The organism is Microbacterium trichothecenolyticum (assembly GCF_030818955.1).
Taxonomy (GTDB): domain Bacteria; phylum Actinomycetota; class Actinomycetes; order Actinomycetales; family Microbacteriaceae; genus Microbacterium; species Microbacterium trichothecenolyticum_B.
The window spans coordinates 2,851,706-2,967,048 of the sequence record NZ_JAUTBF010000001.1; the positions used below are offsets into that span (position 1 = coordinate 2,851,706).

105 protein-coding genes and 3 pseudogenes (2 of these 108 running past the window's edge) are annotated in these 115,343 nt (G+C 70.6%); 64 read left to right on the plus strand and 44 right to left on the minus strand.

Translation table 11 applies throughout. The features are described 5' to 3' along the window. Positions 1-133: pseudogene (locus QE412_RS13510) on the plus strand (heat shock protein transcriptional repressor HspR) (it extends 345 nt beyond the left edge of the window). A 162-nt stretch (positions 134-295) separates the two neighbouring features. Here QE412_RS13510 and QE412_RS13515 read toward each other — a convergent pair. The 7 genes from QE412_RS13515 to QE412_RS13545 all read right to left on the minus strand — a co-directional run bounded on the left by QE412_RS13515 (position 296) and on the right by QE412_RS13545 (position 8,426). Continuing rightward, positions 296-1,477: a Gfo/Idh/MocA family protein gene (locus QE412_RS13515; protein WP_307484703.1), complete on the minus strand. Its 1,182-nt coding sequence runs from the start codon at positions 1,475-1,477 to the stop codon at positions 296-298. After that, positions 1,474-3,405, minus strand: coding sequence for a glycoside hydrolase family 127 protein (locus tag QE412_RS13520; RefSeq protein ID WP_307484707.1), 1,932 nt, complete (start codon positions 3,403-3,405; stop codon positions 1,474-1,476). The genes QE412_RS13515 and QE412_RS13520 overlap by 4 nt, the downstream gene beginning before the upstream one ends. Continuing rightward, a complete protein-coding gene (locus QE412_RS13525) occupies positions 3,402-4,508 on the minus strand; it encodes a Gfo/Idh/MocA family protein (protein WP_307484711.1) in 1,107 nt (368 codons plus the stop codon). The genes QE412_RS13520 and QE412_RS13525 overlap by 4 nt, the downstream gene beginning before the upstream one ends. Then, on the minus strand, positions 4,505-5,302 hold the full coding sequence (locus tag QE412_RS13530) for a ThuA domain-containing protein (protein ID WP_307484714.1): 798 nt from the start codon (positions 5,300-5,302) through the stop codon (positions 4,505-4,507). Before QE412_RS13530 ends, QE412_RS13525 begins: the two co-directional genes overlap by 4 nt. A 55-nt stretch (positions 5,303-5,357) precedes the next feature. Next, complete coding sequence (locus QE412_RS13535; RefSeq protein ID WP_307484717.1) at positions 5,358-6,206, minus strand: carbohydrate ABC transporter permease; 849 nt, start codon at positions 6,204-6,206, stop codon at positions 5,358-5,360. Then, entirely contained in the window at positions 6,203-7,135 is a 933-nt protein-coding gene (locus tag QE412_RS13540; RefSeq protein WP_307484720.1) for a carbohydrate ABC transporter permease, read from the minus strand. Before QE412_RS13540 ends, QE412_RS13535 begins: the two co-directional genes overlap by 4 nt. 61 nt (positions 7,136-7,196) lie before the next feature. Then, positions 7,197-8,426 (minus strand): sugar ABC transporter substrate-binding protein, encoded by a 1,230-nt coding sequence (locus QE412_RS13545; RefSeq protein WP_307484723.1) that lies wholly within the window; start codon positions 8,424-8,426, stop codon positions 7,197-7,199. A 206-nt stretch (positions 8,427-8,632) separates the two neighbouring features. Between QE412_RS13545 and QE412_RS13550 the strand changes: the two genes are divergently transcribed. Further along, entirely contained in the window at positions 8,633-9,688 is a 1,056-nt protein-coding gene (locus tag QE412_RS13550; protein WP_307484726.1) for a LacI family DNA-binding transcriptional regulator, read from the plus strand. A gap of 1 nt (position 9,689) precedes the next feature. Here QE412_RS13550 and QE412_RS13555 read toward each other — a convergent pair whose 3' ends face one another. Both QE412_RS13555 and QE412_RS13560 read right to left on the minus strand, forming a co-directional pair. Beyond that, on the minus strand, positions 9,690-10,283 hold the full coding sequence (locus QE412_RS13555) for a hypothetical protein (RefSeq protein ID WP_307484729.1): 594 nt from the start codon (positions 10,281-10,283) through the stop codon (positions 9,690-9,692). A 32-nt stretch (positions 10,284-10,315) separates the two neighbouring features. Further along, positions 10,316-10,729, minus strand: a complete 414-nt coding sequence (locus QE412_RS13560; RefSeq protein ID WP_307487209.1) for a HutD family protein — start codon at positions 10,727-10,729, stop codon at positions 10,316-10,318. A gap of 200 nt (positions 10,730-10,929) precedes the next feature. Between QE412_RS13560 and QE412_RS13565 the strand changes: the two genes are divergently transcribed. From QE412_RS13565 to QE412_RS13645, 17 genes are all read left to right on the plus strand, one after another. Next, the gene (locus QE412_RS13565) at positions 10,930-11,604 is read left to right on the plus strand and encodes an IclR family transcriptional regulator (RefSeq protein ID WP_307484731.1); all 675 of its coding nucleotides are present in this window, start codon (positions 10,930-10,932) and stop codon (positions 11,602-11,604) included. After that, positions 11,601-12,698: an ABC transporter ATP-binding protein gene (locus QE412_RS13570; RefSeq protein WP_307484734.1), complete on the plus strand. Its 1,098-nt coding sequence runs from the start codon at positions 11,601-11,603 to the stop codon at positions 12,696-12,698. The genes QE412_RS13565 and QE412_RS13570 overlap by 4 nt, the downstream gene beginning before the upstream one ends. After that, on the plus strand, positions 12,695-13,345 hold the full coding sequence (locus QE412_RS13575) for an ABC transporter permease (protein ID WP_307484736.1): 651 nt from the start codon (positions 12,695-12,697) through the stop codon (positions 13,343-13,345). The genes QE412_RS13570 and QE412_RS13575 overlap by 4 nt, the downstream gene beginning before the upstream one ends. Further along, positions 13,342-14,058, plus strand: coding sequence for an ABC transporter permease (locus QE412_RS13580; protein ID WP_307484741.1), 717 nt, complete (start codon positions 13,342-13,344; stop codon positions 14,056-14,058). The genes QE412_RS13575 and QE412_RS13580 overlap by 4 nt, the downstream gene beginning before the upstream one ends. Positions 14,059-14,138: 80 nt before the next feature. Continuing rightward, positions 14,139-15,053 carry an ABC transporter substrate-binding protein gene (locus QE412_RS13585; RefSeq protein WP_307484743.1) on the plus strand — a complete coding sequence of 305 codons (915 nt, stop codon included), beginning with the start codon at positions 14,139-14,141 and terminating at the stop codon, positions 15,051-15,053. 34 nt (positions 15,054-15,087) lie between these two features. Next, positions 15,088-16,758 (plus strand): urocanate hydratase, encoded by a 1,671-nt coding sequence (gene hutU, locus QE412_RS13590; protein WP_307484746.1) that lies wholly within the window; start codon positions 15,088-15,090, stop codon positions 16,756-16,758. A gap of 1 nt (position 16,759) precedes the next feature. Beyond that, a complete protein-coding gene (locus QE412_RS13595; protein WP_307484748.1) occupies positions 16,760-17,905 on the plus strand; it encodes an HAL/PAL/TAL family ammonia-lyase in 1,146 nt (381 codons plus the stop codon). After that, on the plus strand, positions 17,809-18,306 hold the full coding sequence (locus QE412_RS13600; protein WP_307484751.1) for an aromatic amino acid lyase: 498 nt from the start codon (positions 17,809-17,811) through the stop codon (positions 18,304-18,306). Before QE412_RS13595 ends, QE412_RS13600 begins: the two co-directional genes overlap by 97 nt. After that, positions 18,296-19,516, plus strand: coding sequence for a CaiB/BaiF CoA transferase family protein (locus tag QE412_RS13605; protein WP_307484754.1), 1,221 nt, complete (start codon positions 18,296-18,298; stop codon positions 19,514-19,516). The genes QE412_RS13600 and QE412_RS13605 overlap by 11 nt, the downstream gene beginning before the upstream one ends. Beyond that, positions 19,513-21,168: an enoyl-CoA hydratase-related protein gene (locus QE412_RS13610; RefSeq protein ID WP_307484757.1), complete on the plus strand. Its 1,656-nt coding sequence runs from the start codon at positions 19,513-19,515 to the stop codon at positions 21,166-21,168. The genes QE412_RS13605 and QE412_RS13610 overlap by 4 nt, the downstream gene beginning before the upstream one ends. A 1-nt stretch (position 21,169) precedes the next feature. Then, positions 21,170-22,372: an allantoate amidohydrolase gene (locus QE412_RS13615; RefSeq protein WP_307484759.1), complete on the plus strand. Its 1,203-nt coding sequence runs from the start codon at positions 21,170-21,172 to the stop codon at positions 22,370-22,372. Further along, positions 22,369-23,685 (plus strand): formimidoylglutamate deiminase, encoded by a 1,317-nt coding sequence (locus QE412_RS13620; protein ID WP_307484762.1) that lies wholly within the window; start codon positions 22,369-22,371, stop codon positions 23,683-23,685. The genes QE412_RS13615 and QE412_RS13620 overlap by 4 nt, the downstream gene beginning before the upstream one ends. Positions 23,686-23,717: 32 nt before the next feature. Beyond that, positions 23,718-24,842 carry an imidazolonepropionase gene (gene hutI, locus QE412_RS13625; protein ID WP_307487212.1) on the plus strand — a complete coding sequence of 375 codons (1,125 nt, stop codon included), beginning with the start codon at positions 23,718-23,720 and terminating at the stop codon, positions 24,840-24,842. Between the two features lie 128 nt (positions 24,843-24,970). Next, the gene (locus QE412_RS13630; RefSeq protein ID WP_307484765.1) at positions 24,971-26,698 is read left to right on the plus strand and encodes an ABC transporter ATP-binding protein; all 1,728 of its coding nucleotides are present in this window, start codon (positions 24,971-24,973) and stop codon (positions 26,696-26,698) included. Continuing rightward, positions 26,695-28,881 carry an ABC transporter ATP-binding protein gene (locus QE412_RS13635; protein ID WP_307484768.1) on the plus strand — a complete coding sequence of 729 codons (2,187 nt, stop codon included), beginning with the start codon at positions 26,695-26,697 and terminating at the stop codon, positions 28,879-28,881. Before QE412_RS13630 ends, QE412_RS13635 begins: the two co-directional genes overlap by 4 nt. 253 nt (positions 28,882-29,134) lie before the next feature. Beyond that, positions 29,135-30,403 (plus strand): glycosyltransferase, encoded by a 1,269-nt coding sequence (locus QE412_RS13640; protein WP_373426551.1) that lies wholly within the window; start codon positions 29,135-29,137, stop codon positions 30,401-30,403. Positions 30,404-30,407: 4 nt separating this feature from the next. Further along, positions 30,408-31,613, plus strand: coding sequence for a glycosyltransferase (locus QE412_RS13645; RefSeq protein ID WP_307484771.1), 1,206 nt, complete (start codon positions 30,408-30,410; stop codon positions 31,611-31,613). Positions 31,614-31,635: 22 nt separating this feature from the next. On the opposite strand, the gene QE412_RS13650 is transcribed toward QE412_RS13645, so the two are convergent. Next, positions 31,636-31,893: a hypothetical protein gene (locus QE412_RS13650; RefSeq protein ID WP_307484773.1), complete on the minus strand. Its 258-nt coding sequence runs from the start codon at positions 31,891-31,893 to the stop codon at positions 31,636-31,638. Between the two features lie 86 nt (positions 31,894-31,979). Between QE412_RS13650 and QE412_RS13655 the strand changes: the two genes are divergently transcribed. After that, positions 31,980-32,987, plus strand: coding sequence for a GlxA family transcriptional regulator (locus QE412_RS13655; protein WP_307484777.1), 1,008 nt, complete (start codon positions 31,980-31,982; stop codon positions 32,985-32,987). A gap of 252 nt (positions 32,988-33,239) precedes the next feature. Next, the gene (locus tag QE412_RS13660; RefSeq protein ID WP_307484781.1) at positions 33,240-35,435 is read left to right on the plus strand and encodes an ATP-dependent Clp protease ATP-binding subunit; all 2,196 of its coding nucleotides are present in this window, start codon (positions 33,240-33,242) and stop codon (positions 35,433-35,435) included. A gap of 645 nt (positions 35,436-36,080) precedes the next feature. On the opposite strand, the gene QE412_RS13665 is transcribed toward QE412_RS13660, so the two are convergent. Next, positions 36,081-36,665 (minus strand): nitroreductase family protein, encoded by a 585-nt coding sequence (locus QE412_RS13665; RefSeq protein WP_307484783.1) that lies wholly within the window; start codon positions 36,663-36,665, stop codon positions 36,081-36,083. Between the two features lie 192 nt (positions 36,666-36,857). Beyond that, a complete protein-coding gene (locus QE412_RS13670) occupies positions 36,858-38,219 on the minus strand; it encodes a glucose-6-phosphate dehydrogenase (RefSeq protein WP_307487218.1) in 1,362 nt (453 codons plus the stop codon). Positions 38,220-38,332: 113 nt separating this feature from the next. Here QE412_RS13670 and QE412_RS13675 point away from each other — a divergent pair, with 113 nt between their 5' ends. Further along, complete coding sequence (locus tag QE412_RS13675; protein ID WP_307484785.1) at positions 38,333-40,120, plus strand: glycoside hydrolase family 15 protein; 1,788 nt, start codon at positions 38,333-38,335, stop codon at positions 40,118-40,120. 66 nt (positions 40,121-40,186) lie between these two features. Here QE412_RS13675 and QE412_RS13680 read toward each other — a convergent pair whose 3' ends face one another. The 4 genes from QE412_RS13680 to QE412_RS13695 form a co-directional block, all read right to left on the minus strand. Continuing rightward, positions 40,187-41,320 (minus strand): ABC transporter permease, encoded by a 1,134-nt coding sequence (locus QE412_RS13680; protein WP_307484787.1) that lies wholly within the window; start codon positions 41,318-41,320, stop codon positions 40,187-40,189. Further along, positions 41,317-42,201: an ABC transporter ATP-binding protein gene (locus tag QE412_RS13685; protein WP_307484790.1), complete on the minus strand. Its 885-nt coding sequence runs from the start codon at positions 42,199-42,201 to the stop codon at positions 41,317-41,319. Before QE412_RS13685 ends, QE412_RS13680 begins: the two co-directional genes overlap by 4 nt. Positions 42,202-42,525: 324 nt before the next feature. Next, positions 42,526-43,191, minus strand: a complete 666-nt coding sequence (locus QE412_RS13690; protein WP_307484792.1) for a response regulator — start codon at positions 43,189-43,191, stop codon at positions 42,526-42,528. Then, positions 43,184-44,446: a sensor histidine kinase gene (locus QE412_RS13695; protein ID WP_307484795.1), complete on the minus strand. Its 1,263-nt coding sequence runs from the start codon at positions 44,444-44,446 to the stop codon at positions 43,184-43,186. The genes QE412_RS13690 and QE412_RS13695 overlap by 8 nt, the downstream gene beginning before the upstream one ends. 144 nt (positions 44,447-44,590) lie before the next feature. Here QE412_RS13695 and QE412_RS13700 point away from each other — a divergent pair, with 144 nt between their 5' ends. Then, entirely contained in the window at positions 44,591-45,163 is a 573-nt protein-coding gene (locus tag QE412_RS13700; RefSeq protein WP_307484799.1) for an NADPH-dependent FMN reductase, read from the plus strand. Positions 45,164-45,378: 215 nt separating this feature from the next. On the opposite strand, the gene QE412_RS13705 is transcribed toward QE412_RS13700, so the two are convergent. Beyond that, positions 45,379-46,224, minus strand: a complete 846-nt coding sequence (locus QE412_RS13705) for an exodeoxyribonuclease III (protein ID WP_307484802.1) — start codon at positions 46,222-46,224, stop codon at positions 45,379-45,381. Positions 46,225-46,279: 55 nt separating this feature from the next. Then, on the minus strand, positions 46,280-46,870 hold the full coding sequence (locus tag QE412_RS13710) for a TetR-like C-terminal domain-containing protein (RefSeq protein WP_307484810.1): 591 nt from the start codon (positions 46,868-46,870) through the stop codon (positions 46,280-46,282). Between the two features lie 80 nt (positions 46,871-46,950). Here QE412_RS13710 and QE412_RS13715 point away from each other — a divergent pair, with 80 nt between their 5' ends. Both QE412_RS13715 and QE412_RS13720 read left to right on the plus strand, forming a co-directional pair. Then, positions 46,951-47,853, plus strand: a complete 903-nt coding sequence (locus tag QE412_RS13715; protein WP_307484819.1) for an AvrD family protein — start codon at positions 46,951-46,953, stop codon at positions 47,851-47,853. Beyond that, the gene (locus QE412_RS13720) at positions 47,850-48,422 is read left to right on the plus strand and encodes a hypothetical protein (RefSeq protein WP_307484823.1); all 573 of its coding nucleotides are present in this window, start codon (positions 47,850-47,852) and stop codon (positions 48,420-48,422) included. Before QE412_RS13715 ends, QE412_RS13720 begins: the two co-directional genes overlap by 4 nt. Positions 48,423-48,443: 21 nt before the next feature. Here the strand turns inward: QE412_RS13720 and QE412_RS13725 are convergent, their stop codons facing one another. The 3 genes from QE412_RS13725 to QE412_RS13735 form a co-directional block, all read right to left on the minus strand. Further along, the gene (locus tag QE412_RS13725) at positions 48,444-49,136 is read right to left on the minus strand and encodes an ABC transporter ATP-binding protein (protein ID WP_307484836.1); all 693 of its coding nucleotides are present in this window, start codon (positions 49,134-49,136) and stop codon (positions 48,444-48,446) included. Positions 49,137-49,148: 12 nt separating this feature from the next. Beyond that, positions 49,149-51,164 (minus strand): hypothetical protein, encoded by a 2,016-nt coding sequence (locus QE412_RS13730; RefSeq protein ID WP_307484839.1) that lies wholly within the window; start codon positions 51,162-51,164, stop codon positions 49,149-49,151. A gap of 299 nt (positions 51,165-51,463) precedes the next feature. Further along, entirely contained in the window at positions 51,464-51,757 is a 294-nt protein-coding gene (locus QE412_RS13735; protein WP_307484845.1) for a hypothetical protein, read from the minus strand. Between the two features lie 218 nt (positions 51,758-51,975). Between QE412_RS13735 and pyrE the strand changes: the two genes are divergently transcribed. Then, positions 51,976-52,554, plus strand: a complete 579-nt coding sequence (gene pyrE, locus QE412_RS13740) for an orotate phosphoribosyltransferase (RefSeq protein WP_307484858.1) — start codon at positions 51,976-51,978, stop codon at positions 52,552-52,554. A 32-nt stretch (positions 52,555-52,586) separates the two neighbouring features. Here pyrE and QE412_RS13745 read toward each other — a convergent pair whose 3' ends face one another. From QE412_RS13745 to QE412_RS13755, 3 genes are all read right to left on the minus strand, one after another. Continuing rightward, positions 52,587-52,736 carry a hypothetical protein gene (locus QE412_RS13745; protein WP_307484861.1) on the minus strand — a complete coding sequence of 50 codons (150 nt, stop codon included), beginning with the start codon at positions 52,734-52,736 and terminating at the stop codon, positions 52,587-52,589. Positions 52,737-52,751: 15 nt separating this feature from the next. Next, positions 52,752-53,582, minus strand: coding sequence for an HAD-IIA family hydrolase (locus QE412_RS13750; protein ID WP_307484864.1), 831 nt, complete (start codon positions 53,580-53,582; stop codon positions 52,752-52,754). A 107-nt stretch (positions 53,583-53,689) separates the two neighbouring features. Next, positions 53,690-53,860: a CsbD family protein gene (locus QE412_RS13755; protein WP_055832729.1), complete on the minus strand. Its 171-nt coding sequence runs from the start codon at positions 53,858-53,860 to the stop codon at positions 53,690-53,692. 192 nt (positions 53,861-54,052) lie between these two features. Here QE412_RS13755 and QE412_RS13760 point away from each other — a divergent pair, with 192 nt between their 5' ends. After that, the gene (locus QE412_RS13760) at positions 54,053-55,000 is read left to right on the plus strand and encodes an SDR family NAD(P)-dependent oxidoreductase (protein WP_307484872.1); all 948 of its coding nucleotides are present in this window, start codon (positions 54,053-54,055) and stop codon (positions 54,998-55,000) included. Positions 55,001-55,042: 42 nt separating this feature from the next. Then, positions 55,043-57,484 (plus strand): HAD-IC family P-type ATPase, encoded by a 2,442-nt coding sequence (locus tag QE412_RS13765; RefSeq protein WP_307484879.1) that lies wholly within the window; start codon positions 55,043-55,045, stop codon positions 57,482-57,484. A gap of 218 nt (positions 57,485-57,702) precedes the next feature. Here the strand turns inward: QE412_RS13765 and QE412_RS13770 are convergent, their stop codons facing one another. From QE412_RS13770 to QE412_RS13780, 3 genes are all read right to left on the minus strand, one after another. Further along, the gene (locus QE412_RS13770) at positions 57,703-58,137 is read right to left on the minus strand and encodes a hypothetical protein (RefSeq protein ID WP_307484882.1); all 435 of its coding nucleotides are present in this window, start codon (positions 58,135-58,137) and stop codon (positions 57,703-57,705) included. Between the two features lie 374 nt (positions 58,138-58,511). Beyond that, positions 58,512-59,147: a metal-dependent transcriptional regulator gene (locus QE412_RS13775; RefSeq protein ID WP_307484884.1), complete on the minus strand. Its 636-nt coding sequence runs from the start codon at positions 59,145-59,147 to the stop codon at positions 58,512-58,514. Between the two features lie 10 nt (positions 59,148-59,157). After that, on the minus strand, positions 59,158-60,435 hold the full coding sequence (locus tag QE412_RS13780; protein ID WP_307484889.1) for an Nramp family divalent metal transporter: 1,278 nt from the start codon (positions 60,433-60,435) through the stop codon (positions 59,158-59,160). Between the two features lie 135 nt (positions 60,436-60,570). Between QE412_RS13780 and QE412_RS13785 the strand changes: the two are divergent. Together QE412_RS13785 and QE412_RS13790 are read left to right on the plus strand one after the other, a co-directional pair. Then, a pseudogene (locus tag QE412_RS13785) lies at positions 60,571-61,234 on the plus strand (TrmH family RNA methyltransferase). Between the two features lie 205 nt (positions 61,235-61,439). Beyond that, a complete protein-coding gene (locus QE412_RS13790) occupies positions 61,440-62,684 on the plus strand; it encodes an acyl-CoA dehydrogenase family protein (RefSeq protein WP_307484894.1) in 1,245 nt (414 codons plus the stop codon). A 49-nt stretch (positions 62,685-62,733) separates the two neighbouring features. Here the strand turns inward: QE412_RS13790 and QE412_RS13795 are convergent, their stop codons facing one another. Then, the gene (locus QE412_RS13795) at positions 62,734-64,062 is read right to left on the minus strand and encodes an MATE family efflux transporter (RefSeq protein ID WP_307484898.1); all 1,329 of its coding nucleotides are present in this window, start codon (positions 64,060-64,062) and stop codon (positions 62,734-62,736) included. 91 nt (positions 64,063-64,153) lie between these two features. Between QE412_RS13795 and QE412_RS13800 the strand changes: the two genes are divergently transcribed. Both QE412_RS13800 and QE412_RS13805 read left to right on the plus strand, forming a co-directional pair. Beyond that, positions 64,154-66,133: a M13 family metallopeptidase gene (locus QE412_RS13800; protein WP_307484902.1), complete on the plus strand. Its 1,980-nt coding sequence runs from the start codon at positions 64,154-64,156 to the stop codon at positions 66,131-66,133. A 48-nt stretch (positions 66,134-66,181) separates the two neighbouring features. Further along, positions 66,182-67,144 (plus strand): serine hydrolase, encoded by a 963-nt coding sequence (locus QE412_RS13805; RefSeq protein WP_373426575.1) that lies wholly within the window; start codon positions 66,182-66,184, stop codon positions 67,142-67,144. 60 nt (positions 67,145-67,204) lie between these two features. Here the strand turns inward: QE412_RS13805 and QE412_RS13810 are convergent, their stop codons facing one another. The 3 genes from QE412_RS13810 to QE412_RS13820 form a co-directional block, all read right to left on the minus strand. Beyond that, the gene (locus QE412_RS13810; RefSeq protein WP_307484908.1) at positions 67,205-67,879 is read right to left on the minus strand and encodes a hypothetical protein; all 675 of its coding nucleotides are present in this window, start codon (positions 67,877-67,879) and stop codon (positions 67,205-67,207) included. 62 nt (positions 67,880-67,941) lie between these two features. Continuing rightward, positions 67,942-68,823, minus strand: coding sequence for a formyltetrahydrofolate deformylase (gene purU, locus QE412_RS13815; protein WP_307484911.1), 882 nt, complete (start codon positions 68,821-68,823; stop codon positions 67,942-67,944). 183 nt (positions 68,824-69,006) lie between these two features. Next, positions 69,007-70,059, minus strand: a complete 1,053-nt coding sequence (locus tag QE412_RS13820; protein ID WP_307484914.1) for a zinc-binding alcohol dehydrogenase family protein — start codon at positions 70,057-70,059, stop codon at positions 69,007-69,009. Positions 70,060-70,140: 81 nt separating this feature from the next. On the opposite strand from QE412_RS13820, the gene QE412_RS13825 reads away from it, so the two are divergent. Both QE412_RS13825 and QE412_RS13830 read left to right on the plus strand, forming a co-directional pair. After that, complete coding sequence (locus tag QE412_RS13825) at positions 70,141-70,716, plus strand: TetR family transcriptional regulator (protein WP_307484918.1); 576 nt, start codon at positions 70,141-70,143, stop codon at positions 70,714-70,716. 157 nt (positions 70,717-70,873) lie between these two features. Continuing rightward, the gene (locus QE412_RS13830; protein ID WP_307484923.1) at positions 70,874-72,211 is read left to right on the plus strand and encodes an MFS transporter; all 1,338 of its coding nucleotides are present in this window, start codon (positions 70,874-70,876) and stop codon (positions 72,209-72,211) included. Here the strand turns inward: QE412_RS13830 and QE412_RS13835 are convergent. Further along, positions 72,200-72,976 carry a GntR family transcriptional regulator gene (locus tag QE412_RS13835; RefSeq protein ID WP_307484927.1) on the minus strand — a complete coding sequence of 259 codons (777 nt, stop codon included), beginning with the start codon at positions 72,974-72,976 and terminating at the stop codon, positions 72,200-72,202. The genes QE412_RS13830 and QE412_RS13835 overlap by 12 nt on opposite strands. 83 nt (positions 72,977-73,059) lie before the next feature. Between QE412_RS13835 and QE412_RS13840 the strand changes: the two genes are divergently transcribed. From QE412_RS13840 to QE412_RS13860, 5 genes are all read left to right on the plus strand, one after another. Beyond that, on the plus strand, positions 73,060-74,019 hold the full coding sequence (locus tag QE412_RS13840; protein ID WP_307484930.1) for an ABC transporter substrate-binding protein: 960 nt from the start codon (positions 73,060-73,062) through the stop codon (positions 74,017-74,019). A 64-nt stretch (positions 74,020-74,083) separates the two neighbouring features. Further along, positions 74,084-75,052 (plus strand): FecCD family ABC transporter permease, encoded by a 969-nt coding sequence (locus QE412_RS13845; RefSeq protein WP_307484932.1) that lies wholly within the window; start codon positions 74,084-74,086, stop codon positions 75,050-75,052. Then, positions 75,049-76,107 carry a FecCD family ABC transporter permease gene (locus tag QE412_RS13850; RefSeq protein ID WP_307484935.1) on the plus strand — a complete coding sequence of 353 codons (1,059 nt, stop codon included), beginning with the start codon at positions 75,049-75,051 and terminating at the stop codon, positions 76,105-76,107. The genes QE412_RS13845 and QE412_RS13850 overlap by 4 nt, the downstream gene beginning before the upstream one ends. Next, a complete protein-coding gene (locus QE412_RS13855; protein ID WP_307484939.1) occupies positions 76,104-76,886 on the plus strand; it encodes an ABC transporter ATP-binding protein in 783 nt (260 codons plus the stop codon). The genes QE412_RS13850 and QE412_RS13855 overlap by 4 nt, the downstream gene beginning before the upstream one ends. A 121-nt stretch (positions 76,887-77,007) precedes the next feature. Beyond that, on the plus strand, positions 77,008-77,694 hold the full coding sequence (locus tag QE412_RS13860) for a GNAT family N-acetyltransferase (protein ID WP_307484942.1): 687 nt from the start codon (positions 77,008-77,010) through the stop codon (positions 77,692-77,694). 7 nt (positions 77,695-77,701) lie between these two features. Here QE412_RS13860 and QE412_RS13865 read toward each other — a convergent pair whose 3' ends face one another. Both QE412_RS13865 and QE412_RS13870 read right to left on the minus strand, forming a co-directional pair. Further along, on the minus strand, positions 77,702-77,911 hold the full coding sequence (locus tag QE412_RS13865; RefSeq protein WP_307484946.1) for a multidrug transporter: 210 nt from the start codon (positions 77,909-77,911) through the stop codon (positions 77,702-77,704). Between the two features lie 5 nt (positions 77,912-77,916). Then, complete coding sequence (locus QE412_RS13870) at positions 77,917-78,729, minus strand: SDR family oxidoreductase (RefSeq protein ID WP_307484949.1); 813 nt, start codon at positions 78,727-78,729, stop codon at positions 77,917-77,919. A gap of 295 nt (positions 78,730-79,024) precedes the next feature. On the opposite strand from QE412_RS13870, the gene menC reads away from it, so the two are divergent. Further along, positions 79,025-80,158 (plus strand): o-succinylbenzoate synthase, encoded by a 1,134-nt coding sequence (menC, locus tag QE412_RS13875; RefSeq protein ID WP_307484953.1) that lies wholly within the window; start codon positions 79,025-79,027, stop codon positions 80,156-80,158. 76 nt (positions 80,159-80,234) lie between these two features. Then, on the plus strand, positions 80,235-81,620 hold the full coding sequence (locus QE412_RS13880; protein ID WP_307484957.1) for a glycine--tRNA ligase: 1,386 nt from the start codon (positions 80,235-80,237) through the stop codon (positions 81,618-81,620). Between the two features lie 53 nt (positions 81,621-81,673). Here the strand turns inward: QE412_RS13880 and QE412_RS13885 are convergent, their stop codons facing one another. Further along, positions 81,674-82,846 (minus strand): Fic family protein, encoded by a 1,173-nt coding sequence (locus tag QE412_RS13885; protein WP_307484960.1) that lies wholly within the window; start codon positions 82,844-82,846, stop codon positions 81,674-81,676. Positions 82,847-83,073: 227 nt separating this feature from the next. On the opposite strand from QE412_RS13885, the gene QE412_RS13890 reads away from it, so the two are divergent. Then, positions 83,074-84,084 carry an ATP-binding cassette domain-containing protein gene (locus QE412_RS13890; RefSeq protein ID WP_307484964.1) on the plus strand — a complete coding sequence of 337 codons (1,011 nt, stop codon included), beginning with the start codon at positions 83,074-83,076 and terminating at the stop codon, positions 84,082-84,084. Beyond that, a complete protein-coding gene (locus tag QE412_RS13895; RefSeq protein WP_307484967.1) occupies positions 84,081-84,884 on the plus strand; it encodes an ABC transporter permease in 804 nt (267 codons plus the stop codon). The genes QE412_RS13890 and QE412_RS13895 overlap by 4 nt, the downstream gene beginning before the upstream one ends. Positions 84,885-84,941: 57 nt before the next feature. Here the strand turns inward: QE412_RS13895 and QE412_RS13900 are convergent, their stop codons facing one another. After that, positions 84,942-88,769, minus strand: a complete 3,828-nt coding sequence (locus QE412_RS13900; protein ID WP_307484971.1) for an nSTAND1 domain-containing NTPase — start codon at positions 88,767-88,769, stop codon at positions 84,942-84,944. A gap of 281 nt (positions 88,770-89,050) precedes the next feature. Here QE412_RS13900 and QE412_RS13905 point away from each other — a divergent pair, with 281 nt between their 5' ends. From QE412_RS13905 to QE412_RS13920, 4 genes are all read left to right on the plus strand, one after another. After that, positions 89,051-89,467 carry a hypothetical protein gene (locus tag QE412_RS13905; protein ID WP_307484974.1) on the plus strand — a complete coding sequence of 139 codons (417 nt, stop codon included), beginning with the start codon at positions 89,051-89,053 and terminating at the stop codon, positions 89,465-89,467. Then, complete coding sequence (locus QE412_RS13910) at positions 89,467-89,709, plus strand: hypothetical protein (protein WP_307484978.1); 243 nt, start codon at positions 89,467-89,469, stop codon at positions 89,707-89,709. The genes QE412_RS13905 and QE412_RS13910 overlap by 1 nt, the downstream gene beginning before the upstream one ends. A 194-nt stretch (positions 89,710-89,903) precedes the next feature. Beyond that, entirely contained in the window at positions 89,904-90,746 is an 843-nt protein-coding gene (locus QE412_RS13915) for a hypothetical protein (protein ID WP_307484981.1), read from the plus strand. Between the two features lie 392 nt (positions 90,747-91,138). After that, positions 91,139-92,230 (plus strand): hypothetical protein, encoded by a 1,092-nt coding sequence (locus QE412_RS13920; RefSeq protein WP_307484984.1) that lies wholly within the window; start codon positions 91,139-91,141, stop codon positions 92,228-92,230. 29 nt (positions 92,231-92,259) lie between these two features. Here the strand turns inward: QE412_RS13920 and QE412_RS13925 are convergent, their stop codons facing one another. Next, on the minus strand, positions 92,260-95,097 hold the full coding sequence (locus QE412_RS13925; protein ID WP_307484986.1) for an ATP-binding protein: 2,838 nt from the start codon (positions 95,095-95,097) through the stop codon (positions 92,260-92,262). A gap of 170 nt (positions 95,098-95,267) precedes the next feature. Between QE412_RS13925 and QE412_RS13930 the strand changes: the two genes are divergently transcribed. Beyond that, positions 95,268-95,621: a hypothetical protein gene (locus QE412_RS13930; protein ID WP_307484988.1), complete on the plus strand. Its 354-nt coding sequence runs from the start codon at positions 95,268-95,270 to the stop codon at positions 95,619-95,621. Positions 95,622-95,823: 202 nt separating this feature from the next. Further along, positions 95,824-96,045, plus strand: coding sequence for an amidohydrolase family protein (locus QE412_RS13935; protein ID WP_307484990.1), 222 nt, complete (start codon positions 95,824-95,826; stop codon positions 96,043-96,045). Positions 96,046-96,058: 13 nt separating this feature from the next. On the opposite strand, the gene QE412_RS13940 is transcribed toward QE412_RS13935, so the two are convergent. The 4 genes and pseudogenes from QE412_RS13940 to QE412_RS13955 all read right to left on the minus strand — a co-directional run. Further along, positions 96,059-96,631 (minus strand): HhH-GPD-type base excision DNA repair protein, encoded by a 573-nt coding sequence (locus tag QE412_RS13940; protein ID WP_307484993.1) that lies wholly within the window; start codon positions 96,629-96,631, stop codon positions 96,059-96,061. A gap of 63 nt (positions 96,632-96,694) precedes the next feature. Then, positions 96,695-96,976, minus strand: coding sequence for a hypothetical protein (locus QE412_RS13945; protein WP_307487293.1), 282 nt, complete (start codon positions 96,974-96,976; stop codon positions 96,695-96,697). A 236-nt stretch (positions 96,977-97,212) separates the two neighbouring features. Next, positions 97,213-97,722: a hypothetical protein gene (locus QE412_RS13950; RefSeq protein WP_307484995.1), complete on the minus strand. Its 510-nt coding sequence runs from the start codon at positions 97,720-97,722 to the stop codon at positions 97,213-97,215. A gap of 91 nt (positions 97,723-97,813) precedes the next feature. After that, positions 97,814-98,557: pseudogene (locus QE412_RS13955) on the minus strand (glutamyl-tRNA reductase); the annotation flags it as partial. A 93-nt stretch (positions 98,558-98,650) separates the two neighbouring features. Between QE412_RS13955 and hemE the strand changes: the two are divergent. The 7 genes from hemE to QE412_RS13990 all read left to right on the plus strand — a co-directional run bounded on the left by hemE (position 98,651) and on the right by QE412_RS13990 (position 105,899). Beyond that, positions 98,651-99,751, plus strand: coding sequence for a uroporphyrinogen decarboxylase (gene hemE / locus QE412_RS13960; protein ID WP_307487221.1), 1,101 nt, complete (start codon positions 98,651-98,653; stop codon positions 99,749-99,751). Beyond that, positions 99,744-101,261, plus strand: coding sequence for a protoporphyrinogen oxidase (gene hemG / locus QE412_RS13965; protein WP_307484997.1), 1,518 nt, complete (start codon positions 99,744-99,746; stop codon positions 101,259-101,261). The genes hemE and hemG overlap by 8 nt, the downstream gene beginning before the upstream one ends. 82 nt (positions 101,262-101,343) lie before the next feature. After that, positions 101,344-102,339 (plus strand): ABC transporter ATP-binding protein, encoded by a 996-nt coding sequence (locus QE412_RS13970; protein ID WP_307485000.1) that lies wholly within the window; start codon positions 101,344-101,346, stop codon positions 102,337-102,339. Beyond that, positions 102,336-103,184, plus strand: a complete 849-nt coding sequence (locus QE412_RS13975; protein ID WP_307485003.1) for an ABC transporter permease — start codon at positions 102,336-102,338, stop codon at positions 103,182-103,184. The genes QE412_RS13970 and QE412_RS13975 overlap by 4 nt, the downstream gene beginning before the upstream one ends. Before the next feature lie 174 nt (positions 103,185-103,358). Continuing rightward, positions 103,359-103,874, plus strand: a complete 516-nt coding sequence (locus tag QE412_RS13980) for a hypothetical protein (protein ID WP_307485006.1) — start codon at positions 103,359-103,361, stop codon at positions 103,872-103,874. 261 nt (positions 103,875-104,135) lie between these two features. Beyond that, a complete protein-coding gene (locus tag QE412_RS13985; RefSeq protein ID WP_307485009.1) occupies positions 104,136-105,284 on the plus strand; it encodes a sensor histidine kinase in 1,149 nt (382 codons plus the stop codon). Then, the gene (locus QE412_RS13990; protein ID WP_307485011.1) at positions 105,285-105,899 is read left to right on the plus strand and encodes a response regulator transcription factor; all 615 of its coding nucleotides are present in this window, start codon (positions 105,285-105,287) and stop codon (positions 105,897-105,899) included. It abuts the gene before it with no gap. Between the two features lie 60 nt (positions 105,900-105,959). Here QE412_RS13990 and QE412_RS13995 read toward each other — a convergent pair whose 3' ends face one another. After that, complete coding sequence (locus QE412_RS13995; protein WP_307485016.1) at positions 105,960-106,631, minus strand: SagB family peptide dehydrogenase; 672 nt, start codon at positions 106,629-106,631, stop codon at positions 105,960-105,962. A 2-nt stretch (positions 106,632-106,633) separates the two neighbouring features. Beyond that, entirely contained in the window at positions 106,634-108,655 is a 2,022-nt protein-coding gene (locus QE412_RS14000; protein WP_307485019.1) for a class III lanthionine synthetase LanKC N-terminal domain-containing protein, read from the minus strand. 149 nt (positions 108,656-108,804) lie between these two features. On the opposite strand from QE412_RS14000, the gene QE412_RS14005 reads away from it, so the two are divergent. From QE412_RS14005 to QE412_RS14015, 3 genes are read left to right on the plus strand one after another with little or no spacing between them, the layout of a single operon-like run. After that, on the plus strand, positions 108,805-109,206 hold the full coding sequence (locus QE412_RS14005) for a hypothetical protein (protein WP_307485022.1): 402 nt from the start codon (positions 108,805-108,807) through the stop codon (positions 109,204-109,206). A gap of 3 nt (positions 109,207-109,209) precedes the next feature. Further along, complete coding sequence (locus QE412_RS14010) at positions 109,210-109,620, plus strand: phage holin family protein (protein ID WP_307485027.1); 411 nt, start codon at positions 109,210-109,212, stop codon at positions 109,618-109,620. Further along, the gene (locus QE412_RS14015; protein WP_307485028.1) at positions 109,610-109,888 is read left to right on the plus strand and encodes a hypothetical protein; all 279 of its coding nucleotides are present in this window, start codon (positions 109,610-109,612) and stop codon (positions 109,886-109,888) included. Before QE412_RS14010 ends, QE412_RS14015 begins: the two co-directional genes overlap by 11 nt. A 253-nt stretch (positions 109,889-110,141) precedes the next feature. Here QE412_RS14015 and QE412_RS14020 read toward each other — a convergent pair whose 3' ends face one another. Next, the gene (locus tag QE412_RS14020) at positions 110,142-110,930 is read right to left on the minus strand and encodes a bestrophin-like domain (protein ID WP_307485030.1); all 789 of its coding nucleotides are present in this window, start codon (positions 110,928-110,930) and stop codon (positions 110,142-110,144) included. A gap of 164 nt (positions 110,931-111,094) precedes the next feature. Here QE412_RS14020 and hemQ point away from each other — a divergent pair, with 164 nt between their 5' ends. The 5 genes from hemQ to hemL all read left to right on the plus strand — a co-directional run. Further along, positions 111,095-111,766 (plus strand): hydrogen peroxide-dependent heme synthase, encoded by a 672-nt coding sequence (gene hemQ, locus QE412_RS14025; protein WP_307485032.1) that lies wholly within the window; start codon positions 111,095-111,097, stop codon positions 111,764-111,766. Beyond that, a complete protein-coding gene (gene hemC / locus QE412_RS14030; RefSeq protein ID WP_307485034.1) occupies positions 111,763-112,761 on the plus strand; it encodes a hydroxymethylbilane synthase in 999 nt (332 codons plus the stop codon). The genes hemQ and hemC overlap by 4 nt, the downstream gene beginning before the upstream one ends. Next, on the plus strand, positions 112,758-113,573 hold the full coding sequence (locus QE412_RS14035) for a uroporphyrinogen-III synthase (protein WP_307485037.1): 816 nt from the start codon (positions 112,758-112,760) through the stop codon (positions 113,571-113,573). The genes hemC and QE412_RS14035 overlap by 4 nt, the downstream gene beginning before the upstream one ends. Further along, positions 113,570-114,553, plus strand: a complete 984-nt coding sequence (gene hemB / locus QE412_RS14040) for a porphobilinogen synthase (RefSeq protein ID WP_307485039.1) — start codon at positions 113,570-113,572, stop codon at positions 114,551-114,553. Before QE412_RS14035 ends, hemB begins: the two co-directional genes overlap by 4 nt. A 207-nt stretch (positions 114,554-114,760) precedes the next feature. Continuing rightward, positions 114,761-115,343 carry the beginning of a glutamate-1-semialdehyde 2,1-aminomutase gene (hemL, locus tag QE412_RS14045; protein ID WP_307485042.1) on the plus strand. Its footprint extends 758 nt past the window's final position, so 583 of the gene's 1,341 nt are visible here — the first part of the coding sequence; its start codon is at positions 114,761-114,763; its stop codon lies beyond the right edge, outside the window.

Below are 115,343 nucleotides of genomic sequence, written 5' to 3' on the forward strand. Positions count from 1 at the left end.
TCAGTCGCGCCCGGGAGCGCGCGTGTTCGCGGCCGGGGCGACGGGTTCGGTGGTGACGCTCCGCCACGGCGCGCGCGTGCGCCGCGCCACCGACATCGTGCTGTGGCGTCCGCGCGACGTGCACGGCGACTGACGTCCGGCTCTCGCCCGGCATCTGCGCCGCGCGACGAGAACAGGCCGCGCGACGAGAACAGGCCGACTCTGCTCGAATCGGCCTGTTCTGCGCACACAGCCTGTTCTCGTGACGCGGCGAGCCGCGCGAGGCGACGGCTCAGGCGCATCGCGAAGCGCCGGCTCAGGCTCCCGCGACGTCGACCCATCGCGACTCCGCCGCCGCGCTGACCTCGACCGCGTCGAGCACCCGTTGCACGGAGAGCCCTTCGGCGAACGACGGCGACGGGTCGCGCTCTTCGGCGATGTCGGAGACGAGGTCGACGATCTGATGCGTGAAGGCGTGCTCGTAGCCGAGACCGTGACCGGTGGGCCACCAGGCACCGGCGTACGGGTGCTCGGGTTCCGTCGTGAGGATGCGGCGGAAACCCTGCCGATCGGCGGCCTGGGTGGCGTCGTAGACCTCGAGTTCGTTCTGCCGTTCGAAGTCGAATGCCAGGGCTCCCCGATCGCCCGAGATCTCCAGGCGCAGCGCGTTCTTGCGTCCGGTGGCGAAGCGGCTGGCTTCGAAAGCCCCGATCGCGCCGCTGTCGTAGCGGGTTGTGAACCAGGCGGCGTCGTCGACCGTCACCCGGCCCGTACCGCCTTCGTCGGCGCCGGCCGACGCCCCGAGTCCGCGGCCGCCGGCGAGAGGTCGCTCGCTGACGAACGTCTCAACGGTGCCCGACACCCGCCGCACCGACAGACCGGTGACGTACGAGGCGAGGTCGATCACGTGCGCGCCGATGTCGCCGAGTGCTCCCGATCCCGCCGACGCGCGGTCCAGCCGCCAGGTCATGGGGCTTCCCGGGTCGCTCAGCCAGTCCTGCAGGTACTGCCCGCGCACCTCGCGGATCTGCCCGAGAGCCCCCTGGGCGACCAGTCGACGCGCGAAGGCGATCGCGGGAACACGGCGGTAGGTGAACCCCACCATCGACCGGATGCCACGGGCACGGGCCCGTTCGGCCGCCACGGCCATCGCCTCGGCCTCGGCCAGGGTGTTGGCGAGGGGCTTCTCGCACAGCACGTGTTTGCCGGCCTCGAGGGCGGCGATCGCGATCTCGGCGTGCGAGTCGCCCGGGGTGCCGATGTCGATCAGGTCGATGTCGTCGCGTTCGATGGCCGCGCGCCATTCGTTTCCCGACTCGTCCCACCCCCAGCGCTCGGCCGCGGCGGCGGCCGCATCTGCGCGGCGGCCCACGAGCAGCGCCATACGCGGAGTGACGGGCAGGTCGAAGAACCTCGGGGCGACCCGGTAGGCCTGGGAATGCGCGGCGCCCATGAAGCCGTGGCCGATCATGGCGATGTTCAGGGTGGGGGAGGTCATCGTCGGTCTCCTTCGTCGAGGGGTGCGGCACGGTCGTCCGCGGCCGTGAGAGGAATCCACACCCGCATCGCGCCCGGGGCGGCATTGCCCCACGACGCGTACGGGCGCAGGATCAGTTCTTCGGCTTCGAGAGGGCGCGCGGATCGGGGCCAGGTCGCGTAGAGCGGCTCTGCCGCATCCCGATCCCGTGAGGCCCCGTTCGCGTGCAACAAGGGACCGAGCGCGGTTCCGTCGGCGGCGCCAGGGCGGATGACGACGGCGGGATCGATCAGGCAGCTTTCGATATCGGCGGTGTTGTCACGCTGTTCGAGGCAGTACACGACCGGTCCGCGCCGCACGGCCACGGTGCCCCGCATGGCGTCGGCCCGCGGATGCGCGGCGACGACGTCGACGGGCATCTCGAGCGAGAGCTCGATCACGGTTCCGGATGCCACGTCTCCCGCGATCCGCACCCATCCGTCGCGGGCGTCGAAGGCGCGAACGACGCCGTCGACGCGCAGGTCGGCGCGGCGGCACCACTGCGGCATCCGCAGCAGCAGGGCGACGCCGCTCGGCATCTCGTGCACGACGATGCGCACTCGGGAGTCCCGCGGGTAGGCGGTGTCGATGTCGAGCACGACACGGGCCTCGGGGGCGTCGGTGTCGATGTGCGCGCGGGTGTAGTTCGCGATGCGCAGTTCGCCCGGGGCGGCCACGGCGACGAGCGCCTCGATCGAGGCGAAGGTGCGCATGAGGTTCGGTGGGCAGCACGCGCACGCGTACCACGGCAGGCGTCGTGCGGTGGCTTCTTCCTGGCCGGCGACGTGATCGCCGCGCAGCTGCAGGGGGTTGCTGTAGAAGAAGCTCGCGCCGTCGTCGCCGATCCCGGCGGCGACGACGTTGTACAGCGCCGTCTCGACCGGTTCGAGGTAGCGCGAGTCGCCGGTGGCGAGCAGCATCCGCCATCCCCAATGCATCAGCGCGATCCCCGCGCAGGTCTCGGAGTACGAACGGTCGGGCGGCAGCTCGTACGCATCGCCGAACGCCTCGTCGCGGTGGCGCGAGCCGGTGCCGCCGGTCAGGTACATCCGGCGCGCGACGAGGTCGTCCCACTGCGCGCGCATGACCGCGAGCAGCTCGTCGTCGCCGGTCTCGATCGCGACGTCGGTCGCCCCGGCGTTCAGGTACAGCGCGCGCACCGCGTGCCCGCGCAGTGTCGTCGTCTCACGCACGGGCGCGTCGTCTTGCAGGTAGGCGGCGCCGAACATTCCCGGACCGAGCCATCCGGCCCCGCGGCGGTCGATGAACGCGCGCGCGGTGTCGAGGTGACGTCGATCGCCGGTGAGGCGGTACAACTCGACGAGGGCGTACTCGATCTCAGGATGCCCGGGGTACGCGGACGAGTCCGCGCCGCCGAAGCGCTCAGCGATGTGGTCGGCCAGACGCACCGCCACGGCGAGGAGTCGGTCGTCGCCCATCGCGCGCCGGGCGGCGACGCCGGCCTGGATCAGATGGCCCGCGCAGTACAGCTCGTGGCCGTGGGCGAAGTCGGTCCACGTCGGTGCCGGGGCGTCGTCGCGCTGGAACGCCGAGTTCAGGTACCCGTCGTCGCGCTGCACGCCTTCCAGCAGCGAGACGGTCTCGTCGAAGAAGGCGCGCAGCACCGGGTCGTCGACCCGGCCCAGCTCCCACGCGACCGCTTCGAGCATCTTGTGCACGTCGCTGTCTTGGAAGACCATCCCCCGAAATGGCGCCGCGGAGCGACCCACGAGGCGACGGAGGTTGTCGAGCGCCCCCTCGCGCTCGAGCATCCGGATGCCGTGCCTCAGCGTCACCGCTCCCGTTCGGCGCTGCCATGCTCCCCATGTGCCATCGCCCAGGCGCACCTCGTCGGGACCGAGCGGGCGCAGGCGCGTGCGCCGGGGTGCGACGGGGCCGGGATTCGTCATGCGCGGCCCCCGAGGGCGGCGGCGGATCCCCAGGACTGCAGGCGTGCCCGCACGTCCTCGCGCGTCTCGTCGGCGAGAGCGCGCGCGTAGGCATCGTCGAGCACGCGGTCGAGTCCGACCTCCACGCGTTCCTCGGCGGAACGCACGGCGGCTTCGACCATCGCCAGGCTCCGCACGTTCGCGTGCACCTCGCCCGAGGGTACGCGTCCGGTGCGCAGCACCTCGAGGAACTCCGCCAGCGCTCCGCGGATCTCGCGGGGACCGTCGGCGTCGAGGGCCACGGCCTCGCCGTCTGCGGTGGTCGGCGCGTTGTCGCCGTCCCACAGGGCGGTCCCGCCGGGGCCGCTGGCCCGCCAGCTGCCGTTCCATGACGTCTCGAGCCCGGGGCTGCACCAACTGCCGGTGTAGACGAATCGCTCGCCGCCGGCGAACTCGAACGTCGCGCTGGCCGCCGCGTCTCCCGCATACCAGCTCCACGCGGGGTTCCAGCTGCGGCAGTCCACGCGCACCGGCTCGGAGTCGATGAGGTAGCGCGCCACGTCGAAGGCGTGGATGGCCATGTCGATCAGAAGCGGGTGGGCCATGGCATCCCGGAATCCGCCGAAACGCGGCGCTTTGAAGAACTCCACGCTCAGCAGCCCGGCGCCTCCGATGCCGTCGATCGCCGTGCGGAAGGCCGCGAGCTCGGGATAGTACCGCCGCGACTGGCTCGTCATCAGCAACTCGCCCGAGAGCTCCGCCGCCGCCACGAGCGAGAGGGTCTCGGCCACGCTGGGGGCGATGGGCTTCTCGCAGAGCACCGGGAAGCCCGCGAGCAGTGCCGCGGTGTTCACGGCGTGATGCGCTTGCGGAACCGTGACGTCGATCACCGCGTCGGCGCCCGCGCGGGTCGCGACCTCGACGACATCTGTGCCGACCACGACGTCGCCGCCGACGTCGGCAGCCACGCGTTCGGCGTGGGCCAGATCGATGTCGACGAGCCCCACCAGTTCGGCACCCGCGTGCTCGGCGATGGCCTCGAGCCAGGCCCGCCCCATCGCTCCCGCCCCCACCTGCACGAGGCGCACCGTGCGATCGGTCGTCAGGGTGCGGAACCCGCTCATTCCTCGTCGTCCTTGTTGTGCATGGCGCCCTGGTAACCATGACCGGTGAAGAAGTCGCCGGTGTCGTAACGCAGCAGCACCGGGGTCTCGCGCGAGGGACGGACGGATGCCGCCCACTCGACGCCGTTGGCGATGACGCGCCGCACGTCGCGGTGGTGATAGACGGGGTAGTCCTGGTCGCCGGGGCTGAAGTAGAAGATCTTGCCGTTGCCGCGACGGTAGGTGATGCCGCTGCGGAACACCTCGCCGCCGCTGAAGGTGCTGAGGAAGATGATCTCGTCGGGAGCGGGGACGTCGAAGCGCTCGCCGTACATCTCTTGCTCGGGGATCTCGATCGGGTGCGGCACACCCTGGGCGATGGGGTGGGTGGGGTCGACGGTCCACACGAGCTCGCGATCGTGCTCGCTGCGCCAGCGCAGGGTGCACGAGGTGCCCATGAGCTTGACGAAGATCTTCGACCAATGCCCCGAGTGCAGCACCACCAGGCCCATCCCGTCGAGGACGTGTCGGTGCACGCGCTCGACGATCTCGTCGGACACCTCGGCGTGCGCGGCGTGGCCCCACCACGTCAGCACGTCGGTCTGCGCCAGCAGCTCTTCGCTCAGCCCGTGCTCGGGATCGTCGAGCAGAGCGGTGGTCACCTCCACGCGCTCGCCGAGGTTGTCTTCGATGCCGGAGCGGATGGCGCCGTGCAGGCCGTCGGGGTAGATCTCGGCGACGCGGGCGTCGACCTGCTCGTGGCGGTTCTCGCTCCAGACGACGACGCGGAGGGGACGGTCGGGGGTGGGGGACATGCGGGTCTCCTTTCGTGGGGTGGGTCCGACGGCCGCAGCGATGCGACCGCGGGGATTACTTGATCGCGCCGCCGAGGGCGCCCGCCGCGATGTAGCGCTGGGCGAGGATGAGCAGCACGGCGGCCGGGAGCGAGGCCAGCACGGCCGTGGCCATGACGGGCCCCCACTGCTGCACGTTCGCGCTGAGGTAGTTGTAGATGCCGAGCGTGATGGGGCGCACGGTCGGCGTGCTGGTGAGCGTGAGGGCGAAGAGGAAGTCGCCCCACGCGCCGAGGAAGGTGAAGAGCCCCGCCGTGACGAGGGCGTTGCGACTGATCGGCACCACGATCGACACGAACGCGCGCAGGTGGGTGGCACCGTCGACATAGGCGGCCTCGACCAGGCTGTGGGGGATCGAGGTCATGAACGCCCGGATGAGCAGCACCGCGAACGGGACCTGCGCCGCGCTGTCGGCCAGGATCAGGCCCAGGTGGCTGTTGAGCAGACCGATGTCGTTGAACAGCGTGTAGAGCGCATTGGCGATGACGATCGTCGGGATCATCTGCGTGATCAACAGCACGAAGATGAACGGGGTCATGCCGGGGAGCGTGAAGCGGGCCAGACCGTAGGCCGCGGGGGTGGCGATCACGAGCGTGAGTACGACGGTTCCCAGGGCCACGATCAGGCTCGTGACGAAGTTGGGAGCCTGATCGGCCCACGCGGTCTCGTATCCCGCGAACGAGATGTCGATGGGGAGCCAGGTCGTGGACGCCGCCCCCGAGGTGGCTTGCAGGCTGCTGTTGACCATCCAGTAGACCGGGAAGATCATCACGGCGAGGAACAGCACGCCCAGCGCCGTCAACGGCCAGCTGCGGCGGGGGGACCGGGCGGGCCGGTCGGCGAGGAGGATGGTGCGCGTGGTCATTCGTCCACCGGCTTCCGGTTGAGGGAGAGGTAGACCACAGCGAAGACGAGCGAGACGGCGATGAGGATGTTGCTCACCGCGGCGCCGCCGCCGAACGAGAACTGCACGAAGGACTTCTCGTACGCCCAGGTCGCCAGGGTCTGTGTCGAGTTGGCGGGCCCGCCGCCGGTGAGGCCGAGGATGATGTCGACCACTTTCAGCGTGTAGACAACGCCCAGCACGATCACGACGCTCACGACGGAGCGGATGCTGGGCCAGGTGATGTACCAGAACGCTCGCCACCCGGTGGCGCCGTCGAGCGAGGCCGCCTCGTACAGTTCGTCGGGCACGGCCTGCAGGCCGCTGTAGAGGATCGTGGTGTTGAACGGGATGCCGAGCCAGATGTTCACGCCGATGACCGCGACCAGAGCCAGGCTCGGGCTGACCAGCCACGGCACCGGGGCGATGCCGAAGAGACCGAGGAATTGGTTCAGCGCCCCGCTGTCCTGGTCGAGGATCCACTTCCACACGGCGCTCGAAGCGATGAGCGGCAGCAGCCACGGCAGCAGCAGAAGCGAGCGGAGGAAGCCCGAGAGCGGGAAGTTCCGTTTGAAGAAAAGGGCGAGGGCCAGACCGATGACGAACTGCACCGAGATCGAGCCGACGGTGAACAGGGCCGTGTTCAGCAGTGTCGTGCCGAATAGCGAGCTGCTGAAGACTTCGATGTAGTTGGTCAGGCCCGTCCAGGGGGCCTCCCCGGTGAAGAAGGTCGCGGTCGTGTAGTCCTGGAACGACATCACGATGTTCTTCACGATCGGGTAGCCGAAGAACACGCCGACGAACACGACGGCCGGAAGGACGAACAGCCAGGCCGACAGCGAGGTCGCCAGGCGGCGGTTGCGGCGCAGCGACGGGATCGGGCCGGCGGGAAGCCGGGCGGGAACGGTCATCGGTGACCTCCTTTCGTGGGGCGGTGGTCGACGCGGCGCGGGGCCGCGCCGACCACGGCTCCTACTTGTTCTCGGCCTGCGCCTGCGACAGGGCGTCGGCGGGCGAGGCCTTGCCGGTGAGGGCGTTCTGAACGGCGGTGTAGATGGCCGTCGCCGCCTTCGGCCAGGCGTCGCCCAGCTCGCCGGTGCGAGCGCGGGCGGTCTGCACGGTCGTCACGAACGATGCGACCTGCGGGTTCGCGGCGGCCCACTCGGCGCCGGCCTTCTTGTCGGTGGGGACGTTTCCGGTGACCTTGGCGATCGTCTTCTGCATGTCGGGCTCGCCCAGGCACTTCACGAACGCACCGGAGAGCGCCATCTTGTCTTTGTCGCCGGTGTTCGGCACGGTGAATGCTTCGCCGCCCAGCGGGGCGATGGTGGTCTGCGACGACGTGCGCGTGGGGATGGGAACGCTGTCGAAGTGCAGTCCGCTCTTCTCGGTGGCCTCGTTCAGCGCCGGCAGCTGCCACGGCCCGTTGACCATCATCGCTGCCTTGCCCGCCACGAACTGGTCCTTCACATCGGCTTGCGCCCACGACACCGAGCTCTGCGACATCGATCCGTCGTTCTGCAGGTCGACGATGAACTGCAGGGCCTGCGCCGCCTCGGGGGTCGCGATGTCCTTCTCGTCGCCCCCGTTCGACCAGAAGAAGGGCAGGAACTGCCAGGTGCCCTCGTAGGTGTTGATGTTGCTCATGGCGAACCCGTAACGACCGGATGCCGAGTCGGTGAGCGTCTTCGCGGCGGCGCGCAGTTCGTCCCAGGTCTTCGGGGGCTCGATGCCCGCGGCGGTGAGCATGTCGGTGTTGTAGTAGAGCGCGATGGAATTCGTGACGGGCACCAGGCCATACAGTTCGCCGTCGTAGGTGCCCGCGTCGATGACGCCCTGCACCGCGTCGCCGCCGTCGATGCCGTAGTTCTTCAGCGGCGAGATGGCGCCCGACTTCGCGATCTGCTGGACATCGGGGTTGTCGAGCATCAGCACGTCGGGAAGCGTCTTCGAGGAGGCCTGCTGCAGAACCTTGGCGATGAGGCCGGCGCCGGCGACGTGGTTGATGGTGACGGTGGCGCCCACCTTCTCGGCGCACTCCTGGTAGATCGGGTCGTAGTTGTCCTGGTAGTAGTCCTCGATCGTGAGGTTCTTCGCGTCAGCGCCGCCGGCGGCGGATCCGCTTCCGCCGGAGCATCCCGCAAGGGTTGCGGCGAGTGCGCCGGCGCCGACGAGGGCGACGGCGAGAGGGGTCTTCTTCACGAGTGAGCTCCTTTGCTACGGGTGGGTCGGCGGGTGCCGGTCAAGCGCTTGACCTCTCCCGCGAAGAGAGGCCCGGGCGAGACCGAGGCGGCCGCGTCCACCGAGCGCTGGCAGACAGTCTGCTGCGCGTCATGGGCGTAGTCAAGCGCTTGACCAAAAGTTGCCGAGGGCTAGTGTGGGGTTCACGCATTCGAGAGGACACCGGCATGGTCACCATGCAGCAGGTCGCTGACCGCGCGGGCGTGTCGATCTCGACGGTGTCCTTCGTCGTCAACGACACGAAACCCGTCACGGCCGAGACGCGCGAGCGCATCCAACGCGCCATCGATGAACTCGGTTATCGGCGCAACGCGCTGGCCCGCGCGCTGGCCTCGCGTCGTTCGCACGTGATCGCGATGATCCACCCGATCATCGACCGCAACCACTACGGTTTCGTCGAAGCGGCCGCGGGGGCGGCGGCCGCCGCCGGCTACAACCTCGTGCTGTGGCCCGTGCACTCCGACGATGAGGCGCGCGAGATCACCTCCCTCACCACGACGGGGGCGGCCGGAGGAGTCCTGCTGCTCGAGGTGCGATACGACGACGCCCGTGTGCGCGCCTTGCAAGAGGCGAACTCGCCGTTCGTCCTGATCGGGCGCACGGGAGAGCTCGAGGGGATGGATTTCGTCGACATCGACTTCGAGAGCACCGTCGCCCACGCCATCGATCTGCTCGCGGGCGAGGGGCATCGGTGCATCGGCCTGGTCGTCGAGGACTTCTCGGCCACCGCCCTGGCCTCCTATGCGCCGCCGTTGCGCGTCGCCGACATCTTCCGAGCAGAGATGTCGCGCCGCGACCTCCATGGCGAGGTGTTCACCGTGCCCCGGGTCCTCGATCCCGATGCGCCGTCCGGGACGCCCGGCGCGGGTATCGTCGCTCAGCTCGCGGCCACGGCGCCCGAGACCACCGCACTCGTCGTCATGCACGCCACCGCATCATTCGCCATCGTGCACGAGCTTCGTGCCCGCGGATTGGTCATCCCCCGCGATATGTCGGTGGTGGGCATCGCGGTCGAGTCGGCAGTCACCTCGCTCGTAGATCCCCCGGTCACGACGTTCGAGACGCCATCGCGAGAGATGGGGCGCTTGGCCACCGAGGTGTTGATCGCCCGTATGGCGGGAGCCGAGCCCGGACGCGTGCACCGGCTGATCGACTGCGAGGTGCGTCCGGGCGCGTCGGTGGCGCCGGCGCCGCATGGCCGACGGCGCCTCGACGCAGGCTGACTCAGGCCGGATCGAGCCGGAGCACGCTCGGCGACTCGCCGAGCTTCAGGTCGTCGACGATGCGGATCGTGCGCGCGACGTCGTCGACGGCGCCGATGATCGTGCCGAAGCGCTCGCGGTCGGAGCAGACCGCCGTGACCGTCACGAAGTGCGTGCCCGTGTCCCACGTGTAGGTCGCGAACGGCGGCGTCTGGGGACTGGTCGGCAGCGGCATCGCGAGCTTCTCGCCCATCCCGAGGTAGGGGCTGCGGAACGACTCGGTGTCGTCGTACTCCATCGGCATCATCGCCCGGGCCGTCCGCAGTTGCGGGGTCGCCTCCTGCAGCTGCGCCATGACGACGAGCAGCTCGGGGTCGCTCTTCCATACCCAGACGAGCACGCGGCCCGCCGCGCGGCGCATGAGCAAGGGCGCCGCCTGGCTCAGGATCCAGGCGAAGGCGCCGCCGCCCGGCCGCGGTGTCGAACCCGCCGCGGAGTTCGCCTGATTCAGCAGCATGCCGATGGCCGCTTTGCGGTGGCGGCGGCCACGGAATCCGAGGGAGCCCGTGACGGCTACCCAGCGGTCGGCGGGAGCGTCGGCCTGCAGTCGGGACATGAGTCCAGCCTAGAAGGATCGACGCGAACGGGTCAGTCCCCGTCGAAGCGCACGACCACGCCGATCGAGGGCAGCGGTTCTCGCGGGTCGAGCCGGATCACGTCGAAGCGCGCGGCGACGTCGCTCGCCTCGGTGACGAGCGCGATCGCGGCGTCGTCGAACCGGGCGCCGGCGGCGACCGTGACGAGGGTCGGCTCGCTCCCGGATGCCAGGAGGTTCACGGCGTGGCAGGGGCGGTCGAGCGCGACGAGGTGCGTCTGCGCTTGCCCGGAGAAGCGCACGGCGTCGCCGTGTCGTACGTCGTGCGTGCGCCCGTCGATCTCGAGCCGGATGTCACCGCCCCAGGGCACGAGCGTGCGGTGCACGCCCGGGAAGAGCGAGAACGGAGCGGGCGCTGTCAGCCGCGCGACGCTCAGTTTCCAGGCGTCGGGTTCGTCGCCGGTCAGCGCCCACGTCTGCCCGAGCCCCGTTGCGCCACGGCGTTGCGGTCGTGTCGGCGAAACGGCGGATCACGGTGGCCATACCGGCACCGTACCCCTTCAAGTGTTGCCATTCTGTGGCAATCACGTTTTACTCACTGGAAACATGGCTCGCCGGGCCGCGTAACAGCGGCCGCATAACGTCACTCGCAACGAAGGGAGGACGCATGGCCGAAACACCCACCCGCACCGTGGACCGGGCGCTGTCACTGCTGGGCGCCGTCTGCGATTCCGGACCGATCACCCTGGCCGACGCGGCCCGCGCGGCCGACCTGTCGGCGAGCACGGCGCTGCGCCTGCTGCGCACACTCGAGGCGCAGGAGTTCGTCCGCCGTGTGGCCGACGGTCGCTACGCCGCCGGCGCCCGCATCGTGCAGCTCGGCGCCCTCGCCCTGTCGAACGACTCCCTCGTCTCCCTCGCCGAGCCGGCGCTCGCCCGCGTCGTCGCCGAGACGGGCGAATCCTGCTACCTCGCGGTGCGCGGCGCCGGGGCCACCGCGCTGTACATCGCGATCGTCGAGGGCACCCACTCGATCCGCCACGCGAGCTGGGTCGGACGCAGCATCCCCCTGCACGGATCGGCGGCCGGTGCAGTCCTCGAGGGTGGCACCGGCGAGGCCGGTTACGTCGTCGTCATGCAGGGCGTCGAAGACGACGTCACCGCCATCGCCGCCCCGATCGTCGTGGGCGGGCGGGTCGTGGCATCCCTCTCGGTCGTCGTGCCGAGCTACCGCACGACCGACGTGAAGAACGCGTCGATCGGGCGCCTGCTCGTCGCCGAGAGCCGCTCGATCCTGGCGCACCCCGAACTGCCCGCCGCCACCGAGGAGCGCTCGCGATGATCACCTTCCAGAACGTCACCAAGCGCTACGGCGACGCCGTCGCGGTCGACGACCTGAACCTGGTCGCCCCCACCGGCAAGCTCACGATCCTCGTGGGTCCCTCGGGATGCGGCAAGACCACGTCGTTGCGCATGGTCAACCGCCTCATCCGGCCGACCTCGGGCGACATCCTGCTCGACGGCGAGTCGACGGCGCGCATGGACGTCGCCGCCGTCCGTCGACGCATCGGCTACGTCATCCAGCACGCGGGTCTGTTCCCGCATCGCACGATCGTCGACAACGTCGCGAGCACCGCTCGCCTGGCGGGTGTCTCGGCCAAGGTCGCCCGCAGCCGGGCGCTCGAGCTGATGGAGCGGGTCGGGCTACCGACCTCGTTCGCCTCTCGGTATCCCTGGCAGCTGTCGGGCGGCCAGCAGCAGCGCGTGGGGGTCGCCCGGGCGCTTGCCGCCGATCCGGCGTTCATGCTCATGGACGAGCCCTTCAGCGCCGTCGACCCCGTCGTGCGCGCGCAGCTGCAGGAGGAGTTCCTGCGTATCCAGCGCGAAGAGGGCAAGACCATCGTCATGGTCACCCACGACATCGACGAGGCGCTGAAACTCGGCGACTACGTCGCGGTCATGCGTACGGGCGGTCGTCTCGCCCAGCTCGCCACGCCCGAGGAACTGCTGACGAGCCCCGCCGATGCCTTCGTCGCCGACTTCGTCGGTCGCGACCGCGGCTACCGCTCGCTCGGCTTCCGCTCGGTCTCCGACCTCCCGCTCACCGCTGAGCCCGTCGTCACCCTCGGTGCGTCGGCGGCGGAGGCTCGTGCCGTCACCGACGATGACTGGCTTCTCGTCGTGGATGCCGAGCGCCGCCCGCTCGGATGGGTCGAGACCCGGCATGTCGGCGCGGCTGTCGTGGCATCCGATCTCAACCTCGCCGGAACCGTCGCCCCCCGCGGCGGCACCCTGCGGCAGGTGCTCGATGCGGCGCTGAGCGCCCCGAGTCGTCGCGGCGTGATCGTCGACGACGACGGCGCGGTGGCGGGGTCCGTCACGGCCGCAGCCGTCGTCGCCGCGATCCCCGAGCTCGACGCGGGAGCGGCGGCATGAACCTCGAGTGGGTGCTGCGCGAGAGCGACACGATCCTCGGCCTGCTCGGCTCGCACATCGCGCTGTCGGTCATCCCTGTCGTGGTGGGACTGCTCCTCGCCCTGCCGCTCGGCTGGGCCGCGCAGCGCAGCGGCGTGTTCAAGACCGGCCTGCTGAGCATCACCGGGCTGCTGTACACGGTGCCCTCGCTCGCGCTGTTCGTGCTGCTGCCCTCGGTGCTGGGAACCCGCATCCTCGACCCCCTGAACGTCATCGTCGCCCTGACCGTCTACACCCTGGCCCTGCTCGTGCGCACGGTCTCGGACGGCCTCGACTCCGTCGCCCCCGAGACCCTGCAGGCGGCGGATGCCATGGGCTACCGGCCGCTGCACCGCCTGCTGTCCGTCGAGCTGCCGGTGGCCGTCCCCGTCATCGCCGCGGGGCTGCGCGTCGCGGTGGTCTCCAACGTCAGCGTCGTCTCGATCGCCGCCCTCATCGGCACCCCGCAACTGGGGCTGCTGTTCACCCAGGGGGCGCAGCTGCGCTTCCTGACCCCGATCATCGTCGGCATCGTCCTGTGCCTCGTGCTCGCCCTCGTGCTCGACGCCCTCGTGCTGCTGCTGGCGCGTCTCATGACCCCGTGGACCCCGAGAGGAGCGCACGCGTGATCGCCTACCTGCTCGACCCGAACAACTGGGCCGGCTCCGGCGGCATCCCGGTCCTCGTCGGTCAGCACCTCGTCTACACCGCCGTCGCCCTGCTCATCGCGGGGGTGATCGGGGTTCCGGCCGGCCTGTACGTCGGTCACACCGGTCGTGGCGTCGTCGTGATCGCGGGATTCGCGAACGCCCTGCGCGCGTTGCCGACCCTCGGACTGATCGTGCTGCTCGTCATGATCGTGGCACCGCTCATCGCCTCCGACCTGGCCTTCGTGATCCCGAGCATCATCGTGCTCGTGCTGCTGGCGATCCCGCCCATCATGACGAACACGTACGCCGGGATCCGTGCGGTGGATGCCGCCGCCGTCGACGCCGCGGTCGGCATGGGCTACCGGCCGCTGAAGGTGCTGTTCTCGGTGCAGGTACCGTGCGCGCTGCCGCTGATCATCTCGGGCTTCCGCGGCGCGACCCTGCAGGTCATCTCGACGGCGACGATCGCCGCGTACGTCTCGCTCGGGGGTCTCGGGCGCCTCATCATCGACGGCCGCGCGCAGAACGACTACGACAAGATGCTCGTCGGCGCGCTGCTCGTGGCCATCCTCGCGCTCGTCGTCGACCTGCTCCTCGCGCTCGCCTCCCGCGTCTTCGTCTCTCCCGGCCTCGACCGCCGTACCTCGCGCATCCCGTTGCGGGTCCGCCGCGCGGCCGTGCCGGCCTCCTGATCTCGTTCCCGTCCGACAGCACCACCCGACCCGCACCACCTCTGCCCCACTTCGTGCTCTGCATGCCGAAAGGACCCCTCATGATCCGCACCCGCCTCGCCGCGGCGGCCGCCCTCGCGACCGTCGCCGCCCTCACCCTCTCCGCCTGCTCCTCGGGCGGTGACCCGCTCGCAGCCGGCGGTGGCGAATCCGCCCCCGCCGACAGCATCGTCATCGGCTCGGCCGACTTCCCCGAGAGCCAGCTGCTCGCCACCATCTACGCGCAGGCGCTCACCGCCGCCGGCGTCGAGGCGACCACGCGCCTGAACATCGGCAGCCGCGAGGTGTACATGCCCGCGCTGCTCGACGGCTCGATCAACATGCTCCCCGAGTACACGGGTGCGACCCTGAGCTACCTCACGAAGGGCGACGCGGGCGTCTCGAGCTCGACCGATGTCGCCGCGGCGCTCGAGAAGGCGCTGCCCGAGGGCATCACCATGCTGACGCCGTCGGAGGCACAGGACTCCGACGTGCTCGCGGTCAGCAAGGACACTGCCGCGAAGTACAACCTGAAGACGATCGAAGACCTCAAGCCCTACGCGGCCGAGATGGTCCTCGGCGGCCCGCCGGAGTGGCCGACCCGTCACGAGGGCGTCCAGGGTCTGCAGGAGGTCTACGGCCTGACGTTCAAGGAGTTCAAGGCGCTCGACGTGGGCGGCCCGCTCACCATCGCGGCCCTGGCGAACGGCCAGATCCAGGCCGCCGACATGTACTCCACGTCGCCCGCGATGAAGGACTTCGTCGCGCTCGAAGACAACCTCAACCTCTTCCCGGCGCAGAACATCGTGCCGATCCTGGCCGCCGACAAGAAGACCGAGAAGGTCGCCGAGGTGCTCGACAAGGTCTCGGCCGCGCTCACGACGGCCGACCTGATCGAGATGAACGCGAAGCTCGACGACCAGCAGAGCCTCGACGACGTCGCGGCCGCGTGGATCTCGGCCCACGACCTCGGCTGAGCCCCCTTCGTTCCACACAGAAAGAGACACCGAAATGACCGGAAGCCGCGCGGTGCGCGCGCCGCGAGGGACGACGCTGACAGCCAAGAGCTGGCAGACCGAGGCCCCGCTGCGGATGCTCATGAACAACCTCGACCCCGAGGTCGCGGAACGGCCCGAAGACCTCATCGTCTACGGCGGCACGGGAAAGGCCGCCCGCAACTGGGCGAGTTACGACGCGATCGTCGCGACCCTCGCCGACCTCGACGACGATGAGACGCTGCTGGTGCAGTCGGGCAAGCCCGTGGGGGTGTTCCGCACGAACGTGTGGGCACCGCGCGTGCTTCTGGCCAACTCCAACCTCGTCGGCGACTGGGCCACGTGGCCCGAGTTCCGCCGCCTCGAGGCCGAGGGGCTCATGATGTACGGCCAGATGACGGCCGGATCGTGGATCTACATCGGCACGCAGGGCATCCTGCAGGGCACCTATGAGACGTTCGCGGCTGTCGCCCGCAAGCGCTTCGGCGGCACCCTCGCCGGAACCCTCACCGTCACCGGCGGCTGCGGCGGTATGGGCGGAGCCCAGCCGCTGTCGGTCACCCTGAACGGCGGCGTCGTACTCATCGTCGACGTCGATGAGACGCGCCTGCGCCGCCGCCAGGGCAAGCGTTACCTCGACGAGGTCACCACCGACCTCGACGACGCCCTCGAGCGCGTGCTCGCAGCTAAGGCCGAGGGGCGCGCCCTGTCGGTCGGTCTCGTCGGCAACAGCGCCGAGGTGCTGCCCGAACTGCTGCGCCGCGAGGTGCCCGTCGACATCGTCACCGACCAGACCTCGGCGCACGACCCGCTCGCGTACCTGCCCGCGGGCATCGCGTTCGAGGACTGGCGCACCGAGTCGGCCCGCGACCCCGAGGGCTTCACCGTGCGCTCGCGCGAGTCGATGGCCCGCCACGTCGAGGCGATGGTGGAGTTCCAGAAGCGAGGTGCCGAGGTCTTCGACTACGGCAACTCGATCCGCGACGAGGCACGCCAGGGCGGCTACGCCGACGCGTTCGCCTTCCCCGGCTTCGTGCCGGCCTACATCCGGCCGCTCTTCTGCGAGGGCCTCGGCCCGTTCCGCTGGGTCGCGCTGTCGGGCGACCCGGCCGACATCGCCGTGACCGACCAGGCGATCCTCGAGCTCTTCCCCGAGAACGAGGGTCTCAAGCGCTGGATCACCGCCGCGCAAGAGCACGTCGAGTTCGAGGGCCTGCCCGCCCGCATCTGCTGGCTCGGCTACGGCGATCGGGCCAAGGCCGCGGTCCGTTTCAACGAGCTCGTCGCCGAGGGCAAGATCTCCGCTCCCATCGTGATCGGCCGCGATCACCTCGACTCGGGCTCCGTGGCCTCGCCGTACCGCGAGACCGAGGCCATGGCGGACGGATCGGATGCCATCGCCGACTGGCCCATCCTCAATGCACTGATCAACACCGCCTCGGGTGCGACCTGGGTCTCGCTGCACCACGGCGGCGGCGTCGGCATCGGTCGCTCCATCCACGCCGGGCAGGTCTCGGTCGCCGACGGTACGCCGCTCGCCGCCGAGAAGCTCCAGCGCCTGCTCACGAACGACCCCGGCATGGGCGTCATCCGTCACGTGGATGCCGGATACGACCGCGCCGTCGAGGTCGCCCGCGAGCGCGGTGTGCGCGTGCCGATGCTGGACGCCGAGAAGGTCGAGGCCTGAGATGAGCCAGGAGGAGGTGGTCTTCGGCCTCGGGTCGACCCGCATCGACGAACTCGTCGCCGTCGCCCACGGCGCACCCCTGCGAGTCGCACCCGAAGCGCTCGCCGCGGTGGAGCGGACGAACCTCCTCCTGGCCGGTCTCGCCGCCTCGGGGCAGCAGATCTACGGCCTCACCACGGGCGTCGGCGACCTGTACAAGGTCGCGGGCGTCCAGCCCGACGTCGCGGAGGTGCAGCTCGGGATGCTGCGCAGCCACGCGAGCGGTGTCGGCACCCCGCACGACGAGCCGGCGACGCGCGCCATCGTCGCGGCCATCGTGCGGGCGCTCTCGCGCGGGCACAGCGGCATCCGTCCCGTGCTCGTGACGACCCTCGTCGAGATGCTGAATCGCGGGGTGACGCCCGTGGCGCCCTCGCAGGGGTCGGTCGGCTATCTCACGGCCACCGCACACATCGGACTCGTCGCCTTCGGCGAGGGCGAGGCGTGGTTCGCGGGGGAGCGGCTGCCCGCCGCCGCGGCCCTCGAGCGCGCCGGCATCGCACCGCTCGTCCCAGCGTCCCGCGAGGGGCACGCGATGATCAGTGGCACGTACGAGATCACCGGCATCGGCGCCCTCGCCGTGGCCGGTGCCCGCGCCTTGGTCGACGTGGCCGACCTCGCGGGTGCCATGTCGCTCGAGGCCCTGCGCGGCAACACTCGCGGCTACGACCCGCGCCTGCAGGCCCTGCGCCCGCACCCCGGGCAGATCGAGACCGCGCGGCGCCTGAACGCCCTGCTCGAGCACAGCGAGATCCTCGCCGCGCACCGCGACCACCGTCTTCAGGACGCGCTGAGCCTGCGCTGCATCCCGCAGGTGCACGGCTCGGTGCGCGACGCGCTCGCCTACGTCGAGTCGGTGGTGCAGACCGAGATCGACGCCGTCACCGACAACCCGGTGTTCATCGTCGAGGACGACGAGCTCATCGCCCTTCCCGGCGGCAACGGCCACGGCGCGCCCCGGTCGCGCTGGCGCTGGACACCCTCGCGATCGCCGTCGCCGAGGTCAGCACGATGTCGCAGGCCCGCGCCGACCGCCTCACGCACGCCGCCCTCAGCGGACTGCCCGCGTTCCTGGCATCCGGTGCCCCCGGCATGTCGGGCTTCATGATCCCGCCGTACGTCTCGGCCGCGCTCGCCGGCGAGAATCGCGCGCTCGCCGCCCCGGCGTCGGTGCACACCGTGCCGACGTGCGCCGGGCAGGAGGACCACGTCAGCATGGGCACGACCGCGGCGATCCAGGCGCGACAGGCCGTCGTGAATGCCGAACGCATCGTCGCGATCGAGCTGCTGTGCGCTGCCGAAGCGCTGGAGTTCCACGCGCCGCTCGCGGCGGGCGCGGGAACCGGTCGCGCCCACGCCGCGATCCGCGAACGCGTCGCTCCGCGCGACACCGATCGGATCATGGCCCCCGACATCGATGCGGTGACGACCCTCGTCGCCGACGGCACGTTGAGCCGGGTCGTCGCTGACGTCACCACCGCCCACGAAGGAGCCCCCCGTGTCGACTGACACCCCGCCCCCGACAGGCGCCCCCCGCCCGCTCGACGGCGTCCGCGTTCTCGACCTCTCCCGCGTCCTCGCGGGTCCCCTCTGCGCGTCGATGCTCGCCGACCTCGGCGCGACCGTCACGAAGATCGAGGTGCCCGGCCGCGGCGATGACTCCCGCCACTTCACCCCGCACATCGGCGGCGAGAGCAGCTACTTCATGCTGGTGAACCGCGGCAAGCGCTCGATGGCCCTCGACCTGAAGTCCGACGAGGGGCGTGCGCTGCTGCACCGCCTGATCGCCGACGCCGATGTGCTGGTCGAGAACTTCCGCCCCGGCGTCACCGCCCGTCTCGGCATCGACTGGCAGAGCGTCCGCGAGATCAATCCGCGGCTGGTCTACGTCAGCATCTCGGGCTTCGGGCAGACGGGCCCGCTGTCGCACCGCCCCGCCTACGACCACGTCGTGCAGGCGATGGGCGGCATCATGTCGGCCACCGGGTGGGCCGACGGCCCGCCGACGCGTGTCGGCGACGCCGTGGGCGACGTGGTCGCCGGGATGTACGGCGCGTTCGGCGCGCTCGCCGCCCTGCTGCAGCGCGCGCAGACCGGCGTCGGCCAGCACGTCGACGTGGCGATGCTCGACGCGATGTTCTCGCTGCAGATGGTGGCGCTGTCGCAGGTGCTCGCGGGGGCCCCGGCTCCCACGCGTCTCGGAAACGCCCACCCGATCAGCGCCCCGATGGACGCCTACGCCTGCGGCGACGGGCACCTCGTCATCGCCGTCGCGAACGATGCGCTCTTCGTGCGCCTGGCCACCGCCCTCGGTCGCGCCGACCTGCTCGACGACCCGCGCTTCGCGACCGACCCCGCTCGCTTGGCTCACCAGGATGACCTGCGCGCCCAGATCGAGGCGTGGACCACGACCCGCACGGTGGAGCAGGCGGTCGCCGACCTCGAGACGGCGGGCGTTCCCGCGGCCCCCATCTGGGACGTCGCCCAGCTCGCCGACAGCGGTCACGCCCGCGCCCGCGGCCTCGTGCGCACCGTCGAGCACCCCGTCGCCGGTTCGGTGCCGCTCGTGCCGCAGCCGGTGCGCTTCAGCGGGACGGATGCCGCCGCCCAGGCGCCCGCGCCGACCCTCGGCCAGCACACCGACGACGTCCTCACCGACGACCTCGGACTCGACGACGACGAGATCGCGCGTCTGCGCGCGGCGGGGGTGGTCGCGTGAGCCGCGGTCCGGTCGCCGTCCTCGGCGCCGGCACGATGGGCGCCGGAATCGCCGCCGTGCTCGCCGCGCACGGTCACGACGTGCGGCTGTACTCGCGCACGGCCTCGACCCTCGAAGCGGCGCGTGAGCTGGTCGTGGCGCACGACGCCGACGCGGGCGAGCGCCTCACGACCACCACCGACCTCGATGAGGCGGCGCGCGGCGCGGCGCTCGTCATCGAGAGCGTGGCCGAAGACCTCGCCCTCAAGCGCGAGATCTTCGCGCGGATCGAGCCGCTCGTGGCGGACGACGCGGTGCTGACCACCAACACCTCCAGCGTGCGCATCACCGAGATCGCCGAGGCGCTCGCCGACCCGACGCGGCTCATCGGTCTGCACTGGTTCAACCCGCCCACGGTCATGCCGCTCATCGAGATCGTGCGGGGCGAGCGCACCTCCGACGCCGCGGTCGCGACCGCGCAGCGGCTCTGCGCCGAGATCGGCCGCGAGAGCATCGTCGTCGACCGCGACGTGCCGGGCTTCGTCGTCAACCGCCTGCAGTACGCGCTCCTGCGCGAGGCCATCGCGCTCGTCGAGGGCGGGATCGCCACCGTCGCCGACGTCGACCGCGCCGTGTCCACGACCCTGGCCCCGCGCTGGTCGTCGCTGGGTCCGCTCGGCCTGATGGACCTCGCCGGCCTCGACGTGGTCAAGAAGGTCTCCGCCATCGTGATGTCCGACCTGGATGCCGCGGGGCGGGGTGCCCCGCACCGTCGCCGATCTCGTGGCCGGGGGCCATCTCGGCGCGAAGAGCGGTCGGGGCTTTTACCCCTGGTCGCCGGCCGACGCCGACCGGGCCCGCGCCGACCGCGACGATCTCGTGCGCCTCGTCACGGAGCAGAAGCGATGAGCGGCGTGCGCGAGCGCATCGACGGCACCGTCGCGACGCTCACGATCGACCGCGCTCACAAGCGCAACGCGCTCGATGCCGAGACACTCGGTGCCCTGGTCGCCGCCCTCCGCCGCCTCGACGACGACGCCTCCGTGCGCGCGATCGTGATCGCGGGCGACGAGCGCGCCTTCGCCGCCGGAGCCGACCTCGGCGACCTCGGCTCGGCCGGGGCCGTGGAGCTGTACCGCAGCGGGTTCAGCGAGCACTGGGACGCCGTCGCCGCGATCCGCACGCCCCTCGTCGCCGCCGTGCGCGGGTACGCCCTCGGCGGCGGGCTCGAGCTCGCCCTCGCGTGCGACGTCGTCGTGATCGCTGACGACGCGGTGCTGGGCTTTCCCGAGGTGCGCCTCGGCATCCTTCCCGGCGCGGGCGGCACGCAGCGGCTGCTGCGCGCGGTCGGCAAGGCGGTCGCCCTCGACCTGCTGCTCACCGCCCGCCGTATCGACGGCGCCGAAGCCGCCCGGCTCGGCATCGCGAGCCGGGTCGTCGCCTCGGCCGAGGTCGAGGAGACCGCGCACGCCGCCGCCGCCGAGATCGCCCAGGGCGCTCCCGTGGCCGCCGCGATGATCAAGAGCGCGGTGCTCGCCGGTTTCGAGATGCCGCTCGGCGCGGCCGTCGCGCACGAGCGCGCCCTCTCGGCGCTGATCGCCGCGAGCCACGATCGCGCCGAGGGCATGCGCGCCTTCCGCGCCCGCGAGACCCCCACCTTCGAAGGACGCTGACATGACCGCCGTCACCTCCCTGCTCGGCGCGATCTCCGGCATCGGTCGAGAGCCCCGCAGCGGCGGCTACGCCCGCCCGGTCTTCTCGACCGCCGAGCGCGACCTGCGCGCGTGGTTCGTCGGCGAGGCCGAGGCGCGCGGACTCGACGTCGAGATCGACCCCAACGGCATCCTGTGGGCCTGGTGGGGAACGCCCGGACCGGATGCCGTGGTCACCGGCAGCCACCTCGACTCGGTGCCCGGCGGCGGAGCGTTCGACGGGCCGCTCGGCGTTGCGGCCGCGCTCGCCGCGGTCGACGTGTTGCGCGAGCGCGGGTTCGCACCCGCGAAGCCTCTCGCGATCGCGGTGTTCCCCGAGGAGGAGGGCTCGCGCTTCGGCGTCGCGTGCCTCGGTTCGCGCCTGCTCACGGGCGCGCTCTCGCCCGACGCCGCGCGTCGGCTCACCGACCGCGAGGGCGACACGCTCGCCGACGTCTTCGCCGCGGGCGGGATCGACCCGGCCGGCATCGGCCCCGACCCCGAGACGCTCGCGCGCATCGGCGTCTTCGTGGAGCTGCACGTCGAGCAGGGGCGCGGCCTCATCGATCTCGACCGCCCGTTCGCCGTCGCGGAGTCGATCCTCGGCCACGGCCGCTTCAAGGTGACGGTGCGCGGCGAGGGCAACCACGCCGGCACGACGCTCATGGCCGACCGCCGCGACCCCCTGGTCGCCGCCGCCGCCATGGTGGGCCGCATCGCCGAGCTGGCCGGCGCCGTCGACGACGCCCGCGCCACCGTCGGACGCTTCGAGCCGGTGCCCGGCGGCACCAACGTCATCGCGTCGTCGGTGGACTTCTGGATCGACGCGCGTCATCCCGACGACGACGTCACCCGGCGCCTGATCGCCGACATCGACCGCATGTGCGGCGGCATCGCCGCAGCGCAGGGCTGCGAGGCCGTGCTCGTCGAGGAGTCGTGGAGCCCGACCGTCGGCTTCGACCCCGCCCTCGCGCGGCGCATCGGCTCCGCCCTCGCCGACGCCCCGTACCTGCGCACCGGCGCCGGCCACGACGCGGGCATCCTCGCGAGCGTCGTCCCGACCGGCATGCTGTTCGTCCGCAACCCCTCGGGCATCTCGCACTCGCCGGAGGAGCACGTCGTCGACGCCGATGCGGACGCCTCGGCCGCCGCCCTCGCCGACGTCCTGCAGGACCTGCTGTCGTGACGCGCTTCTGGGCGCCGCGGGCGTGGATCGGCGACGCCGTGGCGAACGGCGTGCGGGTCACGGCATCCGGGGGTCTCATCGCCTCGGTCGAGACGGAAACGATCCCGGATGCCACCGACCACCGCCTCGACGGTCTCGTGCTGCCGGGCGCGGTCAACGCCCACTCGCACGCTTTCCACCGGCTGCTGCGCGGCCGCACCCACGGCGACGGCGGCAGCTTCTGGACCTGGCGCGAGCTGATGTACCGCGAGGCCGGTCGCCTCGACCCCGCGTCGTACGAACGCGTCGCCACGGCGGTGTACGCCGAGATGGTCGCCGCCGGGTGGACCGCGGTCGCGGAGTTCCACTACGTCCACCACGCGCCCGACGCCCAGTCCTACGACCCGCCGCACGCGATGGAGCGCGCGCTCGCGCGCGCGGCGCGGGCCGCCGGCATCCGGCTCACCCTGCTCGACACCTGCTACCTCTCCAGCGGTTTCGGGCAGCCCCTCGAACCCGCGCAGCGGCGCTTCGGCGACGCGGATGCCGGAGCTTGGCTCGCTCGCCTCTCGGCGCTGCGCGAGGTCTTCGCCGACGAGCACCCCGAGGTCGTGGTCGGCGGGGCCGTGCACTCGGTGCGCGCGGTGCCCGTGGACGCCCTCGAACGCATCGGCGCCGAGCTGGATCCGGCGATCCCGCTGCACGTGCATCTGTCGGAGCAGCCCGCCGAGAACGCCGCGTGCCTCGAGGCAACGGGGCTGACGCCCACCGCGCTCCTCGCGCGCAGTGGGCTCGTCTCGGAGCGGCTCTCGGCCGTCCACGCCACCCACCTCACCGACGACGACATCGCGGCACTCGGGGCCGCGGCAGCGACGATCGTGATGTGTCCCACCACCGAGGCCGACCTCGGCGACGGCGTCGGCCCCGCCCGCCGCCTGGCCGACGCGGGAGCCCGGATCGCGCTCGGCACCGATCAGCACGCCGTGGTCGACCCGCTGCTCGAGGCCCGCGCGCTTGAGCACGGGGAGCGCCTGGCGTCCGGGCGTCGCGGGCGGTTCTCGCCCGCCGAGCTCGTCGCCGCGCTCACCCGGGGCGGCGCGTCGGCCGTGGGGCGTGCGGTCGGGCGGATCGCGGTGGGGGAGCCCTGCGACTTCCTCGTCGTCGACGAGAACAGCGCCCGCACCGCGGGCAGCGACCCGGGCCAGCTCGTGCTCACCGCCACCGCGCATGACGTCGCGCGTGTGATCATCGGGGGGCGCGAGCGCGCGACCGGCGGCGCGCACACCGATCTCGGACCCGTCGGCGATCTGCTCGGAAAGGCGGTGCTCGCGTGAGCACGACCCTCATCACCCGTATCGGCGAGCTGATGACCGTCGACGACGAACAGCGCGTGCTGCGCGACGCGGCCGTCGTGATCGACGGCGACCGCATCGCCTGGATCGGCGCGGCATCCGACGCTCCCGCCGCTGACGAGCGGGTGGATGCCGCCGGCCGGGCGCTGCTGCCCGGCTGGGTCGACTCGCACACCCACCTCGTCTTCGACGGCGACCGCACGGCCGAGTTCGAGGCGCGCATGGCGGGGCAGAGCTACGCCGCGGGCGGGATCGCGGTGACGCGGGATGCCACCCGTGCGGCCTCCGACGAGCGTCTCGCCGCGCTCGTCGCCGCCCGCGTGCGCGAGGCCCGCGCGCAGGGCACGACCTGGATCGAGACGAAGACCGGTTACGGCCTCGACACCCCGAGCGAGCAGCGCGGCGCCCGGATCGCCGCCGACGGCGCCGATGACGCGACCTTCCTCGGTGCCCACCTCGTGCCGGCCGGCGTCGACCCCGACGACTACGTGCGCGAGGTGTGCGGGCCCATGCTCGACGCCGTGCGCCCGTTCGTGTCGTGGGCCGACGTGTTCTGCGAGCGCGGGGCGTTCACCCCCGAGCAGTCGCGCGAGGTGCTGCTCGCCTCCCGCGCGGCCGGGCTCGGGCTGCGCGTGCACGGCAACCAGCTCGGCCACGGCGAGGGCATCCGCCTCGCCGTCGAGGTGGGCGCGGCGAGCGTCGACCACTGCAACTTCGTCTCGGATGCCGATCTCGACGCGCTCGCGGGCGGCTCCACCGTCGCGACGGTTCTTCCCGCGTGCGACCTGTCCACTCGGGCGCCGCTCGCGCCCGCTCGGCGCCTGCTCGACGCGGGTGTCGAGGTCGCGATCGCCTCGAACTGCAACCCCGGCACCTCGTACACGAGCTCGATGCCGTTCTGCGTCGCCACCGCCGTGCTGCAGATGGGGCTGAGCGTGGCCGAGGCGGTGCGCGCGGCCACCCGCGGCGGGGCGATCGCGCTCGGGCGCGCGACGGGCGAGGGGGCGATCGGCTCGATCGCCGTCGGTCACCGCGCCGACCTGCACCTGCTCGACGCCCCCTCGGCGACGCACGTGGCGTACCGTCCCGGGATGCCGCTGACGGCGGGCGTGTGGAAGGGCGGGCGCCGCGTGGTCTGACATCCCGCGCTGCGGTGACGGCGGTCCGGTCACCGCGATTGCGCGGGACGGCTCGCCGGTGTCGGAGCTTGGTGTCAGGCTGTACTGCGCGGTCACGGAGACCGCGACCGACACCCCCGGAGGTCCCCGTGCTGGCGAAGCTCCTCATCAGATATCTGTCGCGGTATCGCTGGCTCCTCGTGGCGCTGCTGATATTCCAGTTCGCCGCGGCGATGGCATCCCTTTACCTGCCACGCCTCAACGCCGACATCATCGACCAGGGCGTCGCGCGCGGAGACACCGGGTACATCTGGTCGCAGGGCTCGCTCATGCTGGTGATCTCGCTCGGGCAGATCATCGCGTCGGTGATCGCGACATACTTCGCCGCCCGGGCAGCCATGGCGGCAGGCCGCGACATCCGCCGCGACGTCTTCGAGAAGGTCAGCGGCTTCTCCGAGCGTGAGCTGTCGCAGTTCGGTGCCGGCTCGCTCATCACCCGCAACACCAACGACGTGCAGCAGGTGCAGATGCTGGCCATGATGGGCGCCACCATGCTCGTGAGCGCGCCGCTTCTGGCGATCGGCGGCATCGTCATGGCGCTGCAGCAAGACGTCGGGCTGAGCTGGCTGCTCGGTGTCGCCGTTCCCGCGCTGTTGGTCGTCGTGGCCCTCGTCATCGCCCGCATGGTGCCGCTGTTCCGCAGCTACCAGTCCAAGCTCGACGGCGTGAACCGCGTGATGCGCGAGCAGCTCACGGGGGTGCGCGTCGTGCGCGCTTTCGTGCGCGAGCGCATCGAAGAAGAGCGCTTCCGCGATGCCAACACCGACATCATGGTCGTGGGGCGCAAGGTCGGCTCCCTCTTCGTGCTCTTGTTCCCCCTGGCCATGCTCGTGCTGAACGTCACCGTGGTCGGGGTGATCTGGTTCGGCGGTATCCAGGTCGACTCCGGCGACGTGCAGATCGGCACGCTCTTCGCGTTCATGCAGTACGTCGCCCAGATCCTCATGGGCGTGCTCATGGCCAGCTTCATGACCGTGATGATCCCGCGCGCAGCCGTCTCGGCCGAACGCATCGGCGAAGTGCTCGACAGTCACTCGGCTCTCGCGCGCCCGGCGCACCCCGTCAGCACGTTCCCCACTCCCGGCGCTGTCGAGTTCGACGATGTCGCGTTCGCGTACCCCGGCGCCGAAGCACCCGTGGTCTCGGGGATCAGCTTCGCCGCCCGGCCCGGCGAGACCGTCGCCATTGTCGGATCGACCGGCGCCGGCAAGACCACGCTCGTCTCGCTCATCCCCCGGCTGTTCGACGCCACCGGCGGCGCGGTGCGCATCGGCGGCGTCGACGTACGCGAGGCCGATCTCGATGTGCTGTGGACGAGCATCGGACTCGTCCCGCAACGCCCCTTCCTCTTCAGCGGCACCGTGGCTTCCAACCTGCGTTTCGGACGCGAAGACGCCACCGACGACGAACTCTGGCGTGCGCTCGAGATCGCACAGGGCCGTGACTTCGTCGAAGAGATGGAGGGCGGTCTGGGCGCGCGCATCGCGCAAGGCGGCACGAACGTCTCGGGCGGGCAGCGCCAGCGCCTGGCGATCGCCCGCGCCATCGTGCACCGGCCGGCGGTGCTGGTGTTCGACGACTCGTTCTCGGCGCTCGACCTCACCACCGACGCCCGCCTTCGTCAGGCGTTGTGGCGCGAGCTGCCCCACGTGACCAAGATCGTCGTCGCGCAACGGGTGTCCACCATCACCGACGCCGACCGCATCGTGGTGCTCGAAGACGGACGCATGGCCGGTCTCGGCACCCACGACGAACTGCTCGAGACCAGCGACACCTACCGCGAGATCGTCGCCTCGCAGCTCGGGGTGCAGGCATGAGCACCCCCGATGCCCTCACCGAAGAAGAGCGCGCCGAGCTCGAACTCGCCGAGCAGGCGCGGCTGAACTCGGGGGACTGGGACAGTGTGGCGCCCGGCAAGGCCGCCGCTTTCGGTCCGAGTTTTCGCCGGCTGATCGGCCTGCTGCGACCGCACACGGCGGCGTTCGCTTTCGTCTCCGTCCTCGGCGCCCTCGGCGTGGTCCTGACCGTTCTCGCCCCGCGCGTGCTCGGCGATGCGACGAACATCGTGTTCGAGGGGCTGGTCTCACGCGGACTCGCCGCCCAGTTCCCCGCCGGCACCTCTCAGGCCGAGGTGGTCCAGGCGCTGCGCGCGGGCGGGCAGGGCGACATGGCCAACGTCGTCGCGGCGATGAACGGCTTCCAGGTGGGCGCGGGCGTCGACTTCGACGCCCTCCGCGTGATCATCGTGACCGTGCTGGCGATCTACGTCGGATCGTCGCTGCTGTCATGGATCCAGGGCTACGTCATCAACGTGATCATGGTGCGCACAATGTGGCGTCTGCGCGAAGACGTCGAGGCGAAGATCAACCGCCTGCCGCTGTCGTACTTCGACAAGGTGCAGCGCGGCGAGCTCATCTCACGCGTCACCAACGACATCGACAACATCACGCAGACCATGCAGCAGTCGCTCTCGAGCGCGCTGACCTCGGTGCTCACGGTCGTGGGCGTGCTCATCATGATGTTCACCATCTCGTGGCAGCTGGCGTTGGTCGCGCTCGTGTCGATCCCGCTCATGGCGGTGATCTTCGGGGTCATCGGGCCCCAGTCGCAGAGGGCGTTCGGCGAGCAGTGGAAGAAGGTCGGGCGTCTCAACGCGCGTGTCGAGGAGTCGTTCTCGGGCCACGCGCTGGTCAAGGTCTACGGCCGCGAGAAAGACGCCCGCGAGCAGTTCGAGGTCGAGAACGAAGAACTCTTCCAGGCGAGCTTCCGGGCCCAGTTCCTCTCGGGCATGATCATGCCCGGCATGATGTTCATCGGGAACCTCACCTACGTCGGTATCGCGGTGCTGGGCGGTCTCATGGTCGCGGGCGGGCACCTCCGCCTGGGCGACGTGCAAGCCTTCATCCAGTACGCGCAACAGTTCACGCAGCCCCTGTCACAGCTGGGCGGCATGGCCGCTGTCGTGCAGTCGGGCACCGCCTCGGCCGAGCGCGTGTTCGCGCTGCTCGACGCCGATGAGCAGGAGCCCGACGCCCCCGACGCCCCGCTCCCCGCCGACGGTCGCGGCGTCATCGAGTTCGAGCATGTGCGCTTCTCGTACACGCCCGAGCACCCGCTCATCCGCGGCCTGTCATTCCGCGTCGAGCCGGGGCAGACGGTCGCGATCGTCGGCCCGACGGGAGCGGGCAAGACCACGCTGGTCAACCTCATCATGCGGTTCTACGAACCCGACGGCGGCCGCATCCTGCTCGATGGGCAGAACATCGCCGACATGCGTCGTGACGATGTGCGCTCGCGTACCGGCATGGTGCTGCAAGACCCGTGGTTGTTCGCCGGCACGATCCGCGACAACATCCGCTACGGGCGCGAGAGTGCCACCGACGACGAGATCGTCGAGGCCGCCGTGGCCACCCGCGTCGACCAGTTCGTGCATTCGTTGCCCGAGGGCTACGAGACGGTGCTCGACGAAGACGCCGCGAACGTCTCAGCCGGCGAGAAGCAGCTCATCACGATCGCGCGGGCATTCGTCGCCCGCCCGTCGGTGCTCATCCTCGACGAGGCCACGTCGTCGGTCGACACCCGCACCGAGCTGTTGCTGCAGCAGGCGATGGCGGCGCTGCGCGAAGGACGCACGTCGTTCGTGATCGCCCACCGCCTGTCCACGATTCGCGACGCCGATCTGATCCTCGTCATGGAACACGGCGACATCGTCGAGCAGGGCACGCACGACGAGTTGATCGCCGCCGAGGGTGCGTACCACCGCCTCTATCGTTCGCAGTTCGAACAGGCCGCCGCCGACCTCGACGACGCCGGCGTCGACGCCGCCTCGACCGGCGGGCCGACGACCCAGCGGCCGGCGCCCGCCGTCGACGACGCCGTGGTGGTCACGGCTCTGGCTGCCGCGGCACCCGAGGTGACGGCGCCGGCCGGCGTCGACGGCCCGCCCCACCCCGCCCACGGGGCACCCTCACCCGACCCCCGGCCCGGCGAGCAGCGCTGACACCGCGCGGCAGGCGAGGCGACCCGGCGGCAGGGCGCGGAGGCCGCACGGCCCGCCGACCGCATGGCCCACCGGCCGCATGGCCCACCGGCCGCATGGCCCACCGGCCGCACGGCCCGCCGGCCGCATGACCCGGCGGTGCGGCGGCGCACGGGCAGGGCTCCCGGGGCGAAAAACGCCCCTCCGGTACAGTGGTCGGGCGCATGCACCTTCCGTGCGACCCGATCCGCCGCATAGATAGGCCTCACCACCCGTGACCACTTCTGCGACGCCCGCCGACCATCCCACGCCCGCCGACTCGTCCGACGCGGATGCCGTCCCCGAGCCGGTTCCCGGAGCCGACGTCCCGCCCGACCGTCCGCTGACCATCCTCATCGGCGCCGACACCTTCGCCCCGCACGTGAACGGCGCAGCCCGTTTCGCGGAGCGGCTCGCGGCCGGACTCGTCGCTCGCGGTCACGACGTGCACGTCTCCGCGCCCAGCGCCGGCCGCGGCAACGCCGGCACCGGAACCGAGGTCATCGAGGGGGAGCCGATGACGATGCATCGCCTCCCCGCCTACCGTTTCCTTCCCCACGACTGGCTCACCTTCGTCCTGCCGTGGAGGTCGAAGCACTACGCCCGCCGCGTGCTCGACGACGTCAAGCCCGACGTGGTGCACATCCAGTCCCACATCGTCATCGGCCGCGGTCTCGCACGCGAGGCGCGCAAGCGCGGCATCCCGGTCGTGGCCACCAATCACGTGATGGCCGAGAACATCCTCGACTTCACCACGTTGCCCGACGCCCTCGACCGCGTCTTGGTCAAGCTCGCCTGGGCCGACGCCGCGCGCACCTTCGCGATGACGCGCGCCGTCACCACCCCCACGCGAAGGGCAGCCGACTTCCTCGAGTCGACGATCGACATCAGCGGCGTCATCCCCATCTCCTGCGGGATCGACCGGTCGAACTACTCGCCCGATCTCACGCCGCGCGACGCCAACCGCCTGCTCTTCGTCGGGCGTCTGACGACCGAGAAGCACATCGACGTGGTGCTCGCCGCCCTCGCCAAGCTCGACCCGGCGCTCGAGGTCAGCTTCGACATCGTCGGCGGTGGCGACCAGCGCGCGAAGCTCGAGGCGCTGGCGCAGCAGCTCGGTGTCGCGGAGCGCGTCACGTTCCACGGCCACGCGTCCGAGGACGACCTGCGCGCGCTGTACTCCCGCGCGAGCGTGTTCGTGATCGCCTCGATCGCCGAGTTGCAGTCGATCGCCACGATGGAGGCCATGGCATCCGGTCTGCCCATCGTCGCCGCCAACGCCGTCGCCCTCCCGCACCTCGTGCACGACGGAGAGAACGGTTACCTCTTCACCCCCGGTGACGCCGACGAGGCCGCGGCGCGCCTGACCGACGTGCTCACCGCGTCCGCCGACGAGCGGCTCCGCATGCAGCAGGCGTCGCTCGACGCCGTGGCCGTGCACGACATCACCCGCACGCTCGACACGTTCGAGGCTCTGTACCGCGGTCGCCCCCTCCCGGAGTAACCGCGTGCACGTCGCGATGTTCGCCGACCAGCACCTCGAGTCACTGGGTGGGGCGCAGGTGTCGATGCGGCTGCAGAAGCGCTTCCTCGAGCGAGCGGGCCACATCGTCACGGTCGTGGCGCCCCGCATGCACCGCCCCGCGCCCGACGACACGGCGTACCTCGACTTGCCGTCGATCGCGATCACGCCCGATCGCGAGTATGCGCTCACCTGGCCGGGCGCCCGCACCGACCGGTTTCTCGATGCCGAGATGGGAGCGCGCCTGCCCGTCGACGTCGTGCACGTACAGGCCGATTTCTGGGGCGCGTTCATCGGACACCGCTATGCCGTGCGTCACGGCCTGCCCGTGGTGCACACGATGCACAACCGCGTCGACGTCGGCATCGAAGCGACGGCGCCGTTTCCCGGTCTCGTCCTGCGGGTGCTGAACGCCTGGGCGCGGCGGACGCTGCCCCGGGAGGCGGCCAGGCAGCAGTGCTCCGCGTCGAGCGGCGACGGCTGGGCCTACCTCCGCCGCCTCGCCGCGCTGTCGCGCGCCGTCACCGCCCCCTCCGGCCACTTCGCTCGCCGACTCGAGCGGCATGGTGTCGCCGACGCCGTCGACGTGATCTGGAACGGCATCGACGACGACGTGCTCGACGCCGCGCTCGCCGCGGGGCCTGCGGTGCGTCGGCCGGGCCGTCCGCGGTTCGTCTGGCTCGGGCGCATGAGCCCCGAGAAGCGGCTGCTGCCGTTCCTGGAGGCCGTCGCGGACGCGGGCATCGACGCCGAGATCGAGATCATCGGCGGCGGCGGTCAGCTGCGCGAGGCGCGGAGGCTGATCGAGCGCCGCGCGCCCGCGGCATCCGTCGTCTTCTCCGGTCGGTTGCCGTACGCCGAGACCCTGCGGCGCATCGCCGACGCCGACGCCGTTGTCCAGACCTCGATCGGGTTCGAGACCCAAGGGATGACGGTCTTCGAGGCTGCGTCCCTGGGTACTCCCGCGGTGGTCAGCGATCCCGACATCGCCGCCGAGCTGGGTGCGGGCACGTGGGTGGTCGAAGATGCCACGGTCGCCGCCCTCGCCGCAGCGCTGCGCCGCGCGGCCACCGATATCGCCAGCGGCTCGCCGGTCGTACCCGACCCCACCGTCGCGGAGCGCTTCCGCCAGTCGTCGCGGACGGCCGCGATGGTCGCGGTGTACCAGCGGGCGGTCACGGCGGGGCGCTGAGGCGTCGGGCCCGGCGATCCGGTCAGTCCGCCGCGATGATCCGCAGCGGGGCGGTGACCGGTGCTGCGGCGGGAGCTGCGGTGTGCAGGGTCGGCCGTGCCGCTTCGAGGGCGGGTGCCGCGCCGGGCGCCGCTCTGTGCGACCGGCTGGGACGGTCGGCCGCGGATGCGACCCGCGAGGGATCGGTGGGGATGCTGCCGTAGCCGTCGGTGCGCACGAGCCACACGGTGGCGACGATTCCCGCGAGCGAGAGGATGCCGAGAGCGATGAGATATGCCATGGCAGATACGCTACGAGTAGAGGAAAAGTGTCACGAGTGGCATGATGGTCGGTAATCGTCAGATTTCTGCCACACCGGAGGTTCGCATGCGCTCGGTCGCCGTTGTCATCCAGCCCGGGTTCGCGCCCTTCGAGTTCGGTCTCGCGTGCGAGGCGTTCGGCCTCGATCGCAGCGACGACGGCATCCCCAATTTCGACTTCCGCATCGTGTCGCCCGACCCCGGGGTCGTGCCGTCGAACATCGGGTTCTCGGTCAATGTCGAGCTCGGTCTCGACGCCGCCGAAGACGTCGACATCCTCATCCTCGCTCCCGTGCCGCGGACGACGTGGGATGCCATCGACCCCCGCGTGATCGACACGGTGCGTGCCGCCCACGTCCGCGGTGCGTGGTTGCTGAGCGTGTGCAGTGGAGCGTTCGTCATCGCGGCGGCGGGGGTTCTCGACGGCAAGCGTGCGACCACGCACTGGCGCTACGCCGACACCATGAGCCGCATGTATCCGCGCATCGATGTCGATCCCGATGTGCTGTACGTGCAGTCCGACAACATCATCACGAGCGCCGGCACGGCCGCGGGGCTCGACGCGTCGCTGCACCTGCTGCGCCAAGAGCTCGGCTCCGAGCTGACCAACCGCATCGCTCGGCGCATGGTCGTCTCCCCGCAGCGCGACGGGGGGCAGGCGCAGTTCATCGCCTCGCCTCTCCCGATCGACTCCTCGCTGTCGCTCGCCCCGGTGACGGAGTGGATGCTGCAGAACCTGGATGCCGAGCTCTCGGTCGAACGCCTCGCCGCACGCGCCCACATGTCACCGCGCACCTTCGCCCGACGCTTCAAGGCCGACCTGGGTGCGACGCCCGCGGCCTGGCTCGCGCGCCAGCGCCTGCTGCACGCCCAGCGCCTGCTGGAGGAGACCGACCTGGGTCTCGACCGCATCGCGTCGGAGTGCGGCTTCGGATCGGCGGCGGTCCTGCGCCAGAACTTCGCCCGCACGATGGGGCTGACCCCGACCGCGTACCGCGCCCGGTTCTCGTGCGCGGGTTCGAGCGAATCGGCACCGCTCGCCCTGCCGCTCGCGTCCGAACCGGTTCCCGCCTGAGCGTCACCGTCCCGCCTACCCGGCGCCGCATACGGGCCGCGGCGCCGACATCGCACGTGCGTGTCGGGGTAGCGCGTTGTCTCCGCGCAGAGGGTGCCATGTCATGGGGTGCGTGTGATGTGGGCGGTGGGACCGTCTGCCGGGGCATCGCCGAACGGTGCGCTTCCCCATTGCCGCGGTGGAGCCCGCCTGCTAAACTTGAGTCAACGCCGCTCAAGTTTTGAAGCGGCGAGCAGACTTCCAGGAGACACCATGAACGCCACGCAACAGCCGGGACAGGAGGACGCGCGGAGCGCCCTCGAGCAGTTCGGCATCAACCTCACCGACCGGGCCCGCCAGGGCAAGCTCGACCCCGTGATCGGGCGCGACGGCGAGATCCGCCGCGTCAGCCAGGTGCTCACCCGGCGCACCAAGAACAACCCCGTGCTCATCGGCGAGCCCGGCGTCGGTAAGACCGCCGTCGTCGAGGGCCTCGCCCAGCGCATCGTCGCGGGCGACGTCGCCGAGAGCCTCAAGAACAAAGAACTCGTGTCGCTCGACATCTCGGCGCTGGTCGCCGGGGCCATGTATCGCGGACAGTTCGAGGAGCGCCTCAAGAGCGTCCTCAAAGAGATCACCGAGTCCGACGGGCGCATCATCACGTTCATCGACGAGCTGCACGTGCTCATGGGCGCGGGCGGCGGCGAGGGCTCGGTCGCGGCCTCCAACATGCTCAAGCCCATGCTCGCCCGCGGCGAGTTGCGTCTGATCGGCGCGACCACACTGGACGAGTACCGCGAGTTCATCGAGAAGGATGCCGCTCTCGAGCGCCGCTTCCAGCAGGTCTACGTCGGAGAGCCCACGGTCGAGGACACCGTGGCGATCCTGCGCGGCCTGAAGGAGCGGTACGAGGCGCACCACAAGGTCGCCATCGCCGACGCGGCGCTGGTGGCTGCGGCATCCCTGTCGAACCGGTACATCCCGTCGCGCCAGCTGCCCGACAAGGCCATCGACCTGATCGACGAGGCCGCGTCGCGCCTGCGCATGGAGATCGACTCCGCCCCGCTCGAGATCGACGAGCTGCGGCGGCACGTCGACCGACTCAAGCTCGAAGAGCTCGCGCTGAAGAAGGAGAAGGACGCCGCGTCCAAGGAGCGGCTCGCGACCCTGCGCGAGACGCTCGCCGCCGAACAGGCCAAGCTCGACGAGCTGCAGGCCCGGTGGGAGCAGGAGCGCGCGTCGCTCAACCGCGTCGGCGAGCTCAAGACCCGGTTGGATGCCGCTCGCGTCGACGCCGAACGCGCGCAGCGCGAGGGCAACCTCGAGCGCGCCTCGCGTCTGCTCTACGCCGAGATCCCGGCCCTCGAGCGCGAGCTGATGGTCGCCGAGCGCGAGGAGCCCGCGGGTGATCGCATGGTGAACGACCAGGTGACCGACGAGGACATCGCCGCGGTGATCGCCGCGTGGACCGGCATCCCGGTGGGGCGCCTGCTGCAGGGCGAGACCGAGAAGCTGCTGCACCTCGAACGCGAGCTCGGCAAGCGCCTGATCGGACAGAAAGATGCCGTGAAGGCGGTGTCGGATGCCGTCCGCCGCTCGCGCGCGGGCATCAGCGACCCGCACCGCCCGGTCGGTTCGTTCCTCTTCCTCGGTCCGACCGGCGTGGGTAAGACGGAGCTGGCGAAGTCGCTCGCGGACTTCCTCTTCGACGACGAGCACGCCATGGTGCGCATCGACATGTCGGAGTACGGCGAGAAGCACTCCGTCTCGCGCCTGGTCGGTGCCCCTCCGGGGTACGTCGGGTACGAGGCGGGCGGCCAGCTCACCGAGGCCGTGCGCCGGCGCCCCTACAGCGTCGTCCTGCTCGACGAGGTCGAGAAGGCGCACCCCGAGGTGTTCGACGTGCTGCTGCAGGTCATGGACGACGGTCGCCTGACCGACGGCCAGGGCCGGACGGTCGACTTCACCAACGTCATCCTGATCCTGACGTCCAACCTCGGCTCGCCGATCCTCATCGATCCCACCCTGTCGATGGATGCCAAGCGCGAGCAGGTGCAGGCGCTCGTGCGGCAGGCCTTCAAGCCCGAGTTCGTGAACCGTCTCGACGACATCGTGATCTTCCAGGCCCTCAGCCAGGACGACCTCGCCCAGATCGTCGAGCTCGCTGTCGACGCTCTGCACAAGCGGCTCCGCGAGCGCCGGCTGACCCTCGCGGTCACCCCCGACGCCCGCTCGTGGCTCGCCGAGCGCGGCTACGACCCGGTGTACGGCGCCCGGCCGCTGCGTCGCCTGATCCAGTCCGAGATCCAGGACCGTCTCGCGATGGCGATCCTCGCCGGAACGGTGCGCGACGGTGACGTCGTGCGGGTCGACGTGGCGAGCGACGGCGACTCGCTCATGCTCGTGAGCACGGGACCGGCCGCTGAGGAGTCCGACGACGATGTGATCGAGGCCGAGATCGTCGAGTAAGCGGAACCAGAAGGGGGGATGCCACGCGGTGCGCGCGGCATCCCCCCTTTCGTGTGTGTGGCGGGAGGGCGGTGGGCCGGGGCGGTGGGCCGGGGCGGCCGTCGCGCATAAACGCCGTTCACGCGCATAAACGCGGTGTCCTCGCGTTTATGCGCGCGGATCGTGTTTATGTGGCGGCTTGGCGGTGCGGAGCCCGGCGGCCCGGCCGCGCTGCGGTTGCCCCGCGGTTCGGTGGGCCCCGGGTTCGGTGGGCCCCGGGTCCGGTGGGCCCCGGGTCCGGTGGCGCCACCGGATCCGGCGGCCCCGCCCCTCGGTGGCCCCGCGCTGCGGTGGCGCCCGGGTCCGGTGGTCCGGCGGTCCCGCAATGCCGCGGCACGCGGGCCGGTGTCGCCCGCCGGCGGCCCGCTGTGACGCATAAACGCTGTTCACACGCATAAACGCGGTGTCCTCGCGTTTATGCGCGCCGATCGCGTTTATGCGTCACGGCGGCGACGCGGCGAAGCCGCAACGCGGCAACGCGGCGTCACGGCGGCGGCAGCGCCGCAACGCGGCAACGCGGCAACGCGGCAGCGCAGCGGCGACAACGCAGCGCCGCGGCCTGCGCGTGTTGGCATCCAGACGGCGTCTCTCGGGGGATGCCGCGGCTTACTCGTCGACGAGCAGCGACTCCGCGACCGTGCGGCGCTCGCGCGGCGCGAGCTCGCGCTGACGCAGGCCCTCTTCGGCGGCCTCGACGTCGCCGAGCGTGCCGACGGCGATGACCGTCACGGGCACGAAGCGGGGCTCGATGTCGAAGGCGGCGCGCAGGTCGTCGGCGACGAAGCCGCCCATCTGGTGCGTCGCGAGTCCGCCGGCGTGCGCCTGCACGGTGAAGTGCGCGGCGGCCTGGCCGGTGTCGTACAGCGCCCAGGTGCGGGCCTCGCCGTCTTCGGTCTCGCTCTCGGCGAGCACGACGACCAGCGCACCGGCGTTCGGAGCCCAGGCCTGGTTGAAGCCCATGAGCGACGAGACGACGCGGTCGAACGTCTCGGTACCGCGGCGGGCGACGATGAATCGCCACGGCTGGTAGTTCATGCCCGAGGGTGCCCAGCGGGCTGCCTCGAGGGCCGAGCGCAGGGCCGCTTCGTCGATGGGGGTCTCGGGGTCGAAGACGCGGGTGCTCCAGCGCTCGGCGAGCACGTCGAGGATGGGCGCGTCGGTGCGTGCGGTGCGGTCGATAACGACAGACATGGGTACTCCTGAGAACGGGGACTGATTCGGGACGCCGTTGACCCGAACCAGTGAACGCCACGGCTGCGCCGTCTGTTCCCGTGTGACAGAGGATTTCCTTCGCCGAGCGTCGCCCGCGCAGCGCCCGGGGCGCGTGACACCCGCACGCACGCCACGAGATTCAGGATGCCGAGCCCGCGGTGCCGCGCGAGCTCACACGTTCCAGGACGCCGGTCCCGTGCTGCCGGCGGGGTACTCGTCGAGCGGCACCTTGTTCTGGCGCCACGCGTCGATCACCGGCTGCACGATCCGCCAGCACTGCTCCGCCGCGTCGCCGCGGACGGCCAGCATCGCGTCACCGTCGAGGATGCCCGACAGTACTTCGCCGTAGGCCTTCAGAGCGCCCGCGCCCAGGTCGGCCGCCAGCGTCACCCGCTCGAGCTCGAGGGGATCGTCGGCGCCGTTGACGTTGAGCTCGAGGCTCATCGTGTCGGGGCCGAGCGAGAAGACGAGCTTGGACGGGTCGCTCTCGCCCACGAAGCCGCCGGGCAGGTGTCGCACGGGCTTGAAGGTGACCGTGACGGCCGGGTCTCCGGCATCCAGAGCCTTGCCGGAGCGCAGGGTGATGGGAACGCCCTGCCAGCGTGCGGTGCGCACCTCCACCGTCATCTCGGCGAGCGTCTCGGTGTCGCGCGAGGGGTCGACGCCGGGCTCGTCGACGTACGACACGAAGTGGCGCTCGCCGACGTCGCCGGCGGTGTAGCGGGCGCGACGGGAGTTGTTCACCGGGTCGTCGTCGAGCACGTGGGTGGCGCGCAGCACGGCCGAGGTGGCGTCGCGCAGGTCGAGCTGATCGAGGCTGGACGGCGGCTCCATCGTGACGAACGCCATCACCTGCAACAGGTGGCTCTGGATCATGTCGACCAGGGCGCCGGCGGTGTCGTAGTACCCCGCGCGGCCCTCCAGGCCCAGCTTCTCGGGGAAGTCCACGGTGATGGTGGCGATGTCGTCGGCCGACCACACGCTCTCGATGAGGCGGTTGGCGAAGCGCACGCCGAGCAGGTTCAGCACGGTGGAGCGGCCGAGGAAGTGGTCGATACGGAAGACCTGCTCCTCGGGGACGAGGGTGGCCAGCTGCTGGTTGAGTTTGTGCGCGCTGGCCTCGTCGGTGCCGAAGGGCTTCTCGAGCGCGAGGATGGTGCCGGCGGGGATCTTCACGTCGGAGAGGGCGACGCAGGCCTTCTCGGTGACCGCCGGGGGAACGGCGAAGTACAGCGCGGGGCGTCCCTCGGCATCGTCGAGGAGTGTTTGCAGATCGGCTGCCTTGGTGATGTCGGCCTGGGAGTAGGTCGTCGCCGAGACCGCGTCGAAGGCGGACTCGGCATCCATCGACTGGAACGCCGTGTGCACGACCTCGCGCCAGTGCTCGTCCGTCCAGTCCTCCATGCCCGCGCCGTGCAGGCGGATCGACCGCCGCGGCTCGCGCGCCAGCAACTGGCCGAGGGCCGGGAGGAGCAGTCGAGAGGTGAGGTCGCCCGAGGCGCCCAGGATGATCAGGGTCGTGTCCGCCGCCATGCCGCTCAGCGTAGCGACACCCACCGACCTCGCCGCACCCTTGCGGATGACGAAGGGATGCCCCATAGCGAGTGCATAGGCGCGACGTCGGCCTTTGCTGCCACAATCCCAGGGTGACGACTCCGATCGAGGACTACGCGGTCCTCAGCAACTGCCGCTCTGCTGCCCTCGTCTCTTCCGCGGGGAGCATCGACTGGCTGTGCCTGCCGCGCTACGACAGCGGCTCGATGTTCGGCGCGCTGCTCGGCGACGAGTCGCACGGCGCATGGTCGCTGCGCCCGGCCGATTCCGCCGCCCGGGCGACCCGCCGGTACGACGGCGACACGTTCGTGCTCGTCACCCGCTGGGAGACGAGCACCGGCGTCGCCGACGTCTACGACGCCATGCCGATCGACGAGGGCGTCGAAGCCGTCGTCCGCCGCGTCGTCGGGGTGTCCGGAGAGGTCGACTTCGTCAGCGAGGTGCGCCTGCGCTTCGATTACGCGCGCGCGGTGCCGTGGGTGCAGCAGATCGGATATGGCGGGGAGCACGCGATCCTCGCGGTCGCCGGTCCCGACGCGGTCGTGCTGCGGGGACCGCGGCTCATCGCCGTCGACACCGCTCACCGTGCGATCTGGACGACGTCCGCCGGCCACGGCGTCGACTCCGTGCTGTCGTGGGGTCCGTCGTGGCAGGACCCGCCCGCCGCGTTCGACGTCGAGGCCGCGCTCGAGCGCGCGCGCGAGTGGTGGGCGGCCTGGGCCGATCGCGTCCAGTCCGCGGGTACGCACGCGGCGCTCGTGACGCGCTCGCTCATGGTGCTGCGCGCGCTCACGCACGCCGAGACGGGCGGCATCGTCGCGGCGGCGACGACGTCGCTCCCCGAGGCGTTCGGCGGCTCGCGCAACTGGGACTACCGCTACGTCTGGCTGCGCGACGCCGCCCTCACCCTCAGCGCCTACATCGACCACGGGTACCTGGATGCCGCGCAGCACTGGCGCACCTGGCTGCTGCGGGCGATCGCCGGCGACCCGGCCGACGTGCAGATCATGTACGGCATCGCCGGCGAGCGCGACCTGCCCGAGCGCGAGATCGCGAGCCTGCCCGGGTACGGCGGAGCCGCTCCCGTGCGCATCGGCAACGGTGCGGTCGACCAGTACCAGGCCGACGTGATCGGCGAGGTGATGGTGGCGCTCGAGGCCGCCCGCACCGCCGGAGTGAAAGAGACGACCTTCTCGTGGTCCCTGCAGCGCGCGCTGCTGAACCAACTGGCGAGCGAGGTCGACAAGCCCGACCTCGGCATCTGGGAGATGCGCGGAGAGCCGCATTTCTTCACCCACTCGCGCGCGATGGTGTGGGCGGCGTTCGATCGTGGCATCCGGGCGGTCGAGGAGGGCGGGCACGACGGCGAGGTCGACACGTGGCGTGCCCTGCGCGACAAGGTGCGCGCCGACATCGACGCGCACGGCGTGCACGAGGGCGGGTGGTTCACGCAGCACTTCGACACCGACGAGGTCGACGCGTCGCTGCTCGTGCTGCCCCAGGTGGGCTTCTGCGCCTACGACGACCCCCGCATGCTCGCCACGGTCGCGCGCATGGAGCAGACGCTCATGCCCGACGGGTGGCTGCTGCGCTACCGCACGACCGGCGTCGACGGCCTCAGTGGCGACGAGCATCCCTTCCTCGCGTGCTCGTTCTGGCTCGTCGGGCAGTATGCCCACTCCGGCCGACGCGACGAGGCGGTCGCGCTCATGCACCGTCTCACCGCGGTCGCCAACGACCTCGGCCTGCTGTCGGAGGAGTACGACCCCACGACGAAGCGGCAGGCGGGCAATACGCCGCAGGCGCTGTCGCACCTCGCCCTCGTGGGCGCGGCCGACGCGCTCGATGCCACCGCCGCGCAAGACACCGGTCGACCGTGACGGTGAGAGGGGGATGGACGCCGAAGCCCTGGCATCCATCCCCCGACACGACCGGGCACGAACCGGTCAGCCTTTCAGCGCTTCCGCGAGTTTGACGCGGGCGCCCATCCGCAGCAGCGAGTTGCGGTAGATGCGCGAGCCGACGCCGATGGCGGCGACGCAGGAGGCGATGAGAATCAGCAGCGACAGCACCGGCTCCCACCACTGCGCGTCGCCGAGGTACATGCGCAGCGGCATCCCGACCGGCGCCGAGAACGGCACGTACGACATCACGGTCAGCACCACGGGGTTGTCGTTGAAGAAGATCACGAGGAAGTACGGCGCCATGATCAGCATCGTGATGGGGGTGGTCGTCGCCCCGATGTCCTCCTGACGCGACACCATCGCGGCCGCCGCGGCGAACAGCGATGCCAGCAGCACGAAACCGAAGAGGAAGAAGATGGCGAACCAGGCGATGGGAGCCCCGAGCGCATCGAGCACCCCGGCCTGATCCGTCACCGCCAATCCGATCACCGCGACAGCGGCGAGCAGCACGATCTGCGCCATCGCGAGCACCGTGTTGCCGAGCACCTTGCCCGCCAGGAGAGTTCGCACGGGGATCGCTGAGATCAGGATCTCGACCACGCGCGTCTGCTTCTCCTCCACCACGCTCTGCGCGATCGTCCCGCCGAAGGTGGATGCGGCGATGAGGAAGACCACGCCGAATCCGAGCGCGATGAAGTAGCGCAGGGCGTCGGCCGCTCCCGCGCCCGGATCGAGCATCTGCACGGGGGGTGTCTCACTCAGCATCTGCAGCAACGTCGAGGGCACGCTGTCCTTCACCACGACGGTGTAGTCGAACGCGGCATCCGACGATCCGGAGACCAGGGCGGCATCCACCGCGTCGTCGTCGACGAGAGCCTGCGCGGCCTGGTCGGAGTCGGCGACCGTCACCTCGACCCCCTCGAGCCCCGACACCGCGCTCTCGGTCTGAGAGGTGACGGCGACCGGGATGCTGCTTCCCCGGGAATCGTTCGCGGCGAACCCGCCCCACAACACCGACGCGAGTGCGGCCACGATGAGGATCGCGGTGGAGATCACGAAGGCCTTGCTGCGCAGCTTCGAGCCGATCTCGCGCTCTGCTACGAGCCAGATGCTCTGCAGATCGCTGGGCGAGCGGCGGGCGCCGCCTCGCGCGGGAGACGGGGAGAAGGTGCTCATCGGATGACCTCCTTGAAGATGTCGGCGAGGGATGGCCGCTGGGGCGCGAAGCTGGCGACGTCGCCTCGGGCGACCGCCGTGCGCAGCACGCGCTGGGCGACCCTGTCGTCGGCCGCGTCGAAGAGGGCGTAGCCGCCGTCGAAGTCGAGCACGGTCACATCGGGTTCGTCGCGCACCCATCCGGCGTCGCCGCTCGAGACGAGCTCGTAGCGGTGCGTCGCGTGCTGAGCGCGCAGTTCTTCACGGCTCCCGGCCGCTCGGATGGTGCCGCCGGCGATGATCACCAGGTCGTCGCACAGGCGCTCGACGACATCGAGCTGGTGCGACGAGAAGAGCACCGCGGCACCGGTCGCCGCCTTCTCCTGCAGCACGCCCGCGACCACGTCGACCGCGAGCGGGTCCAGCCCTGAGAACGGCTCGTCGAGGATCAGCACGTCGGGATCGTGCACCAGCGCCGCGGCGATCTGCGCGCGCTGCTGGTTGCCGAGCGAGAGCGTCTCGACGAGGTCGCCGAGGCGCTCGCCGAGGCCGAGCCGCTCGAGCAGTGCTGTCGCCTTCTCAGTAGCCTCGGCCTTGCCGAAGCCGTGGAGTCGCGCGAGGTAGGCGATGTGCTCGGCGACCTTCATCTTCGGGTACAGCCCGCGCTCTTCGGGCATGTAGCCGAAGCGGCGCCGGTCCTGCGTCGTGAGGGGGACGCCGTCGATGGCGACCGTGCCGGCGTCGCGGCCGAGCACCCCCAGCGCGATGCGCATGGTCGTGGTCTTGCCGGCGCCGTTGCCGCCGACGAAGCCCGTCAGCCGCCCGGGGGCGACCGTGAAGCTCACGTCGTCGAGCACGCGGCGCCCGCCGTACTTCTTGGTGATGCCGGTCAACTCGAGCACGGTGCACCCCTTCCTGTCGATGTCTCCCACGCTAGGGATCGGGCCGTGGGCGCACCTCCGCCCCCGGGAGGGTCGTCGCCTCCGCTGTGCGGGGGAGTCGGTGCGCACAGCTCCGGCAGATCGGGGCGTCTGCCCGTGCCGGCCGGGCCGGGGCTGCGACCTGCCGGAGCTGTGCGCGCCGGCGAGGCGAGAACGCACCGACCCGCACCGTCGGCTCCCGCAGGGCAGCGGAGCGGTCGCCGCGGCCCGCAGGACTCCTGCGCTCCTCTCCCAGACGGGTCAGAGGGCGCCCGGCCGGGCCCGTTCCACAGGAGACGTGGGTTGTCAGGCCAGCCCGTGCCGGTGCGCGAGCACGACGGCCTGCACACGGTCGCGCGCGCCGAGCTTCTGCAGCACGTTCGACACGTGCGTCTTGACCGTCGCCTCGCCGATGAACAGCCGCGCGGCGATCTCGGCGTTGCTCAGAGCCTCCGCGACCAGCGTGAGCACCTCCGACTCGCGTTCGGTGAGCGGCTCGACCAGCGCGAGCGGCGGGGGGACGGATGCCGCGGGCTCGGGCGTCCCGGTCGCGAAGCGCTCGATGACTCGGCGGGTGACCTCGGGGGCGAGCAGCGCATCGCCGCCGCCCACGATCCGCACGGCGGAGACGAGCTCTTCCGGGCCGGCGTTCTTCAGCAGGAAACCGCTCGCTCCCGCGGCGAGGGCGGCGAAGAGGTAGTCGTCGCGGTCGAAGGTGGTGACGATCAGGACCGCCGCATCAGAGGCGGGGTCGGCGGTCAGCCGCCGCGTCGCCTCGAGGCCGTCCATGTCGGGCATCTGCACGTCCATGCAGATCACGTCGGGGCGCAGGGCGCTCGCCGCGGCCAGCGCCTCCACACCCGATGACGCTTCGCCGACGACCGTGATGTCGTCCTCGAGCGAGAGGATCGTGCGGAAGCCGGCACGCATCATGGCGTGGTCGTCGACGAGGAGCACGCGCAGCTCAGACACGCGCGACCTCCTCGGTGGCGACGGGGACGCGTACGCGCACGAGCCAGCCCCCGCGCGAGCGCGGGCCGATCTCGATCGTGCCGCCGGACACGGCCGCGCGCTCCCGCATCCCCAGCTGTCCGAGTCCGGCCGTCGTCGAGCCCGCGCGGCCGGTGTTCGCGACCTCGAGTTCGATGGCATCCCGATCGAAACGAACGCGCACGTCGGCCGTGGCGTCGGGTCCGGCGTGCCGGCGCGCGTTCGTCAGCGCCTCCTGGGCGATGCGGTACAGGTTGACCTGCACGAGGGGCGGGGGATCGTGCGCGGGCGCGCCGATCACGGCGAAGGTCGTGGGGAGCCCCGCAGCGGATGCCTCGTCGGCGAGGGCGGCGATCGTGGTGAGACCGTGCGTGGTCGGGCCGGTGTCGCTGCCCGCCGCTTCGCTTCCCGGCGTGCGCAGCGTCTCGAGCAGGTGCCGCAGCTCCTTCAGGGACGTGCGGGCCGAGGCCTCGACGCCGGCCAGCACCTCGCGCGACTTCTCGGGGTCGCGTGCGAGCAGGGAGCGTGCGACGCCCGCCTGCACTCCCATGAGTGAGACGTGATGGGCCACGACGTCGTGCAGTTCGCGGGCGATGCGGACACGATCGAGGGCGACCGCCTGGGCGGCGGTGATCTCGCGTTCAGCCTCGAGCTCGGCCGTGCGCTCCTCGAGGGCGGCGCGCTGGCGCATCTGCTGGAACGAGCGATTGCCGAAGTAGTAGGCACCGCCGAAGAACAGCGCATTCACGCCGATCATCAACAGCTGGGAGGCGACGAAGGGCGAGAACGCCCCGGTCCGCGAGAACGCGCCCTCGACGTTCGGGTCGATGGGCTGCGTGGCCTCCTGGAACATCACGACGAACAGCCACGCGAACATCCCCACGATGATCGCGACGCGCACGATGGTCGCGCGCCGACGGTTCGTCTCCCACGCCCCGACCGTGTACAGCGCGATGAACATCGCGATGTTGCCCGCGTAGATCTCAGGGATGCGCACCGTCACGGCGACGAAGTACGCGAACGACACGATGACGGCGGTGATCGAGGGCCACCGGCGGCGGAACGCGATCGGCACGGCGAGGACGATGACGTACCCCACCGCGAGGGCGAGGGAGGCCTGCTCGTCGCCGTACAGGCCCGCGACCGACGACAGCACCGCGCTCAGCAGGCCGCCCAGCAGCAGAACCGCCGCGAGCACGATATCGTCGCGCTGTTGCGCGCGGGTGAGTCGTGGCATCCCCCCACGCTACGACCGTGCCGGCCCGCATGCATCCCCCGCGGGAGGGAGTCAACCGCCCCCGGGGAATACCCCCGCGTGGACGATGCTTGCACGTGAATGAACTGGGCGCGCAGCGCCCCCGTCATCCCAGAGAGGACCACCGTGACCGACTACACGATCGGCTACATCGTCGGCAGCATCTCCAGCACCTCGATCAACCGCCGTCTGGCGAAGGCGCTCGAGAAGGTCGCGCCCGAGGGCGTGACCCTCAAGGAGATCCCGATCAAGGACCTTCCCTTCTACTCGCCCGATTACGACGGGAACTTCCCGGAGGTCGCCACCGACTTCAAGAAGGCGATCGAGGATGCCGACGGCGTCTTCATCGTGACCCCCGAGTACAGCCGCTCGATCCCCGGCGTCCTCAAGAACGCACTCGACTGGTCGGCGCGCCCCTACGGCGAGGCGTCGTTCAACGACAAGCCCACCGCCGTCATCGGCACCTCGCAGGGCGGCATCGCCACCGCCGCCGGTCAGCAGCACCTGCGCGCGGTCCTTCTGCACTACAACGCCCTCGTCCTCGGTCAGCCCGAGGGCTACATCCAGTCGACCCCCGGCCTGTTCGAAGAGGACGGCACCGTGACCGACGAGGGCACCGCCGCGTTCCTCCGCTCGATCATCGAGGCGCTCGTGACGCTCATCCAGCGCACCGCGCCCGCCGAGGTCCCCGCGGTCTGACGCTCCCGCACGGCGGGGTCGGGGTGCGCTCCGTCCCCGCTACACGGTGCGATGAGAACAGGGGATGCCACGCACACAGGGCGGTTCTGAGCTTTCGGAGCCTGGTGTGATGGCATCCCCTGTTCTGGTGAACGGGCTCGGGCAGCGCGGGGGATTCGCCAGCCGACGCCGCCCGTCGGCGGATCACCGGGCCCCGGATGCCACCCGCCCGGCGCTCAGCCGAAGATCATCGGGAGGTCGTCGTCGTCATCCGCGCCCGACAGGTCGAGGTCGGCGACGACGGGGACGTGGTCGCTGGGGATCTCGCCCTTGCGCTCGTTCCGGTGGATCTCGGCGCCCTGAACGGCGTCGGCGAAAGCTCGCGAACCCAGGATGAAGTCGATGCGCAGACCCTCGTTGCGGGGGAAGCGCAGCTGCTTGTAATCCCAGTAGGTGTAGCCCGTCGGAATGAGGGGACGCACGACGTCGGTGAGACCGGCCGCCTCGAACGCGGCGAATGCGGCTCGTTCGGGCGGTGAGACGTGAGTGGTCGCCCCCTCGACGACGGTGGGGTCGCCGTTGTCGTCGTCGGTGGGGGCGATGTTGAAGTCGCCCGTCAGTGCCAGGGGCAGGTCGGGATCCTTCGCCAGGGTGTCGGCCGTGTAGTGCCGCAGCTTCTCGAGCCAGTCGAGCTTGTAGGCGTAGTGCGGGTCGTCGAGCCCGCGACCGTTCGGCACGTAGAGGCTCCACACGCGCACGCCGTCGACGGTCGCGCCGATGGCGCGAGCCTCTTGCGGCAGGTCGGGACCCTCTTTGCCCTTCTCGAAGCCGGGCATGCCGGGGAAGCCGATCTCGACGTCTTCGAGGGGCTCACGGCTGGCGATCGCGACGCCGTTCCACTGGTTCAGCCCGTGCGCGACGACGTGGTACCCCGCCTCCTCGAAGGCGGCGTAAGGGAACTGCTCGGTCTTGCATTTGATCTCCTGCATCGCCAGGACGTCGATGTGCTCACGCACACAGAACTCGACGGTGCGGGTCACGCGAGCACGGATGGAGTTGACGTTCCAGGTGGCCAGACGCATGGCATCCAGCCTACTTTCGCGCGCCGACATCACCGTGCGCGGGCGGGTGAGGCACTCAGGGACGGGAGGTCAGTGCGTCGAAAGCGGCGTGGGCCGTGTGGAGGGCGAACGCCTCATCCAGCGCCCCGGTCCCCGGCAGCAGCGCGCGTGCCAGGATCGGCCCCACGAGGAGGTCGGCGATCAGATCGAGATCCCAGTCGGTGCGGATCGGCTCACCACGCTCCCGGGCGGCGGTGATGACGATGTTGAGGTTTTGACGACGCCGGATGACGAAGGACTCCCCCCACAACTCGCGGATGGTCTCGTCGGTGCGGATGGACTCGAGGAGTCCGGGCAGGTTCTTGCGGAACAAATCGGATGCGAGCATCTGCACCTCGTTGCGCTGGAGCGCTTCGAGATCGTCGAGGAGCGATCCGGTCGTCGGAGGGTCGCCCATGCCGAACTTCGACGCGATGACGTCGAAGGCGAGATGCGCCACGTTGGGATAGCGGCGGTAGAACGTCGGTCTCGTGGACCCGATCGCACGGACCAGCCCATCGACGCTCAGTTGGGCGTAGCCGGACGTGACCATGATCCTCTCGGCCTCGGTGAGAAGAGCCCGCTGGATCTCAGGGTCGAAGGGTCTGCCGATGCGTCGCTCGCTCATGCTGTGATTCTTTCAGCCAGGGGCTGCGGCGCCGTCCGTCGGTATGGTCTTCCCGCTTGAGATACAGCATACTCCGTAATGTGATAGCTCCCTCGTGGCCAGACGTTCATCCCGTCCCGCTGACCGCAGGCGGCTTCGAGGACTTTCTGGGGCCGGCGGAGCACCGCTACTTCGGTCACGGGTATCGACGAACACGTTATGACGTGTCATCCACGGGCGCCGGCGGTGACGTCTCCGCGCGGGTCGAGCCCCATCCGGAGGCGAGCGGAGGGGGTCCGGTGCCGCATCTCACCTCGATCGACGCGATGGTCCTGCCCCTCCTGCTCGTCGACCGCGCACGCGAGAGGGGGGCCGCGCCCGAGACGCTTCAGAGCGTGACCATCGCCGCGGGTTCCGCGCCGTGGCTCGAACTGGATCACGTGCCGGTGAGCGTGCACGCGACGCCGGACGGATCGGGACGCGTCATCCGCGCGCGGACGGGATCGTTCCGCACGCAGTTGCGTCTCACACCGACGGTAGCGCGCGTCGTCGATGACGACACGCCGACGGTCTACGGCAGCGCGTACCGGGACATCGAGGTGCACACGCGGTTGACGAGTGTGACATCGGATGCCGTTCTCGGCACGCATGCACCGGACTTCGGGCGTGCGTCGATGCGGGCGTCGGGCATCGACGGCGCCCTGTGGCCGGGGCTCACCGCGATCACCTACGTCGCGATCATGGGGCAGTTGACCCAGGTGGCGCTGCGTGCCGCGACCGGCCGCGGTCGTCGCGAGACGGGAAATCTCTGGATGCGACGAATGTCGATCGACCTGTCGCAGCGGAGGCGACCGAGTACCGATGTCGTCACCACCGACACGCGCGTGACAGATCGTCGCGTCGCGCTCCGGCACGACCCCTCGCTGCAGACGGTCGAGGTGCGATCGACCTCGTCCGAGGGCGTCGTCGCTCTTGCCTCCCTCGCGTACCGGGAGGCCTCATGATCACCCCTGCACAGATGTCGGCGGTGGTGCAGTACTTCCTGGCGCCAGACCTCGGCGATCTCTCCCCTCGGGGACTGGAGGCGATCCTCGGGCGCCCGGTCTCGTCTTCCGAGATGCGCGCGCTCGTCACCCACATCCTCGACGCGGAGAGTGCGAGCATGCGCGGCGTCAAAGACCGTATCGACGGTGAATCGGCTGATCCTCTCGCCCGGGTGGTGGGGGCGTTCCGCGCGGTCGGCGAGAATCTGGCGACCGACCCGACCGTTCGCGCCGGCGTCGTGATCGCCGGTCGATGGGCGAAAGCACTTCCGGAGAGGCGGATCGACCCGTTCCGCACCTGGGAGGGGTTCATCGGTGGCGCTCTGCACGAGGCTCAGCAGCGCGGACTCCTGCGTCGGGACCTCGACGTCGCCGACATGACGTGGGTGGTCGTGGCTGCGGGGCTCGGAGCGAAGGACCTGATCGCGTTCCGGGATGCCTGGACCGACGCCGCGCAGATCCTCGAGCGCACCGTCACGCAGGCGCTGCTGCCGATGCGAGCGGCGTCGGTCGACGAACGCGGGGGGTGAGGCGCGAACCCGCGGACGTGTTCAGCGTCGCACCCCCATGGCATGATCGCTCACGGCTGCCCGGGGCGCGCTGTCGAGCGCGAGGATCCGGTCGCATCGTTCGGCCACGCGGTGGTCGTGCGTGACGACGATGAGCGTCTTGCCGAAATCCCTCTGCAGCTGCAGCATCTCGGTCACGGCTGTCTCGGCCAAGGCGTCGTCGAGGGCGCCGGTGGGCTCGTCGGCCAGCACCAGCTCCCCGGGCTTGAGAAAGCACCGCACCAGCGCGACGCGCTGACGCTCGCCGCCCGACAGCGTCGCCACCTTGTCGTGGGCGACGTGTGCGAGCCCGAGCCGCCGAAGGAGGTTCATCGCCCGCTCTGTTTTCGCGCGCCGGCTGAGCCGCACGCTGTGCAATCCCAGCAGGACGTTCTCCAGAGCGGTCGCCGAGCTGATCAGCGCGAAAGACTGGAAGAGGTAGTTGATGTGGTCGCGGCGCATCAGGGTCGCGGCGCGGCTGTTGATCCGCGCGAGCGGCGCGCCGCGGAAGCGCACTTCGCCGCCGGTCTGCCGGTCGAGAAGGCCGATGATGTTCAGCAGCGTGGATTTGCCTGTGCCCGAGCGCCCCACAATGGCGAGGGACTCGCCCTCGTGGACCCGCAGGTCGACGGCATCCAGAACGACACGTGACCCGTACTGCTTGGTGAGTCCCGAGATTTCGAGGAGAGCGTTCATGGTGGTCCGTTTCTATTCGGTGAGAACGCTGCTCAGACGCAAGCGCGCGTACGCCCGAGCGAGCACGAAGAAGAGCATGAGCTGGGCGGCGAAGATGAGCACGTTGCCGAGGATCGCGGTCGTCGACGACGACACCACGGCGGCGGCGATCGCGACGGCCCCGACGATACCGACGAGCGCGAAAGCGGTCATGAAGATCCGCAGTGGGCGGTACCCCAGCATCGACTTGACGGCGACGGCTTCGCGATGAGTCGTCGCATACAGCTTCGTGAGCGCGGCGAGCATGAGCAGACTGAACACCCCGAGCAGGAGGATGACCGCGCCGAAGAGCTGCAGGACGGACTGTATCGACTTCGTCAGTCCGGCGACGAACTCGCTGACGGGAAGGAACGTCACGTCGTTGTCGGCGAGATGGAACGTCGCGAAGAACGACGGCGTCGCGTAGCGTGCGGCGGCATCGGGACTCAGCTTGACGTAGCTGTTCTGCAGCCCGACGGCTGCCAGACTCTCGCTCTCGAAGGGGACCATGTTCTCGGGTGTGGTCACGAGGATGGCGGCCTCGACGATGCCGTCACGCCCCTCGGGCTCGGTGCTCCAGGAGAACAGGGGCGTGCCCGGCGCGTAGTCTTCGAAACCCACCGCGCGGGCGTCGAAGTACTCGGTCCGGATCGCCGGCTCGTACGAGATCTCGCTCTTCTGCGTCAGCCAGCCCTGCATAGCGGTGCGGGTGGCGTCGTCCCAGGTGTCGGGAAGCAGGAACACCCGCTCCCCGGCCTCGGCGCGCGCCACGACGTCGTCGCTCAGCGGGAAGCCTTCTGCTGTCAGGGCGGAAGGTGAGGCGGCGACGTACCAGAAGGGCTGATGCGGAACGGAGGAGAAGACCCCCGACCAGCCGTCCAGCACGCTCTGATCGAAGTACTGGGTGTTGATGAGTTGCACGCCCGACTCGCCGGCGATGGCGCGGTACCAGTCGTAGAAGTCCTGCTGGTACTCGCTCGACTGGCCGGTGAAGCTCGCCTGATCCTCGCCGGCGGCCGTTCGATACAGAATTCGCTCCTCACCCACCGCCGACCAGGACTGGCTGACATCTGCCAACGTGCCGGCCTCCTTCAGGGGCCCGTCGAGATAGACCAGTGTCGCGGTGAGAGCCCCGATCGCCAGGATGTAGAAGCCCGCGAGCGCGCTGACGAGCACGCGCTTCGAGAAACGACCGAGGATCGCGTCGACCGGTTTGACCGAGATCAGAAGGAACGCGCCGACGGCGACACAGCCGAGGCAGGGGAGCGCCCCGACTGCCGCGGCACCCGCCGCGGCGCCCAGAAGTGTCGGGGTGGGGGCGTAACCGGGTGCCATGAGGAGCACGAGACCCACGGAGAGCGCCCCCGTCGCAAGGGCCGCGATGATCACCGACCGGTACTGCGCGAAGGCTACGTCCCACCGGGATCGTCCGAGCAACAGATGCACACCGAGCACCCGGAAGGCGCGGACCGCCTCGAAGACGAGGAGCAGCAGCAGCAGCACCGTCGCCGCCGCGAGCACACCAAGGAGCAGCCCGGCGATCAAGCCGCTGTCGCTGGATTGCCCGCGCAGCGGTGCGAGCAGACGTTCCGCGGAGACGCCTGTGCGCGACTCGAGCGTCGTGGCGAGCTCGCCCACCTGCTCTGCGTCGGCGCCGGCGATGCGGTAGGTCCCGTTGATCGTCTTGGACGTCTCGACGAGGTGGGTCAGCTGGACCATGCTCACTCGCGGCGCGAATCGGAGGGATGGCACGTCGGCGATGACGTCGGCGCTGTTGGCATCCAAGCCGATGGATGCCGCGGGCTGGGCCGCGAGCAGATCGGTGATCTGCGCGTGTGAGATCAGTGTGGTGCCCAGAAATGTCAGATCGAGCGTCGGCGCCGCGGGGGACGTGCTCAGAACCCCGATGCGCATGCCGGTGATGGTGCCGTCCGGCCCGGAGAGCTGGTCGTCCACGCGGACGACGGCGCTGGCCGTGCTGCGGCTGAAGTCTCCGAGTATCGTCAGCACATCGTCGGCGCGATCCTCGGAGACATCGAAGAGGGACAGCCTCGTCGAACCCCCCGGGTAGCCGTCCGCTACCTGCTCGCGCAGGGGCGCTGCCCTGGTTCACGACGAAGAGAACGCTCGTGAGTACGCCGATGACGATAACGATCGCCAGGCTCATCACGCGCGTCCAGGCAACTTTGCGCACCGCTGACAACCTTTCCTCTGGTGGCCCGACGCGTGCGGGCACTGCGAGGGGAACGTCCCTGTAGAGGCTCGCCTTCCGGCGTGCATCCCACAGGGACGTTCCCCCGCCTCGTGTATCAGCCGCGTGCGTTCCAGTAGGCGGTCGCCGTACCGGTGCCCACGAACTGCTCGGCGCGCGCCGTCACACCCGGGTTCTTCCAGCCGGAGAACGTGGTGTTCGCCGTCGCGCTGTGCTCGTACACTCCGGACTGCACCTCGGAGAAGCTCGTCACTCCCCAGATGCGTCCGTGGTCCCAGCTGAGCGCGGAGCCCTTGTAGTAGACCGTCTGTGCCTGCGCCACGCCCGCCCCCGCGGTCAGCAGTGCCGCCGACAGAAGTGCGACCGACACGACCTTCTTCATCGCTTTCATTCATGCCCCCTTGTTCGTGATGTGGAGATGGTGTCGCCGATGGCGGCACCGAGAATCCGCGCGGAGAGGAGCGCTTCTCGTTTCTCTCGCCCCGGTTGGGACGGTCCGCGACGGGATTCGCCTGAACCCAACACATTCATTACACGAGGGTGTCTAATTTATCTGACTGCGTCGCCGACGATCCCGTCCGTCGGGATCGTCCCCATAGAATCGACGCCGTGACCACCGCCTCCACGCCCGAGCTCGAAGCCGACCGCCAGGCCCTCATCCGCCTCATCAACGACGAGGCGGTGTTTCACGGTGATTTCACCCTCTCGAGCGGCAAGAAGGCGACGTACTACGTCGACATGCGCAAGCTCACCCTCGACCACCGCGCGGCCCCCGCTATCGGTCGCTTGGTTCTCGACCTCATCAAAGACCTCGATGGCGTCGTGGCCGTCGGCGGCCTGACGCTCGGTGCCGACCCCATCGCGAACGCCGTCATGCACGAGTCGGTGCACGCAGGTCGTCCGCTCGACGCCTTCGTCGTGCGTAAGGAGCCCAAGGACCACGGCCGGGGTCGCCAGATCGAGGGCGCCGATGTGAAGGGCAAGCGCGTCGTGGTCGTCGAAGACACCTCGACCACCGGCCACTCGGCGCTGAAGGCCGTCGAAGCCCTGCGCCGTGAAGGCGCCGAGGTCGTCGCGGTCGCCGTGATCGTCGACCGCAAGACGGGTGCGCAGGCCGCGATCGAGGCCGAAGGGCTGCAGTGGCTCGGCTCGATCGACCTCGACGATCTGGGACTCGCGCCGCAGTAGGCGCATCGGGAGCGACGAGACCCGCCACTGTCTCAGGGCGCGTCGGGCCCGTCGCCTGGCCCATCGAACGGATCGTGGCGACCGCCGCCCCGACGGGAGCGACGCCACTGCACGAGGAAGGCTATGAGCGAGCCCGCCGTGATGAACAGCGCGGTGAGGAGCCAGAGCGTGCGGTCGTCCATGCTGATCGCCGTCGGTCAGAGACCGGCGACGAGCCCTTCTTCACCGTCGGCCAGGTCGGTTTCGACCGGCTCGTCGCGCACCAGCTCGGCGACCGAGTCGAGGATCTCGTCGGGGCGGAACGGATAGCGCTCGATCTCGCGCTGATCGCTGATGCCCGTCATCACCAGCACCGTGTGCAGGCCCGCCTCGATGCCGGCGACGATGTCGGTGTCCATGCGGTCGCCGATCATCCCGGTGTTCTCGCTGTGCGCACCGATGCGGTTCAGGGCCGAGCGGAACATCATGGGGTTCGGCTTGCCGACGATGTACGGCTCCTTGCCGGTCGCCTTCGTGATGAGTGCGGCGATAGCGCCCGTCGCCGGCAGCACTCCCTCGGTCGAGGGGCCCGTGGCATCCGGGTTCGTCGCGATGAAGCGTGCGCCCCCGCGGATGAAACGGATGGCCTTGGTGATCGCTTCGAAGGAGTAATTGCGCGTCTCGCCGACCACGACGTAGTCGGGAGCCGTCTCGGTCATGATGAAACCGGCCTCGTGCAGAGCGGTGGTCAGGCCCGCCTCACCGATCACGAAGGCGCTGCCGCCGGGCATCTGCGATCTCAGGAAGTCGGCCGTCGCCAGCGCGGAGGTCCAGATGGACTCCTCGGGCACGATCAGCCCGGACGCCTTGAGCCGGGCGCTGAGGTCGCGAGGAGTGAAGATCGAGTTGTTCGTGAGGACGAGGAACGGCGTTCCCTCGGACCGCCACTGCGCGAGCAGCTCGGAGGCGCCCGCGATGGGGGTGTTCTCATGGACGAGGACGCCGTCCATGTCGGTCAGCCAGCACTCGATGTCGCCTCGGGTCCGCATGCCGCCAGCCTAGCCCCGGCCTCCGACATCGGCGGGGGTACGCGCACCGAGAGCGAGCGCGGGCGGGCCCGACCCGAGGTCGATGCCCGCCCGTCCGCCGGCACGGCTTACTTGAACGTGTCCTTGACGTTCTCGCCGGCCTTCTTCGCGTCGGCCTTCACCTGGTCGGCCTTGCCCTCGGCGGCGAGCTTGTCGTTGTCGGTCGCGTTTCCGATGGCTTCCTTGGCCTTGCCCACGATGTCCTGAGCGGCGTTCTTGATCTTGTCGTCGAGACCCATGATCTGACTCCTTGCGTGTCGTGTCGGCGTCGGCGGCGGGTGTTCGTCGCGACGGAGCGCGTGCGCTCGGGGATGAGACGTCGCGAGCGGCTCATTCGTCACGCGCGCGTCGCGAAAAGTTTTCCCGGTGACGATATGCCGCGTACGGAATGCACCCGTGACGGCGGGTCGCGATCTGGTTAGGGTCGAGGGGTGGCACGCACCGAGTGGGACCCCGAGAACCTCCCCGACCTGACCGGGCGTTCCTATCTGGTCACCGGAGCCACCCGGGGCCTCGGATTCTTCGCCTGCGCTCAGCTCGCCGGTGCCGGGGCGCACGTCGTGCTCACCGGGCGCAATCCGAACGCCCTGGCGACAGCCAAGGCGGCGGTCAAGCGTGCGAATCCGGATGCCGCGATCGAGACGCTCCTGCTCGACACCAGCAACATGGGCTCGGTGCGCGCGGCAGCGGCCACGGCACGAGCGCGCGGGCGGCTCGACGGCCTGCTGCTCAACGCCGGCGTGGTGCACCCGCCCAAGACGCGCGAGAGCGCAGGCGGGCACGAGCTCGTCTTCGCGACCAACGTGCTGGGGCATTTCGCTTTGGCGGGCGAGCTGCTGAAGCCGCTGGCGTCGGCGCGGGGCCGCATGGTGTGGGTGGGCAGCATGTCGACCTCGATCTGGCGGCATGTGCCGACCGACCCGGAACTGACGGAGGGGTACACGCCCTGGCGCGCGTACGTGCAGTCGAAGGCCGCGACGACCGCCCTGGCGCTCGAGGCCGATCGGCGTCTGCGCGCGCACGACGTGCCCGTCGAGAGCCTCGTCGCCCATCCCGGCTACTCCACGAGCGGCCGCACTCGCGGCATCCGGGGCGTGAACGAGCCCACGCGACTGGAGCGGTTCGTCGACAACCTGCAGGCGCCGATCACCCAGTCCAAGGAGCAGGGTGCCTGGGCTCTGGTGCGGGCGCTGGTCGATCCCCACGCCGAAGGCGGCGACATGTACGGCCCGGCCCTGGTCGCGCGCGGTGCCCCTCGCCGGGCGACCCCGGCCCGGCGCACGCGCAGTAGCGATCTCGGCGGCGAGCTCTGGCGTGCCTGCGAGACGGCGACGCACGTGCGCTGGCCGTTCGATCGGGCGCGACGCGCGGCATCCTGACCCGCGTGGAGCGATGTCGGCGCCGGGCCCTACAGTGATCGCATGGACCAGGCGATCGCCGACAGCATCGAGTTCGACGACGCCCGCGGCTTGAGCCCCGCAGATGTTGCTGAGCGGGTGCGCGCGGGACAGACCAACGCCTTCACCGCCGACAGCAGCCGCAGCGCCGGCAACATCGTGCGGGCCAACGTCCTCACGCTGTTCAACGGCATCGTCGGCGGGTGCTTCCTCGTACTGCTGCTGCTCGGCCGGTGGCAAGACGCCCTGTTCGGGGTCGCCGCGCTGTCGAACGCCGTGATCGGCTGTGTGCAGGAGTTCCGTGCGAAGGCCGCGCTCGATCGCCTCGCCCTGCTGAACGCCCCCCGTGCGCGCGTCCGGCGCGACGGGACCGACGTCGAGCTCGCGCCGTCCGACGTCGTTCGCGACGACCTGCTCGTGCTGCGCGCGGGCGACCAGGTGCCCGCCGACGCCATCATGGTCGCCTCGGCGGCGCTGCAGATCGACGAGTCGATGCTGACGGGCGAGTCGGATGCCGTCGACAAGCGGCCCGGAGACGAGGCACTGTCGGGTTCCATCGTCGTGGCGGGCGAGGGCACCGCGCGCGTGGTGCGCGTGGGCGCCGAGTCGTACGCCAACAAGTTCGCATCGGAGGCGAAGCGCTTCCAGCTCGTCTCGAGCGAGTTGCGCACCTCGATCGACCGTGTTCTGCGCTGGGTGGGTTGGGGCGTCGGGCCCATCGGCCTGCTGGTGCTGAACGCCCAGATGATGGTCGCCGGCGGATGGGTGCAGGCCTGGCAACAGGGCACGTGGTCGCAGGCCGTGGTGAACACGATCGCCGCGCTCACCGCGATGATTCCCCTGGGGCTGGTCCTCATGACCTCGATCGCGTTCGCCGTGGGCGCTGCACGGCTGGCCGGGCAGAAGGTGCTCGTCAACGAACTCCCCGCGGTCGAGGGCCTCGCCCGCGTCGACGTCATCTGCCTCGACAAGACCGGCACGCTCACCGCGGGAGAGATCCGCTTCGACGACGCTCTGCCCCTCGACGAGCGCGCCGGGTGGCGGCAGGCGCTGGCCTGGTACGGTGCGGCCCCCGATGCCAACGCGACGGCGCAGTGCCTCCGCGAGCCGTTCCCCGCCGAGACGCCGCTCACCGCCGCGCGCCGCATCCCCTTCTCGTCGGCGCGCAAGTGGAGCGCGGTGTCGTTCGACGCCGACACCACCGCGCGGGGCACCTGGGTGCTGGGTGCGCCCGAGATGGTCTTCGGCGACGTCGCCGGTGACGCCACGACCGAACTGGGGGCGGCGGTGACCCGGCTGGCATCCTCGGGCCGTCGCACCCTCGTGCTCGCACACACCGCCGAGCCGCTCGACGACGACGACGTCGATGCCGAACGCTTCTCGGGCGCGCCGGTGGCCGTGGCGGTCCTCACCTTCGCCGAGGCCGTGCGCCCCGACGCCGCCGGTGCACTGTCGTACTTCCGTGAGCAGGGCGTGCAGGTGCGGGTCATCTCGGGCGACAACCCCCGCACCGTCGCCGCCATCGCCCGCGAGGTGGGCCTCGAGGTCGACGACGGGTACGACGCCCGCCGGCTTCCCGACGACGACGGTGAGCTCGGTCTGATCCTCGAACAGAACACCGTCTTCGGGCGCGTCACGCCCGATCAGAAGAAACGCATCGTCACGTCGCTGCAAGCGCGCGGTCACGTCGTGGCGATGACGGGCGACGGTGTGAACGACGCTCTCGCCATCAAGACGGCCGACATCGGCATCGCGATGAACTCCGGCGCGGCGGCGACCAAGGCCGTCGCGCGCCTCGTGCTGCTCGACGGTCGCTTCTCGCACCTGCCGTCGGTGGTGGCCGAGGGCCGGCAGGTCATCGCGAACATCGAACGCGTGTCGATGCTGTTCCTCACCAAGACCGTCTACGCCACGGGCCTGGCGGTCCTGTTCGGGGCGCTGGTCATGGAGTTCCCGTTCCTGCCGCGGCAACTGTCGATCACCGACGGCCTGACCATCGGCATCCCGGCGTTCTTCCTCGCCCTGCTGCCGAACACCCAGCGCTACGTCCCCGGCTTCTTGAAGCGTTCGCTGAGCTTCGCCATTCCCGCGGGGATCGTGATCGCCGTCTCGCTCACCGTTTACACCCGCCTCGCCATGGACCTGGGGCTCGCCGTCGAGCAGTTGCGCACGGGGGCGACGATCATCCTGGCCATCGTCGCGATCTGGGTGCTGACGGTGCTGTCCCGCCCCGTCACCCGCGTGAAGGTGCTCGTCATCGGAGCCATGTTCATCGCCCTCACCGCCATCTTCACGGTGCCGCCGCTGGGGGAGTTCTTCCAGCTGCGCGACCCGGGCGAAGACGGGGCCGTGCTGATCACCATGATCGTCGTGGTGGCCATCGCCGCGATCGAGGCGGTGCGATTCGCCCACCGCCGTTTCGTGCGGCGTCTGCTCGCGCGCGAGTACGGGCCGCGACATGCCTGACGACATCGCGCTGCGCGGGTTGACCGCGCCCGCCTGACGCTCGGTGCTCGCCGATGGGCGCGGACCGGCGTCAGGCGGGCGGCTGCGAGCGGGCGGCCCTGCGCGGTCGGTCCTGCGTGGTCGGTCGTGAGTGGATGACTCCGGGCGGATGGTTCAGCGCGACCGGTCCCGGGCGGGCGGTCCGGTCGGTCGTCCGCAAGCGGTCGACCCGATGCGGGTCAGACCGTCGGGACGGTGGACGCCGTCTCGACGGCGGCGGTTCGGCGAAAGTAACGTCGCGCGCGTCGGGGTACCCACAGCGCGGCGATGACCGCGAGCGCGGCGACCAGGGCGACGGTGAGCACGGGGTCGAGTTCCGTCAGTGCCATGGCCGCTGCCTGCAGCGCGACCAGAACCGCCAGGTACGCCGTGAGCAGGTTGCGGGCGAGACGGCTGCCGCGCGCGAGCGCCGAGCCGCCGGCGACCGTGAGCAAGCCGAGCAGGATCGTCGCAGCCCCGACGAGAGAGACCGGCAACACCAGATCCGGAGTCACCTCGTAGCGCGAGAGCAGGACGATGATGCCGAAAGCGGTGTTCAGGAGTCCTCCGACATACACCAGCACGATCGCGACGGTGACCGCGACGGGGCGGCGCCGTTCGGCAGGAGTGGTCATGAGCCCTCACGTTCGACGGACCGGCCGGATGCCGGTGTGGGTCAGCGTAGCGGTCGCGCGCCGCTCGCGCCGCGGCCTCGAGGTCACGGCATCCGCCCCGGGGAGGGTGCGGATACCGTGTCTGTTCCGGCGGGGGCTCCCTGCATCCGTCTCGCGGAGTTCTCGGGCGACACGCCGCCGCCGGGCGGTCGCCCACCGGCGTGTCGTCACGAACTCCGCACGACGGTCCACCGACCCACGTCGGTGGTCGGCGCCCCGGCCGGAATCACGACCCCGACCCACGGCCCGCACCCGTGGCCCGAACCCACGACCCCGACCCACGCCAGCCCCCGGCCACACCCGCCCTCCGAACAGCTACGCCGAAGGGCCCGCCGTCAGCGCGTCAGCCAGACCGACGCGCCGGCGCCCGCCGGGAGCGACATCTCGACGCCGTCCGCGCGGACGACCTCGTCCGAGACGACCTCGAGCTCGTGCCCCACGTCGATTCCCCGCTCCACCAGCGCCCGCAGCAGCTCGGGGTCGCGATCGCTCACGCGCAGCACGCGCCCCGCGTGGCCGGTCGGCGCCTGGGCGAGCAGCACGAAGGGTTCGCGGTGCACCGCGCCCGTGGCATCCGGGATCGCATCGCCGTGGGGGTCGAAGCGCGGGTGACCGAGCCGGTCGTCGATGCCCTCGAGCAGGCGGTCGCTGAGGGCGTGCTCGAGCAGCTCGGCCTCGTCGTGCACCTCGTCCCACGCGTAGCCGAACTCGCGCACGAGCCACGTCTCGACGAGTCGGTGGCGGCGGATCACCGCGGCGGCGCGGCGGCGTCCGGCGTCGGTGAGCGACACGGGCCCGTAGGGGCGGTGGGTGACGAGGTCCTGTGCGGCGAGCTTCTTGACCATCTCGGTCACGCTCGACGGGGCGAGTCCCAGGACGGCGGCCAGCTGCGATGGCGTGATCGCCGAGTCCTGCCACTCGGTGTGGTGGTAGATCGCCTTGAGATAGTCGTCGGACACGGGCGATTCCACGGGGGCCAGCTTATCCGCCGGTGAAGACCAGCCACAGGAGCACCGCGTTCAGTGTGATGAGGAACACGGATGCCGCGATCCCGGCGACGCTCGTGAGGCGACGGTTGCGGTGGGCGCCGAGCAGATCGCGGTTCGCCGTGAGCGCGATCAGCGGGACGAGGGCGAACGGGATGCCGAACGACAGCACGACCTGGCTCAGCACGAGCGCGAGCGTGGGATCGATGCCGACGGCCAGGATCGCCAGAGCGGGGAGCAGCGTCACGAGCCGGCGGGCCAGCAGGGGAACGCGCACGTGCAGCAGACCGTGCATGATCTCGGCCCCGGCGTACGCGCCGACCGAGGTGGAGGCCAGGCCGCTCGCGAGCAGGCCGACGGCGAAGAGCGTCGCCACGAGGGGCCCGAGACCGTTGCGCAGTGCCGCGTAGGCACCCTCGAGGCTGTCGGTGCCGTCGACGCCCGCGAGGTTCGCCGCGGCCAGCAGCAGGATCGCGAGGTTGACCGTACCGGCGACGGCGAGAGCGATCGTGACGTCCCAGCGGGTCGCGCGCAGCAGGCGGGGCGTCGAGATGCCGCGTGCCTCCTCGAGACCCGCGGCCGTGGCCGGGGTACCGGGGGCGAAGCGGTCGCGGGTCAGCGCCGAATGCGCGTAGATCGCGTGGGGCATGATCGTGGCGCCGAGGATGGATGCCGCCAGCAGCACCGAATTCGTCCCCTCGAATCGCGGCACGAGTCCCGCGACCACGCTGCCGGCCGCGGGTGGCGCGAAGAAGAGCCCGAAGGTGAAGCCCACCGCGATGATCACCAGCAGGCCGATCAGCACGGTCTCGAACGCGCGTGCACCGCGGCGGGACTGCACCACGAGCAGCAGCATCGACACGACACCGGTGATCGCGCCGCCCCAGACCAGTGGCACCCCGAAGAGCAGGTTCAACGCGACGGCGCCGCCGATGACCTCGGCGATATCGGTGGCCATCGCCACGAGCTCGGCCTGTAGCCAGTACGCGCGGCGCGCCCACGGTCGGCCGATACGGCGACCGAGCACTTGCGGGAGGCTCTCACCGGTGACGATGCCCAGCTTGGCCGAGAGGTACTGGATCAGCCATGCCATCACGTTGCCCAGCACCACGACCCACACCAGCAGGTAGCCGAAGCTCGCGCCGGCCGTCATGTTGCTGGCGACGTTGCCCGGGTCGAGGTAGGCGACGCCGGCGACCATCGCGGGGCCGAGGAGCCAGAGCCCGCGCCCCGGCGCGTGACGGCGGTCCACGGCATCGAGATTTTTCGGCATGCCGAAACACTAGCGATATTTCGGCTCACCGAAAAGTGGTTGCGTCGCTCGCAGAGCCTCCCTCCACCCGACGCAACGGTGGTTGGGAGAACGGCCGCGCGGTGACGGTAGCCGGGTCGCAGGTAGCCTGGGGCGGTGACGGATGCCGATGGCCCTACGCCCGCGCAACGGGTCCCGGCGGATGCTCCCCCCGCGCAAGAGCCCCCGACCCACGGCGTCGGTCCGTGGCAGGGCGAGTGGCCCACCGACCCCCGCTACGACCCCGAGCTGCTCGCGAACGGCGACACCCGCAACGTCGTCGATCCCTACCGGGTACTGGACGATGGAGGCCATCGTCGCCGATCTCGACACGCGGCGGCATCCCTTCCACGTCGCCATCGAGAACTGGCAGCACGACCTCAACATCGGCTCGATCGTGCGCAGTGCCAACGCCTTCCTCGCCGCCGAGGTGCACATCGTCGGAAAGCGCCGCTGGAATCGCCGCGGCGCCATGGTGACCGACCGGTATCAGCATGTCCGGCACCACGACGACGTCGCGGCCTTCGTCTCGTGGGCGCAGGCCGAGGGACTTCCCGTGATCGCGATCGACAACGTGAACGGGTCTGTTCCCGTCGATCGCGCCGCTCTGCCCGAGGCGTGCGTTCTGCTTTTCGGGCAGGAAGGGCCAGGACTGTCTCCCGAGGCGCTCGCCGCGGCATCCGGCGTGGTCGAGATCACCCAGTACGGATCGACACGGTCGATCAATGCCGCTTCGGCGGCCGCGGTGATCATGTACGAGTGGTGCCGCCGCTGGGCGTGAGCCCCGATGTGACATCGCGGGCCGACACAGAAGGTCTTCCTCGGTAACACGCCCCCGTTTGCCGGGGAACGGATGTTTACTGTCGCCACGCGCTCACGGAACGCGGGACGAGGATGCGCCCCGCCGCAGCGAGCGACCTGTCTCTCCCCGGTGGCAGCCGGGAAAAGACGCGACACCGAATCACACACCTGGGAAGGGAACGATCATGACGATCACGGATTCAGCGACGACGGGCCTGGCCGACCGCTGGCGGGACGCAGCCACCCCACACACTAGCGCCGGATGGATCGAGCGCGCCGGCGAGGTCGCCGATATCCTCGCCGTCGACGCGGTCGAGCGCGATCGGGCGAATCAGGCCCCGTTCGCCGAAGTCGAACTGCTCAAGGCGTCGGGTCTGGTCACCCTGCTCGGCCCGCGCGAGCATGGCGGCGCCGGCGAGACCTGGGACACCGCGTACAAGGTCATCCGCGCGGTCGCCCGCGGCGACGGCTCGATCGGTCAGCTGCTCGGCTACCACTACCTGTGGGCGTGGGCGGCGCGTCTGGTCGCCACCGATGCGCAGATCGCCGCGGTCGAAGAGCTGTACACCCGCAACGTGTTCCTGTTCGGCGGGGCGGTCAACCCCCGCGACTCCGACCTCGTGATCCGCGAAGACGGCGACGACCTGATCTTCTCGGGGCGCAAATCGTTCTCGACCGGCGGGCGCGTCTCCGACCTGACGGTGCTCGAAGGCGTGCTCGAGGGCACCGACACGCACATCTTCGCCATCGTCCCTACCGCGCAGGAGGGCATCGTCTTCGCCGGCGACTGGGACAACCTCGGCCAGCGCCTCACCGAGTCGGGCTCGGTCGAGATCCGCGACGTGCGGGTGCCCTGGACGGATGCCGCGGGCTTCGTCGACAAGCAGTTCCAGCCTCTGGTGTACAACACCCTCAATGTGCCGACGATCCAGCTCGTCTTCGCCAACTTCTACCTCGGCATCGCGCAGGGCGCCCTCGAGACCGCGTCGGCATACACGCGTGAGCGCACGCGCCCGTGGCCGTACGGTGGCGACGACAAGCAGCGCGCGAGCGACGAGTGGTACTTGCTGGAGGGCTACGGGACGCTGCAGTCGAAACTCTGGGCCGACGAGGCGCTGCTCGATGCGGTGGGTGCCGAGATCAGCGCCGTGCTGCACGCGCCGCGCGAGGAGCTGACCGAGCGTCGACGCGGCGAGATCGCTGTGCGCATCGCGGCCGGCAAGCTCCGCATCGTCGACGACGGCCTCGAGGTCGCGTCGAAGATCTACGAGCTCACGGGCGCCCGGGCCACCTCGAACAGCGTGGGCCTCGACATCTTCTGGCGGAACCTCCGCACCCACAGCCTGCACGACCCCATCGCGTACAAGAAGCGCGAGGTCGGCGAGTATGTGCTGCTGGGTCAGGTTCCGGTTCCCACCTGGTACACGTGAGAGCCGCGGGGTGGGCGTCCGGATCGGATGCCCACCCCGCGTCGCGTGGTCAGCCGCCGGCCGTCATCCACGCGCGCCCCCGCACCCGCAGTCCGAGCGTCGCCAGGCGCGCCAGCATGTACACGCCGAAGAACGCCCCCGCCAGCCAGGTCAGTCCCGTCGCGCCTCCGCCGGCGAGCACCGCGACGAGGACGAGTGCCGGCGCGTACGGCACGAGGTTCAGCAGGCCCGCGATCGCCAGATAACGCACATCGCCCGCGCCGATGAGCACGCCGTCGAGCACGAACACGATGGCCGCGACGGGCTGGGCGACCGCGAGCACGAGCAGCGCCGGTTGAATGAGCGCGGCGAGCCCGGCATCGCCCGTGAAAACGAGTCCGATCACGCCCGATGCCGCGGCGACGACGGCGCCCACCGCGACGCCGAACCACACACCCCATGCCGCCGTGCGCTGCAGGACGCGGCCGACGGTCGCGGTGTCGCCCGCACCGAGCGCGCTGCCGATCAGCGCCTGCGCGGCGATGGCCAGAGCGTCGAGGACGAACGCCGCCGTCGAGAAGATGGTGAAGGCGATCTGCCAGCCCGCGAGCTCGGCGGAGCCGAGGCCCGTCGCCACGGCGACCGTGCCGAGAAACGCCACGCGCATGCTCGCCGTTCTCAGAAACAGCCAGCCCCCCGACCGGGCAGTACCGCCGAGCCCCGCGCGTTCGGGACGGAGGGATGCGGCGTGCTGCCGCGCGAGGCGCCGCACCACCAGCACGTACGCGCCGACCATGCCCCACTGCGCCACGACCGTGCCGATCGCGGAGCCGGCGATGCCCCAGTCGAAGCCGTAGATGAACACCGCGTTCAGCAGGGCATTGGCGCCGAAGCCGAGGCCGGCGATCCACAGCGGGGTCACCGTGTTCTGCATGCCCCGCAGCAGGCCCGTCGCCGCGAACACCACCAGCATGGCCGGCAGACCCCACATCGAGATCGACAGGTAGACACGCGCGTTCTCGGCGACGTCGGGCGCAGCGCCGAACGCGTCGACGACCGCCGGCGTCGCGAGCACCCCCGCTGCGGCCAGCGCCGCGCCGAGACCCACCGCGAGCCACATGCCGTCGACACCGACCGACACCGCTCGACCGTGCTCTCTCGCGCCGAAGTGGCGAGCGACGGCCGGGGTCGTGGAGTAGGCGAGGAAGACCATGAGCCCCACGACGGTCTGCAGCACGGCACCGGCGACGCCGAGGCCCGCCAGCGGCGCGACGCCCAGGTGGCCGACCATCGCCGCATCGACGATGAGAAACAGGGGCTCGGCGACGAGGGCGCCCAGCGCCGGAACCGCGAGCCGCAGGATGGAGCGGTTCAACGTCTCGGGCGGGCGGGTCGTCACGCTCCGAGCCTAGGGCGGGCCTCCGACATCGCGTCCACATCCGGTGCCGGGTTCGGAGCCCGCACAGATCGAGGGCACCTATTCTGTGTGCATGACCGACATCCCCCGCTCCGGTCTCGCGCTCGACGAGCTCAGCGACGAGATCCGCCCGCAGGACGACCTGTTCCGTCACGTGAACGGCCGCTGGCTGGAGCGCACCGAGATCCCCGACGACAAGGCCCGCTGGGGCTCGTTCCACCTCATCGCCGAGCAGGCCGAGGCGAACGTGCGCACCATCGTCCAGGAGTCGCAGGAGGCCGAGCCGGGCACCGAGGCCCGCAAGATCGGCGACCTGTTCGCGAGCTTCATGGACACCGACCGCATCGAGAGGCTCGGCCGGGAACCCCTCGAGGACCAGCTCGAGCGGGTCGACGGCGTCGCCGACATCCCGTCGCTGCTGCAGCTGATCGGCGAGCTGGAGCGCGACGGCATCAGCGGTCTGATCGCCCTCTTCGTCGAGCCCGACCCGGGCGACCCGACCCGCTACGTCCCCGTCGTGTACCAGGGCGGCATCTCGATGCCCGACGAGAGCTACTACCGCCTCGACAACTTCGACGAGACGCGCGCGGCGTACCGGCGGCACATCGCGGGCATCCTCGAGCTGGCCGGTGTCGCCGAGGTCGCGGCATCCGCGGATCGCGTCTTCGCCCTCGAGACCGACCTCGCCGCCCACCACTGGTCGCGCGAAGACAGCCGCGACGCGGTGAAGACGTACAACCTCAAGACGTGGGACGACACCCTCGCCCTGGCCGGCGTCGACCTCGAGCCGTGGCGTCGGGGCGTGGCACCGGGTCACGAGGGCGCGCTGGGCGAGGTCATCGTGTACCAGCCGAGCTTCGTGGAGGCTCTCGGCACGCTGCTCGTCGAAGAGCGTCTCGACGATTGGAAGGCCTGGCTGCGCTTCAAGATCGTGCACTCCGCGGCCGCGTTCCTCTCCGACGACTTCGTGGCCGAGAACTTCGCGTTCTACGGCACGCAGCTCACCGGCGTGCCCGTCAACCGCGAGCGCTGGAAGCGCGGCGTGAGCCTCGTCGAGGCGGCATTGGGCGAAGCAGTGGGCAAGGTCTACGTCGAGCGGCACTTCCCGCCGGCGGCGAAGCACGCCATGGACGGCCTCGTCGCGAACATCATCGAGGCGTATCGCCGGTCGATCCGCGGTCTGGACTGGATGACCGACGAGACGCGCGAGCGGGCGCTCGCCAAGCTCGACGCGTTCACCCCGAAGATCGGGTACCCCGTGCGGTGGAAGGACTATACCGACCTCGACGTCGTCGCCGACGATCTGGTCGGCAACGTCCGTCGCGCGCACGTGTGGGAGCACGACCGCCAGCTCGCGAAGATCGGTCAGCCGATCGACCGCGACGAATGGTACATGACGCCGCAGACGGTCAACGCGTACTACAACCCGCTCATGAACGAGATCGTGTTCCCGGCGGCGATCCTGCAGTACCCGTTCTTCGACGCCGATCGCGACGCCGCGGCGAACTACGGCGGCATCGGCGCCGTGATCGGTCACGAGATCGGCCACGGGTTCGACGACCAGGGCAGCCGCTTCGACGGCGACGGGTCGCTGCGCGACTGGTGGACGGATGCCGACCGCGCGGCGTTCGAGGAGCGCACCAAGGCTCTCATCGCGCAGTACGAGGCCCTCGTGCCGCAAGGCCTGAGCGAGGAGCACCACGTCAACGGCGCTCTGACGATCGGCGAGAACATCGGCGATCTCGGCGGCCTGGGCATCGCGATCGCGGCTTACCGGCTATTCCTCGAGGGCGCGGGCGAGAGCGCGGGTGAGGGGCCCGTCGTCGACGGGTACACCGGCATCCAGCGTCTGCTGCTCAGCTGGGCGCAGATCTGGCAGCAGAAGGGCCGTGACGCCGAGACCATACGCCTGCTCACCATCGATCCGCACTCGCCGAACGAGTTTCGCTGCAACCAGATCGTGCGTAACATCGACGCGTTCTACGAGGCGTTCGGAGTGACCGAGGGCGACGCCCTCTGGCTCGACGCCGACCAGCGCGTCACCATCTGGTGAGATTGCGTTTGTTGCCCCGCTGACCCGGAAGGAGCCACTCTCGTGGGCATGCCCCCGGTTCCCGAGCCCGCCGTGCCCGAACCCGTCGGCGGGTCGGTCGAGTCGTCTCGTCGCGACGCGCCGGCCCTGCGCGGTGCCGGAAGGAAGGGGCCCAAGAGGCTTCCGCGTCGCGCGGCGGCCGGGCGACGCTCGTTCACGGCGACACTCCGCTCGCTCGACGAGCTGGCCGCGTCGGGGGCCAAGGTGTCGGTGCGCATCGACGATCTCGACGGCGGCTCGGAAGTGTTCTCGGGCGATGACTTCGTCACGTTGCCGGTGGGCGGGCTGGGGGTGGTGCCGCTTCTGATCGAGGTGGCGGCGGCCATCGAGGCGGGGCGCATCGATCCGCTCGAGATCATCGACCGCGCTGCGGTGCACGGTGCCGCCCACGGCGGCGTCTGGCAGCACCTCAAGGCTCCGGCGCTGCCTCTTGTCGACCTCGCGACGCTGGCCGCGTCGTCGGGCGATCCCTTGGCTGTCAACGCGCTCGTGCACCGCGTGGGATTGCAATCCGTGCGGGCCCGCGTCGAGGCGTTGGGCCTGCGGCGCACGGCCCTGCTCGATCGTTTCCGCGACGATCGTGGCCCCGACGATGCGCCGCACCTCGCGCTGTCGAACGCGCGCGAGATGGCCCACGTGTTCGCGGGTCTGGTCAACTCCACCATCGTCTCGCCCGGGGTCAGTGCGCAGGTCGCCGAGTGGCTGAGTCTGAACCACGACCTCTCGCTCGTGGCATCCGCCACCGGCCTCGATCCCTTCGCCCACGAGAACGACCAGCACGGCCTGCTGTTCGTCAACAAGACCGGGCGGGCATCGGGCGTGCGAGCCGAGGCCGGTGTGCTGGGCGGACCGCGTGCGGGCGTGGCCTACGCGCTCATCGTGAACTTCGACGACCTCTCGATCGCGCACCGCCTCCGCGCGCACGACGCCTTCCGCGTGCTGGGCGTCGAGCTGATGGAGTACGTGTACTGAGGCCTCAGGCGGCCCGGATCCGCCACACGCTGCGGGAGCACGACGCTGCCGCGGTGGCGATCACGACCACGGCGGCGCACCCCAGGAGCACGGGCGTGGTGCCCGCTGCGTGGGCGAGGGGCCCCACGAGCACTTCGCCGAGGGGGCGGCGATGAACGAGCCGGCCATGTCGTTCGAGTAGACGCGCGACAGCGCGGCGCGGGGAACGTGCGTCTGCAGCGACTGGTCCCACGCGATGGCGAACAGCTCGATCGCGAACCCGCCGAGGGCGAAGGCCGCGATCAGGGTGGGAAGAGCGGGGGTGAGGGCGAGAGAGGCCAGGGGGACCGCGGCGGATGCCATGGCGGCGACGCCGATGCCGAGCGCTCGTCGCGGGCGCCATCGCAGGGCCAGGAGCGCGCCCGCGGCGAAGCCCGCGGTGTGCGCGGCGACCACGAGGCCCCATCCTCCTCGTCCGAACGTCTCGTCGGCGACAAGGGGCCCGAGCACGGTGGTCGCGCCCGTGAAGGCGGCGTTGAGCACCCCGAACTGCAGCACGACGATCCAGACCCAGCGGCGGCGGGAGAACTCGCGCGGGCCCTCGCGCAGATCCGTGAGAATCGACGACCGCTCGCCGGGTGCGGCAGCGGCCGGGGCGGTGGGCAGCCGCAGACGCGAGAACAGAATCGCGGCGACGGCGATCCGATGACCGTCAAATGTGTCTTTGAGGGTGAGTCGGCGCGTCGGAGCGGACATCTCCCCGCGGGGCGTTCGCTCGCCTGAGCGACCCGGATCGACCTCCGCCGCGGCGGCGGAGGTCAGAAGACGATCGTGTGGTTTCCGTCGCGCAGCACGCGGTCTTCGGCGTGCCAGAGCACGGCGCGCGAGAGCACCTGTCGCTCGACGTCGGCGCCCCGGCGGGCGAGCTCCGCGGCCGAGTCGGCGTGGGTCACGCGCACGGTGTCCTGCTCGATGATCGGGCCCTCGTCGAGGTCGCTGGTGACGTAGTGCGAGGTGGCGCCGATGAGCTTGACCCCGCGCTCCTTGGCCTTCTTGTACGGCTCGGCGCCGATGAAGGCCGGCAGGAACGAGTGGTGGATGTTGATCACCGGCACGCCGATCTTCTCGAGGAAGTCGGGCGACAGGATCTGCATGTAGCGCGCCAGCACGACGAAGTCGACGTTGCCGACGAGCAGCTCGAGGATGCGCGCCTCGGATGCCGACTTGTCGGGGCCCGGCGTCGACGGCACGTGGAAGAAGGGAACGCCGAAAGAGCGCACGTCGTCGGCCGAGGTGGTGTGGTTCGACACCACCATCGGGATGCTGACGGGCAGATCGCCGCGACGGTGGCGCCACAGCAGGTCGAGCAGGCAGTGGTCCTGCTTCGACGACAGGATCGCCATGCGCTTCGGCGTCGAGAGGTCGGTGAGGGTCCACTCCAGTTCGAAGCCCTCGCCGAGGGTCTTCGCGAGGTCGGCTTCGATCGCGGGGAGAGCTGCGGGCAGGTCGGAACGGTGGAAGACCACGCGCTGGAAGTACGCGCCGTCGCGCAGCTGGTCGGAGTACTGGTCGAAGGTGACGATGTTGCCGCCTTGACGGGCGATGAGCGCGGAGACCGCGGCGACGATACCGGGGGTGTCCTTGCCGTGCACGATGAGGCAGGCGTGATCGGGCTGCAGGTGGGGGCTCGCGGAGACCATCGGACCATTCTGCCGTGCGTACGCGGCCTCGCCGACCACGGATGCGGGCCGGCGGCGCGCCATGGCTCGAGGCCCCGGGCGGAACCGTCGGTGCGGGGAGGGGCCGATGCCGCCGCCGGGCTCCGCGGTGCGGATGCCCCCGCCGGGCCCAGGCGCCGGCCGGGCGCACGCCGCCGCCCGCGATCAGAGGCGCACGACGAGTTTCTGCGCGGAGACGCCCGCGCGCTGCCGGTCGAGTGCGCCCTGGATCGCGCCGAGGCCCTCGCCGACGACGACGGGCGCGGGTGCCGCGCGAAGCGCCCCCTCGGCGAGGGCGCGGGGCACGACCTCGCCCCAGAGACGGGCACCCATGTCGTCGTCGCGCAGGCTGCTGCCCCACACGAAGGCGGCACGGATGCCACGCCGTCGAGCCCGCAGAGTCGAACGGAGCGTGCCGAGACCGATGCGGGTGAATACCGGGATCATGGCGGGGAACAGGCGTCGTCGCCCTGCGAGGGTGTCGAGCGAGACCGGCGTGCTCGCCATGGCGAGGCGCGTTCCGCCCGTCCGCGACAGCACGTCGATGCTCGCGTCGGTGGAGCCGGCGCCCAGGGCCACGGCGCCCACCACGGGGCGTCCCGCGATGGCGGCGACGAGCTCGTCGACCGCCGAGGGGGAGCGGTGGTCGACCACGGCGCTCGCCCCCAGGCCCAGGACGGTGTGCGCATTCTTCGCGGATGCCGTGGTCACGACGTCGTATCCGGCGGCGCACGCGAGCTGGACGGCGTTCATCCCCACGCTCGTGGACCCTCCCCAGACCACCACGACACCGGCCGGTCCCGGAGGGGCCGGGTCACCCGGCATCCGGAGTCCGAGCTGCCCGGGCTGGAACAGTGCGCAGGCCGCCGTGGAGAGGGCGAGGGGGAAGACCGCCGCCTCCTCGTCGGCGAGGGTGTCGGGTGTGGGGGCCGCGAGGCGTTCCAGCAGGGTCGTGTACTGCTGGAAGGCGCCCTCACGAAGGGCATCGCGCCCGCGGTCGGTGCCCGTCGCCAGCCCGAACACGTGTTGCCCTACCCGGAGACGTTTCACGGCGGCGCCGACGGCGACGACCTCGCCGGCGACGTCGGAACCGAGCACCGCGGGGGTGCGCAGCCACCGGTAGGTGATGCGGCTCGTGCCCTGGATGACCCAGTCGACGGGGTTCACCGCCACGGCGCGAACGCGCACGAGCACCTCGTCGGTGGCGTGAGTGGGCATGAGGAGCCTTTCGCGTGATGACACGGGGTGCCCTCATCGTAGAGCGTGATGACACCAAGTGTCATCGCGTAGGATCGCGACATGGCCAGATGGGCACCGGACACGCGCGAGCGCCTGCGTGCCGCCGCGCTGGCCCTGTTCGTCGAGCGCGGCTTCGAGGCGACCACGGTGCCGGACATCGTCGAGCGAGCAGGGGTGACGCGACGGACGTTCTTCCGTCATTTCGGCGACAAGCGCGAGGTCTTCTTCGACGGGGACGAGATCCCCCGGCTCGCCACCGAGATGCTCGCCGCCGCACCTGCCGACATGGCGCCTTTCGCCGTCGCCTGGAACGGGTTGCAGACCCTCGCCGCCGAACGCTTCGAGCCCCGCCGCGCCGAGATCGTCGCCGCGCGGCGCCTCATCGAGGCCGAGCCCGCTCTGCGTGAGCGCGATCTGCAGAAGCAGGCCGATCTGCGGGCGGCGCTGACCGAGGGCTACGTCGCTCGTGGCGTGGATGCCGCGCAGGCGCGCATCATCGCCGGCGTCGCGGTCGAGCTGCTCCAGGTGGCGCTGGAGCAGTGGGCGGCGGATCCGACGGGCATACCCCTCGCGCGTCATCTCGATCGGGTGCGCGCCGGGATGGCGGCCGTACTCCGCGCGGACCCCGCACCCTAAGGCCGCTCCGACCGGTCGTGCCGGGGCACGATTCGTGCACCGGGGTGGTCGCCGGACGCCCCGGTGCACATTTCGCGCCCCGTACCCGCTCGCGCCGTGGACCGGGCGCGCCCGCTCGCCGACGCCGGTGTCGGAGGACGGGGATAGCCTGGATCGCGTGACCAGCACCCTCCGCCTCGACCGGCCGGGCTGGCGCACCTGGACGCTGTGGGCCGTCGGCGTCCTCGCCTACGTCGTGTCGATCATCAACCGAACGTCTCTCTCGGCCGTCGGAGTGGATGCCGCGGTGCGCTTCGGGGCCGACGCCTCGGCGCTGTCGATGTTCGCCGTCATCCAGCTCTTCGTCTACGGCGCGATGCAGATCCCGGTCGGCCTGCTGCTCGACCGGTTCGGTGCGCGCCCGATGATCGCGATCGGCATGGTGCTGATGGCCGTCGGCCAGCTGGTGATGGCCTTCGCGGATGCCGTGGGGATCGGCATCCTGGCCCGCGTGCTGATCGGTGCGGGCGACGCCGCGATCTTCCCGAGCGTCCTGCGCGTGATCGCGACCTGGTTTCCCGCGCAGCGCGCGCCGGTGCTCGTGCAGCTGACGGGCATCCTCGGCCAGTTGGGCCAGATCGTCGCGGTCGTGCCGCTGGCGGCCCTTCTGCACGCGACGAGCTGGAGCGTCGCCTTCGGCAGCGTCGCGGGTCTCGGTCTGCTCTTCGCGGTCCTGACGTTCGTCATCATCCGCAACCGTCCGCCCGAACGGCGGTCCGACCCCGTCGACACATCCGTCGACACGCAGACCGGTGCGATCCGGGTGGTGCGCTCGGCGCCCGACCTTCGCAAAGGCTTCCGCGAGTCCTGGGCGCACCCCGGTACGCGGCTGGGGTTCTGGTCGCATTTCGCCACTCCCTTCGCGGGGACCGCGTTCATGCTGCTGTGGGGCTTCCCGTTCCTCACCGCGGCCCAGGGGCTCGCGCCGGCGACCGCGTCGCTCGTGATGACGTCGCTCGTGCTGTTCAGCATCCTGAGCGGCCCGGTGATCGGGGCGCTGTCGAGCCGGCATCCCACCCGGCGATCGCGGTGGCTCGTGCTGCCCACGGTCGTGTTCCAGGCCGTCGTGTGGGTCGTCGTCATCGTGTGGCCCGGACCGGCTCCGGTCTGGCTGCTGGTGGTGCTGATGTTCGCGCTGTCGACCGGAGGGCCGGCGTCGATGATCGCTTTCGACCACGCCCGCACCTTCACGCCGAGTCACCGCCTGAGCACGGCGACGGGCATCGTCAACGGCGGCGGGTTCCTGGCGGCGCTGCTCGCGATCCTCTTCATCGGTATCGCGATGGACGTGCAGGGCGCGGGCACCCCCGCGACCTATTCCCTGGATGCCTTCCGCATCGCCTTCCTGACCCAGGTGCCGCTGTGGCTCGTCGGCGGCATCGCCATCGTCATCGAGCGAGGCCGCACGATTCGCCACGTGAGCCGGACCGACTCGCCCCCGCCGTCAGGGCGCTGACCCGTCAGGACTCGACCCCCGGTCGACCCGTCCGAGTCTGCCGGCCCATGCGAGCGCGTCGTCGGATGCGTCGTGAGCGGACAGGTGGTCGCCGAGAAGGTAGGCGGCCGTGTGGTGTGCGCGCAGCTCCGCGAGCACGGCGTCGGGATGCCCCTCGGCAACCAGGTCGACGACGCGTCGATGTCGCGCCGCGCGCTCGAGGAGAGACTCGGCTTCCGCCTGCGCCTGACGGTTCAGGCGCATGAGTATGGCCACCGGGAGGGCGATCGCGGCGTAGGCGGCGTTCAAGTGGTCGTTGCCCGCCAGGTTCACCAACGCCGTGTGGAACTGCAGACCGTCGTGCGGGGCGCGTGTCTCGTCGCCCGCGCGGGCGTTGCGTTCCATCGCGTCCATAGCCGTCCGCAGGCGCTCGAACCTCTCGCCGTTCGCCGGAACCCCCTGCTGCACCGCGAGTGCCTCGAGCTGTTCGCGCACCGTGGTCACCTGGAAGGCGTCCTGCAGGGTCAGCTGCACCACGCGGCTCCCCGCGCGCGGCACGTGGACGATGGCGCGTCGACTCTCCAGCGCACGGAGGGCCTCGCGGAGGGATTGCCGTCCGACGCCGATCTCCGCGGCGAGTGCATGCTCGGTCACATGCGCGCCCATGGCCAGCCGTCCGTCGATGATGCGGTCGCACAATTCCGCCGTCGCGATCGCGGTGACACTCTCGGGGCCATCGATGAGGCCGCCCTCCCGACGCCCCCTTCCCCTCGCGGTTCGCTGCATCGGACTCCTCCCGGGCGCCACGCCCCATGCATGGGTTAGGGTAGCCTTACCTAGTCGACCATGACGGATCAAGGATACCCCTCATGCCTGCGAAACGCTTCCCCGCCTCTCTTCTCGTTCTCTGCTCCGTCGCTGCTCTCACGCTGACCGGGTGCGCGGCTGTCAGCGGCGGCGGTTCTGCGGCGAAGGAGGGCGACCGAACCGTCGAAAGCGTCCTCGGCCCGGTGACCGTGCCCGAGACGATCGAATCGGTGGTGGTCCTGGAGGGGCGCCGCGACCTCGACATCGTGCTGTCGCTGGGGCTGCCCCTCACCGGGTACCCGTACGAAGAGGCCGCTGCGCTGGACCTCGAGGCTCCTGTCGCGCCGGCCCTTGCGCAGGCGGTGGGCGCTTCGCCGATGTTCCTCGCCGACGAGGTCAACCTGGAGGCGATCGCGGAGGCCGCGCCGACTCTGATCGTCAGCCGCATCGACGACGTCGAGCCCATCCTGGACGAATTGCGGGCGATCGCCCCCGTGCTGGCGATCGGCGATCAAACCACGAGCACGTGGCAGGACGACCTCCGTCTCGTGGCCGAGGCGACGGGGACGCAGACTCGCGCCGCGGAGCTCATCGCGCAGTACGACGCTCGCGTGGCGGAGGTGTCGGAGGCATACGCCGACGTTCTCGCGTCCCAGACGTTCGCGCCCATCAACGTGACCTCCGATGGGAGTGATGTGCGCCCCAACCGACTGCTCTCGACCGTGCTCCAAGACCTCGGCGCCGCGCCGTCCGCCGCTTTCGCCGAAGCGATTCAGAGCGGCGAGGGCGTCGAATACTCGCCCGAGCAGCTGGTGTCGAAGTGGAGCGATGCGACGGCCGTCGTGGCGTTGGTCAACGACGCCGCGTCCTGGAACGAGCTGCAGACCGATTCATTGTGGACGCAGCTGCCCGCGGTTGCCGGAGGCCACGTCGTGCGCTCCGACAAGCAGACCCATGAAGGTGCGGCACTGACCGCGCTCCACAGCATCGACGTCATCGAGTCGCTGCTCGCCACTTTCTGAGAGCGGAACCCTGAACCTGTCGTCGGGCGGCATGGCGCGCGCGGCGCTTCTCGTAGGCGCGGCGTTGGCCGTCACCGCCGTCTGCCTCACCCTCGGTCTGATGGTGGGCTCGAGAGGGATCGCCCCGGTAGCGGTGTGGCAGGCGCTGCTGGGGACGGCGGACCCGGAAGCGCGTGCGATCGTGCAAGACCAGCGTCTGCCCCGCACGCTCATCGGGATCGTCGGGGGCGCTGCTCTGGCGGTCGCGGGTGTCGTCGTCCAGGGTCACACCCGTAATCCGCTCGCCGATCCGGGTCTGCTGGGGATCACGGCCGGCAGTTCCCTCGCTGTCGTGGTCGGTATCTCGGCTCTCGGTCTCACCACACCCGCTGGTTACCTCGGGGCGGCATTCGGCGGCGCTGCCCTGGGCACGATCGTCGTGGTCGTCATCGGGCTCGCCGCGAGCCGCCGTCGAGACGCGTCCCCCGCGTCGCTGGTGCTCGCCGGAACGGCCGTGTCCGCCCTGCTCGGCGCGATCACCGGGATCATCCTGCTGCTCGACTCCGCCGCGCTCGACCTGTTCCGCTTCTGGACGGTGGGCTCGTTGAGCGCAGGCCGGGATCTCGACGTGTTCCTGGCCGCCCTCGTTCCCCTCGCGGTGGGCGGCGTCCTCGCCGGTGCGCACGCTCGCGCGCTCGATGTGCTGGTGCTCGGCGACGACGTCGCGGCCGCTCTGGGGCGCAACCTGCTTCCGACCCGGCTCCTGGGATTGGTCGTCGTGACCCTCCTCGTCGGTGGGGCGACCGTGGCCATCGGAGCTCTCGGATTCGTCGGGCTCGTCGCCCCTCACCTCGCGCGAAGGGTTTTCGGCGAGAAGCACGAGGTGCTCCTGCCCGCGAGTGCGATGCTCGGCTCACTCCTCGTCGTCGTCGCCGACGTCATCGGACGTGTCATCATCTCGCCCGCGGAACTCCCGGTCGGCGTCGTCCTCGCGGTCATCGGCGCTCCGGCGCTCCTCGTCATCATCGTCCGCACCCGGAAGACCTCCGCATGAGCGCGTCCACCACTCTGCGCGTCGGGATGTTCTCGCAGCAGGTTCGCCGACGAACCGTCGTCGTCTGCGCGCTTCTCCTCGTCGCGACCGTCCTGCTGGCCGGTGCCGGGCTGGCCCTGGGCGACTACACGCTCGCCCCCGGGGATGTCGTCGCCGCACTCCGAGGGGAAGGAAGTGCCCGGGACCACCTCGTCGTCAACGCCATACGTCTGCCGCGCGTGGCTCTCGGCATCGTCGTGGGGGTCTGTCTCGCCGTCGCCGGCGCGATCGTGCAGACGACGGCCCGCAACGCCCTGGCGAGTCCCGACCTTCTCGGCGTCTCAGCGGGCGCGGGCGCCGGTGCGGTCGCCGCGATCGTCCTCAGCGGCACGAACGCCGCCGGCGCCGCGGCGCTGGAGGTCATCGGGACCCCGCTCGCCGCTCTCCTGGGCGGCGTCGTCGCGGCCGCCATCGTCGGACTCTTGCTCCGTGTCACGGGCACGACCGGACTGTCGCCCCTGCTCGCCGGTGTCGGCGTTTCCGCGCTGTTCGGGGGACTGACGAGCTGGATGCTCACCGCGGCGAGCATCGACGACGCGGCCCGAGCGAACGCGTGGCTCGCGGGCTCGCTCGGCGGCAGAGGATGGTCGGAAGTCGCCGCCGTCACCGTCGCCGCCGTCGCGGCCCTCGCCCCCCTGATCGTCCTCTCCTCGCGGCTCCCCGCGCTGGAGCTCGGACCATCCATCGCGACCTCGCTGGGCTACCGCGTGCCGCAGTCGGTGGGACTCCTCCTTCTCATCGCGGTCGTTCTCACCTCCGTCCCCGTCGCCGCGGCGGGCCCGATCGGCTTCATCGCTCTCGTCGCCCCCCATCTCGCACGTCTCGCCTGTCGCTCACCCCGGCCTCCGCTCGTGGCGAGCGGGATCGCGGGAGCCGCGCTTCTTCTCGCGAGCGATCTCGTCGCACGGTTCGCGCTGGCGCCTCTTCTCCTCCCCACCGGCGCGGTCACCGCCGTCATCGGCGCCCCGTTCCTCATCTGGCTGCTCGTTCGCTCGAGGAAAGACCCCACGCAATGACCTCTGTGTTCACCGTTCGCGATCTCGTCCTCCGATTCGGGGAACGCTCCGTGCTCAAGGGCATAGATCTGGAGATCCCCGCCGGCCAGGTGACGGCGATCATCGGTCCGAACGGGTGCGGCAAGTCGACCCTCCTTCGCAGTCTCAGCAGGCTCGGCCCGGCGGGCGACGGGCAGGTGCTCCTGGAGGGCACGCCGATCGCCGACATCCCGCACCGCGTTCTCGCTCGCCAGGTGGCTCTTCTGCCGCAGGCCCCGATGGCGCCGGAGCAGTTGACCGTCATCGATCTCGTCACGCGCGGGCGTGACCCGCACCGGCGCTGGTACGACCAGTGGTCACGCGCCGACGAGGACATCGTGCTCGATGCACTCGATCGCACCGGTCTTCGCGAACGGGCGAACCACCCGCTCTCGACTCTTTCCGGAGGGCAGCGGCAACGCGCCTGGATCGCGCTCGCGCTGGCGCAGAGCACACCCGTCCTCCTTCTGGACGAGCCCACCACGTATCTCGACATCGCGCACCAGCTCGAAGTCCTCGATACCGTTCGTAGGCTCCATCTCGAGGGGGTGACCGTCGTCATGGTGCTTCACGATCTCAGCCTCGCCGCTCGTTACGCCGACCACATCGTCGCCATGCGTGACGGCCGGATCGCCGCGACAGGAACGGTCGAGACCGTCATCACCCCGGACACGATCCGCAGCGTTTTCGACATCGAGTGCACGATCCTGGCCGATCCGAGGACCGGGCGCCCCGTGGTCCTGCCGCATTCGCCCGCCTGAACGACAAGGGTGCCCCGCGACCGCACCTGATGTCGCCTTCGACGCAAGAGGGGACCGTCCGTCCACCGCCCCCTGTGCCGCGGCTGATCAGCGTCGGTGGCGGTGGTGCGAGACTCGATGCGTGAACGACTTCGAGATCCGCACCCTCGACGACGTCGGCGGCATTCACGAGGCAGCCCGGGTGCTCGACGAGGTATGGGGCGAGCGCGGCACGATGCCGGCCAACATCCTCCGAGCGCTCGAGCACGCGGGCAACTACGTCGTCGGGCTTTTCGACGGCGACAGGATGATCGGGGCATCAGCGGCGTTCTTCGGTCCGCCCGCCGAGCGGACGATGCACTCGCACATCACCGGCATCCTGCCCGGCCACCAGGATCGCGGCCTCGGCCGCCGGCTCAAGGAGCATCAGCGCGCGTGGGCGTTGGAGCGCGGAGTCGGGCATATCACCTGGACGTTCGACCCGCTGGTGGCCCGCAACGCGTACTTCAACCTCGCGGTGCTGGGCGCGCGCGTGACCGAGTACCTCGCCGACCACTATGGAGCGATGGCGGATGCCGTGAACCGCGGTGACGAGTCCGACCGGCTCTTGGTGTCGTGGGCAGTGGCCGAGCCGCCCGCCCCTGCGCCGGCAGACGCCGATGTCGTCGCGGTCGTGGCCGTCCCCGACGACATCGCGTCCCTTCGTCGCAGTGACCCGGCCGCCGCCGCCGTCTGGCGTCGGCGCCTGCGCGCCGACATCGCCGGGCACCTGGCATCCGGACGCCGGATCGGCGGCTTCGACCGCCGCGGCTATCTCATCGTCGAGTGACGGACGGTCACTGCTCGGTGATCGGGGTGTCTTCCTCCGCCGCCGGGTCGCCCTGACCCGGACCGGGACGCACCGCCGCGTCATCGCGCACGTCGATGCGGGTGACGCCGTCGTGGTGGCTCACGTCGAAACGGGGGGCGGCATCCTCTTCCGTGGCCTTCGGAGCCGACGTCAGCTGATCGTGGCGGTTCTCTTCGAAGCTCTTGTCGTCGCTCATCGCGCTCACTCCTCTCCGGCCGAACGCCACGCGTCCGACTCCATGTGCGAGCCCGCCTGCGGGCCCATCTGCAGCATCCCGCCGTCGACGACCCAGCTCGCGCCCGTGACGTACGAGCCCGACGGCGAGGCGAGGAAGCGGATGACGTCGGCGATCTCCTGCGGCTTGCCGGGGCGGCCGAGCGGGATGCCGGGACGGTGGACACGGTCGGCGTCCTCGGCCGACATGTCGTTGATGGGCGTGGCGATCTCGCCCGGTGCGACGGCGTTGGCCGTGATGCCGTACTGGCCCAGCTCGAGGGCCATGGTCTTGATGAGTCCGCCGACGCCATGCTTGGCGGCGACGTACGGGGCGGATCCCACGCGCGGCTGGTGCTCGTGCACGCTCGAGACGACGATCAGGCGTCCGCCGTTGCCGGCCGTGACCATGCGCTTCGCCGCGGTGTGCAGGGCGAGGAACGCGCCGTCGAGGTTGAGCGAGATGTCGGTGCGCCAGGTGTCGAAGTCGAGGTCGAGGAACGAGCCGCCGATGCCGCCGCCGGCGTTGTTGACGAACACGTCGAGGCCGCCGAGCTCGTCGGCCATGGCGTTCACGGCATCCGGGACCGCGTCGAAGTCGGTGGCGTCGAACTGCGCGACGATCGCGCGGGACCCGCGCGCCCGCACGCCGGCGGCGACCTCTTCGGCGCCGTCCTTGTCGGAGTGGTACGTGATCGCGACGTCGATGCCGGCCTCTGCCAGGGCGAGGGCGGTGGCGGCGCCGATGCCCGAGTCGGACCCGGTGACGATCGCGTGGCGGGGGGTGAAGTCGTCGCTCATGCGCTCGACGCTACGCGCGCGCCCGCGGGCGATCAGCGCCCTTGCCACGGCCTGGCGTGGGCGTTACGGTCGCGCCGGGCCGGGGCCGGGGCCGGGGCCGGGGCCGGGGCCCAGGCCCGGGCGGGCCGGTGCGGGGGTCGGGGGCGGGGTCGCGCACAACTCCTGCAATCCCTCGCTGTCGGGGCCTGCTCACGCCCTCCCGCGGCGCTCAGCAGGAGTTGTGCGCGGCGACCGAGACGCACGGGAATCCGCCGCCAGCCTCGCCGCCCGTACCGCCTGCCGATACCCTGCCCCCATGCCCCTCCTGCGTCCCGCTTCACCCGTCACCCTCGACGCCATCGAGCTGCGCGTGCTACACATTCCGCTCGTGTCGCCCTTCACGACGTCGTTCGGCACCGAGACGGTGCGAGAGGTCATCGTCGTCGCGGCCGAGACGCCCGACGGACGCGGCTGGGGCGAGGTCGTCACGATGGCCGCGCCGCTGTACTCGAGCGAGTACACCGACAGCGCGTGGGACGTCCTCACCCGCTACCTCGTCCCGGCATTGCTGGAGCGCCGCACCGTGGCCGCCGAGGAGGTCTCCGGCATCCTCCACCCGTTCGTCGGCCACCGCATGGCCAAGGCGGGCCTCGAGCTCGCGATCATCGACGCCGCCCTTCGCGCCGAGGGTCGCAGCTTCGCGCAGTACCTCGGCGCCGAGAAGACGCGGGTGCCGTCCGGTGTCTCCGTCGGCATTCAGCGTGACCCGCAGGCGCTCGTCGATGTCGTCGGCGGGTACCTCGACGAGGGCTACGTGCGCATCAAGATCAAGATCAAACCCGGCCGCGACGTCGACGACACCGCGGCCGTGCGCGAGGCGTTCGGCGTCATCCCGCTGCAGGTCGACGCGAACTCCGCCTACACGCTTCAGGATGCCGACACCCTCGCCGAGCTGGACCGCTTCGACCTCCTGCTCATCGAGCAGCCGCTGCAGGAAGACGACCTCGTCGATCACGCCACCCTCGCGAAGCGGTTGAGAACCCCCGTCTGCCTCGACGAATCGATCGTGTCCGACAAGGCCGCCGCCGACGCCCTCGCGCTGGGTGCCGCGGCCATCATCAACATCAAGGCGGGCCGAGTGGGCGGCTATCTCGAGGCCGTCGCGATCCACGACCGCGCGCGGGCTGCGGGCGTCCCGGTGTGGTGCGGCGGCATGCTCGAGACGGGCATCGGCCGTGCCGCGAACGCCGCGCTCGCCGCCCTCCCCGGCTTCACGCTCCCGGGTGACATCTCGGCATCCGCGCGCTTCTACGATCGCGACATCGTCACCGCGCCCGCCGTCGTCGATGACGGTCACGTGCGGGTGCCGACGGGCCCGGGCCTGGGCATCGAGATCGACGAGGCGGCGCTGGAGGCGTTCACCGTGCGGCGGGAGCGCCTCACGCTGTGAGCTCGCACCTCCCTCGATAAACTGGATGCCGCGCACTCGCGTCCGTACCCTTCGTTTCCCGACCATTGGAGCCACCGTGGCCGAACAGTCCCGCCTCGATAAGGTCATCGCCCTCGCCCGCCACCGTGGTTTCGTGTTCCAGGCCGGTGAGATCTACGGCGGTTCCCGCTCGGCGTGGGATTACGGTCCCCTCGGCACCGAACTGAAAGAGAACATCCGCCGCCAGTGGTGGCAGACGTTCGTTCGTGGTCGCGGTGACATGGTGGGGCTGGACTCGAGCATCGTCCTGCCCAAGCGCGTGTGGGAGGCGTCGGGGCACGTCGCGACCTTCGCCGATACCGTCGTCGAGTCGACCATCACGCACAAGCGCTATCGCGCCGACCATCTGTGGGAGGCCTTCGTCGCCAAGCGCGGCCGCGAGCCCGAGAGCTGGGACGAGGTCCCCGACCCCGACACCGGCCAGCGCGGCAACTGGACCGAGCCGCGCTCGTTCTCGGGCCTCGTGAAGACCTACCTCGGCGTCGTCGACGACGAGTCGGGGCTGTACTACCTGCGCCCCGAGACCGCGCAGGGCATCTTCGTGAACTTCTCGAACGTGCTCACGGCATCCCGTCGCAAGCCCCCGTTCGGCGTCGGCCAGGTCGGCAAGGCGTTCCGCAACGAGATCACCCCCGGCAACTTCATCTTCCGCACGCGCGAGTTCGAGCAGATGGAGATCGAGTACTTCACGCCTCCGGCCGAGGCGAACGAGTGGTTCGAGCACTGGGTCGAGGCGTGTTGGAACTGGTTCCTCGACCTGGGCGTCGACCCCGCCAACATGCGTCGTTTCGACGTTCCCGTAGACGACCGCGCACACTACTCCGCCGGCACCATCGACGTCGAGTACCGCTTCGGCTTCCCGGGCAAGGAGTGGGGCGAGCTCATGGGCGTCGCCAACCGCACCGACTACGACCTGAAGAGCCACTCCGAGGCGTCGGGCCAGTCGCTCACCTTCTTCGATCAGGCCTCGGGCGAGAAGTACACCCCGTACGTGATCGAGCCCTCGTTCGGTCTGACCCGCGCGATGATGGCGTTCCTCGTCGACGCGTACCGCGAAGAAGAGGTGCCCAACGCCAAGGGCGGCACCGACACCCGTACGGTGCTGAAGCTCGACCCGCGTCTCGCGCCCGTCAAGGTCGCCGTTCTGCCGCTCTCGCGCAACGAGCGCCTGTCGCCGCTGGCCCGCGAGGTCGCCGACACGCTGCGTTCGGCCGGCTGGAACATCGACTTCGACGACGCCGGCGCCATCGGCCGCCGCTACCGCCGTCAGGACGAGATCGGCACCCCGTTCTGCGTCACGGTCGATTTCGACTCGCTCGACGACAACGCCGTGACCGTGCGCGACCGCGACACGATGGGCCAGGAGCGCATCGGTCTCGACGCGCTGCACGCCTACCTCGCCGAACGGCTGCGCGGGGCCTGACCCGCTTCACGAGAGACCGGATGCCATGACCTCGCGGTCGTGGCATCCGGCGGTCATTCGTCCTCGTATCGCATCGGCGTCTCGATCACTTCGAGGATTGCGGGCGCGTACCATCGCTCGCGCCCCCCGCGCCCGTGCGTACCGAGCGAGCGAAGCCATCCCCTCGTCTCGGCGTTCTTGATGAGGTTGCGAGCTCCCTGGTTGGTGAGCTCCAGACCATCCTGGATGGATTTGACCGTGACGAACGGGTTGCGCACGATGATGTCGACAAGTCGCGGCAGGCTCGACCGCTCCTTGATCGCCTCGGCGTGGTAGCTCTCGCGAATCGCGATGAGACGTCGAGAGCGAGACACTGCATCCTCCGCCTGAGCGCGGACGGCGTCGAGGAAGAAGACGAGCCATCCCTCGATGTCCGCGGTCTCTCGCACGGCCTGCAATCGCTCGTAGTACTCCTCGCGATGGGTTTCGAAGTAGTTGGAGAGGTAGAGCAGGGGTAAGGAGAGACGGTTGCGCTCCATCAGGATGAGATTGATGAGCAGGCGCCCGATGCGTCCGTTGCCGTCCAGGAACGGGTGGATGGTCTCGAACTGGTAGTGCATGAGCGCCGCCTGGATGAGCGCGGGAAGGACGCGGCCGTCGTCGTTGACGAATCGTTCCCAATCCGTGAGGAGCTCGCCGAGGTGGTTCGGCAACGGAGGGACGAACGTCGCAGTGTCGGGGGTCGCTCCCGCTCGACCCACCCACACCGGCGAACGACGGAACTCTCCGGGTGATTTCTCTTCGCCTCGAACTCCGGTGAGGAGTGTCTCATGTACCTGAAGGATGAGCCGCTGGGTGAGGGGGAGAGTCACCGCCAGTTCGTAGGCCTGCTTCGTTGCTTCCACGTAGCGATGGACTTCGGCGGTGTCATCGTTGCGTGCGTCGGCATCGATCTCAGCCTGAAACACCTCCGACAAGGACGCTTGGGTGCCTTCGATCCGCGAACTGGCGAGAGCCTCTCGGCGGAGGTAGGGCCCGATCAGCAGGGTGGGATCGGTGATCAGCGTGCCGAGACCCTGCAGATGACCGAGCGCCGCGTCCGCTTCCGAGAGAGACGACACCACCGCAGCGGAGAGATCGAGTTGCCGAGGCACGGGCTTGGGCAGGTAGTAGACGAAAGCATCCTTCTTGCCGGGTTCGCGAGTCGCACGGCCGAAAGCGGAGTCTGCAAATCGAGTGGCATCCACGCTGCCAAACTACAACGGAAACGCTTCTAATTTGGAGCGTCAATTTAATAAGTCAATTACCGTTGGAGCGTGGGGGTTACCGTCCAACGTCGCGCCGGACTTCGTGGGAGCGTCGCGCGGGCGCGCGGCTGAGCACGAGCTCTGATAGCACGGGCGTGACAGTGCCCTGACAGCGCCCCTGTCTCCGTGACAGCGGCGCGACAGCGCGCCCGGCGCATCCTGTCGTCATGACCACTTCATCCACCCGCACTCCCGCGGTCCGAGCCGAAGGGCTCGTCAAGACGTTCGGCTCGAACAGAGCCGTCGACGGCGTCGATCTCGTCGTCGAAGCCGGCACGGTCTACGGCGTGCTCGGCCCCAACGGTGCCGGCAAGACCACCACCATCAGCATGCTGACGACGCTCCTGCGTCCCGACGGCGGCCGGGCCGAGATCTTCGGCCACGACGTCGCGCGCGAACCGCATGTCGTGCGCCAGCTCATCGGCCTGACCGGGCAGTTCGCCTCGGTCGATGAGAAGCTCTCGGCCACCGAGAACCTCATGATCTTCGGGCGCCTCCTTGGCCTCTCCCGTGCCGACGCCCGTCGCAAGGCGAGCGAGCTGCTCGAGGAGTTCGGCCTGACCGAGGCGGCATCCCGTCCGCTCGCGAAGTTCTCCGGCGGCATGCGTCGACGCCTCGATCTCGCGGCCTCCCTCATCGCGCAGCCGCCGCTGATCTTCCTCGACGAGCCGACCACGGGTCTCGACCCCCGCACGCGCGGACAGATGTGGGACACGATCCGCCGGCTCGTGGCATCCGGATCCACCGTCGTGCTCACCACGCAGTACCTCGACGAGGCCGACCAGCTCGCCGACCGCATCGCCGTCATCGACCGCGGACGCGTCGTCGCCGAGGGCACGGCTCTCGAGCTCAAGGCGTCGGTCGGGCAGGCCTCGCTCGTCCTGCGGCTGAAGCCCGGATCCGACCTCGAAACCGCTCGCGCCACGGTCGGACGGGTCCTGGATGCCACGGCCATCGTCTCGCCGGAGGCGGCGCGCCTCACGGTGCCGATGTCCGACCCCGACCAGGTCACCGACCTGCTCGTGGCCTTCCGCGAGGAGGGCCTGCACCTGAGCGAGTTCAGCGTGCAGCAGCCCACCCTCGACGAGGTCTTCCTCACCCTCACCGGCTCGGGTGTACCGAGCGACGACACCGCGGCGCGCGAGAGCGCCGACGACCTGGAAGGAGTCCGCTCATGAGCGCCCTCACCCTCGACCGCGACCTGCCTCGCACCGCGAGCCTCGCGCAGACCCTGCGAAACACCCTCACCATGGCGGGCCGCGGGCTGCTGAAGATCCGCCGCACCCCCGAGCAGCTCATCGACGTGACGGTGCAGCCGATCCTGTTCACCCTGATGTTCACGTACATCTTCGGCGGCGCGATCGCCGGAGACGTGCAGAGCTACCTACCGATCATCATCCCCGGCATCCTCGTGCAGACCGTCATCACGACCTCGGTCGTGACGGGCACGCAGCTGCGCGAAGACATGGACAAGGGTGTGTTCGACCGGTTCCGGTCGCTGCCGATCGCGCGCATCGCGCCCTTGTCGGGGGCGTTGCTCGCCGACACCGTCCGCTATGCCATCGCCACCGTGCTGACGTTCACGATGGGCTTCATCATGGGTCTGCGTCCCGAGGGGGGCATCTGGGCCGTGGGCGCCGCGGGCCTGCTCGTCATCGCGTGCTCGTGGGCGATCAGCTGGATCTTCGCGTTCTTCGGCGTCATCGCGCGCAGCGCCTCGAGCGTGCAGGGCATCTCGATGCTCATCCTGTTCCCGCTGACGTTCCTGTCGAACGCCTTCGTGCCCTCGAACACGATGCCGTCGTGGCTGCAGTGGTTCGTCGACGTGAACCCGGTCTCGCACCTGGTCACCGCGGTGCGCGACCTCGTGAACACCGGCACGGCGGGCTCCGACGTGGTCGTCTCGCTCATCGGCGCGGCGGTGATCGTGGCGATCTTCGCGCCGTTGACGGTGCGCGCCTACATGCGCAAGGCGTGAACTAGGCACCCCCGGGGCGTGGGGCGCAGGTGCGGGTGGTGACGCACGGTGTCCGCGTCACCCGCACATCGTGATGTTCTCGGGGATAGACGGCGCCAGTGACGTCGCCTCGGCGATCTGCAACGGGTCGCCGACCTGCGAGCAGATCGTCGCGACTGCGCGGGACGCGTCCAGGTCCCACCACCAGAGCAGACCGGCGAAAGTGGATGCCACCATCTTGCTGTCTCCCGACACGAACTTCGCCGACGTGATCTCTGTGCGCATCGGACCGGTGAGGGTGAGGTCGATGGGACCGATCGACTGCCCGTTCTCGCTGACCTCTCGGACCTCGACGTGGTCCACTGTCGCAATCGACAGACGGGAGCCGTCGGATGAGAAGGCGACGTCGCGAGGGGTGGCGGTCAGTCCCGCGACCGAGGCGAGCATGCGCGGTGACGACGGGTCGGAGACGTCCACGATGCCGACCTGGAGGCTCTCCGTGGTGTAAGCGATCTGCCCGGGGTGGCTTGGCCGCCGCGCGATGGCGACCGGCTGAACGTCGCCGAAGGCGACGCTTCCGACGGGGACGCCGCGGACCAGGTCCCATACGAGGAGAGACCGCGTCCCGTCGTCGATCACGAGAGTGTCATCGTCACTGAAGGCCATGGACCCGCCCGTCGTGACGGGAACCCGCGACTGCATGGACAGTCGGACACCTGCGCCGGGGGCCTCAGGATCATCCTCGATCCCCAGGATGACCACGTGGTCCATCGATTGATCGCCGACAGCGATACGTGTGCCGTCCGGCGAGTAGTCGACCTCCGTCATGAGGGCACCGGGCAAGACGTCGGTCAGTACCGTCGGGTCGCTCAGCGCATCCTCGCCCACCCGCCAGACGAGGACTGCGCCATACCCGGCGCTCACGACGAAGCGTCCGTCTGGTGAGACCGCCACGCCGTAGCGCGTCAGGATATGAGGATCGGGGACGGACAGGTCCTTCCTCGTACCGTCCTGCAGCAGCCGAGTGACGTGCAGGATGCCGTCCCCGGAGCCGAGCGTCGCCACGGTGCGGGTGCCCGCAGCATCTGTCGCGATGTCGAACACACGTCCCCGCGACGATGCCATCGGCAGGGAGCCGTTCGGCCACAGTGTCGTCGTTCCGTTGACCATGTAAGTCGCGAGCATCGTTCCCGAGCGAACCACCGAGGTCGGCAGAGACGACAGCAGTTGTGTTTTGACGAGGACGCCGTCCGACGTGAAGATGCGCAGCGTCTGATCCGACGCGACCCCTGCCACACCTCCGTCGGCGAGGAACGTCGCGGAGTTCGCCCACGACTCGAAACCGTGGGCGGTGGCGGTCAGCTGCGGTGCGCCATCAGGGTCGACGGCACCCAGTGCAAGGGTGAAAGCCTGCGTCGGGATCGCGAAGCGTGAGCCGTCGTCCGACAACGTCACGGACTGCGCCCGGGCGGGGACGACGGCGGGAGCTGACCACCGAGCGTCGCCCAGGGGGTCGGTGAGCGTCGCGATGGTGCCGTCGCGCCCGGCCGCGAGCACCGTCCTGCCGGCCGACGCGAGGCCCATCACCGCCGTCGGTGTGCTTCCGTCGTCGCGACGAGGACCGTCGATGGGCGTCAGCACGCGCGTCGCGGTCGGTGTGATCTGGAGACGTTGGATCGTGCCGTCTGCACCACCGAAGAGAGCGCCGCTCCCGTCCGGGAGGATCGTCACCGAGTCGGACTTCGACGGCACCGTGACGCATCCGACGAGTTGGGGGACGCCGGCGACGTTCCATACGCACGCCTGCGCGGGGTCGCCCGCGACGTCCTCACCCGTGGCTGCGAGAAGCCGTCGTCCGCCCGCATCGACCAGATCGAGGGCGTACGTGTGGGACTGCGGCGTCGTGATGGTGGCGCGGATCGCGCCGGTATCGGCATCGATCAGTCGCACGGTGTGCTCTGCCCCACCCTGCGCGATCACCCCGTCGATCGTTGCCAGAGCTCCCGGCCCCTCCGTGGATGTCAGCCGTCGCGGTTGGGGTTGGGCCGTCAGGGAGAGCAGGTTCGAATCCGTGGTCTGGTTGCTCCGCACGGCGTGCGCGGCGATGGCGAGCTGAGCTCCCTCTGCCGGCATCGTCTCGGAGACCACCTGGGCGCGTGCGGCCAGCTCCTGGCTGCGGTAGTCGGTGCTCGCGGCATCCAGGCTCACGGCCGTGGAGCCGGCTACGCCCCCGAGTATGAGCGAGACCACCAGTGAGACGGCGGCCACGAGGATCGCGGCGCGGAGTCTGCGCCGGGAGGAACGCAGACGCGCATTCTCTGCGTTCGCGGCCCGCAACCGTCCCTCGTGCGCATCTCTGCTCGCCTCGACGAACTCGTGCTCGGTGAGCGACAGGGCTGCATCGGCGGGGGAGCCTGCGTCATGCTGCTGCGCTTCGATGATGCCGAGGGCGTTGCCGGCGTTGAGCAGGTCTGCAGGACGCCCCGACTCGTCCCAGAACACGGCATAGCGAGCCAGCATTCGTCGGGCGATGCTCCACTCGTGCGCCGAGGCGAGCCAGGCGTCGAGCCGCGGCCAGGCGCGAAGGATGAGGTCGTGCGCGATCACCACCTCCGTGTCGTCGGTGATGAGCAGGTGCGCCTCGCGGAGGGTCGAGATCACCTCGACGGATGCCGTGTCGCCGAAGCGCGTGCGCGCGACGGCGCGGCGGCTCGGGGGCGCCGTGTCGAGCCTCAGCATCTCGCGGAGCACCGGCCAGCATGCGGCTTGTGCTTCGGGCGAGAGCCGGTCGTAAGCGGATTCGGCAGCGGATTCGATCGAGGTGGCCACGCTGCCCGTACGCACGTAATCGGCGGCGTCTATGCGCGTCGGATCGGCTCGCTGATCCCAGAGCGTGCGCATCGTTTGCGACAACAGAGGCAGAGCGCCCACGAGAGACTCCGCTACGGGGGCGTTTGCGGCATGACCTTTCACACCCACGTCGGACAAGATCATCTCGACCAGCTCGGGCGCCAGCGACACGCCTCGACGTGCGGTCGGTTCTACGACGATCTCGCGCGCGTCGTCTGCCGTAATCGGCCCCAGAACGAAACTGTGGCGTTCGAGGGCGTCCCGGAGCACGGCGACATCGGTCAGAGACGCCATCGCGTCGGCACGCGCGACCACGATGACGGCGGTGTTCGCGCAGTGCTCCTGGACGAAGGCGAGGTCGTCGAGCAGCCGCGTGGCGAGAGCGGCATCCGGAAGCGTCCAGAGGCTCTCCGCCTGGTCGAGGACGATGATGTCGGGCGCATCTTCCGTCTGTTCTCGTGCAGCCGAGAGGGCGGTCTCGGCCGCCGGGGACGGCCACACGATGACGGCGGAACGCGCAGGCGTCACGGTGGAGACCGCCGCAGCCACCAGCGACGACTTGCCGACCCCGGAGCGACCTGTCAGGAGCAGGATCGGTGGCTCCTCACCGTTCAGTCGTCGTTCGATCCGCTCGCGGAGCGCCTCTCGTGCGTCGCCCCGTCCCGCGTACTCGGCCGCGGTCGAAAGATCGAAGGGACGCATCCCCGGGTAGGGCGAGCCTCCGTACGCCTCCCGCGCGCGACTGCCGTTGTCGCGCAGAGCGTTCCACCAGTCCACGATGCCCACACCGCCGTCAACCCCCGCACGGTCGGCGACGTCGAGGACCACCGCGAGGCGCCAGAACTTCTCGCGCATTCCGACCTGGGGAACGTAGCGTCCGCTCAACCAGCCCTGCAGCGTCGCGATGACGACACCTGTCTGTCGGGCGAGGTCGCGGTACGACAGTCCGCGGGAGCGGCGCACCCGGTCGAGCTCTGCGGCGACGGCCTCCCTCCCGCCCGTGAGAGCGCGTTCGAAACGTGCGCGACGAGTGGACATGGGGGACGGGTCGGTCATCGGGCGGCGCCTCACTCGCAATCGTGGAGAGGGCTCCGACGATATCGCCACCGCGCGCCTCGACGAGGCCACGAGGGGGTAGCGGGGCCGTTTCGAACGCTCCCGAACGGGGGCCTCCCGCGCGGGATTCCTCCCGTCTCGTCGGGTCGCGCATCCGAAGACGTTCGGTTACGCCGCGACCCGATGTCGCGAGCGTCCCGTCTCCCTACGCTGACGGCTACAGAGGGGTGGTCATGCCGCGCCACCTCATCTGCACCTTCACCCGACCCGAGGGGACGACTATGGGGAAGCACCACAAGAAAGCCGGCGATGGCGTCGATATCGTCACCGCCCTGCCGGCTACCGATATCGCACGTCACGCCAAGAAAGCGCTCGACATCAGCAAGGGGTCCGGCCTCGGCAAAGCGCGGATGGCCCTCACGGGCGAATCGGCGGACGGATTGACGTTCGCCGTCCAGAACATTCTGGGCATGACGCTCACGCAGTTCCGTCTCACCATCACCGACGACGGCTCCCGGCGTACCGCCGTCGCAGCGCTGGGGGAGTACACCACTTCCCAGACCACCGTCTACTTCATCCCGATCATGCCGAAGACGATCGAGGGCTACTCCGACTACATGCGGTGGTGCGCCGCTCTGTCGGAGTTCGTCCAGGCCGCCGACTCCGCGGCGCGCGTGACCATGAGGAAGGCGCAGTGATGAGTGGCGTCCTGATCCTCCCCTCGCGGATGCTGTTCTACCAGGGAGACCTGCCCGGCTGGATGATCCCGGTCACCGTCATCGTTCTGGTGCTCGCGGCGGCCTACCAATGGCTGCGCCGGAGAAACGCTGCCGCGCAGACACGCGTAGAGTCGGCGCGCCTGCGCGAGCAGCATCAGGCGCGGAGCGCGCAGACGCTATCGGCGGACGACTCCGTCCACCGAGGGGAAAGCGAGGCGTGACGGCGACGTCCTCGGGGAGTCCCCGCCTCGCCGCGCACGAGCGAACCGTACGTCCACGGACGTACGTCCGGGCCGTGCGGCTGCCGGCTGTCGCCGTTGCCACCGCTACGCTGACGTTCGCGTTCACCGGGTGCGGGGGCGTCCCCGGTGCGACAGAGTCCGCGGTTGACGACAACCACCGGGCAGCGGAGGTCGTGACGACCTGGGTAGCGGACGACCTGGCCGATACCGGCGCCGGCGGCGCGTGGTTGTGCGGCGAGCTCAGTCCGGGTACGCAGCGGCGCGACCTGACGTGGGCACAGCAGGACGCGCATCGGCCTGGGGCGGCCGGGACGGTCGAGGCGTCGCCGGTGAGCAGCGAGCCCTTTCCCACCGCCGACATCTCGCTGACCTCCGACGAATCCACGACGCCGGCGCGCTACCGGGTGTGGGTCGCGGGTGTCGGCACCGATCGCGAGTGCGTAGCGGGTCTTCGGTCACTGTCGGATGGGTCGGCGACGACGGATCTCGCCGGGCGTGCGCCGCAGGTCGACCCACCGATGGACGGTCTTCCTGAGGCGGTCAGGTGCGCGGCAGTGTCGACGTATGCGCTGGGGGCGGCCGCGGTGATCGACGGCACCTACACATCGAGCTCTGCGATCACGGCCGGGGAGCTCGGTTCTTGCACCCTCGTGCTCGATCCGGACGGCAACGACGTCGTAGACGGAATGGAGCGCTTCACCGAGACCTCCGTCGTCATCACCGGCCACGTCTCCATGGACCCGGATGTGTGGGCTCCTCTGTGCGTCGGAGACGACGTTTCAGCGCCACTGACAGACCTGCCGCACGGATGGACCCGGGCGCAGTCCTGCTCCTCGAACGGCCGGACGCTGTCGCTGTCGTATCTCGTGGTCGCCCCGACGTCGGCTGACGATCATGCCGCCCTCGAGTGCGAGGTCCGCGCAGGCGGCGACCAGTCGTTGACGACTCTCGCGTTCGCTGCGAACGAGGTCTGCGACGAAGCGCTCTACCAGGCACGGGGCCTCACCGGCGACTGACGCCTGCCGCCCGTCTTCGGCTCTCCTCTCCAGAAAGGCACCCTCATGCACGCTCCGCCATTTCCACCAGGTGGGACATCTTGTTCCCGCTTCCGCCCGAGGACGCGACCGTGCGGGCACTGACGCGGTCGGACGGCGCGCGCATCGGCCTGGGCGGACGAGTCGGTATCCTCCTGTGCGTCGTGGGAATGCTGTCGGGATGCTCCGCGGCTCCGCCACCGTCGTCGTCCGACGGGCAGCAGACACCCGACGGGTCGGTTGCGAGTGTCGCGACAGTATCGCCCACCTCCCCCGCGTCCGCCTCTCCAACCCCCCGTGTCAGTTCGTTCACCGCCCGCACGGACCCGTTCGATGGTGGCTCCTGGCACGACGGGGGCACCGATACCCACACCATGTTCGGCCCCCGCACCGTCGCACGTCGCGTACAGAACGCGACGTACCGTATTTTCGGTGCCGAGCATGCGACTCCCGGTTCGGTGACGCCGCCGGTGAACCCTGAGCGCGAGGTCGAGCAGAGCGTGGCCGGCGTGCAACAGAACCCCGACAGCCCTTCACAGTTGATGATCGCCGCGGTCGAACGCAACCGTGCGACCGGACTCAGCGCGGGAGGCACCATGATCGTGTTCCGCACGTACGACGATGCGGGGACCGCCCAGCGCAGCGTCGAGATCTCGGTCGACGAGGGCACACTGATCGGGGGTGCAGCGCTCTACGGCTCGACCGCGGTGGTCGCGACGAACCACACGGACACCGACACCGACACCTATCGTGCGGTCGATCTGACGTCGGGTGCGACGCGGTGGAGTACGTCGTGCGCCGGACGCAACTTCGATGCGGCGCCGGTCGTCGGATATGCCGGCATCTGGGCTGTCGAATGCGATCTCGACCCGTTCGCGGGTACGTCGGAGATCCGGGGACTGGACGTGATGTCAGGGGCGGTGCGTTGGGCGGTCCCCGGCGCGCGCACCACGTTGGGGGGAGGCTCGATCCTGCAGATCCCGGGAAGCGGGACGATGTTCGCGAGGTACGAGTACGGGGCGTTCGACATCGCGACGGGAGCCCAGGTGGGGCCGCACTCGCGGGAATTTCCCCAGGTGGATGAAGGGCAGGGGTTGTTGGTCACGCGGGGAGACGGTGGTGTGCAGACCACCGATGTGCACTCCGGGCAACGAATCTTCGATCTCTCCGCCGGCGACGCCGATCGGCTTCAGGGCCTGACGATACTGTGCGCCTTCGACGGTCGGATCTGGTCGTGGAGCGATGGCGGTGTCGGCGTCTCGAACGCTCGCACCGGTGCGTCGGACCCGCTGACCCCGGCGCGCGACGCATCCCGTGCCCCGCAGCCCAACATTCCCCTCGCGGTCGGTAGATCGTGGATCGTTCTGGGTACGGTGGACAGCTCTGGCGGCACGTCGGCCACCGCTCTGTTGCGCGACCCTCGAGGTTCTCTCACCGCGTCGTCTCTTCCCACGACCTCGCCGTGACACAGAGGTATCGGTAGCGAACTGCGCCTTCACGCGAGCAGGGCCGTGAGCGCCTCGACATCTACGTTCGCGAGCGGGACGTGGATGCCGGTGCCTCCTGCGGTGCGCGCGGCGGGCAGCTCGGCAAGGCGTGCGCGTATCCACAGCAGGAAAGGGTCGCGCAGGTCTGCGGCCCCGCGGATGGCAGCGGCACGGGCCAGTGCCTCCTCCGCCAAGTCCCGGCGGCCGGTGGCGGCGTTCCACCCCGCGACGGCGAGCAGCACCACGGCGATGATCGGGTGGTCGCGCACGCCCACCGCCAGCGGCAGTGCGGTGCGCAGCGCCGCCCGGGCTTCGTCGTGACGGCCGAGCAGGAGGAGAGCCTGCGCACGCTGCGCGTCACGCCACGCCGCGACTTGGTCGGGAAATCCTGGACCCAGCGGGACGCCCTCCACCGCGTGCAGCGCCGCCTCGCCGTCGCCCGCCGCGACTTCGACGTGTGCCCGCGTCATCAGCGCCTGCGCGCGTGATCTCGCCGAGCCATCCGCATCCGCGGCAACCGTGATCCGCTCCGACCTCGCCCGCGCCTCGTCGAGGCGCCCCAGCCGCAGCAGGATGCCGGCGGCTTGCGTCTGCTGCTGCAGGACGTCGGACGCGGATGTCAGGCCGCGGATCGCCTCGGTGGAGCGATCGATCACGGTGAGCGCCTCGTCGAGCCGGTCTTGCAGCACGAGCCATTCGGAGCGAAGCTGGCTCGCGAAGCCCGTGCCCCACGGGTCGCCGAGCTCGACGAACATCGTCAGCGCAATCTCGCTCTCCACCCCGAGCGTGGCGGTGTCGCCGGAATTCTGCGCCGCTCCCGCGCGCAGAGCGTGCAGCATCGCCCGCGTCCACGGGGGACGGGCGGCGATCTCGTCGTCGGTGACGTCGACCTGCCAGGTGCGCGCGTGCTCCCGCTCACCGGCTGCCAGAAGCGAGCCGGCCACGCGCAGCAGGGGTGCGACGAGCGTCGTCATCTCGGACGGATGCCGCTGGGCCGCGGCCTCCAGCAGCAGCCGCCGCGCCTCGTACTGCGCGGGAGTGATGGATGCCGCCGCGCCGGGCTCGGGGAATGCCGCCAGGAACAGCGCGACCGCCTCGACCACCACGACGGACTCGTCGTCGAGCGGCGCACCGGCGTCGGCGAAGTCGGCGACGCCCCGCCGGAGATCTTCGCTGCGCTCGCGCACCGCCCAGGGCCAGAGCAGGTTGCGCAGCAGCCGTGCACCGCCGAGCCGGTTACCGCTGTCGGCACGTGCGCGCAGCGCGGCGGTGAGGTTCTCGTCGTTGGCGTCGAACCACGCCAGCGCCTCGCCGAGCCGCGGTCCCCGCACGATGGTGTCTCGGTGCGCCGCGAGGTCGGTCAGCACGTCGGCGGCTCGGGCGCGGAACGACGCCTCTTCTCCTGTGCGGCGCAGACGGTCGAGGCCGTAGTCGCGCACGGTCTCGAGCATGCGGAAGCGCCCCTCGCGTCGCACGAGCAGCGAGCGGTCGACGAGGGCGTCGAAGGTCCCGGCATCCATCGCGAACCCGCGCGCCACGGCGACCGTGTCACTCGCCCCGATACCGTCGGGGAACACGGCCGTCGCTTGCAGGGCGACGCGCTCACCGTCGGTGAGGGTGTCCCAGCTCCAGTCGATGAGGGCGCGCAGCGTCCGGTGCCGCTCGGAGCTGAGTCGCGGCCCGTTCGACAGCAGCGCGAATCGGTCGTCGAGGCCCTCGTCGATCTCGCGAAGCGTGAGGGTGCGGGCGCGCGCGGCGGCGAGCTCGATCGCGAGCGGCAGGCCGTCGAGACGGCGCACGATGCGCTGCGCGGTGTCGCGCTCGTCGTCGTCGGGCACGTGCCCTCGCGCGGAGCGCACCCGCTGGGCGAAGAGGGCGCCGGCGTCGTCGGGCGGGAGGGGGCCGAGATCGACGAACGCCTCACCCGGGATGCCGAGCGGCTCGCGGCTCGTGGCGAGCACCCGCACGCCTGCGCTCATCCCGAGCAGGGCCAGGGCGGCCTCGGCCGCCTCGCGCACCACGTGCTCGCAGTTGTCGAGCACGATCACGACCGTGCGCCCGGCGACGGACTCGGCCACCCGCTCGGCTGCCGACAGGGGCGGGCCCGACGACTCGGGCAGGCGGATGCGGCGACCCACGGCGCCCGCGATCGCCGTCCACACGTCTCCCGAGGCGGCCGGGGCGAGCTCGACGACGATCGAGTCGGCGACGGTACGGGCGGTCTCGACCGCGAGGGTCGTCTTGCCCGCACCGCCCGGGCCGAGGACGGTGACGAGGCGGTCCGTCGTCAGACGCTCCCGGATGGCGTCGAGCTCGTCGGCGCGACCGATCAGGCGCGTCACGGCGACCGGGAGGGACGGCACGCTCGTGGAGGCCGGGGCGGGGATCGACGCCGCGAGACGTTCCGCGTGCGCGCGGTCTTCGAGCAGGTCGCGGCGCAGCCAGTCGAAGCCGTCACCGGGGGTCCACACCTCACCCGTCCACAACGCGAGCGCCTCGCGTGCTCTGGCGGGATCGCCCGTCGCGCGCGCCTCGGCGACGAGGTCTTGGAAGCGTGTCACGTCGATGTCGTCGCGCGTGAGGTCGAGGCGGTATCCGCCGGGCGTCGACGACACCGAGGCTCCGGGGAGGGAGCGACGCAGGCGCGACACGAGCGACTGCAGAGCGGCGCGCGGATCCTCGGGGGCGTCCATCGGCCACAGGTCCTCGATCAGCGCGCGAGCGCTCACGGTCGTGCCGGCATCGACGGCGAGACGCAGGAGCAGGCTCTGCTGGCCGCGGCCGGGCACCACGGCATCCCCGGCGTCCGTGGAGACGCTCAATCCGCCGAAGAACCGCACCCGCACGGAGTCCACCCTAGGTCGAGGTGACGTCGCGGACCGTCTGCTCGGCGGGGTGCGCGACGTCGGCGGCATGGGCTCGGGTGCGTGCACCTCGCCGGAGACGTGTCCGGAGTCGCGGATGCTTTTCAGCGCCGCCCTCGGCGAGGCATGATCGGGCGCGAGCTGACTTCGCGGTGGCGTTGGGACCGTTACCCGCGATAGCCGACAACCAATCGGACTCCGCGTTCGAGCTCATCCGAGATGCGGCCCCCGACGTCGTCGTCGGTGCGCAGGGCAACGCGACCGAGACTCCCGATGGCCTCGTCTACGACGTCGAATCCGGCGCGGTAACAACCCCCCTCGACCCGTCCGAACCCGTGGCGATGACCGTCGACGGCGTGGACTACGAGGTTTCACTGCCGGTGAGCGCCGATGCGGTTCTGTCCTCGGACGACGCGCTGGCGCCGACCTTCGACAACGCCGACGGGTCGTCGACCCCACCCAGACGCTTCCGGGCAGCAACGCTTACTACTCGACGATTGTCTTGAACATCAATTCGGGCGCGGGCCCAACGATCGTGTCGGTCTACCCGAGGCCAGGGGTGAACCGGCAGCGATGACCTTCGGTAAGCGCTTGTACAAGAGTCGGAGTTCTATCGCGCTTGTGAAACGCACAAGAGGAGCGAGCTCAGCATGACGGTCGCCTCGCTTGGATCGATCATCCAACCCGCCGAGGAACCGCACCCGCACGGTGTCGGCGAGACGCGCTGGCGAACATGTACGTCACGCGGCGGCGTCCGTGGGCGACGGCGCCTGGCGCGGGCGGCTGGCCCCGGGCTCCGCGGCCGACGTCGCGGTGCTCGATACCGACCCGTTCGCCGAGGGATCCGCGGCGCCGCTGACCTCGCGCGTTCTGACGACGGTGGTGGCGGGGAGGGTGGTGTTCGCCGACGCGGAGGTGCGCCCGGGCTGAGCGGCGCGGAGCGTCACGCGCCGTTCTTGGCTGCCGCCTTCGCCGCGCGCTTGTGCTCGCGCACCTTCGTCAGCGACTCGGGGCCGACGATGTCGGCGACCGAACGGAACGACCCCTCCTCCCCGTACGGGGCCGCGGCCTCGCGCCATCCGTCGCCGTCGAACCCGCACTGCTTCCCGAGCAGGGCGAGGAAGATCTTCGCCTTCTGCTCGCCGAATCCCGGCAGCGCCTTCAAACGCTTCAGAACCGTGGGGCCGTCGGGTGCGTCACGGGTCCAGAGGTTCTCGGCGTCGCCTCCCCAGTCCTGCTCGACGGCGGCGCACAGCGCCTGCACCCGCGCGGCCATCGAACCGGGGAAACGGTGCACCGCCGGCGACTGCGAGAACGCGGCGGCGAAGGCTTCGGGATCGTCGTGCGCGATGGTCGCGGCATCCATCGATCCCGTGCGCTGCTGGATCTTCAGCGGCCCTGCGAACGCGGTCTCCATCGCCACCTGCTGGTCGAGCAGCATGCCGATCAGCAGGGCGAGCGGGTTGCTGGACAGCAGGTCGTCGGCGGCGGGGTCGTCGGTGATGCGCAGGCTCATGCCCTCATTCTCGCGCGCCCGCCCGCCGCGTGGGCCACGCCCGCGGCGGGGCCACGCCGCCCGTCATTGCGGCTCGGCGATCCACTTCTGCGCGAAGGGCACGGCATCCATCGTTCGCACATCGTGGGTGATCTCGTTGAGCTGTGCGGTGAAGTCGTCGACGTCGCCGGGCGGCAGGCGCTTCACGACCGAGCCGTCGACACGGCGGATGACGACCTCGCTCACCGATGGCGCCCCGCTGCCCGCGTCGAACAAGCCGAGCACGACGGTGGCGACCCAGCGGAGCCCGTTGCGGGCGCGGTCTTCTCCCGCGACGACGTAGACCTCGGATGCCGGTGTGCTCACGGCATCCATCCTGCCCGAACCGCGGTCCTCGCCGCGGCTACCTGGCGACGAGGGGAGGGGATTCGGCGAGGGGAGGATGGATGCCAGGGGTTTGATCCTCTGCTCGCGGATTTCCCTCCGCTGCTCACGGCCTTCCGCCCGCGTCAGGGCCGCGCAGCCACGATCACACGCGGTTCCGACCCCCGCGCCGGCGTCGTCGGGGCGTCGGGAGGAGAGCCGGTGAGAGGGAGCGGGTCTCAGCCGGCGGTGCCGTCGTGCCGCGCGGCATCGCGGGCGACGAGAGGCTCGGCGATCTCGATGCCGAACAGTGCCGACAGGGCGTCGACGTACTCGTCGGCGCGACCGGCCTCGGCCAACTGGTGCGCGCGAGTGGTGGGGGTGTGCAGCAGCACGCCGACGAGGTGGCGCAGGGCCTGCTCGGTCTGCCCGCCCTCGTCGCCGCGGGCGCGCACGCGAGCCACCTCGGCGTCGAGCACGCCGAACACGTGGGCGCGCAGCGCCACGACGGCGGGGGTGATGTTCTTGCGCTCGCCGACCGAGGCGAAGCGTCGTGCGGCGTCGCGCACGAGGTCGCGCGCGGCGTCGGTGGCCTGCAGCTCTTCGAGCGGGGCGTGCAGGCGGATGGTCTCGAGGTCGAGCAGGTCGACGCCCGGCACGGTGGCGACGTCGGGGTCGACATTGCGGGGCAGTCCGAGGTCGATCACGAGACGGCGCGAGGTGTGGTCGACCGGGCAGACGCCCGCCACGGTGTCGACGGGGGCCTCGTAGCCGGCGGCGACCGGCCGCGAAGGTCGCGGCGCTGAGCACGTGGTGCTCGGCCGTGGTGCACGTGATGACGAGGTCGGCGTGCGCGACGGCCGTGGGAAAGGTCTCGGACGACACGGCACGCAGGCCGTGCTTCGCGGCGAACTTGGCAGCGCGGCCCGACGGCGAGTGCACCGAGATGTCTTCGGCTCCCTGATCGCGCAGGGCCGCGACGGTGGCGGCGGCGTACGCACCGGTGCCGACCAGCAGCACACGCTGCGTCGACCAGTCGGCGATGCGGCTGTCGGCGAGCTCGAGCCCCAGGCGGACGAGCGAGCGGCCCGCGCGGCCGATGGCGGTGGAGTTCTTCACGCCGCGCTGCGCCTCGGACGCCCGCTGGAACAGGCGCTCGAGCTCGGCCGAGGTGGTGCCGAGCTGCCGCGATTCGGTGAGCGCACGGCGCACCTGGCCGGCGATCTCGCCCTCGCCGACGACGACGGATTCGAGGCCGGAAGCCACCGAGAACAGGTGCTCGGCCACGTCGCTGCCGCCGAGGACGGTGTACGAGCCCTCGAGCTCGCCGGCGGGCACGCCGGTGGCCGCTTCGATCGCGGTCAGCGTGGCCTCGATGCCGAGGGCGACCCCGGCGGTGACGGGCTCGTCCATGTCGACGTACGCCTCGAAGCGGTTGCAGGTCGCCACCACGACGGCGCCCTGGACGCACTCGTCGTGCTCGGCGATCAGAGGCGCGACGGGGGTCGCGGGTACGCTGAGCCGCTCGAGGAGCTCGAAGGACGCGGTCTTGTGACTCGCGCTGACGCACAGCAGCACGTTCATATTCTACGCCCGGGTTCCTCGGGGTATTCCGGGCGGCCTCTCGACGTCAAGGCATCCCCCTCCTCGTCGCGGGGCGGATGGGAGGATGGTGCCATGGCCTCCCTCGACGCACCCCTGCTCCGTGCCCTCCGCGGCGATCGCCCCGAGCGGCAGCCGGTGTGGTTCATGCGCCAGGCGGGGCGCTCGCTGCCCGAGTACCGCGAGCTGCGGGTGGGCACGCGCATGCTCGACGCGTGCCTGACCCCCGACCTCGCCGCCGAGATCACGCTGCAGCCCATCCGACGCCACGACGTCGACGCCGCCATCTTCTTCAGCGACATCGTCGTGCCCCTGCGCCTCGCCGGTGTCGACGTCGTGATCGAGCCCGGTCGCGGCCCGGTCTTCGCCGACCCCGTGCGCACGGCGGCCGACGTGGACCGCATCACCGCGATCGACCCCGCCGACGTCGCCGCCGCCGCGGAACCCGTGCGCGAGGCCGCGCGTCGAGTCACCGCCGAGCTCGGCGACGCCGTGCCCCTCATCGGATTCGCCGGGGCGCCCTTCACGCTCGCCGCGTACCTCGTCGAGGGCGGCCCGAGCAAGGAGCACCTGCGCGCCCGCGGCATGATGCACGCCGACCCCGACTCGTGGCACCGCCTGGCCGGATGGCTCGCGAGGGTCTCGCGCGCGTTCCTCGACGCGCAGATCGAGGGCGGGGCGCAGGCCGTTCAGCTGTTCGACTCGTGGGCCGGCTCGCTCTCCACCGCCACGTTCCGCGAGTTCATCGCCCCGCACTCGCACGAGGCGCTCGAGGGCATCGAGGTGCCCCGCATCCACTTCGGCGTCGGTACAGGCGCGTTCCTCGACGACATGCGCCTGGGCGGCCTCGCCGACGCGGTCGGGGTGGACTGGCGGATGCCGCTCGACGAGGCCGCGGCCCTGGTCGGTCCCGACGTCACGCTGCAGGGCAACATCGACCCGGCGCTGCTCGGCGCTCCCTGGCCCGTGCTCGCGGCGCACGTCGACGACGTGCTCGCCCGCGGTCGCGCGGCACGCGCACACGTGTTGAACCTCGGTCACGGCGTGCCGCCCGACACCGACCCCGACGTGCTCACCCGCATCGTCGCTCACGCGCACGGGCACGACCCGGCCCCCCGCGCCGACGCTCTCGCCGCCGGCGACGACACGGTCGGCGGGGCGCGCACGCATGAGTGAGGCGCTCGACCGGCTCGTGCAGCACGCGCACGAGACGCGGGTCGTCGTCGTCGGCGGCGGGATCTCCGGACTCGTCGCCGCCCGCGAGTGCGCCAAGGTCGGTCTGCAGGTCACCGTGCTCGAGGCCTCCGACCTGTTCGGCGGGGTCCTGCGCACCGCCGAGGTCGGAGGACTCACGCTCGACGTGGGCGCCGAGAGCTATGCCACCCGCGGCGGCGTCGTGCGCGACCTGCTCGCCGAGTTGCATCTGACCGACGCGATCGTGTCGCCGAACCCCGCCGGGGCGTGGGTCGCGGGCGTCCCCGGCGTCGGGGCGGCGCCGCTGCCGAAGGGCGGGGTGCTCGGCATCCCCGACAACCCCTTCGCTCCCGACGTGCGGCGCATCATCGGCTGGTCGGGCGCGTGGCGGGCGTACGTCGATCGCGTACGGCCCCCGCTCACCATCGGCCACGCGCACAGCCTCGGCAAGCTCGTGCGCTCGCGCCTGGGCGCACGCGTCCTGGACCGTCTGGTCGCCCCCGTCACCAGCGGCGTGTACTCCGCACGGCCTGACGACATCGACGTCGACCTCGCCGCCCCCGGCCTGAACGCCGCGCTCACCCGCACCGGCTCGCTCACGGGTGCCGTCGCCGATCTGCGCGGACGGCGGACGCACGCACGGCCCGCCGATGCCCCGGCATCCGATGTGCCGGTCGCCCCCGGCTCGGCGAAGGCACCGGCCCCGGGTGGCGCCGTCGAGGGTCTCGCAGGAGGGATGTCGCGCCTGGTCGATGCGCTCGTCGCGGGCCTCCGCGACAGCGGCGTCGATCTCCGCACCGGAGTCGGCGCCGAGAGCCTCACCCGCACCGATGCCGGGTGGTCCGTCGCGACCTCGGTCGACGACGCGCCGCTCGCCGCCCGCGCCGTGATCGTGGCCCTCCCCGAGGGGCCGGCGCGCGCACTCCTGGCCCCGGTGGTCGCCGGACTCGAGCCGGGCGAGCCGGTCGCCCCTGTCGTCGAGGTGGTGACCCTGGTGGTGAACGCCCCCGTGCTCGACCGCGCCCCGCGGGGCACCGGCGTGCTGACGGTGCCCGGCAGCCACACCGCCAAGGCCCTCACCCATTCGAGCGCGAAGTGGGACTGGGTTCGGGATGCCACAGAGCCCGGCATCCATGTCGTGCGCGTCTCGTTCGGCGCGCAGGGCGAAGAGCCCGCGACCGCCGCCCTCGACGACGACGGTGCCGCACGCCTCGCCCTGGCGGAGGCCGCCGCACTCCTGGGCGTCGAGCTGCCGGCATCCGCCCTCGTCGCCTCCCACCGCTCGCGTTACGTGCAGTCGCAGCCGGCCGCCACCATCGGACGCGCCGCCGTCACCGCCGCCGCACGCGGTGCGGTGCGCGCCGTGCCCGGCCTCGGCGCGACGGGCGCGTGGATCGCCGGCACGGGGTTGGCCCAGGTGATCCCCGACGCGCGCGACGAGGCCGATCGGGTGCGCAGCGCCGCGCTCTGGCACCCCGGTCGCTTGTCATAGTCGTAGCCGGATGACACCTGTCATCTCCACCCCGTGACGAGCGGGTCTGATATGCGGCGCTCTCCGAGGGGAGGGTGGGGACATGACCAGGATCACCACCGTTCCCGAACGGATCTCCTCGACTCGTCTCGCGCGAGAGGTCGTGCTCCACGTCGATGGGCTCGTCGTCGACTACGCCGGGGTGCGTGCGGTCGACGGGATCGACTTCGAGGTGCGCCGAGGCGAAGTGTTCGGTCTACTGGGCACCAACGGCGCAGGCAAGACGACCACCCTCGACGTGCTGGAGGGATTCCGTGCCCCGACGTCGGGTGCCGTGCGTGTGTTCGGAGTCGACCCGTTGGTGGAGCGAGACCGGATCTCGCCCCGCATGGGCATCATGCTGCAAGACGCCGGCTTCTTCGAAGACCTCACCGTTCGCCAGACCGTGCGGTCGTGGCGCCGGTTCTACGCTCGGCCGCGCGGGGTCGAAGAAACATTGCAGATGGTGGGGCTGGAGCACCGCGCCACCGTGCGCGTGAAGCAGCTGTCGGGGGGTGAGCGACGCCGACTCGACCTGGGCCTGGCGCTCCTCGGGCATCCCGAGGTTCTCTTCCTCGACGAGCCGACCACGGGCATGGACCCTGAGGGACGCCACCGCTGCCTGCAGATCGTGCGTGACCTGGTCGAGGAGGGCCTCACCGTCGTGCTCACCACGCACTATCTCGAGGAGGCCGAGCAGCTCGCCGATCGCGTCGCGATCATGCACCGCGGCCGGATCCGCACGCAGGGCACGCTCGACGAGGTGCTCGCGGCCCACCGCACCAGTGTCATTCGCTTCGAGCTCGACCCCGCTCGCGTGACCGAGGCCGCCCTGACCGCCCTGATGTGGTCGCCGGGCGCGCACGTTCAGCGATCCGCGACGACGACGGCGGTGTCCATCGACAGCGCTGACCCGCAGGCCGACCTCGGACGGCTGCTCGCCGCCGCCGATCGCACGGGGGTCGCCCTGGACGCCCTGACCGTGACACGGTCCTCCCTCGAAGACCTGTTCCTCGCCCTGGCCGATGAGGCCGCCCCCACGCAAGGAGTCCCGGCATGAGCGCCGCCGTCGTCCTGCGCCCCCGTGTCGCCCCGGTCGATCTCGTCCGGATCGCGCGACTGCTGCCGGCGCAGATCGCCCTGAGCCAGCTCGTCTACTGGAAAGACATCGCGTTCGCCCTGGTCGGCGCGGTCATGCCCCTGGCGCTCGGGCTCCTGCCGGCCGCCCTAGCCGACGCCGACGCCCGGATCGGTGCCGTCCCAGCGCGCGCCTGGCTGCTTGCGGGCGGACTGTCGGTGGCCGTCGTGTTCGTCGTCTACAACGTCATCAACTCCGCTGCCCGCCGCCGAGAGCAGCGCATCTACAAGCGGCTGCGATGCGCCCCGGTGCCCGCCCATGCGGTGCTGCTTGGCGAGGCAATCTCGGCATCCATTCCCGCCGTCGTCCAGGTCGCGGTGATCGTCGTTGCGGGCCGCCTGTGGCTTGGCGTCGACTGGCCGGCGAACGGGCCGCTGCTCCTGGTTGTTGTGGGCGTGGGACTGATCTCGCTCACCATGCTCGCCTTCGGCGTCTCCGGGTTGCTGCCCTCGGGCGAGGTGGCGACGTGGATCGTCACGCCGGTCCTGGCAGCCCTGTTGTACTTCTCGGGGGCGTTCGGCGCTCTGCCCGACAACCCGGTGCTGACCGCCGTGCACCCCTACATCCCATCGGCGGAGATCGTCGACACGGTGCGCACGGCCTACCTCGGGCACGCGGTGACCGGGCAGACGCTCGGCCACGAGGTCGGCCTGACGGGAGGCTTCGCCACCACCTGGCACGCCCTTGTGCTGCTGCTGGTGTGGGCCGCCGGGGGCCTCATGCTCTTCAACTCGTTCTTCCGCTGGGACCCCCGGTCGTCCCGCTGACGACGCCTCTCACCCTCACGATCACATCGCAGACAACGGAGATCACCATGGACCTGAATGCCCTTTTCGACCAGTTCGGATTCGTCGCAGGCGTCGTCCTCGGCGTCGCGGCGGCTGCCTTCGCTTTCGCTCGCAACGTGCTGCGTCGGCGTCGTGAGCGCTGAGACACCGCGGGTGACCGGGCGAGCCGAAACCGCGACCGCCATGGTCGCGGTTTCGGGCTCCCCCGCGCTGCGTCTACGCGGGCTGAGCGCGGATGCCGGCTCGGAGCCGTTGGACATCGACGTCGCCGTCGGAGAGCTATGTTTCCTGCCGGTGGACGCCGCCGAGGGGGCCGCCATCCTGCGCGTGCTGGCGGGCCACGCCGCCGCCGTGCAGGGACGGGCGATCACGCCCGCCGGCAGCGTCGACGTGAGCGTGCCCGGGCACGTGGCCGTCCTGACCCTGAGCGAGCTGGAGGAGGCGGCCGCTGCGGGATCATCCCCCACCCGGATTGTGGGCCTCATCGACCCCCTGCGCGTCGCCGGGGCCGACCCGGCGGCCGAGGGGCGTGCGCGCGACCTGCTTGTCTTCCTCACCGCTGTGGAGGGGCGCACGATCGTGGCATCCGGGCGCGCACCGGCTGACGATGACACCTGTCAGATCCTCGTCGTGACAAGCGCGTCGGAAAAGGCTGATACCGGGCACTGAGGGTCGAATCGGCTCTCCGCGAGAGTCGAAGTGTCACCACTTCACCTCAGAGAACGGATGCCGCAGATGACCATGGACGACCTCAACCAGCTCCCCGCCGTCGAGACCGTCAGCGAGAGCGCCGCGGCGTGGTCGTGCTGGAGCGGCATCTGCTTCTGAGCGTCGGCCGGCGGGGATGCCGCAGCCGCCCCTCACAACGCGGCGGGGAGCGGTGGCATCCCCGTCGGGCTCGATGGTGCCGGTGAGCTATGGTCACTGATGATGAGCACTTCGGACGGGATCCTCGTCGCCTGGTGGCGTCGCCTGTCCGGCGAGTCGCGTGCCAGCATGGTCGGGGCAATCGCTATCGCGATTTTCCTCCTGCTGCTGGCTCTGGCCACCGCGCTCTCGACCCCGGCCCTCTCGATCGCCGTCAATGCCGTCCACGCCGCTGCCGTGTTGGGTGTCGGCTGGATCTTCTTCCACTGCGTGCGGGTCGTGCTGGGCAACGCCGTCCCCCGGCGACTCCTCGTGACACTTCTGCTCGCGGGCATTCCGGTGCTCGCGGCGGCGTGGCTCTACGACTGGACGCTGGGATGCGTGTGGGTCGCTTCGACATTCCTCGTGCTCAGGGGACGGTGGGCGCTGACCTGCCTAGCCGTGACCTTCGCCAACCTGGTCCTCGCCCTGCTGGTGCTCCCCGGCAGCAACGATCAGAGCTTCGAGCTGATCGTCTCGCTCACCCTATTCACGATCTTCGCGATCTATGTACCGATCCGGCTCGTGGTCGTCTCCGACGGCCTCGTTCTCAGCCGCGAAGAGGTGGCCCGCCTGCACGTGGACCGCGAGCGCTCGCGCATCTCGCGAGACCTCCACGACTTGCTCGGGCGCACCCTGGTGGCCGTATCGATGCGTCAGCAGGCCGCTCTGCGCCTCGTAGAGCTCGATCGGGCCGAAGAGGCGGCTCAGCAGATTCGCGCCGCGTACGAGATCGTCGCCGAGGGACAGGCCAAGCTGCGGGCCCTCACTCACGGGCCGACCATCGCCGACCTCCGCGCGGAGGTGACCAGCGCGAGCGAGCTGTGCGCGCGCATCGGCATCGAGTGGGATGCCCAGGTCGAAGACGTCGGCTCGGAGCAGTCGCAGCGTCTGGCCGCCGTGGTTATCCGAGAGGCCGTGACCAACATGTTGAAGTACTCACGCCCGACGCACTGCTGGCTACGCCTGCGTGAGGAGGCCGGCATGCTCGTGCTGTCCCTCGCCAATGACGGCTGTCCGACCGATCTCGTCCTCAACCCCGCCGGCACGGGCCTGCGCGAGCTTGGGTTTCGTTGTGAGAGCGTCGGGGGGACGCTCGATGCCCGAAGCCCCCGCCCGGGAATCTTCCGGGTGCTCGCCCAGGTTCCGACCCTGATCGACCAGGAGGCGTGAATGTCCTCCGTTCTCCGTGTGTTCATCGCGGAAGACATTGACCTCGTCGCCGAGGCGTTCGAGGTGCTTTTGAGTATCGAACCCGATATCGAGGTCGTGGGTCGGGTGAACCGCGGAGACCTTGTGGTCGAGGCCGTTCTTCGTCTGCGTCCCGACGTCGCTGTGCTCGACGTCGACATGCCCGGGTTGACGGGCATCGAGGCCAGCGCGAGCCTGCGAGCGGCCGGCGTGGACTGCAAGATCCTGCTGCTGACGGCGCTTCCCGGCAGCGGACACATCCCACGCGCGTTGGCTGCCGGTGCCAACGGCTACCTGGTGAAGTCGACGACCGGCGCACGCCTCATCGAGGCCGTCCACACAGTGGCCGCCGGCGGCACCGCGATCGACCCCCAGCTCGCTGCGGATGCCCTGCGTTCGGGCGCCAGTCCGCTGACCGAGCGCGAGGTCGAGCTGCTAAAGCTCGTGGGCCAGGGGTTTGCCACCGAAATCATCGCCGAGCGGATGTTCCTCACCAAGGGGACCGTGCGCAACTACCTCTCCAACGCGATGACCAAGCTCGGCGCGGCCACCCGCGCCGAGGCCGTGGCCCGCGCCCGCGAGCGCGGCTGGCTGTAACCGGCTGCGAATGCGAGCCCGTCTCGACGAGGCGCGCACGCTCGCGCCCCGATCCCCCGTTCAGGCTCGCAGCCGGGCGGAGCGGGCACCCCAGTCACCGCCCGGATAGCGGGCCGACCCCGCGGCATCCGAGGGGGGAAGCATTCGCGAAGCCGCCGGGGCCGAGCCGATGATGAACTCGCCCACCGAGGACTCCCGCAGATAGTCCAGCCCGAAGGCCGCCACCGAGGTCTGGCTGTCTCCGCTGCCCAGCCCGCACGCGCCGATCTTCATTGCGGATGCCACGAGGTACATGGTCTGATACAGCGCTCCGACGTGCTTGAGCGAGACTGCGTAGGCCATCGAGCGGTACTTCCACTGCAGCCGCTGGAAACGGGAGGTGAAGGTGAGGAGGGCGTCGGGGTGCACGTCACCGCCGGCCGAGAGCGCCGCCGCCGTTAGCAGTTCGCCGCGCTGCGCCTCGGTGGTGCCGAGCAGTCGCAGCCGATGGGTCTCGGGCTCGTAGTGATAGCAGCCGGGAGCCAGCCCCGCGACCCGTGCAGCGGTGACATAGACCTCCAGCTCGTAGGCGGCACCCCCGGTCGGGTACGGTCGGCGCGTGGCCTGGTACGGCATCCCCCGCAGGGGGCCGTACACGTCTTTGATGCGGCAGCTCCGGAAGAGGAACTCGCCCAGCTCGGCGAGCGTCAGCGGCTCCTCCCCGAACGTGCGGCACGAGTGTCGGGTTTCCATCGTCAGCAGCAGGGAGGGGTCGTGCTGCGCCGTGGTTCCTCCGCCAGCAGGCGTCGTGCGACAGCGGTGAGCGGGCCCGGGTCACCCGCGCCGGTGTCGGCGATTGTCCCTGCGCAGGCGGCCAGGGCCAGGGCGATGCCGGCGAGGCCACGTGCGAGGCCGGTCTGAGGGCGAGGGGGCGCGGCGACGACGGCGTCAACGTGGGCGATCGCCCGGTCGAGCACCCATGCGTCGCGGCCGACCCGGTACAGCGAGAACAGACATGCCGCGCGTCCGGCGTCACCCGTCGACCAGCTAGCGTCCTCGAACGTGGGCGCGGCCGGAAGTCGGTCGGCCAGCTCGCGTGCCGCATCCACGCGTCCGGCCTCCGCCAGCACGCGCAGCACGCCATGCAGCCCCTCGCCCGCGCCGGGGATCGCCGGTGCCCGCCGCGCGTGCTCCTCCAGGGCGTCTATCCACGCCGGTTCCGCGATGTCTCCGCGCGCCCGCAGGGCCGAGATCACGCCCGCGGCTCCATGTGCGACCGACAACGGCGCCGCCGGATGCCGAAACGACCGCACGCCTCCGGGGAACATCCGCCCCGGCGCCTCGGGCGTTGCGACGCGATGGATGCCGAGTCGCAGGGCGGTCTCCAACTCCTCCTGTGGCACGAGCTCTCGGCCGGCGCGGGAGCGGAAGCCCGGGGCGAGGTCGGCCAGACCCGCCTCGTACATGTCGGTGCGGGTGCCCTCGGACCAGGGGCGGTGCACGCTCAGCGCGGGCAGCAACGGGTTGACGAAGAGCGTCTCAAGCGCGTCGGCGGCCGCTAGGTCGGTCGCCGGGGTGGCCTCCAACGACCCGAACCCTGGCGTCACGATGCCTTGGGCGACCTGGACGCCGTCGAGCGCGGCGGACTCGTAGTCGATCAGGTAGGCCTCGTCGCCATCGACGAGCACGTTCTGCGGCGAGACGTCGCCGTGGGCGACGCCGCGGGCGTGGGCGGCGGCGAGGCGATCGCCCACCCGGGCGCGGATGCGGGCGGACCACCGGCGATAGTCGATGCCGGCAGCGTCGATCGTGTGCTCGTCCGCAAATGCGGGAGGGTGACGGGCGGCGAATGAGCGGTGCAGGGTCGTTCCCGGCAGCTGCTCCATCACCAGCAGCGTTCCGTCGGGTGTCTCGACGAGCTCGACCAGTTCGGGCCCGGCGCCGCTGCCGGACAGACGCGTCAGCACCCGTGCCTCGTGGCGCAGGCGTTCGGCTGCGGTAGTGCCGCCGGCATCCAGCCCCGCGTCGCGCCGCCCCTCCTTCACCACGGCAGGGACTCCGCGCCAAAGACCCGCGTACACGCCCCCGCCGGCGGTGCGGTGTAGCACGGTTACGCGCTCCAGCGGCAGCGATATCGCCGGTGCCGCCGCACGGCCGGTCTCGGCGAGTAGCCGGCTGAGCGCCGCGGGCGGTGCGCCTGCCGCGGTACGGTCATCGGGAGCGACGCCGTCGTCGTCGAGCACTCCTGGCACGATGACGCCGTCGCGGGCAATCCATGTCGGCTCGAACGCCCCGTGTCGCACGTGGATCGGGCCGGAACCGATGCGCAGGTCGCCCACGATCGTGGGCCCGCCCGGATGACGCAGCGCTCCATCAAGCTCCGCGCACAGCGCGACGAGTTCGTCGGCCGAGCGAGGGTACGCGACTACGGTCTTGCCCACTTGCGTGCGGGATGCGAACTTGGACCGGCTCCGCCGTTCCACCGCGGCCGACGAGCGCACCTTGAAGGCGATCCGGTGTGCCGAGACGACCTCGATCGCACGCTCGATCTCGGCGGTGAGGTGGGCAATGTCGGGGCTCACGTGCACTTTCCACCCTGACGGGGGCAGGCGGGAGTCGGCCGGCGCGCAGCGGGTCCACCACGCGTCGCGATGCACTCGCCATCCGGCGTGACGTAGCTGCTCGAGCTCGATCAGCGGTGCTTCGGCGAGCAGATGGTCGCCAGCCTCGAAGAAGCAGCGCCCCTCGAAGACGTGCGCGAGGTCGTCCGCCTGCACAGGCACCCCCTTGGTCGTGTCCTCCGACTCGACGATAAACACCCCACGCGCTCGGTCATTGCGCGCCGGTGTCAAGGGTGGATGCCGGAGACGGCATACATGACTACTGTGAGACTCGACCAGCACTCGATCGAGCGTGAGGAGACCCCATGAGGGGCAAAGCAGCACTCGTCGTCGGACTCGTGGCGGGCTACGTGCTCGGAGCACGCGCGGGCCGCGACCGTTATGAGCAGATCAAGGCGCAGGCCGAGAAGGTCTGGGAGCAGCCCGTCGTGCAGGGACAGGTCGAGAAGGTCAAGGCGCTCGGCGCCTCGGCGCTGAAGTCCGTCCCCGGCGTGGTGTGGAAGGGCGCGAAGTCGGTCACCGGTGCCGCGGCCCAGTCCGGCACCGTGCAGGAGCGTGCCGAGCGCGCCGGCCGTGCCGCGAAGCAGTCGGCCTCCGAGGTCGCCGATGTCGTCGAAGACGCCGTCGACGACGCCAAGGATGCCGAGAAGACCGCGACCACGCGCGCCCGCGCGGCCCAGAGCGGCTCCACCTCGTCCGGGAGCTGACGCATGACCACCCCTCGCGGCTTCCGCGACCGCTCCGACGACAGCCTGTTCACGCTGATCGGCGACATCCCCGAGCTCGTCCGCAACCTCGTGGTCGCCGAGATCAACGGTGCCAAGGCGTGGGCGCAGCGCACGGCGAAAGACGCCGGGATCGGCGCCGGATGGTTCGTCGGAGCCCTGATCGTGCTGTTCTGGGCCATTCCGGTGTTCTTCGCGTTCGTCATCGCGGGGCTCTCGTCGTGGTGGCCCGTGTGGTTGTCGGCGCTCGTGGTGTTCGGCGTGATGGTCGTGATCACCGCGGTCCTCGCGCTGTTGGGCTATCTGCGGTTCAAGAAGCTGTCGAATCGCGAGAACCCGGGCGCGGCGATCGCCGAAGACGTCCGCATCGTGAAGGAGGCCGGCAGTGAGTATTGATCGTCCCGTCCCCGTGCCCCGCACCGCGGTGCCCTTGGGGATCACCGACCCCGTCGAGTCTGCCCGCGCCGAGTTGAAGGCGGCGCTGGCGGCCCTCGAAGACAAGGCCAACATCCCGCGTCGCGCGAGCGAGGCCGTCGACCGCAAGGTTCGCGAGGTGCGTCAGAGCGCGCAGCGCAACCCGGGCGCGGCGGCCGCCGTCGTCGCGGGCGTGGCGAGCCTGGTCGGTTTCGCCGTGTGGGGCATCGTCCGCGCGTACACGCGCTGAGACCTCACGGAGCGGTCCGTCCCCGTCCGGGGCGGGCCGCTTCGTCGTTCCGATCGGGCGCCGTCGCCGTGGGGCTGTGCCGTGTGGCGGAGTTGAGCGGTGACTCGCCGTGGCGGGTGGGGGCGTACCGGCGTGTCGGCACCGGACTCCGCACGACGGCCCGCCGCGGCGGCGGTAGACCCCAGCGGGAACAGACCGCGGCCGGGAGACAGGATGCCGGTGGTCCGACGACCGGGTCCGGGGGCGGACGGGTCTACGGTTCGTTCTTGAACAGCCCGTCGAGCAGGTCTTGGAAGTACTCCGGCGTCACGGCGATGGGGCCCGCGTAGGCGTGGTCGAAGCCGGCGATGGCGTACAGCAGCAGGGCGACGAACAGCGCGAGCATGCCCGACATCAGCAGGTGCACGCGGAGGTTCCGCACCTCGATCAGACCGATCAGCACCGCGTTGAGCACGGCGCCCACGCCGAGCACGATCCACAGCACGCTCGGCAGAGCCAGGTGGGTGAGGGCGATGCGGTCGCGCCGATCGTGCACGAGCTGCCGGAACTGCTCGAGCGCCTCCTGCACGTAGACCACCTCGACGGCCGACGAGGGCTCGACGGCGTCGATCGCCTGTTGCATGCGCGTGATGTCGACGTCCGTCTCCGACGGCAGCTCCAGGCGGCGCTGCTGAGGCCAGTCCTCGTCGATCACCCCGCGCGAGTACTGGATGATCTGCTGCTGAAGTTCACCCGACTGCGGCTCGGGCAGCAGCGTCGCCGTGCGGTACAGCGAGGCCAGCGACGACGACTCCTCCAGCACGACGCCGTCGACCTCGGTGAAGTTGCCGTAGGCGGCGGCGGCGATCAGCGCGAGGGTGACACCGTAGAAGACGCCGTAGGCGCCGACAGCATAGCTGAGCACGCGGTCCCACTCCTCGCCCTGCGGGGCGACGCGGAAGACCCACTTGCGCAGCACCAGCAGGATCCCGCAGGAGATGCCCACCACGAGCACGATGAACACGGGCAGCCCCACGTACATGGGGAGGTCATACAGCCACATCGGGCACCCTTTCGCGACGGCGTCCCCCGACGTCGTCGTCGCACAGTACCAACGCACGCGCGCGACACGCGTGCCGGTGGTTGCGCGCCGGTCGTGGCGTGGCGGTGCTTCGGTGGCGAGTCAACCGGTTTGGATGCCCGCGCCGACGGGACGAAACTGGTGTCATGTCCGACGACAGCTCCTCTTCCGTGTACACCCTGTGGGCGGTCTTCCGCCGCGACCCCGAGAACCCCGTCACCGCCCCCGACGCCACCGAGCTCGCCGACCTCGTCTCCCTCATCGAGGCAGACGGTGTCACCGTGCGCGGCTTCTACGACGTCAGCGGCCTGCGCGCCGACGCCGACCTGATGGTGTGGCTGCACGGCGAAGACCCCCAGGCGCTCCAGCGCGACCTGCGGCGCCTCCGTCGTACCGAGCTGCTGAAGAACCTGCTCCCCACGTGGAACGCCATGGGTGTGCACCGCGACGCGGAGTTCAACCGCTCGCACGTGCCCGGCTTCCTCCGCGGCATCGAGGCGCGGCAGTGGCTGTGCCTGTACCCCTTCATCCGCAGCTACGAGTGGTACCTGCTGCCCGAGGAGGAACGCCGCGAGATGCTGATCGAGCACGGCAAGAAGGGGTCGGTCTACAAGGGCGTCATCGCCAACACCGTGGCATCCTTCGCCCTCGGCGACTACGAGTGGCTCCTGCCCCTCGAGGCCGACGTGCTGACCGACCTCGTCGACATGATGCGCGACCTGCGATACACCGAGGCGCGTCGACACGTCCGGGAAGAGGTGCCGTTCTACACGGGACGCCTCGTGACCCTCGACGAGATCCCCGAGATCCTTCAGTGACCGCCGCCCTGCGCCTCGGCACGCGCCGGAGCGCTCTGGCGATAACGCAGTCGCAGATGGTCGCCGACGCCGTGGCCGCGGCATCCGGTCGTGCTGTCGAGCTCGTGCCAATCGTCTCCGAGGGAGACGTCAACCGTGCGTCGCTGTCGCAGCTGGGCGGTCGTGGCGTGTTCGCCAACGGTCTGCGCGAGGCGCTCGCCGCCGACCGGTGCGATTTCCTCGTGCATTCGCTGAAAGACCTGCCGACCGCGCAGCCCGAGGGGCTCGTCATCGCCGCGACGCCGACGCGGGAAGACGCCCGCGACGTCGTCGTCACCCGCGACGGCATACCCCTCGGCGCGCTCGCCCCGGGGTCGCGGGTCGGCACCGGGTCGCCCCGCCGCATCGCGCAGGCGCTGCGGCACAACCCGCGGCTCGACATCCACGACATCCGCGGCAACGTCGACTCCCGCCTCGCGCGCGTGCGCGACGGAGAACTGGATGCCGTCATCCTCGCCGCCGCGGGGATCTCGCGGCTCGGCGGCGATCTGGGCGGACTCCGCGCCGAGCCGCTGGGGCTGGCGGAGTGGCCCACCGCGCCGGGCCAGGGTTCACTCGCGGTCGAGACGCGCAGCGACATCGACGCGGACATCCTGGCCGCGCTCGCGCAGCTCGACGACGAGGACACCCGCGTCGCGATCACCGCCGAGCGCACCGTGCTTTCGGCGCTGGACGCGGGATGCAGCGCCCCGGTGGGGACGCATGCGGCCCTCTCCGACGGCGATCTGCGGGTGCGCGCGGTGGTCTATGCGCTCGACGGTACGCGAAGGATCGGGATAGACCGGACGGTGCGACTCGCACCGGGGTATGGTGGGGAAACGGGCAGCGGCAACGAAGCGGGTGCTGCCGACGACGGGGGACCGATCGCGCGTGCGACGCGAGCGGGCCGAGAAGCCGCGCGTCGGTTGCTCGAACGTGGGGCGGCCGACCTGGTACCACGAGAGTCGACCACATGAATGAAGGCCACCGGCACACGCCGTACCCTCCGACGGGCAGCGTGCCCAAGCCGCTCGCCGGCCGTCGCGTGCTCGTTCCGCGCGGGGGACCCTGGGGTGACGGTGTCGCCGCCAGCCTGCGCCAGCGTGGTGCCGTTCCCGTGATCGCTCCGCTGATCAACTTCGCGCCGACGAACGACCAGGCGACCCTCGAGCAAGCGCTCGCCGACCTCGCCGGCGGGGTGTTCGACTGGCTCACGCTCACCAGCGCGACGACCGTCGACGTGCTCTATGCCTACAAAGCCGTCATCCCCGCCGAGACGAAGGTCGCGGTGGTCGGTGAGACGACGGCGGCAGCGATGCAGGCGGTCGGCTACCACGTCGACCTCGTGCCCGAGCGCGACAACTCGGCGCAGGGCATGGCCGAGCAGATGATCGCCATCGAGACCGCGCCGCGCAAGGTGCTCACCTTGCGGAGCGAAATCGCCAAGCCCGTGCTCACGCGCCTGCTCATCGAGGCGGGTCACGACGTGCGCAGCGTCGTCGCCTACCGCACGGTCGGCGTGCCCGTGTCCGAGAAGGTCGCCGGCGACGTGCACTCGGGCCGTATCAACGCCATCCTCGTCACCAGCGGTTCGGTCGCCGAACAGGTGGTCGATCAGTTCCCCGAGATCCCGGCATCCACCGTCATCGCCGCGATCGGTCCCCGCACCGCGAAAGACGCCAAGCGCGCGGGCCTCAGCGTCGACGTCGTGGCCGAGACGCAGACCGTCGAGTCGCTGATCGAGGCCGTCTCTCGCTTCACCCTTCCCCCCGACGAATCGACCTCATGAGTTTTCCCGAGCACCGTCCGCGGCGCCTGCGCCGTACCCCCGCCGTCCGTCGTCTCGCTCGCGAGACGCACCTCGTGCCGTCGCAGCTCGTTCTGCCGATGTTCGTGCGCGAGGGCATCGCCGAGCCGAGCCCGATCGGGTCGATGCCCGGCATCGTGCAGCATTCGCTCGACTCGTTGCGCCGGGCGGTCGCCGAAGCGGCCGAGGAGCGTATCGGCGGCGTCATGCTGTTCGGCGTGCCCGAGACGCGCGACGCCGTGGGGTCGGGCGCCGATGACCCGAACGGCATCCTGAACGTCGCGACCGAGGCCGTCGTGGCCGAGGTCGGCGACGCGCTCGTCGTGCAGACCGACCTGTGTCTCGACGAGTTCACCGATCACGGGCACTGCGGGGTCCTTCAGGCCGACGGTGCGGTCGACAACGACGCGACCCTCGAGCGGTACACGGCGATGGGTCTCGCACAGGCACGTGCGGGCTCGGCCCTGCTCGGGCTGTCCGGCATGATGGACGGCCAGGTCGCCGCGGTGCGCGAGGCCCTGGATGCCGAGGGCTTCACCGACACGCTGATCCTGGCGTACTCGGCCAAGTACGCCGGCGCCTTCTACGGGCCGTTCCGCGAGGCCGTCGACTCGCAGCTGAAGGGCGACCGTCGCTCGTATCAGCTCGATCCCGGCAACGGACGCGAGGGTGTGCGCGAGGCCCTGCTCGACGTCGAAGAGGGCGCCGATATCGTCATGGTCAAGCCCGCGCTTCCGTATCTCGACGTTCTCGCCGACGTGAAGGCGTCGGTCGACGTGCCGGTGTGGGCGTACCAGGTGTCGGGTGAGTACGCGATGATCGAGGCCGCTGCCGCCCACGGCTGGATCGACCGCCGCGGCGCGATCCTCGAGAGCCTGCTCGGTATCCGTCGTGCCGGCGCCGACGCGATCCTGACGTACTGGGCGCTCGAGGCCGCCCGCTGGCTGCGCGCCGAGCTCTGATCGGGTGCCGTCGGCCGTGTGGACCGCCTCGGTCGCCGATGCCGGTTCGGGCGCCGTCGCGCTCGCGCCGGCCGCTACCGGAACGCCGTTCTCGCCGGCGATCGCGCGGTCGGCGCACGACTCCGGAAGAATCGACTCTGCAGTCCTCCCGGACCCCCGACCGTCCTATTTCTCCTGACTTGTGCACATCGAGAGGATGAGCAGCACATGACCGACCTGAACGACCAGTGGTTCGCCCGCGCCAAGGACGTCATCCCCGGCGGTGTGAACTCGCCCGTGCGCGCCTACGGCTCCGTCGGCGGGACCCCCCGCTTCGTGCAGTCCGCCTCGGGACCCCGGATCACGGATGCCGCGGGCCGCGAGTACGTCGACCTCGTCGCCTCGTGGGGTCCGGCACTGCTCGGGCACGCGCATCCCGAGGTGGTCGGGGCGGTGCAGGCAGCGGCATCCCGGGGTCTGTCCTTCGGTGCGCCGACAGGTGCCGAGGTGGAGCTCGCCGACCTCATCGCCCAGCGCGTGCGGGTCGGTGACCTCAAGCCCGTCGAGAAGGTGCGCCTGGTGTCGACCGGCACCGAGGCGACGATGACGGCCATCCGTCTGGCGCGCGGCGTCACCGGCCGCGACCTGCTCATCAAGTTCGCGGGGCACTACCACGGCCACTCCGACGGACTGCTGGCGGCCGCAGGCTCCGGCGTCGCCACCCTGGCCCTGCCCGGTTCGGCCGGTGTTCCCGCTCCGATCGCGGCCCAGACGCTCGTGCTGCCGTACAACGACCTCGACGCCGTGCGGG

Coding starts and splice junctions, on each gene's coding strand:
- QE412_RS13895 (WP_307484967.1), top strand. CDS start 84,081: ATGAGCGCCCTCACCCTCGACCGCGACCTGCCTCGCACCGCGAGCCTC.
- QE412_RS13835 (WP_307484927.1), bottom strand. CDS start 72,976: ATGCAGCGAACCGCGAGGGGAAGGGGGCGTCGGGAGGGCGGCCTCATC.
- QE412_RS13710 (WP_307484810.1), bottom strand. CDS start 46,870: ATGAGCGAGCGACGCATCGGCAGACCCTTCGACCCTGAGATCCAGCGG.
- QE412_RS13745 (WP_307484861.1), bottom strand. CDS start 52,736: ATGGACGACCGCACGCTCTGGCTCCTCACCGCGCTGTTCATCACGGCG.
- QE412_RS13995 (WP_307485016.1), bottom strand. CDS start 106,631: ATGGAAACCCGACACTCGTGCCGCACGTTCGGGGAGGAGCCGCTGACG.
- hemB (WP_307485039.1), top strand. CDS start 113,570: ATGAGTTTTCCCGAGCACCGTCCGCGGCGCCTGCGCCGTACCCCCGCC.
- QE412_RS13655 (WP_307484777.1), top strand. CDS start 31,980: ATGCGCTCGGTCGCCGTTGTCATCCAGCCCGGGTTCGCGCCCTTCGAG.
- QE412_RS13780 (WP_307484889.1), bottom strand. CDS start 60,435: ATGCCGAAAAATCTCGATGCCGTGGACCGCCGTCACGCGCCGGGGCGC.
- QE412_RS13850 (WP_307484935.1), top strand. CDS start 75,049: ATGAGCGCGTCCACCACTCTGCGCGTCGGGATGTTCTCGCAGCAGGTT.
- QE412_RS13940 (WP_307484993.1), bottom strand. CDS start 96,631: ATGAGCCTGCGCATCACCGACGACCCCGCCGCCGACGACCTGCTGTCC.
- hemG (WP_307484997.1), top strand. CDS start 99,744: ATGAGTGAGGCGCTCGACCGGCTCGTGCAGCACGCGCACGAGACGCGG.
- QE412_RS13910 (WP_307484978.1), top strand. CDS start 89,467: ATGAGTGGCGTCCTGATCCTCCCCTCGCGGATGCTGTTCTACCAGGGA.
- QE412_RS13565 (WP_307484731.1), top strand. CDS start 10,930: ATGGCCGAAACACCCACCCGCACCGTGGACCGGGCGCTGTCACTGCTG.
- QE412_RS13825 (WP_307484918.1), top strand. CDS start 70,141: ATGGCCAGATGGGCACCGGACACGCGCGAGCGCCTGCGTGCCGCCGCG.
- QE412_RS13990 (WP_307485011.1), top strand. CDS start 105,285: ATGTCCTCCGTTCTCCGTGTGTTCATCGCGGAAGACATTGACCTCGTC.
- QE412_RS13725 (WP_307484836.1), bottom strand. CDS start 49,136: ATGAACGCTCTCCTCGAAATCTCGGGACTCACCAAGCAGTACGGGTCA.
- QE412_RS13705 (WP_307484802.1), bottom strand. CDS start 46,224: ATGCGTCTGGCCACCTGGAACGTCAACTCCATCCGTGCTCGCGTGACC.
- QE412_RS13520 (WP_307484707.1), bottom strand. CDS start 3,405: ATGACGAATCCCGGCCCCGTCGCACCCCGGCGCACGCGCCTGCGCCCG.
- QE412_RS13820 (WP_307484914.1), bottom strand. CDS start 70,059: ATGCCCACTCACGCCACCGACGAGGTGCTCGTGCGCGTTCGCGCCGTG.
- QE412_RS13550 (WP_307484726.1), top strand. CDS start 8,633: ATGGTCACCATGCAGCAGGTCGCTGACCGCGCGGGCGTGTCGATCTCG.
- QE412_RS13755 (WP_055832729.1), bottom strand. CDS start 53,860: ATGGGTCTCGACGACAAGATCAAGAACGCCGCTCAGGACATCGTGGGC.
- QE412_RS13670 (WP_307487218.1), bottom strand. CDS start 38,219: ATGGCGGCGGACACGACCCTGATCATCCTGGGCGCCTCGGGCGACCTC.
- QE412_RS13770 (WP_307484882.1), bottom strand. CDS start 58,137: ATGACCACTCCTGCCGAACGGCGCCGCCCCGTCGCGGTCACCGTCGCG.
- QE412_RS14035 (WP_307485037.1), top strand. CDS start 112,758: ATGAATGAAGGCCACCGGCACACGCCGTACCCTCCGACGGGCAGCGTG.
- QE412_RS13585 (WP_307484743.1), top strand. CDS start 14,139: ATGATCCGCACCCGCCTCGCCGCGGCGGCCGCCCTCGCGACCGTCGCC.
- QE412_RS13530 (WP_307484714.1), bottom strand. CDS start 5,302: ATGTCCCCCACCCCCGACCGTCCCCTCCGCGTCGTCGTCTGGAGCGAG.
- QE412_RS13790 (WP_307484894.1), top strand. CDS start 61,440: ATGACGATCACGGATTCAGCGACGACGGGCCTGGCCGACCGCTGGCGG.
- QE412_RS13525 (WP_307484711.1), bottom strand. CDS start 4,508: ATGAGCGGGTTCCGCACCCTGACGACCGATCGCACGGTGCGCCTCGTG.
- QE412_RS13595 (WP_307484748.1), top strand. CDS start 16,760: ATGAGCCAGGAGGAGGTGGTCTTCGGCCTCGGGTCGACCCGCATCGAC.
- QE412_RS13920 (WP_307484984.1), top strand. CDS start 91,139: ATGTTCGGCCCCCGCACCGTCGCACGTCGCGTACAGAACGCGACGTAC.
- QE412_RS14020 (WP_307485030.1), bottom strand. CDS start 110,930: ATGTGGCTGTATGACCTCCCCATGTACGTGGGGCTGCCCGTGTTCATC.
- QE412_RS13555 (WP_307484729.1), bottom strand. CDS start 10,283: ATGTCCCGACTGCAGGCCGACGCTCCCGCCGACCGCTGGGTAGCCGTC.
- QE412_RS13800 (WP_307484902.1), top strand. CDS start 64,154: ATGACCGACATCCCCCGCTCCGGTCTCGCGCTCGACGAGCTCAGCGAC.
- QE412_RS13840 (WP_307484930.1), top strand. CDS start 73,060: ATGCCTGCGAAACGCTTCCCCGCCTCTCTTCTCGTTCTCTGCTCCGTC.
- QE412_RS13515 (WP_307484703.1), bottom strand. CDS start 1,477: ATGACCTCCCCCACCCTGAACATCGCCATGATCGGCCACGGCTTCATG.
- QE412_RS14010 (WP_307485027.1), top strand. CDS start 109,210: ATGACCACCCCTCGCGGCTTCCGCGACCGCTCCGACGACAGCCTGTTC.
- QE412_RS13635 (WP_307484768.1), top strand. CDS start 26,695: ATGAGCACCCCCGATGCCCTCACCGAAGAAGAGCGCGCCGAGCTCGAA.
- QE412_RS13970 (WP_307485000.1), top strand. CDS start 101,344: ATGACCAGGATCACCACCGTTCCCGAACGGATCTCCTCGACTCGTCTC.
- purU (WP_307484911.1), bottom strand. CDS start 68,823: ATGGTCTCCGCGAGCCCCCACCTGCAGCCCGATCACGCCTGCCTCATC.
- QE412_RS13870 (WP_307484949.1), bottom strand. CDS start 78,729: ATGAGCGACGACTTCACCCCCCGCCACGCGATCGTCACCGGGTCCGAC.
- QE412_RS13720 (WP_307484823.1), top strand. CDS start 47,850: ATGATCACCCCTGCACAGATGTCGGCGGTGGTGCAGTACTTCCTGGCG.
- hemQ (WP_307485032.1), top strand. CDS start 111,095: ATGTCCGACGACAGCTCCTCTTCCGTGTACACCCTGTGGGCGGTCTTC.
- QE412_RS13855 (WP_307484939.1), top strand. CDS start 76,104: ATGACCTCTGTGTTCACCGTTCGCGATCTCGTCCTCCGATTCGGGGAA.
- QE412_RS13765 (WP_307484879.1), top strand. CDS start 55,043: ATGGACCAGGCGATCGCCGACAGCATCGAGTTCGACGACGCCCGCGGC.
- QE412_RS13650 (WP_307484773.1), bottom strand. CDS start 31,893: ATGGCATATCTCATCGCTCTCGGCATCCTCTCGCTCGCGGGAATCGTC.
- QE412_RS14005 (WP_307485022.1), top strand. CDS start 108,805: ATGAGGGGCAAAGCAGCACTCGTCGTCGGACTCGTGGCGGGCTACGTG.
- QE412_RS13680 (WP_307484787.1), bottom strand. CDS start 41,320: ATGAGCACCTTCTCCCCGTCTCCCGCGCGAGGCGGCGCCCGCCGCTCG.
- QE412_RS13905 (WP_307484974.1), top strand. CDS start 89,051: ATGGGGAAGCACCACAAGAAAGCCGGCGATGGCGTCGATATCGTCACC.
- QE412_RS13890 (WP_307484964.1), top strand. CDS start 83,074: ATGACCACTTCATCCACCCGCACTCCCGCGGTCCGAGCCGAAGGGCTC.
- QE412_RS13615 (WP_307484759.1), top strand. CDS start 21,170: ATGACCGCCGTCACCTCCCTGCTCGGCGCGATCTCCGGCATCGGTCGA.
- QE412_RS13735 (WP_307484845.1), bottom strand. CDS start 51,757: ATGAAAGCGATGAAGAAGGTCGTGTCGGTCGCACTTCTGTCGGCGGCA.
- QE412_RS13810 (WP_307484908.1), bottom strand. CDS start 67,879: ATGTCCGCTCCGACGCGCCGACTCACCCTCAAAGACACATTTGACGGT.
- QE412_RS13600 (WP_307484751.1), top strand. CDS start 17,809: ATGTCGCAGGCCCGCGCCGACCGCCTCACGCACGCCGCCCTCAGCGGA.
- QE412_RS13750 (WP_307484864.1), bottom strand. CDS start 53,582: ATGCGGACCCGAGGCGACATCGAGTGCTGGCTGACCGACATGGACGGC.
- hutI (WP_307487212.1), top strand. CDS start 23,718: ATGACCGTCGACGACGAACAGCGCGTGCTGCGCGACGCGGCCGTCGTG.
- QE412_RS13660 (WP_307484781.1), top strand. CDS start 33,240: ATGAACGCCACGCAACAGCCGGGACAGGAGGACGCGCGGAGCGCCCTC.
- QE412_RS13535 (WP_307484717.1), bottom strand. CDS start 6,206: ATGACCACGCGCACCATCCTCCTCGCCGACCGGCCCGCCCGGTCCCCC.
- QE412_RS13665 (WP_307484783.1), bottom strand. CDS start 36,665: ATGTCTGTCGTTATCGACCGCACCGCACGCACCGACGCGCCCATCCTC.
- QE412_RS13865 (WP_307484946.1), bottom strand. CDS start 77,911: ATGAGCGACGACAAGAGCTTCGAAGAGAACCGCCACGATCAGCTGACG.
- hutU (WP_307484746.1), top strand. CDS start 15,088: ATGACCGGAAGCCGCGCGGTGCGCGCGCCGCGAGGGACGACGCTGACA.
- QE412_RS13985 (WP_307485009.1), top strand. CDS start 104,136: ATGAGCACTTCGGACGGGATCCTCGTCGCCTGGTGGCGTCGCCTGTCC.
- QE412_RS13570 (WP_307484734.1), top strand. CDS start 11,601: ATGATCACCTTCCAGAACGTCACCAAGCGCTACGGCGACGCCGTCGCG.
- QE412_RS13975 (WP_307485003.1), top strand. CDS start 102,336: ATGAGCGCCGCCGTCGTCCTGCGCCCCCGTGTCGCCCCGGTCGATCTC.
- QE412_RS13805 (WP_373426575.1), top strand. CDS start 66,182: ATGCCCCCGGTTCCCGAGCCCGCCGTGCCCGAACCCGTCGGCGGGTCG.
- hemE (WP_307487221.1), top strand. CDS start 98,651: ATGGCCTCCCTCGACGCACCCCTGCTCCGTGCCCTCCGCGGCGATCGC.
- QE412_RS13575 (WP_307484736.1), top strand. CDS start 12,695: ATGAACCTCGAGTGGGTGCTGCGCGAGAGCGACACGATCCTCGGCCTG.
- menC (WP_307484953.1), top strand. CDS start 79,025: ATGCCCCTCCTGCGTCCCGCTTCACCCGTCACCCTCGACGCCATCGAG.
- QE412_RS13540 (WP_307484720.1), bottom strand. CDS start 7,135: ATGACCGTTCCCGCCCGGCTTCCCGCCGGCCCGATCCCGTCGCTGCGC.
- QE412_RS13695 (WP_307484795.1), bottom strand. CDS start 44,446: ATGCCACGACTCACCCGCGCGCAACAGCGCGACGATATCGTGCTCGCG.
- QE412_RS13900 (WP_307484971.1), bottom strand. CDS start 88,769: ATGACCGACCCGTCCCCCATGTCCACTCGTCGCGCACGTTTCGAACGC.